Source organism: Chryseomicrobium excrementi (assembly GCF_002798305.1).
GTDB lineage: Bacteria > Bacillota > Bacilli > Bacillales_A > Planococcaceae > Chryseomicrobium > Chryseomicrobium excrementi.
In genome coordinates this window covers 628,182-743,524 of the sequence record NZ_PCGR01000002.1, presented here as the reverse complement: position 1 = coordinate 743,524, position 115,343 = coordinate 628,182, and the positions used below count along the sequence as shown (strand labels likewise).

At 43.2% G+C, this 115,343-nt stretch carries 106 protein-coding genes and 1 pseudogene (2 of these 107 cut by a window edge); 25 read left to right on the top strand and 82 right to left on the bottom strand.

From position 1 onward, the window contains the following. Positions 1-731, top strand: partial view of a DUF2157 domain-containing protein gene (locus CQS04_RS08245; RefSeq protein ID WP_100353676.1) — the 3' portion only. The gene continues 442 nt to the left of window position 1, outside the view; 731 of the gene's 1,173 nt are visible here — the last part of the coding sequence; the start codon falls outside the window, past its left edge; it ends in the stop codon at positions 729-731. Further along, positions 728-1,186 (top strand): GDYXXLXY domain-containing protein, encoded by a 459-nt coding sequence (locus CQS04_RS08240; protein WP_100353675.1) that lies wholly within the window; start codon positions 728-730, stop codon positions 1,184-1,186. The genes CQS04_RS08245 and CQS04_RS08240 overlap by 4 nt, the downstream gene beginning before the upstream one ends. 39 nt (positions 1,187-1,225) lie before the next feature. Here CQS04_RS08240 and CQS04_RS08235 read toward each other — a convergent pair whose 3' ends face one another. After that, complete coding sequence (locus CQS04_RS08235) at positions 1,226-1,639, bottom strand: pyridoxamine 5'-phosphate oxidase family protein (RefSeq protein WP_100353674.1); 414 nt, start codon at positions 1,637-1,639, stop codon at positions 1,226-1,228. Between the two features lie 67 nt (positions 1,640-1,706). Beyond that, on the bottom strand, positions 1,707-2,174 hold the full coding sequence (locus CQS04_RS08230; RefSeq protein WP_165775500.1) for a CAP domain-containing protein: 468 nt from the start codon (positions 2,172-2,174) through the stop codon (positions 1,707-1,709). A gap of 182 nt (positions 2,175-2,356) precedes the next feature. Between CQS04_RS08230 and CQS04_RS08225 the strand changes: the two genes are divergently transcribed. Further along, positions 2,357-2,917: a biotin transporter BioY gene (locus CQS04_RS08225; RefSeq protein ID WP_100353672.1), complete on the top strand. Its 561-nt coding sequence runs from the start codon at positions 2,357-2,359 to the stop codon at positions 2,915-2,917. On the opposite strand, the gene CQS04_RS08220 is transcribed toward CQS04_RS08225, so the two are convergent. Next, positions 2,914-3,369: a VanZ family protein gene (locus CQS04_RS08220; protein ID WP_100353671.1), complete on the bottom strand. Its 456-nt coding sequence runs from the start codon at positions 3,367-3,369 to the stop codon at positions 2,914-2,916. The genes CQS04_RS08225 and CQS04_RS08220 overlap by 4 nt on opposite strands. Next, on the bottom strand, positions 3,366-3,788 hold the full coding sequence (locus CQS04_RS08215; protein WP_133118816.1) for a hypothetical protein: 423 nt from the start codon (positions 3,786-3,788) through the stop codon (positions 3,366-3,368). Before CQS04_RS08215 ends, CQS04_RS08220 begins: the two co-directional genes overlap by 4 nt. Positions 3,789-3,903: 115 nt before the next feature. Here CQS04_RS08215 and CQS04_RS08210 point away from each other — a divergent pair, with 115 nt between their 5' ends. After that, a complete protein-coding gene (locus CQS04_RS08210; protein ID WP_100353669.1) occupies positions 3,904-5,223 on the top strand; it encodes a diguanylate cyclase domain-containing protein in 1,320 nt (439 codons plus the stop codon). A gap of 18 nt (positions 5,224-5,241) precedes the next feature. Here CQS04_RS08210 and CQS04_RS08205 read toward each other — a convergent pair whose 3' ends face one another. The 3 genes from CQS04_RS08205 to CQS04_RS08195 are packed head-to-tail and all read right to left on the bottom strand — an operon-like array spanning position 5,242 to position 6,763. Next, entirely contained in the window at positions 5,242-5,532 is a 291-nt protein-coding gene (locus tag CQS04_RS08205; protein WP_100353668.1) for a hypothetical protein, read from the bottom strand. Positions 5,533-5,589: 57 nt separating this feature from the next. Then, positions 5,590-6,225: an HAD family hydrolase gene (locus tag CQS04_RS08200; RefSeq protein WP_100353667.1), complete on the bottom strand. Its 636-nt coding sequence runs from the start codon at positions 6,223-6,225 to the stop codon at positions 5,590-5,592. Beyond that, entirely contained in the window at positions 6,218-6,763 is a 546-nt protein-coding gene (locus tag CQS04_RS08195; RefSeq protein WP_094942344.1) for a DUF2179 domain-containing protein, read from the bottom strand. Before CQS04_RS08195 ends, CQS04_RS08200 begins: the two co-directional genes overlap by 8 nt. Positions 6,764-6,953: 190 nt before the next feature. On the opposite strand from CQS04_RS08195, the gene CQS04_RS08190 reads away from it, so the two are divergent. Continuing rightward, entirely contained in the window at positions 6,954-7,289 is a 336-nt protein-coding gene (locus CQS04_RS08190; protein ID WP_094942345.1) for a YflT domain-containing protein, read from the top strand. A gap of 153 nt (positions 7,290-7,442) precedes the next feature. Here CQS04_RS08190 and CQS04_RS13905 read toward each other — a convergent pair whose 3' ends face one another. Continuing rightward, on the bottom strand, positions 7,443-11,225 hold the full coding sequence (locus CQS04_RS13905; RefSeq protein ID WP_245858779.1) for a chitobiase/beta-hexosaminidase C-terminal domain-containing protein: 3,783 nt from the start codon (positions 11,223-11,225) through the stop codon (positions 7,443-7,445). 214 nt (positions 11,226-11,439) lie between these two features. Between CQS04_RS13905 and CQS04_RS08180 the strand changes: the two genes are divergently transcribed. After that, complete coding sequence (locus CQS04_RS08180; protein ID WP_100353830.1) at positions 11,440-12,606, top strand: dicarboxylate/amino acid:cation symporter; 1,167 nt, start codon at positions 11,440-11,442, stop codon at positions 12,604-12,606. A gap of 179 nt (positions 12,607-12,785) precedes the next feature. On the opposite strand, the gene CQS04_RS08175 is transcribed toward CQS04_RS08180, so the two are convergent. Both CQS04_RS08175 and CQS04_RS08170 read right to left on the bottom strand, forming a co-directional pair. Beyond that, positions 12,786-13,412 carry a vWA domain-containing protein gene (locus CQS04_RS08175; protein ID WP_100353665.1) on the bottom strand — a complete coding sequence of 209 codons (627 nt, stop codon included), beginning with the start codon at positions 13,410-13,412 and terminating at the stop codon, positions 12,786-12,788. A gap of 75 nt (positions 13,413-13,487) precedes the next feature. Continuing rightward, positions 13,488-14,486, bottom strand: a complete 999-nt coding sequence (locus tag CQS04_RS08170) for a macro domain-containing protein (RefSeq protein ID WP_100353664.1) — start codon at positions 14,484-14,486, stop codon at positions 13,488-13,490. A 139-nt stretch (positions 14,487-14,625) separates the two neighbouring features. Between CQS04_RS08170 and CQS04_RS08165 the strand changes: the two genes are divergently transcribed. Continuing rightward, positions 14,626-16,185 (top strand): malate:quinone oxidoreductase, encoded by a 1,560-nt coding sequence (locus CQS04_RS08165; protein WP_425430236.1) that lies wholly within the window; start codon positions 14,626-14,628, stop codon positions 16,183-16,185. Between the two features lie 44 nt (positions 16,186-16,229). Here CQS04_RS08165 and CQS04_RS08160 read toward each other — a convergent pair whose 3' ends face one another. Further along, on the bottom strand, positions 16,230-17,522 hold the full coding sequence (locus tag CQS04_RS08160; RefSeq protein WP_100353663.1) for a hypothetical protein: 1,293 nt from the start codon (positions 17,520-17,522) through the stop codon (positions 16,230-16,232). A 235-nt stretch (positions 17,523-17,757) separates the two neighbouring features. Here CQS04_RS08160 and CQS04_RS08155 point away from each other — a divergent pair, with 235 nt between their 5' ends. Next, the gene (locus CQS04_RS08155) at positions 17,758-18,189 is read left to right on the top strand and encodes a contact-dependent growth inhibition system immunity protein (RefSeq protein WP_100353662.1); all 432 of its coding nucleotides are present in this window, start codon (positions 17,758-17,760) and stop codon (positions 18,187-18,189) included. 27 nt (positions 18,190-18,216) lie between these two features. Here CQS04_RS08155 and CQS04_RS08150 read toward each other — a convergent pair whose 3' ends face one another. Continuing rightward, entirely contained in the window at positions 18,217-19,332 is a 1,116-nt protein-coding gene (locus CQS04_RS08150) for an IscS subfamily cysteine desulfurase (protein WP_245858778.1), read from the bottom strand. 79 nt (positions 19,333-19,411) lie between these two features. Here CQS04_RS08150 and CQS04_RS08145 point away from each other — a divergent pair, with 79 nt between their 5' ends. The 3 genes from CQS04_RS08145 to nadA are packed head-to-tail and all read left to right on the top strand — an operon-like array spanning position 19,412 to position 22,883. Further along, entirely contained in the window at positions 19,412-20,935 is a 1,524-nt protein-coding gene (locus CQS04_RS08145) for an FAD-dependent oxidoreductase (RefSeq protein WP_100353661.1), read from the top strand. Then, a complete protein-coding gene (gene nadC / locus CQS04_RS08140) occupies positions 20,932-21,783 on the top strand; it encodes a carboxylating nicotinate-nucleotide diphosphorylase (protein ID WP_100353660.1) in 852 nt (283 codons plus the stop codon). The genes CQS04_RS08145 and nadC overlap by 4 nt, the downstream gene beginning before the upstream one ends. After that, the gene (gene nadA, locus CQS04_RS08135; protein ID WP_100353659.1) at positions 21,780-22,883 is read left to right on the top strand and encodes a quinolinate synthase NadA; all 1,104 of its coding nucleotides are present in this window, start codon (positions 21,780-21,782) and stop codon (positions 22,881-22,883) included. Before nadC ends, nadA begins: the two co-directional genes overlap by 4 nt. 146 nt (positions 22,884-23,029) lie before the next feature. On the opposite strand, the gene CQS04_RS08130 is transcribed toward nadA, so the two are convergent. Further along, positions 23,030-23,890: a DegV family protein gene (locus CQS04_RS08130; protein WP_100353658.1), complete on the bottom strand. Its 861-nt coding sequence runs from the start codon at positions 23,888-23,890 to the stop codon at positions 23,030-23,032. 103 nt (positions 23,891-23,993) lie between these two features. Here CQS04_RS08130 and CQS04_RS08125 point away from each other — a divergent pair, with 103 nt between their 5' ends. The 6 genes from CQS04_RS08125 (at position 23,994) to CQS04_RS08100 (ending at position 31,704) form a co-directional block, all read left to right on the top strand. Beyond that, positions 23,994-25,598, top strand: a complete 1,605-nt coding sequence (locus CQS04_RS08125; RefSeq protein WP_100353657.1) for an ATP-binding protein — start codon at positions 23,994-23,996, stop codon at positions 25,596-25,598. Beyond that, the gene (locus tag CQS04_RS08120) at positions 25,582-26,259 is read left to right on the top strand and encodes a response regulator (protein ID WP_100353656.1); all 678 of its coding nucleotides are present in this window, start codon (positions 25,582-25,584) and stop codon (positions 26,257-26,259) included. Before CQS04_RS08125 ends, CQS04_RS08120 begins: the two co-directional genes overlap by 17 nt. Positions 26,260-26,435: 176 nt before the next feature. Next, positions 26,436-27,461: a tripartite tricarboxylate transporter substrate binding protein gene (locus CQS04_RS08115; protein ID WP_100353827.1), complete on the top strand. Its 1,026-nt coding sequence runs from the start codon at positions 26,436-26,438 to the stop codon at positions 27,459-27,461. 54 nt (positions 27,462-27,515) lie between these two features. Further along, a complete protein-coding gene (locus CQS04_RS08110) occupies positions 27,516-27,971 on the top strand; it encodes a tripartite tricarboxylate transporter TctB family protein (RefSeq protein WP_100353655.1) in 456 nt (151 codons plus the stop codon). Positions 27,972-27,985: 14 nt separating this feature from the next. After that, on the top strand, positions 27,986-29,512 hold the full coding sequence (locus CQS04_RS08105; protein WP_100353654.1) for a tripartite tricarboxylate transporter permease: 1,527 nt from the start codon (positions 27,986-27,988) through the stop codon (positions 29,510-29,512). Between the two features lie 119 nt (positions 29,513-29,631). Beyond that, positions 29,632-31,704: a putative bifunctional diguanylate cyclase/phosphodiesterase gene (locus CQS04_RS08100; protein ID WP_165775498.1), complete on the top strand. Its 2,073-nt coding sequence runs from the start codon at positions 29,632-29,634 to the stop codon at positions 31,702-31,704. 221 nt (positions 31,705-31,925) lie between these two features. Here the strand turns inward: CQS04_RS08100 and CQS04_RS08095 are convergent, their stop codons facing one another. After that, the gene (locus CQS04_RS08095) at positions 31,926-33,776 is read right to left on the bottom strand and encodes an NlpC/P60 family protein (protein ID WP_100353652.1); all 1,851 of its coding nucleotides are present in this window, start codon (positions 33,774-33,776) and stop codon (positions 31,926-31,928) included. A gap of 185 nt (positions 33,777-33,961) precedes the next feature. On the opposite strand from CQS04_RS08095, the gene CQS04_RS08090 reads away from it, so the two are divergent. After that, positions 33,962-35,023 carry an LCP family protein gene (locus CQS04_RS08090; protein WP_100353651.1) on the top strand — a complete coding sequence of 354 codons (1,062 nt, stop codon included), beginning with the start codon at positions 33,962-33,964 and terminating at the stop codon, positions 35,021-35,023. A 55-nt stretch (positions 35,024-35,078) separates the two neighbouring features. On the opposite strand, the gene CQS04_RS08085 is transcribed toward CQS04_RS08090, so the two are convergent. The 7 genes from CQS04_RS08085 to CQS04_RS08055 form a co-directional block, all read right to left on the bottom strand. Continuing rightward, positions 35,079-36,083, bottom strand: a complete 1,005-nt coding sequence (locus CQS04_RS08085; protein ID WP_100353650.1) for a hypothetical protein — start codon at positions 36,081-36,083, stop codon at positions 35,079-35,081. A gap of 15 nt (positions 36,084-36,098) precedes the next feature. Then, entirely contained in the window at positions 36,099-37,487 is a 1,389-nt protein-coding gene (locus CQS04_RS08080; protein ID WP_100353649.1) for an MBOAT family O-acyltransferase, read from the bottom strand. Between the two features lie 64 nt (positions 37,488-37,551). Continuing rightward, positions 37,552-38,790, bottom strand: a complete 1,239-nt coding sequence (locus tag CQS04_RS08075) for an MFS transporter (protein ID WP_100353648.1) — start codon at positions 38,788-38,790, stop codon at positions 37,552-37,554. Between the two features lie 15 nt (positions 38,791-38,805). Beyond that, positions 38,806-39,174 (bottom strand): GtrA family protein, encoded by a 369-nt coding sequence (locus CQS04_RS08070; protein ID WP_100353647.1) that lies wholly within the window; start codon positions 39,172-39,174, stop codon positions 38,806-38,808. After that, positions 39,171-40,052: a UTP--glucose-1-phosphate uridylyltransferase GalU gene (galU, locus tag CQS04_RS08065; RefSeq protein ID WP_100353646.1), complete on the bottom strand. Its 882-nt coding sequence runs from the start codon at positions 40,050-40,052 to the stop codon at positions 39,171-39,173. Before galU ends, CQS04_RS08070 begins: the two co-directional genes overlap by 4 nt. A 10-nt stretch (positions 40,053-40,062) precedes the next feature. Continuing rightward, a complete protein-coding gene (locus CQS04_RS08060; protein WP_165775497.1) occupies positions 40,063-42,159 on the bottom strand; it encodes an LTA synthase family protein in 2,097 nt (698 codons plus the stop codon). A gap of 17 nt (positions 42,160-42,176) precedes the next feature. Next, positions 42,177-43,688, bottom strand: coding sequence for a glucosyltransferase domain-containing protein (locus tag CQS04_RS08055; protein ID WP_100353644.1), 1,512 nt, complete (start codon positions 43,686-43,688; stop codon positions 42,177-42,179). Positions 43,689-43,874: 186 nt separating this feature from the next. Between CQS04_RS08055 and CQS04_RS08050 the strand changes: the two genes are divergently transcribed. Both CQS04_RS08050 and CQS04_RS08045 read left to right on the top strand, forming a co-directional pair. Continuing rightward, positions 43,875-44,888 (top strand): glycosyltransferase family 2 protein, encoded by a 1,014-nt coding sequence (locus tag CQS04_RS08050; protein WP_100353643.1) that lies wholly within the window; start codon positions 43,875-43,877, stop codon positions 44,886-44,888. Continuing rightward, positions 44,830-45,969, top strand: coding sequence for a D-alanyl-D-alanine carboxypeptidase family protein (locus tag CQS04_RS08045; protein ID WP_100353642.1), 1,140 nt, complete (start codon positions 44,830-44,832; stop codon positions 45,967-45,969). Before CQS04_RS08050 ends, CQS04_RS08045 begins: the two co-directional genes overlap by 59 nt. A 79-nt stretch (positions 45,970-46,048) precedes the next feature. Here the strand turns inward: CQS04_RS08045 and CQS04_RS08040 are convergent, their stop codons facing one another. The 16 genes from CQS04_RS08040 to CQS04_RS07965 all read right to left on the bottom strand — a co-directional run bounded on the left by CQS04_RS08040 (position 46,049) and on the right by CQS04_RS07965 (position 62,266). Then, positions 46,049-46,987 carry a bile acid:sodium symporter family protein gene (locus CQS04_RS08040; protein WP_100353641.1) on the bottom strand — a complete coding sequence of 313 codons (939 nt, stop codon included), beginning with the start codon at positions 46,985-46,987 and terminating at the stop codon, positions 46,049-46,051. A gap of 51 nt (positions 46,988-47,038) precedes the next feature. Continuing rightward, positions 47,039-47,335: a Zn-ribbon domain-containing OB-fold protein gene (locus CQS04_RS08035; protein WP_100353640.1), complete on the bottom strand. Its 297-nt coding sequence runs from the start codon at positions 47,333-47,335 to the stop codon at positions 47,039-47,041. Positions 47,336-47,338: 3 nt separating this feature from the next. After that, positions 47,339-48,472: a thiolase C-terminal domain-containing protein gene (locus tag CQS04_RS08030; RefSeq protein WP_100353639.1), complete on the bottom strand. Its 1,134-nt coding sequence runs from the start codon at positions 48,470-48,472 to the stop codon at positions 47,339-47,341. A 3-nt stretch (positions 48,473-48,475) separates the two neighbouring features. Continuing rightward, positions 48,476-49,951, bottom strand: coding sequence for a class I adenylate-forming enzyme family protein (locus tag CQS04_RS08025; protein ID WP_100353638.1), 1,476 nt, complete (start codon positions 49,949-49,951; stop codon positions 48,476-48,478). Further along, on the bottom strand, positions 49,938-50,435 hold the full coding sequence (locus tag CQS04_RS08020) for a PPC domain-containing DNA-binding protein (RefSeq protein ID WP_245858777.1): 498 nt from the start codon (positions 50,433-50,435) through the stop codon (positions 49,938-49,940). Before CQS04_RS08020 ends, CQS04_RS08025 begins: the two co-directional genes overlap by 14 nt. Continuing rightward, the gene (locus CQS04_RS08015; RefSeq protein WP_100353636.1) at positions 50,428-51,174 is read right to left on the bottom strand and encodes an SDR family NAD(P)-dependent oxidoreductase; all 747 of its coding nucleotides are present in this window, start codon (positions 51,172-51,174) and stop codon (positions 50,428-50,430) included. The genes CQS04_RS08020 and CQS04_RS08015 overlap by 8 nt, the downstream gene beginning before the upstream one ends. Positions 51,175-51,186: 12 nt before the next feature. Continuing rightward, positions 51,187-52,509, bottom strand: coding sequence for a TRAP transporter large permease (locus tag CQS04_RS08010; RefSeq protein ID WP_100353635.1), 1,323 nt, complete (start codon positions 52,507-52,509; stop codon positions 51,187-51,189). After that, on the bottom strand, positions 52,506-52,985 hold the full coding sequence (locus CQS04_RS08005; protein ID WP_100353634.1) for a TRAP transporter small permease: 480 nt from the start codon (positions 52,983-52,985) through the stop codon (positions 52,506-52,508). Before CQS04_RS08005 ends, CQS04_RS08010 begins: the two co-directional genes overlap by 4 nt. Positions 52,986-53,001: 16 nt before the next feature. After that, positions 53,002-54,024, bottom strand: coding sequence for a DctP family TRAP transporter solute-binding subunit (locus CQS04_RS08000; protein ID WP_100353633.1), 1,023 nt, complete (start codon positions 54,022-54,024; stop codon positions 53,002-53,004). A 4-nt stretch (positions 54,025-54,028) separates the two neighbouring features. Beyond that, positions 54,029-55,336, bottom strand: a complete 1,308-nt coding sequence (locus tag CQS04_RS07995; RefSeq protein WP_100353632.1) for a (Fe-S)-binding protein — start codon at positions 55,334-55,336, stop codon at positions 54,029-54,031. Then, the gene (locus tag CQS04_RS07990) at positions 55,329-56,735 is read right to left on the bottom strand and encodes an FAD-binding oxidoreductase (RefSeq protein ID WP_100353631.1); all 1,407 of its coding nucleotides are present in this window, start codon (positions 56,733-56,735) and stop codon (positions 55,329-55,331) included. The genes CQS04_RS07995 and CQS04_RS07990 overlap by 8 nt, the downstream gene beginning before the upstream one ends. 163 nt (positions 56,736-56,898) lie before the next feature. Then, positions 56,899-57,981: a CdaR family transcriptional regulator gene (locus CQS04_RS07985; RefSeq protein ID WP_100353630.1), complete on the bottom strand. Its 1,083-nt coding sequence runs from the start codon at positions 57,979-57,981 to the stop codon at positions 56,899-56,901. Positions 57,982-58,089: 108 nt separating this feature from the next. Then, positions 58,090-60,240 carry a S8 family peptidase gene (locus CQS04_RS07980; protein ID WP_100353629.1) on the bottom strand — a complete coding sequence of 717 codons (2,151 nt, stop codon included), beginning with the start codon at positions 60,238-60,240 and terminating at the stop codon, positions 58,090-58,092. Positions 60,241-60,324: 84 nt separating this feature from the next. Next, positions 60,325-60,954, bottom strand: coding sequence for a queuosine precursor transporter (locus tag CQS04_RS07975; protein ID WP_100353628.1), 630 nt, complete (start codon positions 60,952-60,954; stop codon positions 60,325-60,327). 11 nt (positions 60,955-60,965) lie between these two features. Beyond that, a complete protein-coding gene (gene queF, locus CQS04_RS07970; protein WP_100353627.1) occupies positions 60,966-61,466 on the bottom strand; it encodes a preQ(1) synthase in 501 nt (166 codons plus the stop codon). A gap of 185 nt (positions 61,467-61,651) precedes the next feature. Further along, entirely contained in the window at positions 61,652-62,266 is a 615-nt protein-coding gene (locus CQS04_RS07965; protein WP_100353626.1) for a PH domain-containing protein, read from the bottom strand. A 189-nt stretch (positions 62,267-62,455) separates the two neighbouring features. Here CQS04_RS07965 and CQS04_RS07960 point away from each other — a divergent pair, with 189 nt between their 5' ends. Continuing rightward, positions 62,456-63,544 carry a CapA family protein gene (locus tag CQS04_RS07960; protein ID WP_100353625.1) on the top strand — a complete coding sequence of 363 codons (1,089 nt, stop codon included), beginning with the start codon at positions 62,456-62,458 and terminating at the stop codon, positions 63,542-63,544. Between the two features lie 41 nt (positions 63,545-63,585). Here CQS04_RS07960 and CQS04_RS07955 read toward each other — a convergent pair whose 3' ends face one another. From CQS04_RS07955 to CQS04_RS07915, 9 genes are all read right to left on the bottom strand, one after another. Then, the gene (locus tag CQS04_RS07955) at positions 63,586-64,638 is read right to left on the bottom strand and encodes a YkvI family membrane protein (protein WP_100353624.1); all 1,053 of its coding nucleotides are present in this window, start codon (positions 64,636-64,638) and stop codon (positions 63,586-63,588) included. 24 nt (positions 64,639-64,662) lie between these two features. Continuing rightward, positions 64,663-65,769 carry an o-succinylbenzoate synthase gene (gene menC / locus CQS04_RS07950; RefSeq protein ID WP_100353623.1) on the bottom strand — a complete coding sequence of 369 codons (1,107 nt, stop codon included), beginning with the start codon at positions 65,767-65,769 and terminating at the stop codon, positions 64,663-64,665. Beyond that, a complete protein-coding gene (locus tag CQS04_RS07945; protein ID WP_100353622.1) occupies positions 65,766-66,575 on the bottom strand; it encodes a GNAT family N-acetyltransferase in 810 nt (269 codons plus the stop codon). The genes menC and CQS04_RS07945 overlap by 4 nt, the downstream gene beginning before the upstream one ends. Next, positions 66,572-67,666 carry an amidohydrolase gene (locus CQS04_RS07940; protein WP_245858776.1) on the bottom strand — a complete coding sequence of 365 codons (1,095 nt, stop codon included), beginning with the start codon at positions 67,664-67,666 and terminating at the stop codon, positions 66,572-66,574. Before CQS04_RS07940 ends, CQS04_RS07945 begins: the two co-directional genes overlap by 4 nt. A 29-nt stretch (positions 67,667-67,695) precedes the next feature. Then, positions 67,696-68,562, bottom strand: coding sequence for a MurR/RpiR family transcriptional regulator (locus tag CQS04_RS07935; protein ID WP_100353620.1), 867 nt, complete (start codon positions 68,560-68,562; stop codon positions 67,696-67,698). Between the two features lie 373 nt (positions 68,563-68,935). Beyond that, on the bottom strand, positions 68,936-74,446 hold the full coding sequence (locus CQS04_RS07930; protein ID WP_100353826.1) for a pullulanase: 5,511 nt from the start codon (positions 74,444-74,446) through the stop codon (positions 68,936-68,938). 213 nt (positions 74,447-74,659) lie between these two features. After that, the gene (locus tag CQS04_RS07925; protein WP_100353619.1) at positions 74,660-75,163 is read right to left on the bottom strand and encodes a DUF2179 domain-containing protein; all 504 of its coding nucleotides are present in this window, start codon (positions 75,161-75,163) and stop codon (positions 74,660-74,662) included. A 1-nt stretch (position 75,164) separates the two neighbouring features. Next, positions 75,165-77,210 (bottom strand): CocE/NonD family hydrolase, encoded by a 2,046-nt coding sequence (locus CQS04_RS07920; protein ID WP_100353618.1) that lies wholly within the window; start codon positions 77,208-77,210, stop codon positions 75,165-75,167. After that, positions 77,200-78,762 (bottom strand): BCCT family transporter, encoded by a 1,563-nt coding sequence (locus CQS04_RS07915; protein WP_100353617.1) that lies wholly within the window; start codon positions 78,760-78,762, stop codon positions 77,200-77,202. Before CQS04_RS07915 ends, CQS04_RS07920 begins: the two co-directional genes overlap by 11 nt. A gap of 159 nt (positions 78,763-78,921) precedes the next feature. Here CQS04_RS07915 and CQS04_RS07910 point away from each other — a divergent pair, with 159 nt between their 5' ends. Continuing rightward, positions 78,922-79,581, top strand: coding sequence for a TetR family transcriptional regulator (locus CQS04_RS07910; RefSeq protein ID WP_245858775.1), 660 nt, complete (start codon positions 78,922-78,924; stop codon positions 79,579-79,581). An 84-nt stretch (positions 79,582-79,665) separates the two neighbouring features. Here CQS04_RS07910 and CQS04_RS07905 read toward each other — a convergent pair whose 3' ends face one another. Both CQS04_RS07905 and CQS04_RS07900 read right to left on the bottom strand, forming a co-directional pair. Then, on the bottom strand, positions 79,666-80,949 hold the full coding sequence (locus CQS04_RS07905) for a putative sodium/potassium/calcium exchanger (RefSeq protein WP_100353616.1): 1,284 nt from the start codon (positions 80,947-80,949) through the stop codon (positions 79,666-79,668). Positions 80,950-80,976: 27 nt separating this feature from the next. Beyond that, positions 80,977-81,990 (bottom strand): hypothetical protein, encoded by a 1,014-nt coding sequence (locus CQS04_RS07900; protein WP_100353615.1) that lies wholly within the window; start codon positions 81,988-81,990, stop codon positions 80,977-80,979. 158 nt (positions 81,991-82,148) lie between these two features. Here CQS04_RS07900 and CQS04_RS07895 point away from each other — a divergent pair, with 158 nt between their 5' ends. Beyond that, complete coding sequence (locus CQS04_RS07895; protein ID WP_100353614.1) at positions 82,149-82,952, top strand: alpha/beta fold hydrolase; 804 nt, start codon at positions 82,149-82,151, stop codon at positions 82,950-82,952. Positions 82,953-82,978: 26 nt separating this feature from the next. Here the strand turns inward: CQS04_RS07895 and CQS04_RS07890 are convergent, their stop codons facing one another. The 5 genes from CQS04_RS07890 to CQS04_RS07870 all read right to left on the bottom strand — a co-directional run bounded on the left by CQS04_RS07890 (position 82,979) and on the right by CQS04_RS07870 (position 89,142). Then, positions 82,979-83,383: a VOC family protein gene (locus tag CQS04_RS07890; RefSeq protein ID WP_165775496.1), complete on the bottom strand. Its 405-nt coding sequence runs from the start codon at positions 83,381-83,383 to the stop codon at positions 82,979-82,981. Between the two features lie 60 nt (positions 83,384-83,443). Then, the gene (locus CQS04_RS07885) at positions 83,444-85,069 is read right to left on the bottom strand and encodes a M20/M25/M40 family metallo-hydrolase (RefSeq protein WP_100353613.1); all 1,626 of its coding nucleotides are present in this window, start codon (positions 85,067-85,069) and stop codon (positions 83,444-83,446) included. 112 nt (positions 85,070-85,181) lie between these two features. Further along, positions 85,182-86,528 carry an endonuclease gene (locus CQS04_RS07880; RefSeq protein WP_245858774.1) on the bottom strand — a complete coding sequence of 449 codons (1,347 nt, stop codon included), beginning with the start codon at positions 86,526-86,528 and terminating at the stop codon, positions 85,182-85,184. Between the two features lie 346 nt (positions 86,529-86,874). After that, on the bottom strand, positions 86,875-87,849 hold the full coding sequence (locus CQS04_RS07875) for an ornithine cyclodeaminase family protein (RefSeq protein WP_100353612.1): 975 nt from the start codon (positions 87,847-87,849) through the stop codon (positions 86,875-86,877). A 15-nt stretch (positions 87,850-87,864) separates the two neighbouring features. After that, complete coding sequence (locus tag CQS04_RS07870; RefSeq protein WP_100353611.1) at positions 87,865-89,142, bottom strand: MFS transporter; 1,278 nt, start codon at positions 89,140-89,142, stop codon at positions 87,865-87,867. A gap of 136 nt (positions 89,143-89,278) precedes the next feature. On the opposite strand from CQS04_RS07870, the gene CQS04_RS07865 reads away from it, so the two are divergent. Continuing rightward, on the top strand, positions 89,279-89,770 hold the full coding sequence (locus CQS04_RS07865) for a helix-turn-helix domain-containing protein (RefSeq protein WP_100353822.1): 492 nt from the start codon (positions 89,279-89,281) through the stop codon (positions 89,768-89,770). Between the two features lie 34 nt (positions 89,771-89,804). Here the strand turns inward: CQS04_RS07865 and CQS04_RS07860 are convergent, their stop codons facing one another. The 3 genes from CQS04_RS07860 to CQS04_RS07850 form a co-directional block, all read right to left on the bottom strand. Further along, positions 89,805-90,752 (bottom strand): hypothetical protein, encoded by a 948-nt coding sequence (locus tag CQS04_RS07860; RefSeq protein WP_100353610.1) that lies wholly within the window; start codon positions 90,750-90,752, stop codon positions 89,805-89,807. 63 nt (positions 90,753-90,815) lie between these two features. Further along, positions 90,816-92,870: a D-alanyl-D-alanine carboxypeptidase/D-alanyl-D-alanine endopeptidase gene (dacB, locus tag CQS04_RS07855; protein WP_100353609.1), complete on the bottom strand. Its 2,055-nt coding sequence runs from the start codon at positions 92,868-92,870 to the stop codon at positions 90,816-90,818. A 117-nt stretch (positions 92,871-92,987) separates the two neighbouring features. Further along, positions 92,988-94,067, bottom strand: a complete 1,080-nt coding sequence (locus CQS04_RS07850) for a YecA family protein (RefSeq protein WP_165775495.1) — start codon at positions 94,065-94,067, stop codon at positions 92,988-92,990. A gap of 252 nt (positions 94,068-94,319) precedes the next feature. Here CQS04_RS07850 and CQS04_RS07845 point away from each other — a divergent pair, with 252 nt between their 5' ends. Next, entirely contained in the window at positions 94,320-94,661 is a 342-nt protein-coding gene (locus CQS04_RS07845; protein ID WP_100353607.1) for a hypothetical protein, read from the top strand. Positions 94,662-94,685: 24 nt separating this feature from the next. Here CQS04_RS07845 and CQS04_RS07840 read toward each other — a convergent pair whose 3' ends face one another. From CQS04_RS07840 to flgC, 26 genes and pseudogenes are all read right to left on the bottom strand, one after another. Next, a complete protein-coding gene (locus CQS04_RS07840; protein ID WP_100353606.1) occupies positions 94,686-95,438 on the bottom strand; it encodes a MerR family transcriptional regulator in 753 nt (250 codons plus the stop codon). A 151-nt stretch (positions 95,439-95,589) separates the two neighbouring features. Beyond that, a complete protein-coding gene (locus CQS04_RS07835) occupies positions 95,590-95,949 on the bottom strand; it encodes a PilZ domain-containing protein (RefSeq protein WP_100353605.1) in 360 nt (119 codons plus the stop codon). Positions 95,950-95,951: 2 nt separating this feature from the next. Further along, complete coding sequence (locus tag CQS04_RS07830) at positions 95,952-96,380, bottom strand: YaaR family protein (protein WP_100353604.1); 429 nt, start codon at positions 96,378-96,380, stop codon at positions 95,952-95,954. Then, the gene (locus CQS04_RS07825) at positions 96,377-96,814 is read right to left on the bottom strand and encodes a hypothetical protein (protein ID WP_100353603.1); all 438 of its coding nucleotides are present in this window, start codon (positions 96,812-96,814) and stop codon (positions 96,377-96,379) included. The genes CQS04_RS07830 and CQS04_RS07825 overlap by 4 nt, the downstream gene beginning before the upstream one ends. 12 nt (positions 96,815-96,826) lie before the next feature. Further along, entirely contained in the window at positions 96,827-97,579 is a 753-nt protein-coding gene (locus tag CQS04_RS07820) for a FliA/WhiG family RNA polymerase sigma factor (RefSeq protein WP_100353602.1), read from the bottom strand. A 13-nt stretch (positions 97,580-97,592) separates the two neighbouring features. Continuing rightward, on the bottom strand, positions 97,593-98,447 hold the full coding sequence (locus CQS04_RS07815; RefSeq protein WP_100353601.1) for a MinD/ParA family protein: 855 nt from the start codon (positions 98,445-98,447) through the stop codon (positions 97,593-97,595). A gap of 1 nt (position 98,448) precedes the next feature. Beyond that, positions 98,449-99,534 (bottom strand): flagellar biosynthesis GTPase FlhF, encoded by a 1,086-nt coding sequence (gene flhF, locus CQS04_RS07810; protein ID WP_100353600.1) that lies wholly within the window; start codon positions 99,532-99,534, stop codon positions 98,449-98,451. Continuing rightward, complete coding sequence (flhA, locus tag CQS04_RS07805) at positions 99,527-101,575, bottom strand: flagellar biosynthesis protein FlhA (protein WP_100353599.1); 2,049 nt, start codon at positions 101,573-101,575, stop codon at positions 99,527-99,529. The genes flhF and flhA overlap by 8 nt, the downstream gene beginning before the upstream one ends. Then, positions 101,572-102,675 carry a flagellar biosynthesis protein FlhB gene (gene flhB, locus CQS04_RS07800; RefSeq protein WP_100353598.1) on the bottom strand — a complete coding sequence of 368 codons (1,104 nt, stop codon included), beginning with the start codon at positions 102,673-102,675 and terminating at the stop codon, positions 101,572-101,574. The genes flhA and flhB overlap by 4 nt, the downstream gene beginning before the upstream one ends. A gap of 4 nt (positions 102,676-102,679) precedes the next feature. Further along, the gene (fliR, locus tag CQS04_RS07795) at positions 102,680-103,462 is read right to left on the bottom strand and encodes a flagellar biosynthetic protein FliR (protein WP_100353597.1); all 783 of its coding nucleotides are present in this window, start codon (positions 103,460-103,462) and stop codon (positions 102,680-102,682) included. After that, positions 103,459-103,728 carry a flagellar biosynthesis protein FliQ gene (fliQ, locus tag CQS04_RS07790; protein WP_100353596.1) on the bottom strand — a complete coding sequence of 90 codons (270 nt, stop codon included), beginning with the start codon at positions 103,726-103,728 and terminating at the stop codon, positions 103,459-103,461. The genes fliR and fliQ overlap by 4 nt, the downstream gene beginning before the upstream one ends. 15 nt (positions 103,729-103,743) lie before the next feature. Continuing rightward, positions 103,744-104,424: a flagellar type III secretion system pore protein FliP gene (fliP, locus tag CQS04_RS07785; RefSeq protein ID WP_425430239.1), complete on the bottom strand. Its 681-nt coding sequence runs from the start codon at positions 104,422-104,424 to the stop codon at positions 103,744-103,746. Next, entirely contained in the window at positions 104,424-104,960 is a 537-nt protein-coding gene (locus CQS04_RS07780) for a flagellar biosynthetic protein FliO (protein WP_100353594.1), read from the bottom strand. The genes fliP and CQS04_RS07780 overlap by 1 nt, the downstream gene beginning before the upstream one ends. A gap of 16 nt (positions 104,961-104,976) precedes the next feature. Beyond that, positions 104,977-105,231: pseudogene (gene fliN / locus CQS04_RS07775) on the bottom strand (flagellar motor switch protein FliN); the annotation flags it as partial. Between the two features lie 602 nt (positions 105,232-105,833). After that, positions 105,834-106,718, bottom strand: coding sequence for a flagellar motor switch protein FliM (locus tag CQS04_RS07770; protein ID WP_165775494.1), 885 nt, complete (start codon positions 106,716-106,718; stop codon positions 105,834-105,836). A 2-nt stretch (positions 106,719-106,720) separates the two neighbouring features. Further along, positions 106,721-106,930 carry a flagellar FlbD family protein gene (locus CQS04_RS07765; RefSeq protein ID WP_100353592.1) on the bottom strand — a complete coding sequence of 70 codons (210 nt, stop codon included), beginning with the start codon at positions 106,928-106,930 and terminating at the stop codon, positions 106,721-106,723. A gap of 17 nt (positions 106,931-106,947) precedes the next feature. Continuing rightward, entirely contained in the window at positions 106,948-107,769 is an 822-nt protein-coding gene (locus CQS04_RS07760) for a flagellar hook-basal body complex protein (RefSeq protein ID WP_100353591.1), read from the bottom strand. Between the two features lie 14 nt (positions 107,770-107,783). Next, entirely contained in the window at positions 107,784-108,233 is a 450-nt protein-coding gene (locus CQS04_RS07755; RefSeq protein ID WP_100353590.1) for a flagellar hook capping FlgD N-terminal domain-containing protein, read from the bottom strand. An 11-nt stretch (positions 108,234-108,244) separates the two neighbouring features. Then, a complete protein-coding gene (locus CQS04_RS07750) occupies positions 108,245-109,435 on the bottom strand; it encodes a flagellar hook-length control protein FliK (RefSeq protein WP_100353589.1) in 1,191 nt (396 codons plus the stop codon). Beyond that, positions 109,432-109,872, bottom strand: a complete 441-nt coding sequence (locus CQS04_RS07745) for a flagellar export protein FliJ (RefSeq protein ID WP_100353588.1) — start codon at positions 109,870-109,872, stop codon at positions 109,432-109,434. The genes CQS04_RS07750 and CQS04_RS07745 overlap by 4 nt, the downstream gene beginning before the upstream one ends. Continuing rightward, on the bottom strand, positions 109,869-111,194 hold the full coding sequence (locus CQS04_RS07740) for a FliI/YscN family ATPase (RefSeq protein ID WP_100353587.1): 1,326 nt from the start codon (positions 111,192-111,194) through the stop codon (positions 109,869-109,871). The genes CQS04_RS07745 and CQS04_RS07740 overlap by 4 nt, the downstream gene beginning before the upstream one ends. Continuing rightward, a complete protein-coding gene (locus tag CQS04_RS07735; RefSeq protein ID WP_165775493.1) occupies positions 111,163-111,936 on the bottom strand; it encodes a FliH/SctL family protein in 774 nt (257 codons plus the stop codon). The genes CQS04_RS07740 and CQS04_RS07735 overlap by 32 nt, the downstream gene beginning before the upstream one ends. Next, positions 111,929-112,957: a flagellar motor switch protein FliG gene (gene fliG / locus CQS04_RS07730; RefSeq protein WP_100353585.1), complete on the bottom strand. Its 1,029-nt coding sequence runs from the start codon at positions 112,955-112,957 to the stop codon at positions 111,929-111,931. Before fliG ends, CQS04_RS07735 begins: the two co-directional genes overlap by 8 nt. 13 nt (positions 112,958-112,970) lie before the next feature. After that, a complete protein-coding gene (gene fliF, locus CQS04_RS07725) occupies positions 112,971-114,611 on the bottom strand; it encodes a flagellar basal-body MS-ring/collar protein FliF (RefSeq protein ID WP_245858773.1) in 1,641 nt (546 codons plus the stop codon). Then, complete coding sequence (gene fliE / locus CQS04_RS07720; RefSeq protein ID WP_100353584.1) at positions 114,612-114,908, bottom strand: flagellar hook-basal body complex protein FliE; 297 nt, start codon at positions 114,906-114,908, stop codon at positions 114,612-114,614. A gap of 12 nt (positions 114,909-114,920) precedes the next feature. Continuing rightward, a protein-coding gene (gene flgC, locus CQS04_RS07715; protein ID WP_100353583.1) for a flagellar basal body rod protein FlgC crosses the window boundary here: on the bottom strand, positions 114,921-115,343 show its 3' portion. Its footprint extends 15 nt past the window's final position; 423 of the gene's 438 nt are visible here — the last part of the coding sequence; its start codon lies off the right edge, out of view — the gene reads right to left on this strand; it ends in the stop codon at positions 114,921-114,923.

Below are 115,343 nucleotides of genomic sequence, written 5' to 3'. Positions count from 1 at the left end.
TCGCAAGTTTTATCGCAGGTGTATTGCTGCTGTTTTCTTTCTTACCTGATGTCGGTTGGATCGAGTGGGGAGCATTTGTTTTGATCACTCTTGCTCACTTCTACTATTCACAAAGACCAGAAGCAAATGCCTTTAGCTTCATTCATTTATTTGGAGCAGGATTGCTCCTCTGGATACTCGTAGAGTACGAAAGTGCTCTGTGGCCCATCTGGACATTATTCACATTAAGCGGCTTATTGTTCTTAGGAGCACAAAAGAAAGTGGTGGTTCAACCCTTACTCCAAATCTTGGCGGGAATCACTGGTATTGGCTACTTAATTGCTAGAGGAGAAACCAACTTAGATTTGGTGAATTTGACTTATTTTGAGTCTGGACTTTTACTAGTAGTCAGCAGTGTCCTAGCAGTGGTTCTTTGGAAATGGCACCGTCCTGTTGCCTGGATCAGCGTTATAGGACTCGTCGGTTTCTTACTTTACGATGACACAGCCATAGGGCTAGCCGTCTTGGCAGAAATCGTTGCATTTGGGTACTTGATTCTTGCCCAAAGGGAAGGACGCTCACTCCGTGGTGGATTCCTGTTCTTCATTCTCATTCAGTTTGTCATCTACTTTATTTACGCATGGCAACGCCTCGATATGGCATTGTTCTTCTTACTTGGTGCTATCTTGTTGTTTGTCTTAGCGGGAATCGGTTGGTGGCTGAATCGTAAGAAAGAAGGTGCTGCAACATGAAGAAGTGGCTTCTCCCTATTCTTCAAACGGTAGCTGTCATCGGAATTTTGTTAAGCTACTTCGCAACGAGCTGGTTTGGTGATGAATTTGTATTGCGGGCGGAACCGTTCGATCCATTTGATCCTTTTTACGGAGAGTATGTATTACTTCAATATCCAGATATCAATCAAGCAGCAAAAGACAACAAGATTCAAGACGGTGAGACCGTCTACTTTTCCCTTGTAGAAGGTGTCGATGGTTATGCAGCTGTTGACAGAATGGAGACATCCGACTTTTTAGGCGCTTTACATGGTCAGTACTGGGGAGGTCAAGTAAGTGTCGACAACCTGGAACAATTCTACGTGGAGCAAGGGCAGGGTTTAGCCCTTGAAGAAGCGGTGGATTTGAAAGCTACAATCTATGTAAGCCCTTGGGGAACAATCCGTCCTATGAATCTTGAAAAACGTGATGAATGAAAAAAGACCGGTCCACATTTTGTGGACCGGTCTTTCTGATTAAAACTGAATGTCTTGAGGCGGCTCTCCACTTTTATTCATCAAACGAGCCGATTCAGGCGATACTTTTAAAATAACTAGCTTTGGATCATGAGGCCCTTCAAACCAATTTTTCATGCGGTCATTCCAAATCTTTTCCTTCAGACCTTCATCTTCAGAAATCGAGACACGACCCAAAATTTCTAGATAAGCATCCCCAAAACCGTCCCCTTCATATCCAATCAAAATATGTGTGTATGGGTTGGATTCCAATTCATCTACCTTTTCAGAACCTTTACTAGTTGGAGTAAACAAGGTGAACCCGTCATTTAAAAATGTCATATAGCGACTATGAGGTTTCCCTCCACTTACAGTAGCCATCGTTCCTAAACGACTTTCATCTAAAATATGCAATGCAGTTTCTTTTGCCTCCATCAATGTCACGCTCCTTCAGTCTGAGTTACAGCTAGTATTCCCTTACTCAAGAGCTTTAAACGCGAGGTTAGTAGGCTGTGAACATTTGAACCCAATAGGTTCCGTAGTCCCCTCCACCCTCTGAAAACCCGAAACCGATATGGGTGAACATCGGGTTCAGGATATTCTCTCGGTGCCCTGGACTATCCATCCATCCTTGATGAACTTCTTCAACAGACAATTGCCCTGCAGCTATGTTTTCACCGGAAGCAATCCACTCAACCCCGAACTGAGTGAGCATCTCACTAGGCGCCCCATAAGTTGGGGATTCGTGTTCGAAATAATTATTCGTTAGTAAATCCTGTGCTTTGAGTTGGGCCACTTTTGCGACATGAGGATCATATGTGAGAGGCTCGACACCTTCTTCAGCTCGGGCTTCATTTACTTTGGTAAGAAGTTCTTCTTCATATGAGGAAAGGTCGACAGGCTCTACTGAATTTGGTAGCACGATGCGTACTTTCTCTTGTGGTGATAATTCGACTTCTAGTGGAGCCATTACACATCCTGTTAAAAGTACTAGGAATATCACCAGATAACCCAACTTATTAAATGAGCTCCACATAAGTATCACCCCTACTAAAAATTCCTTGACGCTTCGATAAATTATCAGTATTCTAAATATGTGTTAACCCATATATTTTTAAGGTTAACTCATTTTACATAAAGGTGGATGACCAGATGAGAAATGAACGTTTAAAAATGATGATTGTCAGCGCACTGTTTGCAGCTATTATTGCAGTCTTTGCCCAAATCACGATTCCTCTGCCTTTCACTGCTGTACCTATCACAGGTCAGACATTGGCAATTGGACTCGCAGCCACAATTTTAGGAAGCCGCTATGGAACATTATCGGTAGCCATTTACTTACTACTTGGCGCTGTCGGTGCTCCTGTATTTGCAGGTATGAGCGGTGGACTTGGTGCACTTGTCGGTCCAACAGGGGGCTATTTAGTTGGATTCTTACCAACCGCATTTCTAATTGGATACTATCTTGAAAAAACAAGCTTCACTGTAAAACAAGCTATTGTTGCCAATGTTATTGGAATGATTGTCACTTTGGCATTCGGTACTGCTTGGCTGAAGTTTGCAGCTGAGTTGGCTTGGACTGCAGCAATTACCGGAGGAGCTACGCCATTCATTCCAGTTGGAATCTTGAAGGCTGTGCTAGCTGCTGCTGGAGGAATTGCAGTTCGCAATCGATTGAAAGCAGCACGTTTATTAACTGTACAAACACATTAAGAAGATTTTGGGCCCGGAGACAGCAGTCTTCGGGTCATTTGTATAGCTAAGATTACGAGCATGGCTAAAGCTGCTCCCGAGCTATCAATTCCGACATCTCGCAATTGGCCCCCTCTTCCTTCTACAAATATTTGATGAAACTCATCCGTACAGGCATAAAGTGTAGCAAGTCCCCATGCTGTTACATATCTTGTAAATCCTCTCTTCTCTAAGGCCATCCAGAAGACGAGTGCAAGTCCAAAATAAGCAATAAAATGAGTGGACTTTCTTAATAGATAATTCAATTGATCAAGCGTTAAAGGGGGTCGGAACGTCTCTTCTCCTACTAGTTCAATAACGACTTCTGTGAAACTTGTGCTCAGTTCATTTGAATGCACTGCCGGTTGATGAGATAAGTAAAAAATCACAGCCATATAAATCACTGCAACTCCCCACCAAAAACTAAATTTCACGATAACGTTTTCTCCTTCTTTTTCACTTCACGGCGTCGATCTAAAAATGCAATAAAGTTCAGGTAACTTAATAAAAATGCTAGAAAAACGGTAACATTTTGAGCGGTTCTTGCAGCTGATTCCAATACATAAAAGCGATCCAGTTCCGCATTACTCTTTCCATTGTATCCCATTTCAACAAGAGTATACAGCACGATAGCCGATAAAAAGACCGCCACACCTCCTGCAATTACAGATAACAATAGAGAAAGCCACCCAGGAGGCACCTTCGCCTGTACTTTTCGGGCAACTATATATCCAATAGTAATCAGCACTAGTGGAAGAGTGATAAACAAAAATAAAAAAGGTTGTGTTAGTGAGACAACAGCAACCAGTCCCCCAACTAGAGCTAAAGAAATTTTTGTTCTTTTTGAGATCATAGATAGGTTTCCTTCCGCAATAAATGACATATACATTTAGTATAAACCTCAAAAATCTACATTCAAGCACTAGAACTATGGCATAATAAGAAAAAAGGTGCAGGGGGACGGTCGCATGCGAATCAAGCAATTATTTGACGAGCTGGGAAGTGAGTTTTTATCACTGGTAACACAAACCTTTGATCAAATTGATGATTTAGTATTTGTAATGAGCTATAACGGGAACGATTACGAATACATCTATGCCAATCAAGCTGCCAAGCAAACCGTAAAACTCCCTGATCTTTCCCAGCGTGTGACGATGAAATCTATGGTATCTGACCAAGCATATATCTCATTAAGAGAACACTACGATGAAGCGCGACTTTCCATGAACAAGATCCGGTTTAAGATGCCTATTGAACACAAAGGTCAGCATTATATTGGAGAAAGTCTACTGACCCCCATCTACTTAGAGAAGCTGAACCTTCATTTTATTATGGCTATTGTCCGAGATATTACCGAACATGAACAAGCGTTACAGCATTTAAAAGAGGCACAACGTCAGGTAGATGAAGAACGGATGCGTTTAGAATCTTTGATTGAATTAAACAATGAAGCCATTTTTCAAGTAGACACACACGGGCGCATTGTGAAATGCAATCCTGAAGCTACAACTTTTCTTAAGGCCACTGCCCATGAACTAGAAGGCAGTTATTTAACAGACTGGTTTAAAGAATCATTTTTCGATGAATGGTTCACAACAGAACCTAAACCTAAAAAGACCTCTCGACATGAACTTTGGGTCACACGAATCAATCAAGAAGACACCAAGTATATCAAAGTAAAATTTATACCCATCACTATTGCTGAACGAGAGCAAGGCTGGTATTTATTACTTAGAGATGCTACCGCTGAGACAAACTTACAAGATGAACTTCAGCGGATGGCTTTTATTGATCATTTGTCAGGACTGCCGAATCGGAGAGCATTTGATGATAAAATGGATTATCTACTTCAGCAAACTACAGGCACAGGTGAGCTTTTAGCCCTGTTTCTGATAGACGGCTATCGCTTTAAAGATATTAATGATACCTATGGCCACGACGCTGGCGATGCGGTCATCAAAGAAACCGCACTTCGTCTTCAACGAGTTTTGCGTGATCATGACATTGTAGCGCGGTTCGGCGGAGATGAGTTTGCTATCATCATTCCACATATTAAAGATATAGACACAATCGGAGAGGTCGCCAAACGAATCCTTTACCAATTTGAAGAACCTTTCATTTATCAGGAGCATTCTATTTCCATTCAAATCGGCATGGGAGGCGCATACTATCCTGGTTCCGCTAAAAACAAAAACCAATTATTGAAAGAAGCTGACCATGCGTTATATGAAATCAAAGAAGCTACGGGTGTTGGGTTTCATTTGTACAAAAAAATGCCAATCGATTAAAATCGACTGGCATTTTCTTTATTCTTTGCGTGTTAACAGTTCAAGTCCATAGGCAACGGCCGTTACTAGATGCATAAACCAACCAAACAGCGGTATCCAAGCCAGTGCATTGGTCACCATACCGATTATAGACGCCACTTTCGCTCCATTTGATTTTAACGCGAGGATGAACACAATCGCATGAATGACAAAACCAAGTCCCAGCGCGCCCCATCCAGTGCTCAATACTATTGAGCCTCCTACAAATGGAATGGCCAATACTGCTTGATAAATCAACGCAACGACTTTTGCTACTTTAAGTGTACTCATGAAAAATAGCTCCTTTTAATTTGTATACTAGATATACGGACGCGTGCTCCAAAAGTTTCATTTCGCTTCAATTGTTTTCATTAATTCAGGAAGGTCTTGAATAGCGTTTAAAGTATAATCCACTTCACTAGGATGCCCAAATCCGTACGAGGCATAAATGAACGGGATCCCTGCAAAACGAGCTGCATCCAAATCCCCTTGCGTGTCACCGACATAGACCGAGTTATTAAGGTGATTTCTCTGTTGTACCAAGACAATGTTCTCGCCTTTTGAAAGTCCAGTGCGTCCTGGATTTTCAAAGTCTTCAAAGTAACGTTCCAATCCATGTGCTTCATAAAAAGATTCTATATAACCATCTTCACAATTAGAGACAATAAACAGCCGATACGTCTTTTTTAGCTCTTCAAGTGTTTTTTCTAGCCCCTCAAATAAGATCCCGCCCTGCTTGCGAATAAATTTTTGATCAACTAAAGCGCATGCGTCCATATAAGCTTGTCTTTGTTCGAGGGAAGCATTCGGGAACAATTTTTCTGCAATTTGAGGAATCTGAAGCCCCATCAAGCCACCAATGTCATCTTTCGTGTAACCTGGATGGCCATCAATCTCTTGTTGAATCGCTTGAGTCCAAGCATCGGCAATCGTTTGTCTGGAATCCCATAAAGTGCCGTCTAAGTCGAAAATGATACTATCCATTTGGTACCCCCTGTTTTTTCCGATTTCGCTTCATAGATTTGGTAATATAGCCACCTTTAAAATTTCGAGGTTCATAAGAAACGATAAAGGCATTCGGTTCATAGTGGCTTACTATCCTGATGAACTCCTGCTCCCTATCGCGTCGAGCCGTGCAATCAAGTCGGTACCTGCGCGCCTCATTCATACCTTCTACTTCCGAAGTCGAGACACTGAATCCTTCATTTCGTAAACGATCAATCATTTCTTCATTCTTATTCATAACATTGACTTCAAGTGATACATAACCGATAGCTAATCGCTGCTCTAGTATTTGGCCTAAGTAAAGTCCAATCCCGAATCCTAGTGCGTACGAAATCATATTCATGTAATTTGAAAGATCACTAAACACAATCCCCAGTGCTACCACATAAATGATACCTTCTAATATTCCAAAGCCTGCCGCCTTCGCTTTCATGCCTTTTACCATCATAATCGTCCGAAGTGTCAAAATCGGCACATAGATGAGTTGAGCAATGAAAATGATGAGTGCGTCTAGCATAGTCTCACGTCCTTTTCTATCAAGATGCTCCGTCTAGTCTATCAGTAGAGAAAGTCAAGTTGCAAGGAGAGAGACTAGTAAAAAACTACCTATTTTAGACAAAGACGTTTTACAAAGCTCTAATTGTGGAAATGTAGAAGTGGCAGCACAGTATTTCGCATTTCAAACCATTTAAGGAGGCAATTCATTTATGGAAAATCGTTATTACAGAACGTTTGACAATGAGCAAGACCTTCAGACTGAAATGGACCGACTACGTGCAGAAGGATATACAGATGAAGATATGTACCTGATGTCAAAACGGGATGACCGGATGAGCATTTATAGAGGTCATAACGAACATGAAGGACATGAAAAAGAAGGACTTTGGGAAAAATTCAAAGAGTTTGTAACCGGTGATGATACAGATGAACATTTCAACCGGATGAGTTTCGAGGAAAGTGAACGCAAACAGTATTATGATGATGTCAACAATGGAAAACATTTATTATATGCAGATCGGGAATTCGGAAGAAGACCCTACTAGAGAAAACTAAATTAGGCTAAAGGAATGCTGCCATTCCTCTACCAAACAAAAAAAGAGCGCTGGTTGGACAGCGCTCTTTTTCATGCCAGACAATGGTTGGCACTAAGTAGTACGTTTCATGTCTGGATAAGTTTCATCGATTTCAAACTATTTTTACTTTGTAGAGATTATTGTAACTTTATGTTCTGAAGCACCTTTTTGATAAGAAATCTTCTGTACATTTTCGATGTTACGTAATTCCATCTTGTAAGAACCTGTGATAACAATTTCTTTTACAAAAGATCCTTCAAAATCAAAAATAGCATTTTGTTTATTAGGGTTCAAGACCACTGCTCGATCAACGAGACCAGAACCTGTGATTCCAGCAATCTGAGATTTAATCTCAATGCCATTGTTGATTCTCACATTCTCATCTACGGTTATATGTGTTTTTGGAGTAGCGATGACTAATTTACCAATCTTAGTATTTTCATACTTCAAGAATCGTTCGTACTCCATGGGAGGTACTGGTGGAGTTACTTCTTTTGTAAAGTCAACCTGAATTAATACCGCATCGTGGTCAGATGCCCGCCCATGCGCTTCCATTTTGTTAGCATTTACATGAAGGATATCTACCACTGTCTTAGCTAGTAAGTTTTTTGTGACTAAAATATGATCTAATACTTGGTTATTGCCTTGGTAGTAGTAAGTAAAACGATCTTCTACTGGCACTTGTTCAATCATGTTCACTAAACTATCGCCTTTTAATGCTGTCAATGCTGGAGTGAACTCGAAGTCATTCATATCTCCTGCCACCACGACATTTAAGTTTGGATCCTTTGCAAGGCCTCGCTCGATGAAATCGTTGATCATAGTCGCAAGTTCAATTCGCTCTGGTTCTGAACCAAGTACAGGTGGTTGGTTTTTACCGAACAGTCCCTGGTCTCCACCTTTGGAGTTCAAGTGTGCTCCGATAACTACTACTTTTTCACCGTTAAATATAAATTCAGCAGCAATTGGTTTTCGTGTGTTTTCCTGCGGTAAATCTAAGATACGTCCAGGATTTAATGTAAGAGAACCACTATCTGTCCACTGTGCGCCCTCTGTTGCAGTACCTTTCGTACCTTCAGCTAGTTGGACACGAGATGGATTGTATAGGTAGCCGACACGAATGTTTCCACCCGGTTGCCCTCCATCTTTATTATACTCAGGTGCAATATCTGTATAAGAGTACGTCGGCCCTCCGGCAGCCTGAATCGCTGCAATCAAGCGTTCGTAAGATTGAGACGCATCCGTTGTACCCGATGCGGTAGCACCATCATTATCTTGTACCTCTACTAAAGTAATGATGTCTGGTGATTTCATTTTAGTCACAAACGAATCCGCAATCTTTGCTACTTTCTCGTCAGGTGTTTGTTCACTGTTAGCCGAGAAATTTTCAACATTATAAGATGCTACAGTCAATTTCTCTTCTGCTGCTTCAATTTTAGTAGTTTCATCTGGATGTTCTGATTCAATCAACTCTGGAAGTTGATCGACCGATGTAAATACTTTGTAGTTTCCGAATCCATAACCAACAACACCTACAGGCGCAGTAGCAAAACGATCTCCTGATTTTGTAACAAAGTTTTCATCGTCGATATCTAAGATGACGCGCTCTGGATTGTAATCATCAGAAGAGATGTTGATTCCGCCCAGTAAGTTTAACGTGTTGTTAGTAGCTTCTGTGTTCACTACAATCACTTCACCGTATTTTTGAGGTCCTAAAATTTGAGCATTCGGAACTGAAATGCGCATTCCTTCTAAAGACTCCCAGAAATCGATTCCGTCTTCATTAACATCAAAAGAAGTCAATTGGTCATTATCAATAATTTTCGTAGGAGCAACTCTATCTACGCCCATTTGAACTGGAGCCGGAAGCTCTGCAGTACCAGTTTTCACTAAAGATGTGTTGGCAATGCGCGTAATAGGAAGATCTGTCTGACGGCTATCTGAATACCCTTCATAGTAATGCTCTTGAACAAGACCATTCACTGTTACCACATCACCGATTGAATAAGTTGATTTCGCATTTGCGAAGTTCACCATAATGCCTTCAGCTGTAGCCGGGTTGTTATCAGGTGTTGTTGTTTGAATGAAGAAGTTCGCTGTGTTGTAGAAATGAGTTATCACTCCTGTAACACCAGCAACTGAAGCTCCTGTATAAGGTGAATAATGGTCTTCACCTTGAATCTCTTCGATCGTTACGTTCTCTGTCTTTAATACTGTGTACTTGAAGCTAAACACCTCAGAAGTTGTTGTGTCTGTCACAGCAATCGCTTTAATAGTAGAAGTTTCCGTTAAGACGATTGGTGTTGTGTATAGTGTGCTCGTAGTAGATGGTGTCGAACCATCTGTCGTGTAATAAATCGTTGCATTTTCAAGTTCAGTTAATAATTCGATCGCTTGACCTTCTTTAACTGAACCTGGGAACACATTCGTAAATACATCTGGTTTCACGGACAATTCAAAGCTCTTAGATCCAATAGTTTTAAATTGGAAAGTGCCATTAAATGTACCAGCAAAACCATAGATGTCTAAAACATCCCCATTTTTATATTGACGAATGAAATCATCATACGTAAATCCATTACGGTTATCATTTCGAACTAAAACGGATGATCCGTCTTCTGTAGTTGCAGTTAACTCGATTGTTCCAAATCCTGCATCTCGGATAGCTGAAATAGTCGCCTTTTCCATTACGAGTCTCTCACCTTGCGTATCCGCATTGACGCCTGAAGCTGGAACCACTTGCACAGCTGGCAGTTCATTGTTTGCAGTAAGCTTAGTTACAACTGGATTGGTGATTTGAAGATCGCCTTGGTAGATACCTAGAGTTCCTTGAATTTGAACCCGGTCCCCTTCAGTTACTCCCAAATCATAGCTTGTAAATACATAGATTCCAGCAGTGTCATCTTGAATATAAAAACCGTTATTCCCAAACTTTTGTTTATCTGTTGTAACGATTGCTTCTGTAATGATTTTTGACCCTTGAGTTGCAGCGCGTACCTCAGCCACAGTAGTTGGAACAAGAATTGTGTATTCATAAGTTTGAATTTCACTTGTCTCTAATCCCTCTTTTACCCCTACAGCTTTGATGACCGTATCCGCATTGATTTCGATTGGAGTGCTATATAGAGTACTTTCTGTCGAAGGAGTTGAACCGTCCGTTGTGTAATAGATTGTAGCATCTTTGGTCGTCGTAGATAATGTCACTTGCGTTCCACTTAAAACAGAACCTGCAGCAGGTGAAACTGAAACGTCTGCTACTTTTGTCTCTTCAACAGGTGGTGCTCCATTCATAGTATGTGATCCTAAATAAGTTGCTGTATTTTGTGGATAGGCAATCCACTCAACTGAAGGATCAAATACATCTGATGGATTCGTATCTCCTTGAACAATAGTCTCTTTTCTGACTAAGGTCATTTCTGAAGTTGCGACTCCATTTGCAGACCAATTTGTTCCTGGATCATTCCCGAACTGTCCAAATGAATCTACTAATGTATCTCCTTTTTTTAATAGGACCGTATCGTCACCATTAAAGTTTGCCACGCCACTTGACTTCCCATTTACTGGCTTGAAATCAGCTGTAGCAGATGAGTTGTATAAAATATATGTAGCTCCATGAGCTAAAGTTCCTGTTAAGTTCTCTGTATTCCCTACAGTTGTTAGACCATTGTTATAAAGCTCTAATTTGTAATTTGAGAGATCAATGTCTGCTCCCGTGCCGTTATAAATTTCAAGTGCTTTATTATTTGAAGACCCTTCAATATACTCTGAGATAATCAAATCCGTGGCTACACTTACCGGAGCTGCTGAAGCGGTTTGTGGTAAGTAAGGTACAACCAACGAAACTACTAGCACGAAAGCTAACAAACTCTTAGTCCATGCCGTTTTGAACAAATTTACTGTGTTCAAATTTTTCATCCTTCCCTAATTTAGTGTCATGCTTTTCTATTATATCTGAAAATTGTAAAGAAAGCGTCATTATTTTGAAATCGGTTACATTTTGTGATATGGTAGAGAATTTAATTATTCTTTCTATTCAAAAAATAAGTATTCTTACTATTTCGTGATATGATACGTTCATGAAAAAACAAATGTATTTTTAGGGAGGACGATTTTGGTGAAAATCAAGTTTGGTTTATTACCTCGTATCATTGTTGCGATAGTACTCGGTGTAGCACTCGGTTCATTTGTTCCTGTTGAAGTAGTGAGAGCATTTGCCACTTTCAATGGTATCTTCGGCGCCTTTTTAAGCTTTGCTATTCCATTGATTATTATAGGGTTCATTACTCCAGGAATTGCACACATGGGAAAAGGTGCTGGAAAGCTCTTAGGATTAACAGCATCTACTGCCTATATTTCAACCATCATTGCAGGCCTTTTAGCGTTTGTAGTTGGCAGTTTTCTATTACCAGGATTCGTTGAAAACAATACCGTGATTGACCTTGAGAATCCGGAAGAATTTTTACAATCTGGTTTCTTCACTATTGAGATGGCTCCAATCATGGGAGTGATGAGCGCATTGATCCTATCGTTTGTTTTAGGAATTGGCGTCTCTGCTACTGACAGCATCAACTTACGTAACATTTTGGACGAGTTCCAAAAAATTATTGAAAAAGTAATTACAGTCATCATCATTCCTTTACTTCCTATTCATATTCTAGGAATCTTTATGAATATGACATACGGTGGTCAAGTGCAATCCATTTTAGTAGTATTCTCTAAAGTATTTATTGTCATCATCGCGCTTCATATTGTGATGTTACTCATTCAGTACACAGTGGCAGGTACTGCAGCTGGAGTGAACCCATTGCGTTTGCTCCGCTCTATGCTACCCGCTTACTTTACAGCTCTAGGAACACAATCATCTGCTGCAACCATTCCAGTAACCATGCAATCTGCTAAAAAAACTGGAGTGAATGAAAAAATTGCAGAGTTTTCGATTCCTTTGTTTGCAACGATTCACTTATCAGGAAGTACGATCACATTAGTAAGCTGTGCAATGGGAGTCTTATTCTTAACTGGCCAAACACCGGATTTCTCAAGCATGTTCCCATTCATTTTGATGCTTGGTGTGATGATGATTGCAGCACCTGGAGTTCCTGGTGGGGCTGTTATGGCAGCCTTGGGATTACTAGAGACAATGCTTGGTTTTGACCAAACGATGCTATCTTTAATGATTGCTCTGTACTTGGCGCAAGACAGCTTCGGAACAGCAACGAATGTTACAGGTGACGGGGCTTTGACGGTTCTTGTCAATCGCTTAACTGGGAAGAAGATTGTTCAGGCATAAGCTTAAACCTATCACTGATAGTTTTAGATGAGAGTACTTTTATAAGAGTGCAGGGGTGACTCCAGCGGGATTAAAGCGGAAGCTGAGACCAAGGCTCAGCCCGCGGAACGCTTCCCCTGCACGCGGTACAACATATAAAAATGAACCGGACGAAGCCACTGAGCTTCGTCCGGTTCTTATTACTGTCTTGATTGATAATCTTGTTCTACAGCTTCTTTCCAATCACGTGATACTTTTTTGCCGTTTCTCACTGAAGAGACGGCTTCATTGATAGAAGCAAAATTGAGTTCAGTCCCTTGCTTATCGGCATGATAATTCACTGCATAGTCTCGGTGAATTCCAAATTGTTCTGCAGTTGCGATCGCATCGATATTGGCACCTAAAAAGATAAATTCCCACCCTAGAGATTTTTGTTCTTCTATTAAAGAACGAATTTGATGACGCTTAAATTCTTTGCTTGCATTTTCCATTCCATCTGTAGTAATTACAACAAGCACTTTTGTTTCTACATACATCTTGTTCTGTTTCCTATTACGGATCCTATGAATTCCGTACCCAATCGCATCTAAGAGAGCCGTCGTCCCTCGAACAAAATAGTCGTTTTCAGTAATAGGTGCCACTTCTTCTATAAACATACGGTCATGCAGTACTTCAACTTCATGATCAAAAAGCAACGTCGTGACGGTGGCTTCCCCTTTTAGCTTGCGCTGTTTTTCAAGCAAACTATTGAATCCACCAATCGTATCTGTTTCTAGTCCTCCCATTGAACCGCTTCGATCTAGAATAAACAAAAGTTCCGTTTTCATATAAACGCCTCCTTTAGAGTGGTATCTAAAGGATAACTCAGGTTGTATTTTTCTTGGTCGCTTTCAAAGCGACATTTATAAGTTGCCTAATAGTGGTTGGTGATAGGCAAATAACACTTCGTTTACCATATAAATATCGTACCGATTCTCACGGATGAAATATTCCACGATCAAGTCCATCTTCGTGCTCTTTGACAATGTAAAACCAGCCGCCGCTAAAAATTCTTGCGTTTCTTCTAAAGACAATTCAAGTGCAAATGCCAGGGCAAGCGCAGTTGATTTTTTAGGTTGATAATTTGAATTGGAACGAATTTTAGAAAACAACCGTCGATCTAAGTTCGCTCTCTTGTATACTTCAGGATCCGTAAGACCCCGTTCGTCAATCAAGCGAAATAACTTTGTCGCAAAAGGCTCGTCCACGTCACTTAAGAAATCATCAAGTGTCGAACGCCTAGCCGAATCTAAACTCGGAAAATCATTGAATGAAATTGTTGATTCCTCAAACGATTCTTGGTTTGACCGTTTAAATCGCTTTTCCATATGGTGCACGGCTTGCTCATCGATAAACCGTTCAATATCCAATTTTAACTCTTCGCTAATTTGCACAGCTTGGCGATCAAACAATACAAGATACACCGTCATCTCACTTATCTCTAGAAAAGCTTCTATCGTCTCACGGGCAATTTGAAAAGCAAGCTCTTTTGGAAATCCGTAAATCCCTGAAGAAATTAAAGGAAAGGCAATTTTGCTCAATTGATGTTCCTTAGCAAGCTCCAAGGAGTTTTTGTAACTCGCTTTTAACAGATCCACCTCTCCTTTTGAACCTCCTTGCCATCTTGGACCGGCGGTATGAATGATAAAAGCTGCTGGCAAATCAAACGCAGGTGTTAGGGCAGCCTGTCCTGTTTCGATAGGGCTTACTAACTCACAAGCTTTAGCCAGCTTTTCTCTTCCTGCACGCTCAAAAATAGCACCACATACTCCTCCACCTTCCCGGAGTTCCGTATTGGCAGCATTTACAATTGCATCTACTTTTAAATTGGTGACGTCGTCTCGAATAATGTAAAACGGCATTTAAAGTCCTCCACACAGTCTTTTCTCTATCATATCCTAATTTTTACATGCGTGCTATCTAGTAAATAATAGTAGAATTTTGTCAATGAAGAGGCGTATAATAGTCACTGTACGTATATAAATCAGGATAAACTCAAGGATGTGGAACGCAATCATGAACAGTCAGGATAAACAGATGGACGTCATTCTGATCGGTGCCGGCGTAATGAGCGCCACTTTAGGTGCCCTATTAAAAGAATTGGTCCCTCATTGGAATATTAAAGTATTTGAAAAATTAGATGCAGCAGGCATTGAAAGTTCAAACGAATGGAACAATGCCGGTACTGGACATGCTGCTTTATGTGAACTGAACTACACGCCACAGATGAAAGATGGTTCAATCGACATCACAAAAGCGATCAAGGTCAATGAGCAATTTCAGTTGTCCCGTCAATTTTGGTCGTTCCTCGTAGAAAAAGGACTTTTAAAAAATCCAGAAGATTTCATTATGCCGATCCCTCATATGAGTATGGTTCAAGGGGAGGCAGATGTGGACTTCTTACGTAAGCGCTTTGAGGCTCTATCTACAAACCCTCTATTTGAAGGAATGGAATTCTCAGAGGATCCAAAGAAGTTAGCTGAGTGGATTCCACTAATTATGAACAACCGCATGGACAACGAACCGATTGCAGCTACAAAGATTGATTCGGGAACAGACGTAAACTTCGGTGCACTAACTCGCATGCTTTTCGAATACTTAGAACAGCAAAATGTAGAAATCAACTATAAGCATAGCGTCGACAACCTGACTCGTTTAGAAGATCGCCGTTGGGAATTGAAAGTAACCAATCTAGAAACTAAAGCTTGGGAGCACCATCAGGCTGATTTCGTCTTTATCGGAGCAGGTGGAGGAAGCTTACACCTGTTGCAAAAATCAGGTATCCATGAATCTAGAAACATTGGGGGCTTCCCTGTTAGTGGTTTATTCTTGGTATGTAACAATCCAGAAGTGGTCGAGAAGCATCATGCAAAAGTATACGGGAAAGCGAAAGTTGGAGCGCCTCCGATGTCCGTTCCTCATTTAGATACTCGATATATTGATGGCAAGAAATGCTTGTTGTTCGGACCGTTTGCAGGGTTCTCTCCAAAATTCCTTAAAACAGGTTCTAACCTCGACTTGATCAAGTCCGTCACACCAAACAACGTATTTACGATGTTGGCTGCTGGGGCAAAAGAAATGTCACTAACAAAGTATTTGATTGAACAAGTCTTATTGTCTAATGAAAAACGTGTGGAAGAACTACGTGAATTCATTCCTGACGCTAAATTAGAAGATTGGGATACAGTTGTAGCCGGTCAACGCGTTCAAGTAATCAAAGACACAGAAGTTGGCGGAAAAGGAACACTGCAATTCGGTACAGAAGTTGTAAGTGCAACGGATGGATCGGTAGCTGCACTTCTTGGTGCATCACCAGGTGCATCAACGGCAGTCCACGTCATGCTTGAAGTATTAGAGCGTTGCTTCCCTGAATTCATTGAAGAATGGCAGCCTCGTGTTAAAGAAATGGTGCCGTCTTATGGCGTGTCACTCTCAAACAACCGCGAGATGTTCTTTGATCTGTTGAATTCAACGGCTCGTACGTTGAAATTGACAGAGATGGAAATCGCCAAAAAAGAACAAGAATCCGTAACGGTTCCTGCAACTCCTAAAACCACATAATGAAATGGCCAATTTCTTCATTCTCGAAGAAATTGGCCTTTTGTTTATTGATAGATGACGTCACTGATTCTCATATTATCCGGATCATAAGCTTCGTAAACTTTTAATGTTTCCGTTCCTTCTAACATAAAATTACAAGCGTCTAAAACTATCGCATTGGAATTTTGTGGTAAAGGAACTACTCGTTCTACTCCTAACTCATAGTAGTACCAGTAATTATCAGGTTTCTTGTAAATCAATTTTGAAGTGTCTTTAAACAGTAGGACTTTTTTTAGATTCTCAATGTTTAATGCATACGTTTCGGCTGTTGTAGTATCTGGGTTTCGGATTAAACAAATACTCGAGTTCCCTTGAAAATCAACTTTTTGTGCGTTATTTATATTTCCAGTAATCGGATCGACATCTTCCGAATCTGTAGATTTGGTGATGTTCAATCGATTGGCTATAATTCGTGAATTGGAGATCTCCGTCTGCGCTTTCGAAGAAAAATCTACATTAATGGTTTTACCAATAATTTTTGAATCTGCAATTTCTACATGCTTATTAAAAGTCAATGTACCCCCAGATAATACATTGATACCATCGAGACTCGCACCATCACCGAATTGTTGGTGATTAAATACAGCGCCTTGAGTAAAGTAATAAAACTCGTGTGACGTGAAATTATAGGAATTTCCACTAGGCATACTCACTGCATTCGATTCAACTTTGGTCCCCTCGAAGTTCTTAGTGGCGTATTCCTGGAAAGTAAATGTGGAAGTGAAATTCTCTGTTTTATCACCTTGCCACATCAATTGAGAAGGTACTTTTAAATCTACTTGAATCGGCTCACTTTCTTCATCTTCTGTAAAACCAACTACTTTTAGAGACAACGTCTCAGTTGCAGGATCAAAAGAGGAACGCTCAATTAAACGATAGCCTCGGCCAGGAGACTCGACTAGTGTGGTATAACCAGCTTTCATTTCAGCAGGTGTAGTTGTCTGCTCCACGTAATAATTAGATGCATAATAAAGAGACAAAGCATTGTTTTTTTCAGCTGCTAATTCCTGCATTTCAGCTGTAAGGGCAGTATATCCAAGATTTTGGTTTTTAATAGCTTGCATCTCTTGAGTAGTCGTTACAATCATAGAATTGATATCTGAAATAATCTGTTCTTTGTAATATTCAGCTCCCATTTCAGCAAGAGCCGTCGTAACAATAGACGTATCCGTTTTTTCAACTTGGGCTTTTTGAGAGACGGCAATGCGTGTGAAAGCAAACATAAAAAGCATCATCATCATGATCAGCCCTAGTGTAATTAACAACGTATAGCCGCTTTCCGATTTCACTCGCTCCACAAAGCCACCCCCTCGATATAGTTCTTATATCATTCATTAAACTATGATTTCAAAATAAAATATATAGGTCTAATTTATTACGAATTTAAATTTGCCCTTACTTTTTTATTTTACAATGAATCTGTTTTTTATCAAAAATATTTGATTTTTCGAGCTGTTTTGTTTTAAAGTAGATGGGTAAACAGACATCATGGAGCCAAATTTTAAATTGAATACTGCAAAGGAGGAATGTACGATGCATCGAACGCACACGTTGTATGATCTTCAGCAGCATTTTAGTATGGCCCCTTCTTCTCTATTTTCATTAAACACTGAGGTTTGGTACCGCACCATTGAACATGAGCCCTTTTACAAGTTATCCAATCAAGATGTACTGAAAGTGATTCGGCATCGTTTGTTTACAGATTCTTTAGTTTTTGAATGTATCCATCGACTTTATGAAAATCCTGTTGCTGGGCACTTGGTGGAAGGTGAAATTCTCCAAGCTATTGCCCAACATGTACCCAAGTCCTTTTACGATTCAAATGAGGCTACAAAACAAGCGTTGCAAGAGTTTTGTGTCATGATGGAAACGTTCGACGTGTTTTCTTTCTACAGTTGGGAAGATGCGTTAGCAAAACGAAATACTAGTTATGCTTTAGAAACCATTAAAACAAAATTAAAATAACAGCAAAAAACTCCGTAGAGACAAATCCTACGGAGTTATTTTATGTTGCAACCACTGAGTTAGCTGGTCGACCTGTTCTCGTGTCGTTTGACGTCCAAAAGAAAATCGAACGAACTGCTTCGCTTCGTCTTGTGAGTAACCAAGAGATGTCAAAGTAGACATAGCCTCCCCGTGCCCTACTTTACATGCACTGCCTGTAGAAAACGCAAATCCCCGTCGGTTCCCTTCCAACATCGTGTGTTGTCCGTCTACGCCAAAACCTAAAACACCTATAATAAACGGTGATTTTTCTGCACGACTTCCCACAACTTCCATCTCAGTAGGTAACGATTTTTGAACAAGGTCATGCATCTTTTTAACAGCTTGAAATAGCTGTTGTTGCTCCTGTAAAGCAAGTTCTGCTGCTCTTGTAGTCGCTGCGATCGCTGGTACATCTAGAGTCCCGGCTCGAAATCCTTGTTGGTGAGTGGTACCCGCGTATAGCGACTGCCAGTGAAGAGACGGATTCATCCAAATCACGCCACAACCTTTAGGTCCTCCAAACTTATGACCCGAGACTACAAAACTAGCGACTTTAGAAGTCCAGTTCTCTAATGCGCATTTTCCAAAGCCTTGGACAGCATCACAGTGAAGAGGGATGTTATGAGTAGCAGCCAACTTCAATAGCTGATTGATCGGCTGGATGATTCCCGTTTCTGAATTGACCCATTGGCAGATCATCAAGATGCATGCTGCATCTACCTGTTGCTCTACTGCTAATAAATCGACTTCCCCAGATGAAGTAAGAGGCATCCATTCAATAGCATACCCCTCTGTTTGAAGTTCACCTAAAACGGTCAAAACACTGGCATGTTCTAGAGGACACGCTAGAATTTTCCCCTTCTTTCCTTTCACGAAGCCACGAATGGCGAGTTGATTTGCTTCACTTGCATTTCCAGTGAAAAAAACACCTGACGGATCTCCACCAAGTTGGTGACCCCAAAACTGTCTGCACGCCTCTAGAACTTGAGCTGCTTGAGTGCCCACATCATGCAAACTTTGTGTATTTCCAAAATGTTTCTTGGCAAATTCCATATAGATTTCTAGCGCTTCGTCTCTCATGGGAGATGTTGCCGCATAATCAAAATAGTTCAACTTTTCCACAACCTTCGATTGTCACTTGTCTTTCATTTTCTCTCGGTTCATAATAGGTGTCAAGACACTTGTAAAGTTGGTGTAAAGAATGATTGATGTTTGTATTGTTGGGGGCGGCCTCGCTGGCTTAAGTGTTGCCTATCGCCTTCCTCCATCACTGACAACTGTGGTTGTTATGGAATCGGCTAATCAAGGAAATAGTTGGCTCGCGCAAGGTGGCATTGCAGCTGTTCTAGATCCGCAAGACACCGTAGCGTCTCACGTAGAAGATACTGTCGTTGCTGGTGCTCGTCATGTTGATTTAAATACAGCTAAAACTCTTGTATCTGAAGGATCCTCTCTTTTAAAAAATCTTCTCGAAGTAGGATTCCCTGTGGACCGGACGTCTTCTGGTATTCCTACTTATGGCAGAGAAGCTGCACATTCCCATCATCGAATTCTGCATGCAGGTGGTGACCAAACGGGGAGACTTTGGATGGAGCATATCACTAAAAAAACTGGCCACCTTACAAAGATCAGTAACAGTTCTCTACACTCTTTGATAGTAGAAAATGGTCGTTGCATTGGAATTCGAATTACAAATGTACATGGAAGCATACAAGACATTTACGCTAAACATATAGTTCTCGCAACAGGAGGCATCGGTGGTCTATTTGAAATTTCATCAAATTGTGAAGCCGCTATAGGAACAGGACTTTCTGCAGCGTTCCATGCAGGCGCTGCTCTTGTTGATTTGGAATTTATTCAGTTTCATCCGACAGTTGCGGTAGAAGGAGAACGCGTCCTTGGACTTATTACAGAAGCCGTTCGCGGAGCAGGAGCCTTCTTTACTACAGCGGATGGAACGCCGCTCCCAATCGATCCTTTAGCGCCTCGAGACCAAGTTGCTCGTCAAGTCGAAGGATACTGGCATCTAGGTGAGTCTGTATATTTGGACGTCTCCGGCATACAAGACTTACCTTTTTCCTATCCGACGGTCTTCAAAACTTTAAATACATTTGAGTCACAACAAGTTCAACGTACTAAAAGGATCCCGGTTCGTCCCGGCGCTCATTTTCATATGGGAGGGATCCAGACCGATCTTGAAGGAAGAACTTCAATCCCCGGCCTCTACGCTGTAGGTGAAGTCGCATGTACAGGTTTACACGGAGCAAACCGTCTTGCTAGTAATTCGTTGCTTGAATGTATCGTAATGGGAAAACGGGTCGCTGACTCAATTTCCTATGGAAGGGATTCTTTAAGCGGATATACAGAAGCTCCCTTGCCATGTCCTCCAAAACAAATTCAGGTTCCTACCAAACAACAAATGACCCGCTTTGTCGGTGTGGCTCGTACAACAGATGTTGAATCATTCTCTTTATCTCTCCCTCTTTCTAGATGGGATTTACAAACTGTTTCGGCATCTGAAATTTCGATCATTCACCGTTACACTACTTCTAGCCTTCTAGCAAGTTCTGCTGCTAAAAGAACCGAGAGTCGAGGAGCGCACTCGAGGTCAGACTATCCTAAACCGTCTGATGATTGGTTAGGAATAGTGCTTACTAGAAAAGGAAATGACCTATTTTATACGAAACGCCAGTTAGATATTCCGAAAGTGAGGATTTCTCAATGAACCCTATTTTATTAGAAGAAAAACTAAAATCGTTCTTTTTAGAGGATATTGGTGAAGATGACTTGTCGAGCCGCGTCTTTCCAAGTGATCATGAATCCACTGCCACGGTAAAAGCCAAAGAAAGTGGAATTGCAGCAGGTCTCTTTCTTTTTGAGGTAGGTTACCGTCTCCTTGACCCTCGTGTTCAAGTGACCGTTCTTTTGGCAGAAGGAGCTAGCTTTTCCTCGGGAGATACATTAGTTAAAATTACAGGTCCTACTCGGTCCGTATTGAGTGGTGAACGTGTGTTATTGAATCTAGTACAACGGATGTGCTCGATTTCTACATATACACAGGCTTGCGTAAAGCTTTTAACTGGTTCAAATGCACGACTGGTAGATACTCGAAAGACGACTGCTGGACTCTGCATGTTCGAAAAATATGCCGTCCGTATTGGAGGTGGGTTCAATCACCGAAACGGACTCTATGATGCTGTGATGTTGAAGGACAATCATATCGCTGCATGCGGCTCTATTACATCAGCAGTAGCAGAGGCTCGTCTAGCTGTTGGGCCTTTAGTGAAAATCGAAGTAGAGGTGGAAACGGAAGCACAATTACGAGAAGCTATTCGTTCAAATCCAGATGTCATCATGATCGACAATCAATCTCCCTCTACCATTCGTGCTTGGCGAGAGCTTGTACCGCCCACTATCTTACTTGAAGCATCTGGTGGAATCACAGTGGAGACCCTGGCTGCCTATGCATCGAGTGGAGTAGATTTCATCTCAATGGGAGCTCTTACACATAGCGTAAAACAAGTGGATTTGTCCTTAAATGTGACAACTTCCCGAAAGGAGAGTTTGGTATGAGTTTTTTAGATGTCCTGGAACAAACTTCAGCATTGCCAGAGATGTATTTGAATCTGTCCACTGAAGACTTGCATAAACGTGCCGAAATCGCACGTCGGAAGCTTGGAGACCGTGTGTACATACTTGGTCACCATTATCAAAAAGACGAGGTCATCCGCTACGCAGATGCTACGGGAGACTCTTTGCAATTATCTCAGATTGCTGCAGAGCAGACGGCAGATACGATCATCTTCTGTGGCGTCCACTTTATGGCGGAGACAGCAGACATTTTAACGACTCCAGAACAAAACGTCATTTTACCAGACATGCGAGCTGGATGTTCCATGGCGGACATGGCCACATTCGCCCAAACAGAACGCGCTTGGAAGGAATTGCAACAAGTGTTTGGCGATACGATTTTGCCTTTGACTTACGTCAATTCAACAGCGGCAATCAAATCGTTCGTTGGAAGTCATGGCGGCGCAACGGTCACTTCATCGAATGATCATCAGATGGTCGAATGGGCGTTCACTCAGAAACCACGCTTGCTGTTCTTGCCAGACCAACACTTGGGACGCAATACAGCTGCTGATTTAGGCATCCCACTGGAACAGATGGCTATTTGGGATCCGATTCGCAATCGATTGGAAATAGATTGTGCTACTGAGGATGTTCGCGTCATTTTATGGAAAGGACACTGCTCCGTCCATATGAACTTTTTACCGAAACATATCGAGAATTTACGTCAAAATGATCCGACGAGACGCATCTTAGTACACCCAGAGTGTACGCACGAAGTGGTGACGGCTTCAGATGACAATGGCTCGACAAGTTATATCATTCAGCAAATCCAAAAAGCGCCGGCCGGTTCTAAGTGGGCCATCGGTACAGAGATGAATCTCGTAAATCGCTTGATTGCGGACAATCCGCATCTCGACATTGTGTCACTGAATCCCTTTATGTGCCCCTGTCTGACGATGAACCGAATCGACTTGCCCCATCTAACGTGGGTCCTAGAAGAGCTGGTTGAAGGGCGTGTTGTGAATCCAATTAAAGTGGACCAGGATACGCAGTCTAATGCCAAGCTTGCTTTAGAGCGCATGTGGCAGCATCTTAGTTGACTGAAAAAACTCGCGCCCTAGTGGACGCGAGTTTTTAATGCAGAATAAATAATGTCTTATGCAGAAGAAAATCACTGCTATGCAGAAGAAAGCTCAAAACATGTCGAAGAACGACCGCTCAGCCCCACTCCCCCGCACTTCGCAACTCATTTCTCCATAAAGAATAGGGACAGTCCACCTGGTCCAACGTGCGTCGCCACAGCTACACCCATCTGCATGATATAACTATCTCCAGTAAACGTTGTTTCTGCTCGCAGTTTCTCTTGCAAATCCAGTGCTACTTGACGATCTGTAGTATACCCGATCAACACGAAATTCGTTTGCTCCGTATCATTTCGCTTAGAAAATTCTTCGATGTAGTGCTTGAACACACGATTGCGTCCTCGCTCTTTAGCAACCACCGCACCTTTTCCATCTTTCATAGACATGATTGGTTTGATGTTCAAGAGTTTCCCAATCACTGCGCTAGCTCCGGAAATACGCCCACTACGAATCAAATGACTAAGATCATCTACAGAAAGAAAATGTTTCACTTTTGTCTTATGGCTCTCCACATAGTGCACGATATCATCGAATGAATACCCATTGTCTCTCATCTGGGCACTTTTCATGAGCAACCAACCACTCCCGTGGCTCATTGATTTGGAATCTAAAACATGGATTTTCACATCAGAATCCGGATGCTCTTCAAAAAATTGTGCTTTTCCAAGTTCTCCTGATTGGTACGAAGCGCTCGTCCCGCTAGACATACAGATACATAGGATTTCCTTGTGTCCATCCTCTACTGCTTTTTGAAATACATCCGCATAAAGTCTCGGACTTGGGGCACCCGTAGACGCCTGTTCGCTTCCCGCTTGCAGTCTTTGAAAATAACTATCGGTCGTTATATCAATCCGGTCTTGATAATCTGTTCCTTCTATGGTTACTGTTAAAGGGATAAGATCTATAGAATAAGATGTCAACACATCTTGAGAAATGTCACATGTAGAGTCAGCTAGTAATTTCATAACAATTAGGTACCACCTTTTTTTGCAGTTCTAATCAGTGTAAGCGATTTCGAGTGCACTTGTTAGTGACATCTGTCATGAATAATGAAGGAGTTATATAAAAATGAAGAAAGATACCTTACAATTCCGAATCATGAAGTATATGCTTGCTCTCACCATCACCGTAGTCATCCTTGTCATCACAGCATCCTACTTTGTTATGGCCCATAGTGTGAAAAAAGAAATTGGAGAACGAGCGCTAAATATTGCAGAGACCACTGCGCAACACCCGGATGTGATCCGCGCTTTAAAATTAGCTGAATCCACTCCAGAAATCCAACAACTTGCACTCGACATCCAAAAGGAAGTTAAGGCACAATATGTTGTCATCGGAGATGAAAACGAGATCCGCTATGCGCACCCTATCACAGAACGCATAGGCCAAAAAATGGTTGGCGAAGACAACGACCGGGCCCTTGTAGATGGTCAATCATATATTTCTGAAGCAACCGGGACTCTAGGTAGAGCCATCCGTGGGAAAGCTCCAGTCATTGATGAAAACGGAACCATCATCGGAGTGGTTTCAGTAGGTTTCTTACAAGATACGGTCTTCCAGACGAACCTTCAATATGCCAAATACTTAGTTCTGATTTTTGCAATAGCAGCTCTTGTCGCAGTTGGGATCTCACAATTTTTGACTCGTCGCATCAAGCGACAGCTGCTCGATTACGAGCCAGAAGAGATCGTCTCCTTATTGACGCAACGAAATGCTCTCTTAGCATCTATTCGAGAAGCCATCATTGTGACTGACACTTCCGGACAGATCGTCTTGAGCAATCCAGCTGCCGATGCTTTCTTTCCTGGAAACACTTCAATCCAAGGCCTTGAAATCCAAGAAGTCATACCAAATACGAGACTTCTCGATATTATGAAATCTGGACAGACAGAGCTCGATAAAGTCATGTTAGTGGGTGGCAATGAGACATTGGTCAACCGGATTCCTATTGTACGAGACGGCGAAGTGACAGGAGCGATTGCAAGTTTTCGGAAGATAGAAGATATTGATACAATCGCAGAAGAACTCGCGCAGACCAAACAGTATTCTGAATCGTTGCGAGCACAAACCCACGAGCATCAAAACTTTCTGTATATGATTTCAGGACTCCTTCAACTTCAAGAATACGAAGAAGCTGTAGACCTCATCCACCAACAACAGACAGAGAATGCTTCCCTAATCACTTTTATCTCTCGTCATATTCAAGAACCCTTTATCAGTGCTATGTTGATCGGATTCTACAATCGTGCGAGAGAACTGAAAGTAGATTTAGAATTAGACCAAGACAGTTCTTGTGGAGTGCTTCCCTCGACTATTGAAAAGCACCTTCTCCTTCCGGTGATCAGCAACTTAGTCACCAATGCGTTTGAAGCAGTTGAAACACTTCCTCCCCAACAGCGGAACGTCCGTATTTATGTAAAAGACACCGAAAGAGAATTGATTGTGGAAATAGAAGATTCTGGTGAAGGCATTGATGCAACTAGACTACCTGAATTATTAAAAGGGAAACAATCGTCTAAAGATACGAAGACACGGGGCTATGGATTAGCCATTGCGCAAGAAAACGTAACCTTACTAAACGCCACTCTTTCATTAGATAAAGGAGATCTTGGCGGAGCCTTATTTGTACTTGCCATTCCAAAGGAGGAGTTGCCGAATGACACGTCCCATTGAAGTATTGATTGTTGAAGACGACCCTAGAATTGCACGGATCCATGAAAAATTTGTTGCTTCGGTTGAGGGCTTTCTGGTTGTAGGCATCGCTCATACAGTAGTAGAAGCGAAGATGTGGATGGATGAACTTCAACCACAGCTGGTTCTAGTAGACGTCTATTTACCGGATGACCTCGGAACACAATTTGTAGATTATGTGAAGCAGATGTATCCCTATACAGATGTGATTTTGATCACTGCTGCGACTGAAGTGGATGTGGTGCGCAAAGCGTATGCTTCTGGAATTGAGGACTATTTACTGAAACCCGTGACCATGCAGACATTCACAGAGAGTTTAACTGCTTATAAAGAAAAAAAGCAGTTACTTACCTCTTCCACGGAATTTACGGAATCCCAAATCAGGCAATTGTTTAAGAAGACTGCCCACCCTGAAATCGAAGCCGCACCCAAAGGCATTGACCGCTTGACTCGTGAAAAAGTGTCCGGTGTCCTTTCCAATTATCCTGACGGAATCACTGCAGAGCGATTAGGTACGGAACTTGGTATGAGCCGTTCAACGGCAAGACGGTACTTGGAACATCTCGTCACGGAAAATACGCTATTAGTTGAACAAGTATATGGATCTGTCGGCAGACCCGAACGTCGGTATTTCCTTAAATAACTAGTTCCCCTTTCCTTCACCATGTGAAGGAGAGGGGTTTTTTCGTGAACACAATTGAACAAAATGCACAAAACGAAAAAAATGGAGAGTATGTTCCGAATATATTCAATTTTCTAAAAATCATTTACTCTTACCTAAAGCAAATGAAAGCGCTTTACAAAAAGGGGGAAATGAAAATGAAACTTGCAAAAAAACTTGCAACACTAGCGGCAAGTGCCGCACTACTGGTCAGCTTAGCAGCCTGTTCAAATGGGGAGAACGCAGCATCTGGCAAAGAACCATCTGATTATCCTAAAAACAACTTAACAATCGTTGCGCCATCTGGTGCAGGTGGTGGATGGGATCTCACAGCCCGTGCTATTAGTAAAGTTATGAATGAAACGAAACTGATTGATAAAGCCATCACAGTTGAAAACCAACCTGGTGGCGGCGGTGCGGTCTTCATGGCTACGTATGCCACTAAAGAAGCTGAAAACGACCACATGTTGATGGTGAAGTCACCACCAATTTTAATCAACAATTTAAAAGCTGAAGGAAACAGCCCATATGGGTACAAAGATACAACACCACTTGCACAGCTAACAAAAGACTTCGGAGCTATCGTGGTCAAAGAAGACTCTCCTTACAAAACATTGACGGATTTACTAGATGCAATTAAAGAAGATCCTTCATCGATCACATTAGCAGGTGGATCGGCTCCAGGTTCTATGGACCACTTACTCACAATCTTACCTGCATACGAATACGGAATTGATCCAAAATCTGCAAAGTATGTTTCGTATGACGGCGGTGGCGAAGCGATGGCAGCTCTACTCGGATCAAACGCAGATGCTATTGGAACAGACGTATCGACAGTAACTTCTTATGTAAAGAGCGGCGATGTGCGCGTTTTAGCTGTCACGTCTCCTGAGAAACTCGAACTTGAAGGCCTTGAAGATGTACCGACACTTTACGACTTAGGTATTGATGCAGAGTTCACGATTTGGCGCGGACTTTTCGGTCCGAAGAACATGTCGGACACTGCTAAAGCCTACTGGGAAGAAAAACTGGATGAAATGGTGAAAAGCGAAGAATGGAAAGCCGAGCTTGAGCGCAACGGTTGGGCTGATGAATACCGTGCTGGTGAAGACTTCACTGCTTTCTTAGAAGAGCAAGAACAAGTCATCACGGAAATCTTAACAGCATTAGATATGCAGAAATAAGACATGGTGCGGGCATGCAAATGCTCGCACGCGTCATTTATGGAGGTATACGTTATGACACTACGTTTTGACCGAATCGCAAGCTTCGTATTTTTTATCATCGGTGTTCTGTTCTTTACAGAAGCTCTTAAAATCTCGGACAGTGCTTACGGGTCATCTGTCGGACCAAAGATCTTCCCTATGGGATTAGGTGCATCACTCATAGTTTTGAGTGCACTACTCATATTCCAAAGTTTTAAAGCCAAGTCCATTAAAACAGCTGAAGACGAATCAGACTCTCCACAGTACAAACGTTTTTTGATTATATTAGGTGCTGCTATTGGATACGTTTTGTTACTTGAACCGTTTGGATATGTGATTACAACTTTTGTCTTTTTAGTCATTGCATTTCAGACCTTGGAGCGCGGAAAATGGCTCCCTACAGTTGTCATTGCAGCGGCGTTTTCAGGAATCATTTATTACGGTTATGTAAATATTTTAGGCGGATCTTTACCAGGATTCCCAGTTTAGGATGGTGAAACAAGATGGGAACACTTGATTACTTACTCAATGGATTTTTAGTTGCCTTTCAGTGGCATAATATTCTTTTTGCACTTCTTGGTGTAGTCATTGGAACAGCTGTGGGCGTACTCCCTGGTATTGGACCGATGAGTGGGGTCGCTCTACTAATTCCGATTACAGCTACACTGACTTCTGGTTTACCTGTTGAAATGGCAGCGACTAGCTCCATTATATTATTGGCCGGAGTTTACTATGGTGCTATGTATGGAGGATCTACTACTTCCATCTTGTTAAACACTCCAGGTGAATCCTCTTCTGTTGTGACTACGTTAGATGGCTATCAGATGGCTCGCCAAGGACGTGCTGGAGCGGCCCTTGCTATTGCGGCAATCGGCTCATTTGTTGCAGGTATTGTCTCTTTGATCGGATTAGTGCTACTAGCACAACCACTTTCCAAAATCGCAATTGATTTCGGTCCAGCTGATTACTTTTCACTGATGCTTCTTGGGTTGGCTGCAGTTAGTGGTCTCGCTGGAAAATCAGTAACAAAAGCTTTGATCATGACGGTTGTCGGTCTGATGCTTGGAACTATCGGTATCGACGCAGTCTCTGGAATTGCTCGTTTCACATACGACTCCCCTATCTTATTTAGTGGAATCGAATTTTTAACTATTGCAGTTGGTCTCTTTGCACTCGGTGAAGTATTCAAGACTATCTTTGAAAAAGAAACGCACGATGAGCCTGTCGCGAAAATCACTCGAATACTTCCAACAAAATCGGATCTGAAACAAAGTGCCGGACCCATTGGTCGTTCTTCTATTTTAGGATTTTTCCTTGGTGTTCTACCAGGAGCAGGAGCAACGCTTGCTTCCTTCTTTTCTTATATTTCCGAGAAGAAACTAAGTAAAAACCCAGATTCATTTGGTAAAGGAAACATTGCCGGAGTGGCAGGTCCAGAATCAGCTAACAACGCAGCTTCTGGTGGCGCCATGATCCCACTTTTGACACTTGGAATTCCCGGGTCAGGTACAACGGCCATCTTGATGGGTGCCTTCATCATGTACAACATCCAGCCAGGCCCTTTGTTATTTGAAGAACACCCTCAAGTTGCTTGGGGCTTGATTGCAAGCATGTTCTTAGGAAACTTGATGCTGTTGATATTAAATATGCCGATGGTGCGAATTTTCGCGAAAATCATCGAAACACCGAAAAAATATTTATTGCCTTTAATCATTGCTATATCCGTATTCGGTGTATACGCCGTACAATACACGACGTTTGATTTACTGCTACTTATTGGCTGTGGTGTTTTTGGTTACTTACTTGCGAAACATGATTATCCTCTTGCTCCGCTGGTTCTAGCATTAGTATTAGGTCCTATGATTGAGAACAATATGCGTCGTGCTTTGACCATTTCAAATGGAGACTTTAGTATCTTCATTACGAACCCATTATCTTTAACTTTCTTGGTAATTACGTTACTCTGGCTAGTAATCCCACTTATCCTACGTATGAGAGGAAAAAACGTTATTATCAGTGAAGAAGCCTAACAGCTATCCAGTCACTTTTCGTGGCTGGATTTTTTACATTTGTTTGAAAAAACTCCATGCTAGTTTCCATTATATATGGTATGTTTATGATACAAATAGTAACGGAAGGAGGGGCAAAATTGGGACAAACCATTGCCGTACTTCATATTGACAGAACAAAAGAACAGCTCAGCCCCCTCCTAGATCGAACAGCTCTTTTTACCTACCTTACTACTAATGAGGAACAAATCATTTGGAAGAAATCCAACACGTCAGATTTTGCGCCGTTTCAGCTTGTCATCAATCAAGCACTCTATGAAGTGACTATGGGACATACACCAAGCGGCAATCATTTTGCTGTATTTACGGCCCATGAAGAAAAAGCACTTCGGTCTATAATTGAAATTGAAGCTAGCATGCGCAGTCAGCAGATGAAGTTATTTGAACTCGCTAAATCAAGAACTATCACCAAAGAATCTCTAAAGGAAACGATTGAGAGTGCTTGTGAGACAATCTCTCAATTGATTCAAGTAGAGCGCGTTGGTATTTGGTTATTTAACACCTCCCAATCTATTCTGGAAGCACAAAATATTTTCGATTCTCGCTATGCGGAACATCTAGTCGGTGATCAAGTAGATGATATTCATTACCCTACCTATTTTGAGGCCGTCCAGAGCGCTCGTGCGTTAGCCATCCATGATGTGGCTACCGACCCTAGAGTCGCTGAAATGTATCCTTCCTACTTTGAGGGAATGGGAGGCATCCGTTCAATGCTGGATGCACCAATCATGATGAGCTCAGGCATTGGCGGTGTTCTTTGCTGTGAATCTTTCACAAAACGCGTTTGGACCGAATTGGACCAAACCTTGGTAGGAACATTAGCGGATATGGTAGCATTTTTATATGAGCGCATATACCGGATTGAAGCCGAGGACCGCATTAAAGAACTAGCGTTTGTCGATCAGATCACTGGTCTCCCTAACCAAAATGCGTTTCTAGATACCGTCTCTAAACGACTGACTCAAACTCAACATGGGACATTTATCTATCTGATTATCGATCAATTTGCCACCATTCAAGAAGTTCTCGGATTTGATGGAGGTGAAGATGTTTTACGTGAGATTGCGAAACGGCTCGATGAACAGTTCACTAAACCAAATTGTGTAGCACGACTTGCGATTGATCATTTTATTCTCTATTTGGAATTACCGGAACGGGCCGTTTTTGAAGACAAGCTTAAGGAAATCAAAAAACCTCTCTTAATCAAAGGACAAGAAGTCTATGTCAGTTATAGCTTTGGAAGATCCGATTATCCTGTTCATGGGGAATCTGCACAGCATTGTTTGCAAAGTGCCCAAATAGCTTTGAGTCACGGCAAGAAGATGGGTTCTCAAAGTATCAGCTCGATTTTTAATCCTTTTATGAAAGAACAGACAAAAGATATCCTACACACGGAGTTCAACTTACGAAAGGGACTCGATATGAATGAGTTCAGTTTGTATTATCAGCCACAGGTCAACTGCGTATCTGGGGAGGTTGAAGGATTCGAGGCATTGATCAGGTGGCGACATCCGGAAAAAGGAATCATTCCCCCTATTGAGTTCATTCAACATGCAGAATCTACTGGTCTCATTCTCCCTATTGGAGAATGGGTAATCGAACAAGCTTTTCAACAGCTAGAAAGTTGGTCCATACAAGGTATCACCACCTGTACTCTCTCGATTAATATTTCACCTCGTCACTTCTTGCACGAAAAGCTGCTTCCTTTTTTAAAGAAATGTCTACGTACGTATCAAGTAGCACCGCAGCAATTTATTATCGAAATTACAGAAAATGTAGCTATGGGTGACTACTTAGCTGCTCAAAAACGCATTACAGACCTTCATGAACTGGGGTTTAAAGTCAGTATAGATGATTTTGGAACAGGATTCTCAGCGTTCATCTACTTACAGCATTTTGCCATTGATGAAGTAAAGATAGATCGACAGTTCATTTTAGATATAGAGTCCAACCGGAAAAGCCTAGGTATTGTAAAAACAATTGTGGATTTAGCGAGCCTTTTGAATATTAAAGTCGTGGTCGAAGGGGTTGAAACTGAAGCGCAGCTGCAGCTTCTCCAAGCAATCGGCTGCAAAACAATTCAAGGCTATTATTATGCGAGACCGCTACCTACGGGTGAAATTGAGCAATGGCTTCACGCAAGAAGTGTTTAGGACAAAACCAATATGTTTCATCAAAATTAGTATAGACAGTTACATTTAAAGAAGAGTTCAGGGGTGACTCCAGCGGGATTAAAAGCGGAAGCTGAGACCGTGGATCAGCCCGCGCCCGCGGAACGCTTCCCCTGAACTCAAAAGAATATACAGAAAAGGAGTTTCTCGAGACGACGAGAAACTCCTTTTTGCTAGGTTTTGTCCTAACCTCTTTTGCTAGTTTATTGGATATAACGTCGTGCTGAGTGATAGTTTCGTTTATAAGCTCCGTTATCATAGCGCTCAATTCTCACTGAACTACTTGCATTCGGTGCATGAAGCATCATGCCATCACCTAAGTAAAGTCCCACATGATATACCTTACCGGTACCTGAATTTCCTGCAAAGAATACAAAGTCTCCTGCTCGAAGACTGGATTTTGAAATCCAAGTTCCCTTAGTCGCTTGATAGAAGGAGTCACGGGGAATCAACACACCATGTGTTCGCATAATCGCATATAAAATACCAGAACAGTCAAATCCATAAGCAGACGTTCCAGACCAAATATAGCGAAGACCTAGGAATCGTTTGGCTTCATTAATGACAGTTGTAGCAGATGGTTTAGGAACCGCTGCATAGTTCTTGTGAACTTTCACATCCGTTTTTGCAACGCGCATCTTTTTGTCATTTGGAGCTGCTACAATCCAATTGTTCGTCTCTTCTCCAATTACAGGAAGAATCGTCGAATAACTGATTTCTACGGTATTTTTGTTTGTTCCAGCGTCTTTTAACCAAGTGGTCTTGGCGTGGACGATGGCAATGCGGCAGTCACTATAATCATAATACGATTTCACTATCTGTGAAGCAGGAACCCAACCAGGATAACCTGCGGCATTGTAAGGAACCCACTGATCTTTAGTGGCTACTTTATACCAATCGCCATTCACTGCAGAAACTGTAACTGTGTCTCCGTATAATGCCTGAGTGTCTGTGTAGTTGACCAGCCACCAGCTCTGGTTTTCAGTCAAAGATGCAGACCACCTGCGCAAATCTGTTGGATTAACAGAGGCTGGAGCATCTACGATACGCGTTTGATTTGGTTTCTTCCAAAAATTCGCTGCTTGAACCCCGATTTTCCGGTGAGGTATAGACATCTTCTTTTCACATACCACTGGTTTTGGTGCAGGAGGCGGTGGTGGTGGTGGCAATGGTTCTGCTTTCACTCGGAATAAAGGTTCCATTGTCCGTGCAATAAATAACAGAACATGTTCATGAGTCGTAGCAACTTTTGGCCGATATGTATGATCTGGATATCCGACCGTAATCTCATTGGCAACCATGCTTTGCACAGCATCATAGTAATACGCTTTAGTGGACACATCACTAAACACAGTGCCTGCTGTCCCAGTTAAATTAAATGTTAGTGTGATGACCCGTGCCATGTCCGCACGATTTAGTTCCTTTTTAGGACGGAATGTTCCATCTGGATACCCACTGATAATGCCACGTTTATGGAGTTCTACAATCATCCAGTAATTTTCGTCATCCATAGACACGTCCGAAAACAGAGAGCTTTCAGCTTGAAGAGCAGCAATCGTTTCTTGAGATACAGTTTGCTGGTCTTGTTGTTCTTCAGAGGTACCTTCTTCAGTTGGTTGTGTTACTTCACCAGTTGAAGTATCAATTGTTTGTTCGGATTCTTCCACATTTTGTTCCGTTTCGGATTCATCGGTTATGGTTTCGTCGCTTTCAGTAGCTTCTTCATTTGACGGCTCCTGACCTTCTTCCGTTGTTGTTTCGTCCACCACATCTTCTGAGACCACTTCACCGGCCGCCTCTTCAGATAAAGTTTCCTCTGCAGGAACTACAGGCTTCTCTAGTTTAAGCGCTCGTGCTAAATAGATCACCGCGTCCATCCGAGTAATGGCTTGCTTCCAATCACGATTCATCTCACTATCCAGTACAATTCTCTGTTCCCATAAGAACGACCATTCCTCAGTATGTGCGGTTGGTGCAGCGGCTTCAGCAGGTTTAAGAGGTCCTAGCAGAGATGCTAACAATACAAAAATGATGCTCAGCTTCATTCCTTTCATTCACGACGCCCCTTCATAAGTTCATTGCTTTCATTATACTTGGAAATTATACAAATGTTTCAATTTTTAAAAAATTAATAAAAAAACATAATAAAATGAGATTCTATTCTGTTCATCAGCACACCTGAGTAGTATAATTGATGACTGTATCCCATTAAATTTTTATACAAAAGAGGGAATGACCTATGCAACGTTCCGAAATTCGGAAGACGAAAAAATCCAAAAAACGCAAATTCTTATATAGTATCCTAATTATTATAGGGTCATTTCTTATCTTATCTGCTACGTACGCAGTGTACCTTGGTAAAAAAGCCGAAGTTGCTGCCAATAATAGTTTTGAGCAACTTGAGGACCGTGAGTCTGGATCAGATCTACGTGAAGAAGATGTAGAACCGCTTGAAGATAATGTTTCTATCTTATTAATAGGAATTGACGAAAGTGAGAAAAGGGAATTTGGGGATGGTAACAGCCGCTCCGACTCTTTGATGGTAGCCACCTTAAACAATGCAGATAAATCTGTAAAGCTGGTCAGTATTCCACGTGATACCTATACCTATATTCCTGAAGTAGGGTATAACGACAAAATCACACATGCCCATGCTTATGGAGGAACTATAGCGGCGATTGAATCAGTTGAAAATTTACTTGATATTCCTATCGATTATTATGTTCGAATGAATTTTGAAGCCTTCATCGACGTAGTGGATGCGTTAGATGGCGTAGTTGTAGATGTTCCCTATGATCATTTAGAGCTGGATGAAAATGATGAGTATACGATTCAACTAGAGAAAGGTCGACAGCTACTCGACGGTCGAGAAGCACTGGCTCTTGCCCGTACTCGTAAACTGGACAACGATATTGAGCGAGGCAAACGTCAACAGAAAATCCTTGAATCTTTAATCAGACGTGCTGCATCTGTTCAATCCTTTGGGAAATATGGAGATGTCATTGAAGCACTTGGAGATAACATACGAACAGATTTAACATTTGATGATATGATGTCTTTCTTAAAATACTTGAACAATGGTGTGCCCGATATTGAAACGATTTCAATTGCTGGCTATGATGATATGTCAACAGGTACGTACTATTGGCAATTAGATGAAGCCGAACTTGAGAACACAAAGGAAATGTTAAAGAGTCATTTAGAGCTCCCAGGTTACACGTACACACGACCTACCGCATCTGAAGATTTGGATGGTGATGGAGTGCCCGATTCGGAAGCTGAAACTGAAGAACAACCATAAAAAAATCGCTCCCTGCATATCTAGGGAGCGATTTTTTTATTTCGAACCGATACAGTTACTTAGACCCTTGTGACGTTTCCTTTTTTATTACTTCCCCAAAATCTCCTTCGACTTTTCCAGTACTAATCGTATGCGCGATTTTGGCACCGACCTTTGGATAGAAGTGATGTCCGTCGAAGTAATTGGACAGATCATTCGTCACTGCATTAGGGTACATGAAATGGTAGACAACATCCGATGCACTTTCGATATCTGCTAGCCAACGTTCGTAATCATCGAAGTTCCCTTCTTCAATCAAAGCTTCGTATAAGGGCGTCGATATTGGAGTTGTGAAGACAATCAGTTCCGCATCAGGATATGCCTGTTGAATAGCGAGAAGTTCCTCTTTCAAACGTGGATCATATTTATAATGCTCTCCGTAGAATTCCGTACGAAACTTCTGGATCTTTGCCTTAGTCTCTTTTTCAATAGTAGCTTGTTCAAATACTTTTGCCTCTGCAATATTATCGCGATTGTACTGCCGCAATGCTTTTCTAGCATCTTCCTTCGACCACTCATAATTGCGTTTTGAATAATCCAACACGTCAAGAGAAATCAAGTTTTTCCAGCGGTAAAAAGGCTCTTTTGCAGTCTCGATGTATGGAGCTAAGTCCACCGCATTCTCGCTTTGATAGATACTGCTTTTAAAGAAGTCAACACCTAGAATGATTCGCTCGAACGGCTTGTCATTTTGCTTTTGCGCAAATTCAATCATCGGGCGGTATTCTAGGAAGGACAAATCGCTAGCTGAGAAATTGTAGACATCCATTTCTTGAAACGCATCTGCAGGTACATAAGTCGTACGACTACTCCCAATCAACAGTGTGTCGTAATCTGGATTTCCAAAATACAACTCATTCACTTTTTGCTGACGCTCGTCTATGACGGCTTGCACGTCGTTATAGGCGTGTTTGTGAGAAAAGCTCCAAAGTGGATCAATCCAGTAAGAAAAGGAGCCAATGACGACTAGTGGCAGCAGTGCCATGATCATGAAGATGCCTATAAAAAAACGGTAATTCATGAAAACTCTCCTTTTCTAGAAATTGAAGTATAAGAACTCCGACACTTGCTGGAGCTTCAAAGCCACATACAAAAACATTCCACCCGCAACAATTGCATACGCCGGATTTGGCTTTAAATCTTGCATCCAAGCAAATGAGTTCTTCACAAAGAAGGCAACAAGTGCTGCTCCTAGTGTATAGATTGCTAGCTCAGATGGTTGAGATGAAAAGAGGGTGAGTGGTGCTGTAAGTGATGAAATGTCGGTCATCTTACTCAATACCACTAAAGCGTCTTCAACGGTCAACGCCCGGAAAAAGACCCAAGTCGCATTGACAAACTGGAACGTGACGAACCAAGCAACAAGTGTCGGAAGTCTGAATCCTCTTTGAGACCAGAACCTATGCACAATCATCGCTAGTCCGTGCAGAACTCCCCAAATCACAAATGTCCAGCCAGCTCCATGCCAAATTCCACTGACAAAAAAGATAATAAAAATGTTGACGTAGGTTCTTGGAATCGACTTCCGGCTTCCTCCTAGTGGAATATACAGGTAGGCCGTCAAGAAGCGCGACAGGGTAATATGCCAGCGTCTCCAAAAATCTTGAATTGATACAGCTTTATAGGGTGAGTTAAAGTTGATCGGCAATGCGATATTGAATAGTAACGCAAGTCCAATAGCCATATCGCTATAGCCACTAAAATCAAAATACAATTGGAATGTATAGGCCAAAGATGTCATCCAAGCTTCAGATCCTGTCAGTGCGTCCACATTTGAATAACCTTCATTTGCCCACACTGCAAACGTATCTGCGATTGCCACTTTCTTAAATAATCCTAAAGAGAAAATGAACAATCCTTTTGCGATATTTTCTGCATGTATGCGTTTTTTACTAGAGTCTGAAAATTGTCCCATCACTTCACTGTGGTGGACGATCGGTCCCGCAATCAACTGAGGAAAGAAAGAAACGAACACCGCATAGTTGATAAACCGGTTGTCTTCAACCTTTCCTTTATAGATATCGACGAGATAGGCGATTTGTTGGAATGTATAAAAGCTTATAGCTAGCGGCAGTAAGAGGTGCAACAGTTGAAAGTTTGTTCCTACAAGAGCATTCACATTTTCTATAAAGAAATCCGTGTATTTGAAATAGCCTAGTAGGCCTACATTAAAGAAGATCCCTACGGTTAACAACCGTTTCCGATGACGCGTCTTCTTCATCATTGCTGTGCCTACGGAATAATTGACGAGAACAGAAGCGACTAAAAGACTTAAATAAGCCGGATTCCACCATGCATAGAAAAACAAAGATGCTGCTAAAAGCAGCAGCATCCCACCAGTTGGATGAATTTTATTTAGTGCAAAATAAAGTACAAAGACAATTGGTAAAAAAACAAATATAAATTCAAACGAATTGAATAACATGGACGTGCCTCCGAGCAGTTAAATTCACTTTCTCCATCATACACCATCTCCTGGTATTCGGGAATCACCGTCTCTGTTTATACACCCAGATGCCTGGCACAAGGAGCAAGGCTAAGCACATCCCAACAATCCCAAGATCTCCATAGCTAAATAACCCCACCACGATGCCTGAAGTCAAACTTCCTAAAGTACCTGAGATTGCCACCAACACATCCAGTGTTCCTTGATAGCGAGCTCTTACAGCTAAGCTTGTCGAATCGATCAGTAAAGATGTTCCTGCAATCAGTCCAAAATTCCACCCAACACCTAAAAGTACAAGAGGAATAATCATCTCTATTAGATTGTCTCCTGAAGCTTGGAGTGTCAACAAGCCTGCAGCCCCTAAAGTGACACTTGAGGCAAGCACCATAGGAATTCGTCCTACGCGGTCAACGATGACACCTGTTACTAGAGAAGGCAGATACATGGCAGCTACATGTAGGCTTATCACTACCCCGACTGCCTTTAATGCTGCTCCGTGTCCTTCCATATGAATAGGCGTCATGGTCATGATGGCAACCATCACGAATTGTGTAATGACTAGCACTGCTCCTGCTAAATAGACACCAATCATGGAAGTCCGTTCTTCAATTGCATCCTTTGCAATAGGAGTCGCTGCAGAAAGCTCTTGAGCAACTAAAAATGGATCTGGTCGCAATCCTACAAATAAGACGACTCCCGCAAGTATGTAGGCAACAGCAGCAAGTATAAATGGACCTGTTAGTGCTGGGAGCCCAATAGCTAACGCCACTTGTCCCATCGGTTCAACTAGATTTGGGCCTGCTACGGCTCCAACAGTTGTAGCCACTAGCGCCGTACTCACTGCTTTTCCTCGTTGATTTGGTTTCGCAAGATCTGTTCCCGCATAACGCGCTTGTAAGTTGGTTGCAGTACCTGCTCCATATACAAAGAGTGCTGTAAAAAATACAGGTACCCACTCCATAGCAGTTCCTACGATGACACCAATAGCCCCGATTCCACCTAGTAAAAAGCCACTTCCAAGTCCAATTCGTCTACCTATTTTCTGTGTTAGACGGCCAATAGTGAATGCCGTTGCCGCTGAACCTAAAGTGAACAAAGCCGCTGGCAGACCAGTAAGTGTAGTCAAGCCGAATACATCACGTGCAATTAAAGCACCGACTGTAATTCCTGCTGCGAGACCTGCCCCACCAAAGAATTGAGAAAACACCACAATCCATAGTGTTCGCTTATAGAGTGATTGACGTTTTTCTTCGTTGAGCTGTTGATTGTCACTAAAGTGCATAAAGTTCCCCTCGATCTAATTGCTTTTTAGAATTTTACGAGACAGTACAAATGTAAATGGAATTGTTCCAACGGAAGCTAGTAACGAACTAATTTTCTCATTGACGCCTAACCAGTCGGTAAAGACGATGATGAGTCCTGTTGAGATGATGATTTGTACCACATAAACAAGTGGAAACTGAAAGAAAGAGCGCCACGAAACGCGGGCTCTATAAGTGAATAATGTATTTAAAAAGTACGAGCCAACCATGCTGATGATAAAAGCAATCCAGTGTGAAGGAACATAGTGAAGCCCTACCAATTCCGTAAATAGCACAAACCATCCAAAATAGTGCAGTGTATTAAAAATTCCTACAGCTATAAATCGCAGTAATTCTTTGTTCATGTGCGAGCCTTCTTGTCTTGTAAAACTTCTTGAAGATAAGCAAGAACATCGTCTTTCAAATCGGGACGTTTCAATGCTAAATCAATCGTCGTTTTTACAAATCCTAGTTTCTCCCCTACATCATAGCGTTTTCCTTCGAACGCATAGCCATAGACATCTTGGGAGTAGAGGAGCTGCTCGATAGCGTCAGTCAATTGGACTTCGCCACCAGCCCCCACTTTTTGTTGGTCTAATATCCCAAAGATTTCAGAAGTTAAAATATAGCGTCCCATGATGGCCATACGCGAATCCGTAGTGCCAGGTTGTGGTTTTTCAATCATTCCATCTACCTTATACACCTTGCCTTGCTGTTCTTTGTATTCAATGATTCCATACCGGTTTGTTTCGTTCGCTGGAACTTCTTGAATTGCTACAACAGACGCTCCTGTTTGATCGTAGTGATTGATCAACTGTTTCAAGCCAGGTATCTCTGCATCGATAATGTCATCACCTAGCAGTACTGCGAATGGTTCGTCTCCGATAAATTTACGGGCACACCATACTGCATGACCAAGGCCCTTCGGCTCTTTTTGACGAATGTAATGAATTTCTACATTTCCTGATTGACGCACGTCAAATAACTCTTGAAGCTTTTGTTTTTCTTCTAAATGACTTTCGAGTTCAAATGAATGATCGAAGTGGTCTTCAATGGCACGTTTGTTTTTGCCGGTTACGATTAGAATATCTTCAATTCCAGAAGCAATAGCTTCTTCGACGATATATTGAATCATCGGTTTATCTATGATAGGCAGCATTTCCTTTGGCGTAGCTTTTGTAGCTGGTAAAAAACGAGTGCCCAGCCCTGCTGCCGGAATAATTGCTTTTTTGATTGGTTTCATGTGACCTCTCCTATTTCTCTAGTTCTACTGTTTTCGATTTCATCAATTCGCCACCACGAGAATTGTATACGATAAATTGTATTTGATCCCCTTTTGACAATTGATCAAGTGGTACCGTGAATTTGGAAAGTCCGGGTTCAAGTCGCTGCCATCCAAAAGATTCTGTAGGCTCACCATTTACAACAACTTTTGTATACTTAGGCGCCCCCTGAAGTACCCATTCATAATTTGTTTCAGTTACAGTTGATTCGATAATTTCTAAAGAATCATAGAGACCCAAATGAAAGTCTTCTTGAATCGCTACTTCACCTACTAGCTCCTCCATATAACGTTCTCCGTGTAACCAATCATGTTGAATGAGCTGTAAATCTTCCATTGCTAATGTTTGAGGTTGCTCTTGGTCTGGCCACTGTGCAAACGGGATACGTTCGTTTCCTTCTTCCATCACAGTTTGACCGATTGCTGTGATGGCATTGCCTTCGATTCCTGTAAGTTCAGTAATTATAGCTGGCAAAAAGTTTGGTGAAATGTTTTGCTGTTTTGGCTCGCTACCTTTTGAACTCCAAACGAAATATGGAACACTATGCATCGTCAAGAAATCTTGATAGTCTCCGTTCCAGTCTTCTGCAAGATCTGTTCCTAATGGTCCATATAATTCATTGCCATTTGGGAAACTTGGGAGATGATCTCCCCAGAACACCACAATTGTTTCTTCTTCTTGAGATTCCAACGCCTCCAGTAAACGACCAAGTTCTCTATCAGCCTCATGAACTTTATCCACATAATCATTTAAATAAGGTCGCACTTCATCTGTTAATGCGTCAGATTTTACGAATTCGGATTCTTGTTGCCGTCCATACGGCATGTGAGCTTCTGTTGACACGGCATGAATAAAGTCAGGAGAACTTGTATACTTCAGTGTTTCCAAAATGGCATCCGTCATATGCTTGTCTGTAGGAAAGGCTCCGCCTGGCGTATTAGGCTTTTCAAGATCCATAAATTCACCGGAGATGTACTGGTGAAATCCTAAGTTTTTATACACTGCATTCCGTTGATAAAACCAAGCGAAGTATCCGTGTATAGCTGTCGCTTCATACCCTTCTTGTGTAAACAAAGAAGGTAAGGCTGGAATCGGCTGATGAAGAAAGAGTTGATAGGGCACATAATCTGGACGCATGAACTGCATACTAAAACCAGTCAGCGCCTCAAATTCTACATTGGCCGTGCCCCCGCCGAACTCAGAACTATACATAGTACCATGAATGGATTCGTCTGAGTACTTTCTAAAATTGGGAACAGGATCTTTTTGAAAATGCTGATCTCCAAATGTATACGGATCGATGAATGATTCACTCATGATATAGATCACGTTTGGTTTGTTGTTGCTCGTTGAATCAGCTACTGGATAGCGCTTCACTACTTGCTCGATTGCTTGCTCCGAGTATCCTTTAGGTGGCTTCACTTCAGATTCTTTGGCGAGCACTACAAAGTTTGCCAGCATCCCGTTATTCTTCATTCCTACTTCAAGCTTCCAAAGCGTTTTTTGTAAGCCTGCATACTGTGCTGGTGAAAAAGGACGGTCCGTCCAGAGAACGAAAAAGAAAAGTACAGATGCTACACATACAATGAATTTAACTCCCCACCACTCTCGTTTCTTAGGAAGCATATACAAAAGGAGCGCAAACACTATGACGCTAAAGATTACTCCAGCTGTTAGTACTCCTAGATTGATTTCTACAGGAAACTCAAACCCTGTCACTTCACGAAACAATCTAAAGTCATCCAATGTGACCGGAGCGCTTCGAAGTTCCAGTTTAAAGCGGTTGGCTATTCCAAAGACTAGAAGCACGAGAGTCATTAAGAAACTCATCGTGTAGTAGAGCTTTCTTGGTAAAATATAGAGTACTCCAAATAAAGCAAGGTAGATGACATAGTTCAATAAAAATCGTTTATCAAAAGATGCGATCCACTCCGTTACAGGCATGTTCAACATATCTCGAACCAACCACTCGTTCACCAACAGGATGGCGAGGGGAATAAGAAAGACCGTGGCCACAGTGATTACTGATAAAAACCACTTTGGCAATATTCCATTAAGTCTGTTCATAAAAACTCCCCCCTTCCTCATTTCTCTTGGAACTTTACAACTACAATTCCATTGACAGTGTCTACAGCACCTTCTCGTGGCCAAGTCGGCATCTGTTTAAACTCCTCGGTTTCTTTTAGAGCCTCTATTTCATCTGACTTGGCATACTTTACCGGTGTACCAAGAACGGTATCGAAGAAATAGTTGAACTGATACGGCACAATCAAGATGCGCTCGCCTACAATCCCCGTCAAGGCAGGAAGTTGCTCTTTCACAGGTCCTGCCCCTACACTACTTCTCACAGCGTACCGTCCAACAATAGCTACTTTTGTATCTCGTGTATACTCCGGTTGACTCTCGATTCGAGCAATCACACGATTTGCAAATTGTGTGGTCTTCTCAAAACGCAGTTGCAGATGCAAATAGGAGATATTCGCAATAATTGCTGAGTTAAAAATAGTTAGTGACAAGGCTAACACAGAAAACCATGCCAATACTCTTTGAGTTGTTGCATATTCGTAAAAAACAATCAATGTCATATAAAGTGTAACGAGTCCCATGATCATTAACACATGGTAGACAACACCTGGTGACACAAAGTATAAGCTATAAGTGAAAAATGGAATGATAACAATTCCACCTGCTACTAGTAGCATTCTATATACTGGACGCTTCAATGCGAATGCGACGACAAATGCAACAAGTAACAATAAAACGACGGCATTTGCACTATGGAACATGGTAATGGTTCCGTCTGACACGATTCCACCTACAAAAAAATCTAGAAAATCATCTTTACTCTCTGTGAGCAAATGGCGAATACTGTCTGAGCGTTCTCCGATTTCATTTAAACCTTGGTAATTTCGGATAGACGTTGAGAGGCGTTGATACAAGAAAAACGTAACAGCATAGAGCCCCATCCCACCAACAACGGTTGCAATCATTCGACCCAAATCGACGAGAATCTCTTTGAGTAATCTTTCAGGATCGAGCAATCGATGGATGGTGACCACTGTTGCAAGAGCCATTGCAAACGGTAAGTTGGCTTGATAAATACCCACTGCCACATAAAAAAAGACCGAGCCTAGTAGAAATCCAAAACGCCACTTCAGTGTGACAAGCAAGGCAAGTGCCACCATGAAGTAACCGAAAATATAGGCATCTGCTGTGAACATATAGGCAAATGTGGATGTGATGACGGGGAACGTAACGAGGATTCCCGCAAGTAAATAGATAGAAACTGTTTTTTTCAAGGTAAGTAACTCTATTAAAACGATGACTAAGAGACTCATATAAAAAATCGACAGTAAACCATTGATCATAGATAAGTCGAAGTAGGACCCAATCCAACTGACAGGTCCTAAAAAGAACCGACCGAGTCCGAAGTTTAATTGATCGGCATACGTATTCACGAGTCCATCATGATTGGGAATGTACTGCGTGAAAATGATCAGATGCGTAAGAATCCCAATGATCCATGTCGCGATAAATCCTTTTTTCCACTCTGGTGTTATTTTTTGCTTCAAGTTTCCAAACAATTCTTCTGGCATTCTATATGACCCACCTATTCCGTACTTTTTTCTCTGACTTCATCACACAAGTATATCACGAACTTTGTAGTGTTCAGGCAATAAATTGGAAATTCTCTATACTTTTTCCCCTTCATCGGTAATTTGACGTATACTTAGAGAGAAAGATACAAATTAGCCCGGAATAGCTTTAAAGGAGTCAGTTGAATGAAACGAATTACACTGTTAATCCCCGCATACAATGAAGAAGAAGTTCTCCCCCTCTTAATCCGAAGATTAGATGAAGTGACTTCTAAGTTACCCAACTATGCATTTGAATATTTGTTTGTGAATGACGGAAGCACAGATCGTACGTATCAACTGCTGTGTGAATTCCATGCAGCTCACCCTCTCGTTTCTGTAGTGAACCTATCACGTAATTTCGGTAAAGAGTCTGCTATGCTTGCAGGATTTGATTACATAAAGGGGGATGCGGTAGTCATCTTAGATGCTGATTTACAGGACCCACCGGAATTGATTCCTGAAATGATTGAGTACTGGGAACAAGGGTACGAAGATGTCTATGCAAAACGAAAGAGTCGTGAAGGCGAATCTTTCTTCAAGAAATGGTCTTCTGAGCGCTATTATCGCATTTTAGAGAAACTTTCAGATGTTCCCGTGCAAAAAGATACGGGCGATTTTCGTTTATTAGATAGAAAATGTATTACTGCCCTTCAGTCTATCCGTGAATCGAAGCGGTATACAAAAGGCATGTTCAGCTGGATCGGCTTTCGGAAGAAAGAAATTTTGTTTGACCGAGATGCACGAGCCGCTGGAGACACGAAATGGAATTATTTGAAGTTAGTCAATTTAGCATTAGATGGAATCACATCAGCCACCATTGCTCCACTACGATTTGCATCTTGGAGTGGTATTGCGATTTCATTCTTAGCCTTTCTCTATATCATTTTCATCATTGTCCGTACTCTAATGTACGGAGACCCTGTGGCAGGGTACCCTTCTATGATGGCCGTCATCCTGTTTCTAGGTGGCGTTCAACTATTATCTCTCGGTATTATCGGCGAATACTTAGGAAAAATCTTTTTTGAGACGAAGAAGCGACCTGTCTATTTTCTCGATGTTTATTTACCTGCTTCTGCTCTTGAAGCAAAGGAGAAATCATATGAAGAAGTGGTTACTACTACTAGCATTCAGTTTGCTAACAGCAACAGCGAATCCTGAAGTATCTAATGCAGCCTCTTCAGGATTGACTTATATTGATGGAATTCTAATAGTTAATAAGACATATAGCGTCCCCTCCTCTTACGCGCCTGGCGAGAATAAGACGGCTCGTTCCGCATTTAATCAAATGGCCGCAGCAGCTAAAAACGATGGAATCGGAATGTACGCTTTTAGCACATACCGGTCCTATAGTCGACAAAAGGAACTGTACGACAATTATGTGAAAAAATATGGTCAAAAAGAAGCGGATCGTTTCAGTGCAAAGCCAGGTCATTCTGAACATCAGACAGGATTAGCATTTGATATTTCACAAAGTGGCGCATCCGATGTCTACGCAGAATCCGCTGCGACTCGCTGGCTTGCAAAGAATGCTTATAAATACGGGTTTATCTTGCGCTACCCACAAAATAAAGAACACATTACAGGGTACATGTATGAACCATGGCACTACCGCTATCTTGGTGTTACTACAGCCACTGCTGTCTACAATAGCGGCAAGACCTTAGAAGAATATCTAGGTCTCTATCCTGTGAAGCCCCCAGTGCCACCTGGTATCTATACCGATACGCCACAGACGCACTGGGCTTACAAAGATATCGTTTATCTGTCTGACCAAAATATTATTACCGGTTTTAAAGATGGCAGCTTCCAACCAAATAAGAAAACGACACGAACAGAGGCAGCTATCATGTTAGTAAAAGCTTTGAAGCTACCTCTTGAAACAGGTTCTCTTTCCTATCCAGATGTCTCCGATGATCATTGGGCAAAGCCTTATATCTATACAGCCACTAAAGCGGGTTTATTTGTTGGTAATGCAAATGGCAACTTTAGACCGGCAGCGGGAATCACTCGTGCGGAAGTTGCGGCAGTACTAAGTCGCGCGTATGGGTTACAACATACGAATCAAGCACTCCCATTCGAAGATGTAAGCGAGAACTACTGGGCATACGAAGACATCCAGAAAATTTACGAAAACAAGCTAGCTTCTGGTTATGAAGATGGTACATTCCAGCCAACAACTCTCGCTACTCGTGCTCACTTCGCAGCGTTTTTAGCTAGAACGATGCAACAAGCAAATTAACTATGACAGTGATAGACTCCATATACAAAACCTAAAACAAACATCCGCACTAGCTCAGCAGCTGGTGCGGATGTTTCCGTTAATTGGGATGGCTAGGTCTCGATGAAAAATAATTGGATACAAAAGCACCGAGGGACAGATTGATGATCATATTCATCACTGCCGGAATCGCTGCAAGTGCCCCGATATGTGCCATTGCCAAAGTGGCTGCTAAGGCTGTGTTGCAAATACCTACTTGAAACAAGATGGAGCGTGCCCCCGCTTCACCCACACCTAAGACTTTTGCTAATCCGTAACCTAAAAGCATCGGTATACTGACTTGCAAAAACACAACTCCTGCAATTTTAGGGAGTAATGCTACATGTTCGACGAGTGATGGCTGGGCACTCGATACAACGGAAGCCACAATCAACAGCAGAGTCACTTGAGAAATAACCGGTGTATAAGGTTTGACTCGGTCGACTTGGGAAGACCATTTCCATTGCAGGAAGATTCCACTGAAGAGAGGTATGAATACAATAAGAAGTATAGATTGAAATAATGCTACAAGATCAAGTGGAATCAATTTCCCGGCAAACCAATCCGTTAATAACGGAGTCAGGACCGGTGAAATCACAGTATCCAGAGTTGCCATTGTGATACTGAGTGCTACGTCACCACCTGCTATGAAGGCATATAGATTGGCTGATGTTCCACTCGGAACCGTTCCTGAGACAATGATCCCCATGGCAAGTTCCGGCTGGTTTCGAAAAAAGAGAGTAGCTAGCCCCACCGAAACGCTCACCATAATCACCCATTTTAATGCCACTCCAATGAAAACGGCCCTTGGTCTCTTAATAGTTTTTCTTAATTCTGTGACCGCAAGCTGCATTCCCATCAATAGAAAAATCAACCCAAGTCCAACCCCAGCAAATCCTTGAATCAGTCCATATACATTAGGAAATTGAAAGGCACTCCAAGCTATCAAAACAATCCAAAATGGTAAATAGCTAGCTAGTAGTCTTTTCACTTGGTGCATGCCGTGCCTCCATCTCTAAAAGACCTGTGCAATCTCGGCACAGGTCTTCTTTTATTTCTTATAAAGATATGCCCCATTATCGATTCCAGCGAATTGGACTCGATCTCCGATAGTAACTTCCTCTGTCATACGACCAGTGACCTTAGCTTTAGTGCCCTCTAGTTGTACAAGCACGACTGAGTAAGGAGCTATATGTTCAAACTCAACAGGTGGGACATGGATTCGCGTATAGCTATAAATCGTTCCGTCATTAGGTACTTCCCGCTCTTCGATTTCAGAGCTTCCGCAACTTGGGCAATAATGTCTTTTAACTACAGTCTCATGACCGCAACAAGAATAGACTTTCATCGCTTACACCCTCTCTAATATGTGGACTGCGGAATAAGAACCGGTTCCACCTAGATTTTGAGCAAGCGCCATACGCGCTCCATTCACTTGGTTAGCAGCAGTACCTTTCAACTGGTGCACTAACTGATAGATTTGAGACAGTCCTGTCGCTCCGATAGGATGCCCCCTTGAGAGTAAACCACCACTAGTATTTACTGGCTTTTTACCCGAAGCCTTTGTATGGCCTTCTTCGATTGCTTTAAAGCCTTCTCCCTTGGGGAAGAATCCGAGCTCTTCTATAGCGATGATTTCTGTCATAGAGAAACAATCGTGAATTTCAATGACATCAATGTCTTCTGGTCCTACCCCAGCTTTTTCATATGCTTTTCTTCCGGATTCCCCAATTGCAGGAATCGAGAGTAAGTCCAAAGCATCTTGCATTTGTGTCGGACCTGATACAAGAGCTGAAGATCGAACATGAATCGGCGAAGGCTTTCGAGACAACACGATTGCCGCTGCCCCATCCGTCATAGGAGAACAGTCGAAAAGACCAAGTGGTTCTGTAATCAATCGTGCTCCAATAATCTCCTCTAGAGTTGTTGGTTTTTGGAACTGCGCAAGTGGATTCTGAAGTGCATTCTCTCTGTTTTTCAGAGCGACCATGGCCAAATGTTCTTTTGTGGCGCCTGTCTCGTGAAAATAGCGGTGAGCCAATACTCCAAAAAATCCAGGGAACGTCAGACCTGCATGTTTTTCATTTGAATCTGTATCCATTGCAGCATTGATGGCTTGTGTCACATCTGGTGTACGGGCATGCTTCATTTTTTCCACGCCTGCAACCAACACCGTATCGTATTCCCCACTCATAATTCCTAAAATTCCTTGTCTCAAGGCAATCCCACCCGAAGCACATGCTCCTTCTACTTTAGCGGTTGGGATGTAACCTAACCCTAAATCATTGGCAACGATAGCTCCTAAAATCTCTTGATTGCTCATGCTCCCTGCCAAGAAATTCCCTACGAATACTGCGTCGACTTTGGGTCTACCAGCGTCTTCTAACGCTTGTCGAGATGCATCTAATAGAAGATTTTTTAAAGTACGGTCGGCATGAGTACCAAATTTGGTCATTCCTACGCCATGTACATAGGTTTTTGTCATTCTTTACACTCCCACGTGTTGTGTCTTCAATTCACGTTTCAAAATCTTCCCGTAAGAACTCTTAGGTAATTCCGTCACAATGTAGACTTCTTTAGGTTTTTTGAAACTTGCTAGATGTTCTTTACATAGAGAAAGGAGATGCTCTTCTGTCACTTCTTGCATACCATTAGGTACAACATAGGCTATGACATTCTCTCCCCATTTCTCATCTTCGACCCCAATAACACACGTCTCCTTAACACCCGGATGGAGATTCAAGACCTCTTCGACTTCACGAGGATAAATATTGACTCCTCCTGAGATGATGACATCTTTTTTACGATCTACGATATGGACATACCCTTGCCCATCACGCCATGCAAGATCACCCGTATGTAACCATCCATCTTTAAGAGTGTCTTGAGTGGCTTTCTCATTATTCCAGTAGCCTTTCATTACGAGAGAACCTTTGCATACAATTTCACCGACTTCTCCGTGAGGAACTTCTTCCCCAGCGTCATCTATAATTTTCACGTCTACAAACGGTCCAATTCGTCCACAGGATTCCAAACGATTCGGAAGCTCGTGACGTGGCATCATGGTGATACACATAGGTGCTTCAACTTGCCCGTATGTCTCAACAAAAATGGTACCTGCCTTTTCAAGTGCGAATTGCAGTTTAGCAGCTGCGATTGGAGAACCCGCCATATTGATAGATTTTAATGTAGAGAGTTTTGTAGCATCAAATGCTGCATCTTGAATCATCAGGTTGACCATCGTCGGCACCATGAAAATGATGCTTACTTGATCTTCTTGTAGCTTGTCTAAAAAGTGAGCTGCTTCAAATTTGTCGTACACTACTTGAGTCAATCCGTATAACCAGGATACATGGCTTAAAAAGTTACTACCATGTGTAAGTGGCGCTACATGCCCAACAATATCGTCGTAATCTACGTTACAAACTTGAGCTAATGATAGTGCTCCAGCAATCATGTTGCGGTGGCTCAGCATAACTCCTTTTGGATTGCCTGTTGTCCCAGACGTATACATGATTGCAAATAGATCATCTTCTTCTACCTTCTCTAGATGTTTTTGTCCTTGATGGTGCTCTAAAATAGCCTCATAAGAAGCCCCCACTGCAAGTTTTGGTACTTGGACTTCTACGCTATCTAAGAGATCTTGGTCTCCTATTACTAAAGATACGGATGCATCGTCAATCATATACAGGAGTTCTTTAGGATGGAGTCTATAGTTGAGTGGTACTTTGATGATTCCGGAATGAGCAAGTGCAATATCCAATTCAATATGCTCTGCTCGATTCTTCATCAGAACTGCTACTCGATCACCTTTTTGGATTCCTTGTGAATGGAAATACGAAGATAAGGCAAGAGTGCGGTCCGCAAATTGCTGATACGTAAAGTGACGGTCTTGATCTTTTACAGCAATTTTCTCCGGACAGGCTTGCGCCGCTTTTAATGCGAGTTGACTAAGCGTTTCCAATTGACTCGCCTCCTTGTGAAAAATGGAATACTGGCATGCCCCAAATGGCATCTCGTTTTCGTTCCATTTGAACATTGCTTAAAGGATATAAGATGTACTCAATGGTAACAGCCACCGGATTTTCATTCGCTAAAAAATGCCCTCCACTGATGACTCCATCACAGTCGACAAACACTCCATGCATGTGAACGTCTAGAGAACCCTCCTCATCTTTTCCGATGAACCCTGTTGCGGATAGTAATTCCACTGGTGAGGCGGTCTGCTTCTTATTTGAATAGCGGATTCGCCCCTCCGTCCCATCACGTTCCACTTGAACATACGTTGCATGTTGCAAAGATCCTATACATTGAAACTGGGCAGATTCAATACCATGTTCTTTGCACACTTCACGCATTCCCTCAAACAAATCCCACTCATTTGTCAGTCTACCAACAATTCGAATGGCACTTTCAGCAGCAACGGCTTCTACTTTTTTGTTAGCCAATGCTATACCCTCCATCTACTTTGAGAACTTGTGAGGTAGCGTACCCTGCTTTACGATTTGCAAAGTAAAGAACAGCTTCTGCAATATCGTTTGGTTCTCCCATTCGATCAATGACTTGAGCGGATGTATCGTAAGCAACTCCTGCTGTAATTCCTGTCAATACAGCTCCCGGTGCAACCGAATTGCACGTAATCCCGTACTTCCCGACCTCTTTAGCAACCCAGCGAGTCAATGCAATGACTCCACCTTTTGAGGCAGAATAAGCTGGACCAGACCGCCCATTCTTTTCTCCTCCAGAAACAACGCCACCATTGATTCCAGAGATGGAACTAATATTTACTATGCGTCCATACCCTGCGTCTTTCATATGTGGATACACACAGGCTTGTGAGAATAAGAATGTCGCTTTTAGATTGGTATCCATATCTCGGTCCCATTGATCTAATGTCATGTCTTCCAAATCTAAACGACTGCATGTTCCTGCATTATTCACTAGAATATGGACTTCACCGAATTTTTCAATTGTACGAGCTACTGTGGCTTGAACAAATTCCTTGTCTCGAATATCGCCAAGACATTCTAGATAGTCTGCGCCGTTCAGTTGTTGAATTGTTTTCTCACAGGAGTTCAAATCCACAAGTACGACGTACGCTCCTTCACTTGCGAGTTGGATTGCCACTGCTTGACCTATCCCACTTGCTGCACCTGTTATAATGGCTACTTCTTTAGAAAATCGCATCCGAATTCCTCCTTATTTAACGTTCAATAGATCGGGTAAAAATGTTGAAATTACAGGAATATACGTAATCAGTAGTAAAACGATAATGGAGGCGACCACAAATGGTACAACGCCTTTTGAGATTTGAATAATATTTGTTCCAGAAATTCCTGCGGCTACATATAGATTGAGCCCTACTGGTGGGGTAAACAATCCTATAGCCAAATTCACTGTCATAAAGACTCCAAATACCGTTGGATCCACTTCCAAAAACAACATAATAGGAAGCAAGATCGGAACAAATATGTAGTATGCGGAAATTGCATCAATGAAGGCACCAGCAATCAGTAGTAAAACATTGATTAGCAATAAAATCACAATTGGATTAGTAGATAAGCCTAAAATCACTTCGCTCAAATCACGAGCGATTTGTTCGGTTGTAATGATGTAAGCAAACACCGATGCCGCACTCACGATGATCATAACTACAGCGGTCTGCAAAGATGCGTCAACAAAAATTCGATACATGCTTTTAAATAGATTCCCTCGCAGGACAAACACTCCTACGAGCAGCCCATAAACAACTGCAACAACAGCAGCTTCCGTAGGTGTGAAGAAGCCCCCGTAAATTCCACCTAAAATGATAATCGGAATAAATAAACCAGGTAGTGCCTTTAAAAAAGCATCCATTCTTTCTTTACCAGAAGCTTTAGCAGTTGTATGTTCATCTGCATGAAAAATCCCTTTCTTCTCTTCACGATACCTAACATAAAAAGCTGCAATGATGAAAGCGGCTCCCATGAGAAGTCCTGGGATGACTCCTGCTAAAAACAGACGATTAATCGTTATAGGGATTTGATCTCCTGCTACCACTGCAAATACGATAAAGGCAATACTTGGAGGAATGATAATCCCAATTGCACCAGAGCTTGCTACTAACGCTCCAGCAGTCTCTTTCTTATAACCACTTTTCATCATGGCGGGAATTAAAATGCCTCCAATGGCTGCGACGGTTGCGGGTCCTGAGCCTGAAATAGCTGCAAAAAATACAGCCACTAGAACGGTTACTAGAACAATGCCACCTTTTAAATGCCCGACCATTGCTTGAGCAAAATCAATCAACCGCTTAGAAATTCCAACATGATCCATGATGACCCCTGCCAAAATAAAGAATGGGATAGCTAGAAGAGTGAACTTGGCCACACTGGTGTACATGATATCGGTAACAGCTTCTAAACCGTATAGACCGCTAGATGACACAAGCACAAGTAACGAAGAAATTCCTAATGCAAGTGCAATTGGGACCCGTAAAAATATCAGTACAAAAAATGCGCCGAATAAGAATAATGCAATCATAGTTCACCCTCCTCACTTGGTTTGAGTTGCCATTCTTGCCATCCCACTTGAATCGTACGGATGATACAGAGTGCAGCCCCAATTGGCAGAGACATCGTCATGACCCAGGTTGGCCATCCAAGAGCTGGTGTTTTTTGACCAATATCCATTTGAAACAGAATGGTTTGAATTCCATACCAAAACAACACCCCAAAAAGGACAAGGCCAGCTAAAGTTGAAATAGCGATCATCGAGCGTTTGACCCACTTTCCGCCCAAATCATAAAATAAGGTAAAGCCGAGATGTGCATAGTTACGCACACCTACGGCTGTTCCTACAAATGTTAACAATACGAACAAGTTAATCGTCAGCTCTTCCGTGAAAGACAGTGAGATTTCTGCAAAGTTTCGCGAAATGATGTTCGCAAAAGCGATGACGGTCATCGTCAGCAGCGCAATCACTAAAATTATTTCTTCTAATTTATCTAACACTTTCATCGGAAACCCCTCCTGATCACGGTTGGAAAGCTTCTAAAAGATCCGCTCCCCAGATATCTGTGTACTTGTCATACAGCGGCTGCACTTGTTCTTTAAATGCTGCTAATTCTTCTTCAGTTGGCTCATAGAACTGCATACCTGCGGCTTTTAGTTCCTCAATTTGGCCTGCTTCTTTTTCACGAGCTAGCTCTACTTGGTACTCCGCTGCTTCTTTTCCTAAACGGTCAAACAACTCTTTGTCCTCGTCACTCATGGATTCATAAAGCTCTTTGTTCATCCCTAAAACTAATGGATCGTAAGAGTAGTTCCACATTGTAATGTAATCCTGCACTTCATTTAATTTAGAAGAGTAGATGACGTCGATTGGGTTTTCTTGTCCATCGATTGTGCCTTGTTGAAGTGCTGTAAATACTTCTGAGAAGGTCATTGTGACAGGATCTGTGCCAAGTTCTCTGTAAAGGTCTGTATACATCTGAATTCCAGGAATGCGAAGTTTTAGACCTTCGATATCATCAGGAGACTTCACTTCTCGCACGCTGTTTGTCAATTGACGGAATCCATTCTGACCATATCCAAGTGCATGGACTCCTTTTTCAGCCAATACTTCTTTCAGCTTTTCTCCACCTTCGCCGTTAAACACACCATCCACTTCTTCTAAGTTAGAAAATAAGAAAGGTGCTGAAGCGACACCAAAGCGCTCATCTAAAATGGAGTAAATGATAGTTGAGTTAAAAGTAAGATCAATAGTTCCTTTTGATAGGCCCTCAACAGCCTTTCCTGAATCGCCACCTGAGAGCTGCTCATTTGCGAAGATTTCTAGGTTGATTCGACCATCAGACTCTTCAGCTAGATCTTCTTTTAGTTTCTGAGCAGCTTCATACCAAGTAGAAGAATCCGATACGGTTACAGACATTTTCAAATCGTATTCTTTGCCATCAGCATTTGCTTCATTAGAAGCTCCTTCAGAGCCACATGCTCCTAACAACAACACAGCGGATAACCCCATTACAGTAAATAGTGAACGTTTTGATTTTTTCATTTTCTTACACCCCTTTTGTAGTTTGAAAAATCGATTCATACACAAAGTCAACAATATGCACCGCTTCCATCTCATCAGTTAGCCCTTCCCGTTCAATCCCTACCTTCATTTGAAGAAGACATCCGGGATTTGTTGTAACAATCCGGGCCGGTCTGACAGTCCTCACTCCCTTCATTTTCTGTTCAAGTAGTTGGCTGGCGATCTCTGGTTGCAAGATGTTATAAATTCCTGCAGAGCCACAACAACCAGAAGCATTTGGCATCTCTTTAAACTCCCACCCAGGAGATGCTTGAAGTAAGGCGCGTGGTTCAAGCCACACTTTGTTTACATTGCGCAAATGGCAAGAGTCTTGATACGTAACAATTCCTTCAACTGGCACTTGGTGTCTAGCCATCTTGTCGGTTAAACCTAATTGGACAAGTAGACTTGATATATCGATTAGTTTTTCACTAAATCGCTTGGCTTCATCTGTAGCTAGAAGCTTCCCGTATTCACTCAAGAAAGCACCACATCCACCAGCGTTTTGAACGATATAGCTATAGTCTGTATGCTGAAAAGCTTCTATGTTTTGAAGAGCATTTCGCTTTGCTTTAGGGATTTCTCCACTATGGCCGTGCAACGCCCCACAACACGCTTGACCTTTTGGAACGACGACTTCTGCTCCCAACGATTCAAGGAGTTCGATTGTCCGCTGGTTCGTCTGTTGAAACATGGTATCCATCAAACAGCCGGTAAAGAAAGCGACTTTGATTTTTGGATTTGAAGGACTTGATGACTGTTTTTTAGAAGTGATCTTCGGCAACACTTTCTCCATATCTCGTAAAGTTTTTGGAAACAGTTCCATAAACCCTATTTTTCTAGCGACTTTTTGGATGCCTGTTGTTTGGTAAAACTGAATCAATTTCACTGTACCTTGCATGATTTGTTGATTCGCAAACAGTCCATCAAACGCTACTTTTCTCGTCAATTTCTCTGATAATCCAATGGGCTTTGCTTGTTGAACTGCGTAGCGTGTCTCCTCTAATAAAGTGCCGTACTGAACACCAGCAGGACAGGCCGGTTCACATGCTCTACAACCTAGACACACGTCAAAGGCTTCCTCGACAGAGCCATCCCATTTAACCTCCCCATCCCTCACTGCTTTCATAAGTGCAATGCGACCTCGAGGAGAATGAACTTCATCTTGGTCCGTGATGAGGTATGTAGGACAAGCAGGTAAACAAAATCCACAGCGCATACAATCCATTAACAAGTTCTCATCTACATGATTGATAAAGCTTTGCTGCATTCTTTCTTCAAGAAGGTTAGCCATAATGCAACACCACTCTCGGTTTTGTAGACTTAGCAAAGAGTTTTCCCGGATTGCATATGTTGTCAGGGTCAATTGCCTGTTTCAAAACTTTCATTAATTCGATACCTTGAGGGCCAATCTTCCATTCCAAGTAAGGTGATTTCATTTCTCCTACCCCGTGCTCTCCTGTGATGGTCCCCCCTAAATCGATTGCTGCTTCAAAAATCTCAGCAAAGGCTTGCTCCACTCGTGCCATTTCTTCTAAGTCTCGGCTATCCGTGAGACAGGTAGGATGTAAGTTTCCATCACCAGCGTGTCCAAATGTATGAATCTCAACTTGATTGCGTTTTGCAATTTGTTCAATGGCCCGCACCATTTTGGCAAGCTCTGAACGAGGCACCGTAGCATCTTCAAGAATGGTTGTAGGTCTCTTTCTAGAGAGAGCCGATAATGCCGCTCGTCTACCTGCTTTTAAACGCTGTGCTTCTTCAGTAGATCTAGCCACTGCAGTTAGCGTTGCACCATTCGCTCTAGCCAGTGCAATCATTTGATTCACATCTCGCTCGACAGCATCTTCGTCTCCATCTTGTTCCATCAACAACATGGCCTCCGCATCTTCCGGTAATCCCAAATTCATAAATTGCTCGACAGCATCCATAGTTCCTCTGTCCATGAACTCCAAAGTTGCAGGAATGATTTTAGCTGCTATGATTTCTGACACGGTTGCACCTGCAGCTTCCAGTGAAGTAAAGTAGGCTATACCTGTTTTTTGTGTTCTAGGTAAAGGAATCAATTTCAAAGTGATCTCTGTAACAACGCCCAGAGTTCCCTCAGCTCCAACAAGTAGCGATTTCAAATCATATCCTGCTACGTCTTTTGCAAGCTTCCCTCCCGTTTGAATCGTCTGACCGTTTGGGAGCACTGCCGTTAACGCCATCACGTAATCTTTAGTCACACCATACTTTAATCCACGTAAACCACCAGAGTTCTCACTTACATTTCCACCGATTGTAGAAATCTTCATGCTGCTTGGGTCAGGAGGATAGAAAAGTCCATTACTTTCTACGAATGTGGCGAGATCTGCAGTGATGACACCAGGTTGCACAGTCACACATAAGTTGGCCATATCCAGCTCTAGAATTTTATTCATTCTATTGAACAGTAAAACGATTCCTCCCTGCGTAGGGACAGTACCCGCAGCCAAATTTGTACCTGAGCCCCTTGGAACTAATGGCTTTTTAAAACGTCCACAGAGCTTCATAATTTCTGCAATTTCTTCAGTGGAAGCCGGTGACACCACTGCGTCCGGTGCAGATTGGAAACCTGCAGTTGCATCGTAGCTGTAGGCAGCTAGCTGCGCTCTGGACGTCTTTACATTGGGTTCACCAACAATACCTTGTAATTCCTGTAACCATTCCACCGGCTTTTCACCTCTTTCTGGTAGCGCTTACAAATGAGTTTACAGAAAGAATTTTCTGAATACTATGTCTCTTCTACCAACATAAAGAGTTCATTTGTGTCGATTTTTTGTCTTTTTGGACAAAGAAAAAACTGATTCTCCTAGTATCTAGGGAATCAGTTACCTATTTTCTTACATATAAGCGATAGGCTGTAAAGACTTCAGCCGCATGGGTTCGATTTGATAGTTGCACGCCAAGGAGGTTCTCAATTTTACTTAGTCTATATTTCAATGTGTTTTTATGAATAAACAGTCGATCTGCTATGTCTTGCAAGCTGCCAACTGTTTCAAAGTAGGCTTGTAATGTATCCATCAGTTCTCGATCTTCAGCAATAGGGGCAATTGTACGATCTAAAAAGGTCTGAATCCCTTCTTCAGGGAGTTGATAGTACAACAACTCCAACTTCAAATCTTCTTCAAACACTAGCCTCTCTTGACGGTCTGCAATTTTCACAGCTGTTTTAGCCTGCTGGTACGACTGTTGTAACATGTCCATTCGTCCAACTCCGATAGGTTGAAATTCCCCTAACTGTTTGGACAATTTTTGCTGCAGCTGAAGCAGTCCCTCTTCTAAAATACCACGGTCCACCTTAGGTAAAAACAGCAACAGCTGCCCCATTCCGCTCCGGACTAAATGTAAATCTGGATGAATGGTCTGCATACTAAGTATTCGGTCCATCATTTCTTGGCCAAAGAACTTTGTTGATTGTACAATAGCTACTTGCCGGAATATTTCTAAAGGAAACCCAAGCACTCTTGCTCGTTGGAAGGCTTGGTCATGTTTAACAGAGCCGGATAAGTAATCCGCAACAAAATATTCTATTTCTCTTGTTGTTCGCTCTTTCTCTTGCCTGGACAAGAAGTCGGTAACGAATAATTCAACGACTTTGCGTACAAGCTTTGCATACCGCTCAACAGTTTCAGGTAACCCTGTAATACCAATGACACCAATAGCTTGATTCATAATTAAAATTGGCATCACGATTCCTGGTCGGACACCTTTCAACTTTTCGCTCAGTTGCTCCGTAATATGTAATTGTTCTTTCTGTTTCATGGCGATGGAAGCACCTTCATGAAACGTATTTATACGTGAAGGATTGGTGCTTGCTATAACAAATCCAGAACGATCGGTTACAACGACATGTTGCTCCATCAGATCAGATAATTCATGTACAATGTCCTGGCCAACTAAAGACAAGTCGAACATGTTTCCCACCACCTTTCAGTCAATAATAGAAGAATACTATTTTTCAAACTATTTTGGCAATATTATATTAAAAAAATCCAGCCAAATTTGGCTGGATTAAAAGTATTGTTATTTCTTCGCTTTCATCAAGAACTGAGAGAACTCGGAACGTTTTGTTGGATTAGAAGGCTTAAATGTGCCATCTGGGTACCCCGCTGTAATTCCAGACTCATAAAGAGAACCAATGGCTGCAAATGCCCAGTGCGTATCTCGAACATCTGAAAAAGGAACAGAACCATTAGACTTCAATTCATAAGATTTTTCCAAAACAACCGCCATCTGAGCTCGAGTCAATTGACCGTTCGGATCAAATGTGCCGTCCGGATTTCCACTAAAGATTCCAGCAGCTGTGGCAGCTGCAATATAGTCGGAAGCCCAGTGAGAGCTTGGTACATCTTTAAATGTTGGCATCTCCTTTTGATACGGAAGCTCCAAAGCTTGAGCAATCATGCGAGCAGCTTCCGCACGCGTCGTTAAGCGATCAGGTTTGAATGTGCCGTCCGGGTAGCCTCCAATAATGGAATAGTCTCGTAAATACGCAACGGCTTCATGTGCCCAGTGCGATGCACTCAGGTCTGGATATGCGCCATTTTGCACAGTGACTGACTTTTCAGCAGTCAGAAGTGTTTCTTTGTTGTCGGCTACGATTCGCAGGGTAGTTCCAATGGGTTGTGGAACTAGTGCTAAGTCAAATTTTCCTGTCTCATCCGCTACCCCGCTAGCTAGTTGAGTAGCTCCTTTGTAAATCGCAATCTGGCTCCCAGGCGTTGAAAACCCGATAAGACGAGTTGAATAATTTGTTATATATTGTCCTACCCAGACTTCCATCTGTGCTGAAGCCGTTACAGTGATAGTCGATACCGGACTATGATTGCCATAACTATCAACCAGTTGAACTGTTAACACAGTCCCAGCAGGCTGTTTTGGTATTTCTAAAGTGAACGACCCATTACCCGTGAAGCCTGATTTTTTAGCGATTTGCCCAAAGCCATTGCGAACCACAACCGTGGACTTCGGAAGCGTTGTTGCTACAGTTCCTGTCAGTTGTCCTTGTGTAGAAGAAACAGACGAAAGTGTAGGTGCCTCCAAGTCAAATTTCGTAAGTGCTGCGTAAGCATCTACTCGACCATGTCCTGATTTAGAATCCCAACCAATTGGACCTAAATCTTTAGTAGTTGAAAGTAATTGAGCTTCTATATCCGTATTCGTAAAATGCGGATTTTGCGCTTTGATGAGAGCTGCGACTCCTGCTACAACAGGTGTGGCCATTGACGTACCTGACATCCGAAGGAATCCATTATTCGGTGTTGTTGAATAAACACTTTCTCCTGGAGCCACAAGATCAAGCGTTTCGCCCCAGTTAGAATATGTAGAGACAGCATCAGAACGGTTGGTCGACCCTACAGAAAGTACGTTATCAAAACCAGCTGGATAGCTGGTAAGCGAGGTTGATTCATTCCCAGATGCTGCAACAATTACTAGTCCTTTGTCGTGCGCATCTTGTATAGCGTCATCTAGGATTTCACTGTAAAAAGGACCACCTAGACTCATCGAAATAATATCCGCGTCGTTAGCAACTGCATAGTCAACTCCCGCAACGATATCGCTAAGATACGCATCATCTCCATTAAACACGTCCACCAAATACATGCCGGTTTTAGGTGCTACACCTGCACCCATCAATCCATTGTTTGCAGTTGCACCAACAATTCCAGCAACATGAGTTCCATGTTCTTCGATAGTGAAATGGGGTGCGGTATTCGTTGCTAGTTTGAAACGGCCCACTAATTCAGGATGTTTTGTGTCAAATCCATCATCTAATATGGCGACATGCACATCTGGTGATCCCATTGTGATATCCCAGGCCTGTGCCGTCCCAATCAACGCATGATGGTATTGTGTCGAGAAATACTGATCCGTTGGTGTGACCAATCTTTTGTAGCGATAATTTGGTTCTGCTAGCTCTACGTCACTTCGTTTTTCGAGCTCTTGAACCACTTCTTTTGCAGACTTTCCTGCAGGAACTTTTACAGTGACAACCGATTGATTCTGCTGAACAGTTGCTGATTGTACGGTAAAGCTCTGTTCCAACCGCTCTGTATTTTGTTGCTTCATCTTCACTACGACGGTATCCGGCTGCTGTGCTGCTTCAGCTTGAAGAGGAACTCCACCTGCTAAAAGCAATCCTGCAACGGCAGCTGCAACTGTTGTCTTTTTCATTATCCGCACTCCTTTTCACTCACTACTCACAGTATATAAAGGACACGTGTAAAATACTAGGGCAAATTGTCATACCTTACCAAATCATGCCGTTTGAGCAACAAGCTCTTTTTGCTGTTTGCGAATTCCATACACCGCTCCGTAAACAAATGGAGTTGTAGCGATGGTCGCAAAGAATTTCACGACATATTGTGTCGCAATCATGCCTAGGAGTACTGCAGTTGGAACCGTTCCAGCAAACGCAATGGTGATGAAAATAGATGTATCTACTAACTGACTCGCCATAGTAGAGACATTGTTACGAAGCCATAATTTTTTTGTACCGTGTTTTTTCTTTAGACGATCAAATACAAAGACATCAAGGTTTTGACTGATGAAATACGAAATCAAGCTAGCTGCGATGACCCGGAGGCTTCCATTAAGAATCGTTTCAAAAGATGCCTGCCCTTGCCAAAACGAGGCTGACGGCAGTGCGACAGTGATACTAATAAAGATCAATGCAATGACCTGTGTTATGAGACCTGCTCGAACTGTTTGTTTGGCTTGTTCTTTCCCATAGACTTCAACGATGACATCGATAATCGGATACGTGAAAATATAAATCACCACAGCCGCAGGCAAGATGGCAAATTCGCCGATTGAAACAAGTTTTACCGCTACAATGTTTGCAAGTATAAGAAGACCGACAAATAGACCATTTAAATAAAGTAACATGTGGCTTCCTCCTAGCGGTTATCTACTTTTTCAGGATATAAATCGTGGTTCATCAAACGGTGGAACGCCATCTCTTCATATTTCGTGCCAGGCTTCCCGTAGTTACACCATGGATCAATGGAGATACCACCACGCGGTGTGAACTTGCCCCATACTTCGATGTAACGAGGATTCAATAGGTTGATCAAATCATTCATGATAATGTTGACGCAGTCCTCATGGAAATCTCCGTGGTTACGAAAGCTGAACAGATAGAGTTTAAGAGATTTACTCTCTACAATTTTTTGATCCGGTATGTACGAGATATACATAGTCGCAAAGTCGGGCTGACCTGTGATCGGGCACAGACTTGTAAATTCCGGTGCATTAAATTTCACAAAATAATCGCGGTTCGAGTGCAAGCTATCGACAGCTTCCAATACTTCCGGTGCGTAGTCCTGTGGGTATTTCGTGCCTTGATTCCCTAGTAACGTCAGTTCATCAAGTCCTTGTTCGTATGTTCTTCCTGACATAAAAAAATCCTCCTTGAATGTCTGCTGTTCAAGAGAGGAAAACATACGAATGCATACAAAAAGCCATGTCCGGCAATGGACATGGCATAATGACATGAATCCATAGTTTTTTATAGAGGGTGTCCGCTATGAACCTCTCCTGCCTCAGCAGATTTATTTGCTTACTCACTATATCAAATTCGTGCTTAGTTTAAAATGTATTTTTTGAAGACGTCTCCAAAATCTTTTCTCACATACGTCTCTTGATTCTTTTTCATCCACTCGAATGCGTATTCGTTGATACGAGAAAAGTCTTCTGCCATTCGACTTTCAGAGGGACGAGAGTTGTTCATCACACTAGCTGCAACATCTATGCTCTTTGCAGACATGTTCAGGTATTTTTCATTTTCGTGCACTTCTTCAGAAATATGGAGCAGTGATTTGTAAAGATCTTTCAAGCGTTCGAGCTGCTTTTTATCCACATCGATATCAAATGGAACATTGCCCATCTGGAACTTAATCTCCACATCCAAGTCTACGGTTCCAGCAGTTTCTAACATGACATGTGAAATCGGGTGACGGTGGTAGCTGTAGCGCTTCAACGTCCGTTTCGATGAAACCGCGCTATCTCCATCTACATGAATCAATGCTAGATTTGTAAAGCAGTATTCGTCCATTTTCGTCTTGATCAAGAAATAAATTTCTTCTTGGTCTTCATGACGCACATAATCATCCGATTGCGTTTTGTCGTAATCCTGTGGGTCAATGATTTTTCCGATGTCTGAAATTCCTAATGCGTCTGATGCAAACTTTTTTAACATGGCCATCTCTCCCTTTTTTGGTCTTCTTTTAGAATACGCGATGGATTGGAGTTGCTCAAGTGGAATTCTCGTCAAGGTTTGGGCGATTCGCGTCAACTACCTGATAGGAGATGCTAGTTGTAGCTATACAACCTTCATCCAACCGTCTATGATAAAAGTAACAGAGAACAAGAAAAAGGGGCGGGTTGCATGAAATGGGTTACGTGGCTGTCGTGGGCAGTTTTAATTCTCGTTGTTACTGTCGTGGGCTATACGCAGCTTTATGGTGTGATACAAACTCTTCTAAAACCGCCGCCACCTTCCATTACCAATTTTGACGGCGTTTCTCGCACGGCTCAGAAGTTTGAATTACCTGTTGAGACGATTACCATTGGCATGGCTGGCGATGTCCTTTTACACGATACGCTGAACAATTATACAGATTACCGCCCCTCCTTCGAAGGCGTTCGTGAGATGACAAACGAACTCGACTTTCTTATCGTGAACTTGGAGTCTTTAGCTGCAGGTGAAGAATTTGGTTTGTCAGGATACCCGAATTTCAACAGTACGGAAACCATCATCGATGGAATCAAGGATTTAGGTAGCGACCTCGTCATGGTATCGAACAATCATACTTTAGACAAACGGCCTGCTGGCCTCCAGGCTTCACTGGCCAATCTAAAAGAGCGAAATCTTCCCTATGTCGGTGCCTACACCTCTCAGCAAGACGCGGATCAACCACGAATCTTTTCTTTAGGCTCTGTGACAATAGGTGTCGTCTCCTACACATATGGACTGAATGGCCATCGTGTTCCAAACGATCAACCGTATTTAGTGAATTTGATTGATGTGACAAAGATTCAAAAAGACATTCGTGACTTAGAAGAACAAGTCGATATCACCATCGCTTTGATGCACTGGGGAACCGAGTACGAACTCGATGCAAATGAAGAACAGCGTTATGTTGCTAGAATTGCACATCAAGCAGGCGCAGATATTTTGTTTGGCGGTCACCCTCATGTGCTACAACCATACGAACTCCTTGAAACAGGAGAGCAGCAAACACATGTTTTTTATTCGCTCGGAAATTTCTTTAGCGGGCAAACCATTGAGAACACAAACTACGGTGGCATCGCAGTGATGACGCTGACTTCTGATGGGAAGCAAGTGTTGTCAGCTACTCCTTCTTTTTATCCGACCGAAGTGACGTTTACACCTGGTCGAGTTGTCGTCAATCCAATGACAGAAACAGATGCCAGTCGGTGGACAAGTCATGTAGGCGTTCCAAAATACGAGTAATTCCTCAATTAAAAAGCCCAGGGCAAGTGCCCTGGACTTTTTTAATGAACCGTTTTTCTTCCTTTAAACCAAGCCACAATAATCGTTGCCATCAAAGCAAATCCTAAATAGCCGACTGTAGAATAGACCTTTCCAACAAGTGTCGTGAATCCAACTAGGCTCGCGATATACCCAGCAATTCCAACACATACAATTACGATTTTGAATGATTTGTGGTCAGGTGCCACGAAACGAACTGTAAACGAATAAAACATTCCAACTGCCGTGTTGTAAATCATCCCTAGAAGTGCGATGGCCATTAACACTCCTATAATTGGGTGGATTTGAGTTGCCAGTTCAAGTGTTGGAAGATCAACGCCTGCAATCGTATCCACCTTCACGAACAGAGTGACATTTACTAAAATAATCATCAATCCGAGTAACAAACCACCCAGGGCCCCACCAATACCAGCAATGCGACGGTCTTTTTCAGCTCCGCCCATGACAATCAACAAGGCAGCTCCGCACGCAATGTTATACGATACATAAAGTAGTGCTCCTAAGAACCAATTGCCTGCTGCTGCAGGCTGCTGAGTCGCAATCTCATGCGCTTGTACAAAAGATAAATCCATTGTTGCGAGTGAGTACCCAAGAATAATCAAAATGACCAACAACAAATAAGGTGTTATTGAAGCAATCAAATTTAAAATGCTCTGTAAATTCAACAGCAATGTCAAAATCGTCAAGACGACCATGAGAATACTACCGATTCGAGCATCCAGACCAAACATCTGCTCGAATGTAGAGCCTGCTCCCGCAAACATGACAACTGCAACTCCGAATAAGAAGAACGTAATCAAAACGTCTAGAATGGCACCGATGTAACGTCCCCCAATATGATAGATGACCCCTTTATGTGAGGTCGTCTTCAGCTGAGAACCAAGTTGTGCCAACGTCATTCCTAAAAATGCAAAAAGTGCTGTCGCTACGACGCCTCCAGCAATTCCCCAATAACCGAAGCTTGTAAAATACTGCAAAATCTCTTGTCCGGAGGCAAACCCTGCTCCAACAATCAGCCCGACGAATGCGCCGGCCATCTGAATACTTCGTTTCATCCAATCACCCTCTCGCTGTGTCTCTTAGTTGTAAGTTTTTTTCATCACGGTATAGCGCTCTACTGCCTCTTGATCAATGGCATACCCAATACCTGCTTGTTGCGGCACATGGATCACACCGTGATTGACCGTCACTTCAGGCGTGATGATGTCTTTTTCCCAGTAGCGAGAAGAACCGGCTGTGTCCCCAGGTAATATGAAGTTAGGAAGCGTTGTAAGTGCTACGTTATGCGCACGTCCAATCCCTGCCTCTAACATCCCACCGCACCACACAGGAATGCCTTTCTCCATGCAGTAGTCATGAATTTTCTTTGCTTCTGTAAGTCCGCCTACACGTCCAATTTTGATGTTGATGACCTTCGTCGAACCTAGCTCAACTGCTTTACGAGCATCTTCTAATGAATGGATACTTTCATCCAGACAAATCGGTGTCGATAGCTGTTTTTGAAGCGTTGCGTGGTCGATGATATCGTCAGAAGCAAGAGGTTGTTCTATCATCGTTAAATCAAATGCATCGAGTTGCTTTAAAAGCTCTACATCTTCTAGACGGTATGCCGAGTTCGCATCTGCCATGATAGCAACGTTAGGAAATGCTTCTCGCAACCGGCGCATCACATCCACGTCCCACCCTGGCTTGATTTTCACTTTGATGCGCTTGTAGCCTTCTTCTACATAGCCACGCACAACTTCAATCAGTTCTTCAACAGAGTTTTGAATCCCGATACTGATTCCTACGTCGATTTGATCTTTGGTACCGCCAAGCGCATGCGCGAGCGACTGGTTGGTCTGCTGCGCATAAATGTCCCAGACAGCCCCTTCAATAGTCGACTTAGCCATATTGTTTTTTCGAATAGCAGAAAACAAATCGCTTACTTCATCGGGATGCTGCAATTCCTTTCCTAATAACATTGGAATCAAGAAATCTTCAAGCATATGCCAGTTCGTTTTAAACGTCTCTTCGTTGTACCAAGGAGAAGAAAACGCAACGGATTCTCCGTAGCCTACTGTCCCTTGTTCGTCTCTAGCTTCAAGAAGAATAAAATCTTTCATTTGAAACGTTCCGAAGCTTGTCGAGAACGGGCTCTTCATTTCCATCTGTAGATGACGCAATGTAACTTCAACTAATTTCATAGTGGGGTTCCTCCTAAAGACAGCATGGATTGTTTTACAAATAAATATCGATTTTCATCTTGCCCTTGAACCAGTTCCGTTGCACAGTACCCTTTCGCAAACAGCTCTTGAAACACAGCTCTTGTCTGAATGCGCCAAGCATAGGCAAGTTCCGGGTTCTGTTGTTTGAGAGATTGAAAATCTTTGGGAATCGGCAAGGTATAGACCGGTGCGTCCATCACTTCACCTGTTGGATAAAACATCGGATGGTCCTCTTCCCAAGAAATCGAGCCTAAGGAAACAGCGTCCCTTTCATTTCGTGTAGGTTCTGTTGATATGTGTGGTGTATCAATATACCAGTGAATTTCAAAGCGATCGGAAGGAAGGCCTTTATTGAGACCGTCCTCCATCTCGCCGTAACAGTTCTCAATATAAGTAGAGCAGATGCCTCGAAGCTTCGTGAGATTCAGGTAAGCATTGCGAGATTCCAGAGGATCATAGGTCCAAATGATTCGGTGGTACCCTTTTTCGAGTGCTACCTTGCGTTGGTATTCTTTCAAACGCTCGCCTATCTTTTGAGAACGAAACTCTGGATGTATGCCGAGCATATGAGAGCATAGATACGCTTCGCCTTCTGTGTAACCGGCAAATCCGTAACTAAATCCGACCAATTGCTGCTGAGAATACGCTCCGATAATTAAGCCACCATGCTTCACAGCTGTCATGGTCTGGTGGAGAGGAATCGGTGCCATATCCCATACAAGCTGTTCCAATTGTTGAACTTCGAGTAGTTCATCTCGTTGTTTTAGTTCTCTTAGTTCAATCATTGAGTCGCCTCCACTTCCTGCACTGCAAGTTCTGCAGCTCGTGCAAGGATTTGAGCTCCTTCTACTAAATACGAGCTATTGAATGTCATCTGTGGATGATGCAGTCCAGGAGTGACACCGCATCCTAATCCGAGCATCGTCGTTTTGAGGCTCGGCTTATGAAAGCTATAGTAATGAAAATCCTCTCCGCCTGGAGAGACGATTTCATCGCCAAAGTGCTCTTCTCCCACTATCTCTGTGATGGCTTGTTTTAGTAAACTTGCGGCATCTTGATCCACTTGAGCTGCGACAATGGCTGCCCCGACATGCGTGTCGATTTTGACAGTGTATAATTCCTCAACGGATTTAATGGCACGGTCTAAGCCTTCCATCAGTTTGTCCATCGTATCGTTTTGCTGCGCTCGGCAATCCAGTGAAAACGTGGCAGTTCCCGGAATAATATTCACGGCTGTCCCACCTGCTTGAATCTGCGTCATTTTGATGGATCCCGATTTCCCAGGTTGAATCCAGATGCGTTTGAGTGCATCGACTAGAGCCGTCGCCGCTTCTATAGCATTGATGCCTTCTTCTGGACGAGCCCCGTGTGCTTCCACTCCAGTAATCGTTCCTCGAATCATGCGGGCAGCCCCGTGATGAAGGGCAGGACTGTGTGTACCCTCTGGCAGTTCGACTAAGGAACGAACATGAACTCCAAACAAATAATCAAGCGAATCAATCACGCCTGCATCAAGAAGAGCAAGGGCTCCGTTGCCTTTTTCTTCAGCCGGCTGGAATAAAATTCGGACAGCTCCTGATTGACGTTCTGCTAAAATTTTTGCCGCTCCAAGTGCCATCGTCATATGGCCATCGTGGCCACAAGAATGGTTCGCCTGGAACTCTCCGTCTACTTCTTGCCACAGGGCATCGATATCGGTTCGAAGGCCAACTCGAGGCGTTCCTTTACCTATATCTACGTAAAGACCTGTCATATTCAGAAAACGTTTTGGTTGGAGGCCCATCGCTTCTAATTGTTGTACCAGATAGTTTGTCGTTTCGACTTCCGACCAACTGACCTCTGGTGTCGCATGCAAATGATCAAATTGACGTTTCATTGCGGTTGATAGGGATTCCTTCATGGCATTCAACTCCATCTTTTTTGTAAGTACTGCAGGTGCATCTGCTCATACTGTTCTCTCTGTTGTTTATAATACGGCATGTCTTGCTTCATCATGCCTGCTGCTAGTGTGTTCAAGAAAGCGAGTATTCCTGGAATTAAGTCGATGGTCGACTGTTGTTGTCCGGTCAAAGTAAAACAATAATCAGCAAATCTAGTGGCAGGGGCAACTTTGGAATCAGTAATTGCCAGCACTTGAGCTCCTAGAGACTTCAGATGTTGTGTGACTTCTAACGACTCTTGGTAATAGCGGTGTAAAGAAATCAACACGACTACCATTCCAGGTTCGACCTGTTGGTAGAGTTGGATTAAGGTAGTGGTGTCTTTGGTTGCCACACGAACTTGCGGACGTAACATCGACAAAGTAAACCCGAACCACTGCGCGGCAATGTAAGATGCTCCTTCACCAACCAAAATGATTTGTTTGGCGTTGTGAAGTGCTTGTGAAGCTTGTGCAAAGAGTTCTTTATCTACGGATTGGCCAAGCTCAGAAATTTGTTGACCGAACTCCCACATCATCTCTGCAGCCACGTGATCTTTTTCGATGTATGGCTCTTTAGATGCCATATAAGCCCCGAGCGAGCTGAGTGGGCGACTTGCAACTAAGGAAGACATGATGGCATTTTGAAGCTCCGTGTAGCCTGACATTCCTATGGCATAACAAAATCGAATGACCGTCGTCTCACTCGTCTCAGCACGCTTCCCCACTTCCGTTGCGGAGTGGAGTGAGATGTACTGAGGATCGTCTAGCACGATTTTGGCAACGCGTTGTTGTGACTTTGAGAGACTCGCGAACTGTTCTTCGATTTTGCTAACCCATTCATTCTTTATCAACCGAAGTCCACCCTTCTTTATTATCCGATATGAAGTTTATGCTTCATTTTGTTGTTAGTACTGTAGCACACTCATGTTCCATCTGGCAAGATAGTTTTCTGAATATTGAGTGGATATATCTAGAAACACGAACAATAGACCTAGTTCATTGTTGCTCTATTCTTGCTCCCAGGGAAGATTTCAAAAAGCTAGCAAACTTGATTAATGAGATGTTCCCTGGGAGCCGAAAAATCTATCCGCTATAGAAGCTTGAAGGTTTATATAAATGTATATTCTTGCTCCCAGGGAAGATTTCAATGAACAAGTTATCTTAAATATGAAATCTTCCCTGGGAAACAAAAAACAGGGCCAGCGGATGCTGGCCCTGCATGAATCAATTTTTCCCTTTTGCTTTCCCTTTGCCTTTCTTGTCTTCCACTTTTATTACAACTGACGTGAGTGGATCTAGTGTCAATGAAGATTTTCCTAAAGTGAACCCAGACGCTTTCTTGACCTTTTTCACTCCAGCTTCATCACTATCAACTAATACGTCGCCCTTCGTTAAATCCAAGTCACCGAGTGACAACGTACGTGCTTTTGAATCCGCATTGACGAATACATAATACGTTCCAGTGCCGTCTGTCGACTTGCTTTCGTAAGCGAGAACTAAATCCGTATCTTGCACTTCAGGAATCTGAAGTAGCTGCACATTTTCGTTCACAATTGCCTGCTCTCCTAGTCGGAATGCATCCGTAGAACGGCGTAGTTTGATCAACCCTTCAGTAAACTCACGAGTTGTCGTGTTGATGTCGTATTTCTTTTTGTTCGTAGCTTTTTCCCAATCGAACATATTGATAGCATCCGAGGAATCGTACGAATCATGAATGAAGTAGCCGAACGGCTTGCCATTTGCATCTTCGAGTTCATGATATTTCTGTTCCGGAACTCCTTCTCCGAACCATTGTTTCGTACGACCATATTCTTGACCGGCATGTAAGAACGCTGTTCCCTGGGAAGTCAAAATCATCGTATTTCCTAGTCGAATCCGTTTGTGGATTTCCAAATTGTTTTCAGGAATCGCCGGGTCTTTCTTGATTGACTGGGCAATGACATCATAGAGCGTCATGTTGTCATGCGCTTCGATGTACTGCACCATGTCACCTGGATCGTCTTCTGACGTGTTGGATGGTTGCCCCTTAATATTATTGAAGATCGTATCAATCGAACGAGCACCACCTGTCAAGAAGCGTGGTTCGCCTTCTGAGCCAAATCCAGATTTCAATTCGTTGCGAATCTCATCAGAGAACACTCCGACGTCATCCGTCTTATCCATCCAGTCTTGGTCTGCTCCCATACCCGCAAGTGATGGATCTGCCACATGTCCTGCAAATGTCCGCCAGCCTTCTCCAATGAACAGAGCATTCGGATTGATTTCTGCTGCTGCGTCGTACGCATTTTGAATAGATGAATACGTCGCATCTCCCATCATATCGAAACGCATGCCATCAATCTTGTACTCGTCGAACCAGTACTTCACCGAGTCGACCATCAGCTTTTCAGCCATCGCATGGTTTGTCGCCAAGTTGTTACCAAACCCACCTAAGAAATTGCCGTTTGCATCTTGGTAGAAATAATAATCCGGCTGCGCGTCATTGAGCTGTGAGGTTTTCGCCATGTGCGTGTAGACGACATCTAACACGACACCCATCTCACGATCATGGATGGCATCAATTAATTGCTTCAATTCTTTTACGCGGAGTTCTGGGTCCATTGGATCCTCAGAATACGCTCCGTCTGGCGAGAAGTAGCCATGTGGGTCGTAGCCCCAGTTGTATTCGTTGCCGCCAGCTGAATACTCAAGCTCGCGCTCAGCCATCTGCGTCTCATCTCCGTAATACCAAGCCATGACTGGTAGCAACTGCACATGAGTCACTCCAAGGGATTTGATGTAATCTAGCTTATCGATGAAAGCTGTATAAGAGCCCCAGCGAGACTTTAAGTCCTTAGAAATCGAAGGGTCTGAAGTGAAATCTCGAACATGTGCCTCGTAAATGATGGCATCTTCGCGTTTTTCGTACCCTTCAATATCCGCATGGTCAAATCCTTTTGGATCGGTTCCAGACAAGTCGACGATTGCTGCTTTTCCGACTGTGTCACCATCTGCTCCAGGCTGGCCCTCCGTGTTGACTGTAAAGGCTGCTAAAGACTTCGCGTACGGGTCTAATACTTGTTTTGTGACACCGTCATGCGTCACGTCGTACTGATAGTAGTAGCCACGTAAATCTTTTACACCTATGTCTTTCGCTGCGACTTGTACAGACCACACTCCGTCATCACCAAGTGTGAGAGGCACAGAGCCAATCTGTTTCGCTGCATCGTTTTTGTCGTAGAAGTTTGCTACGACTTCTGTTGCTGTTGGCGCCCAGAACTTTAATGTCACACCTTTGTTTTTATACGTCGCTCCTAAATCGTCACCTTCGTAAGCATAAAGCGCATCTAGTAAACGCCATCCTGCTTTTGCTGAGACGGTTCTTCCCGCATAGGTAATAAACAATGGAAGTTTCTCTAAGTCGAAATCTGCTGTAGCTTCCACCGTTTTTGAATCCACAATCGTGACCGTTTCAACCGGAACAGATTCACCTGCAGCATCGACGATTGCAAGTTCTGATTTGAGTTTCTCTGCTTCAAGCCCGTCCGTCATCGTGAATCCGAGGCGAATCTTCGTTTCCGAAACGACTTCTCCAGTGACAAGCCCTGTTGCCACATCTCCATAAGGACTGATGTACACTGTGTCATCGCCTTGTTTGATCCACAGACGGTTGTATTTATCGAGTAAATTGAAGGATTTATCTCCTCCGTCTTTCTCTTGCGTTGTTTCATTGACAATCAAGAAACCGAGCTGTTTCGCTCCTTCTTTTAAAGGAATATCCACGTAAGCTCCGTATTGATCGGTTCCAGAGAAATTCGCTGCATCCGTTGGCCAATTCGCTGACGGATTTGCACTGTCTCCCCAGTTCCACACACCAAAGTTGTCGTAATCACCTTGATCACGAGTGTAGTGGATTCGAACAGTATTTTCTGGTAGCTCTACAGGTTCATACGTGTAGACCGTGTTGTCGCCTTGTTTGATCCAAATTTCATTTTGTTCAGAAGACGTGATGGTGAAACCTTTGTCACCACCGTCTTTTCCTGCATCGCCTTTTGTGACATCCATCACAAGGAACCCAATATTTTTAGCTCCTTCTTTTAGTTCCACATCGATATAAGCACCGTATGCATCTTGATTCGTGAACATCGTAGCACCGACCGGCCAATTAGCAGACGGATTTTTCACATCGTTCCATAACCAAGCACCGAAGTTGTCGTACGTATCATCTGTGCGATTGTAATGGATCCGAATGTGATTGTCCGGTACTGGCTGGACTTCAGTCATACTGCCTTTTGTGACCGCAGTGATAGCTCCAGAATCTAGTGTTAGCAGTATTGTACCGCCGTCTTTCATAGCTGGAAGTGCTATTGTTGCCTTCCCATTCGCGTCCGTTGTGTAACTCTCACCCGAATAGTGATCTGTCAGTGTAGCGCTTGGAGTGTCTGTAGTTACAGTAACTTCTGCCTCTTCTGTTGCAACGTTCAGGCCGACATAAACCGAATCGTCTTTTGTGCTATGTCCGTACACAAGGAATTTGTCAGCATCGCGGCCACCGATTGTTTTCCGCTCGCCTTTTGCAAATGCCTTGGAGTGGTTTTGACGGAAATTCAGGACCTTTTGATAATGACTCAATACGTCGTTCCCTTCGACTTGATCCCAAGCGAAATCATAGCGGTTGTCATAGTATGGGTAATTGTTCGCACCAGTCTGACCTAATTCTTCCCCGTAATAGATGACCGGTTGCCCTTTGACTGTTGCTTGCAGGGAGGCTGCGACTTTCAATTTACCTTTGTCGCCACCAAGCGTGTGCAAGAAGCCGTCCTCGTCATGGCTACCAAGAAACTGGCCAAGCGTTGCCGTATTCGAAAGCTTGTCATGACGCGCTTGAATCGCATCATTTGCTGCCTTGATGTTGCCATCAACTAGACTGCGAGCTGTCGATTTGAATTCAAAGTCGAGTAGGGAATCCATCATCCCTGTATCTAAATAACCTAGAGTGTTGGTACTGCTTGCACCCCAAGCCTCTCCAATCAATTTGAAGTCTGCTTTCTTTTCAGCAAGTGCTGCTTTGAAAGCTGTCCATGTAGCATCTTCTACATGCTTGACCGTGTCGACTCGGAAATAGTCGATTGTATTGCCATTTGGTGTTGTCGCAAGGTCGATCCACTGGGTCTGCCAGTCAATGATTTGCTGACGCACTTTAGGGTCTTCCGTCTTAAAGTCAGGAAGTCCTGCTAGTTCACCTACTACTTCGTCCGTTCCGACATTCGTTCCTTGACGCAGCAAGTCGCTGAATGGAGCTCGGTCTGAATCAGTTGGATACCCTGCAGGAGGATTTAGACGTTCTCCGTCAACTTCTTTCAATCCATATCCAGCATGGTTCACTACTACATCTACCATTAGTTTCATATCACGTGCATGAAGCTCATCAATCAGTTCATGCAGTTCTTTTAACGTGCCGAAATGTGGATTGAGCTTTGAGAAATCATTCGCCCAGTAGCCGTGATAGCCAAAGTAGGGTTGTCCTTCTTCACCAAATCGCACGTCGTATTTCACGTTATCTACGATTGGACTGATCCAAACCGTGTTCACGCCGAGGTTTTCCAAGTAATCCAGTTTTTCTGTGATTCCTTTTAAATCTCCCCCTTGGTACGTTCCACGTTTCGTTGTATCGTAGTTCAGTCCGTAAGGGTCGTTGTTTGAAGAATCGCCATCGAAGAAGCGGTCCGTCAACATAAAGTAAATCACCGATTCATCCCAATCGAAGTCACCAGAGCCTGTTGAAATGCGCTCCGTCACTTCTACTTGTGCCGTTCCTTTATAGCTATTTCCATAAGAATCTTTCACAGTGATTGGAAGATCTTTCATACCTGATGAAACGTCATCTTTCACTGCAAGCGCAATTTTTGAAACGCCTGGGTCAACTTGCAGTGTTCCAGTTCCCCCAAGTTCCGAATCGTCTACAACAATAGAAGAAACGGTTACGCCTTCTGTCAGCCCCTCTACAGAAACCGTCAGAACTGCATTTTCGTTGGAATCCATCACTGCTGGCATTACAGCCCCTGAAACTTGCAGGTCTGCCTGTCTGAAATCGATAGCAGAGACTCCGTTTACTGTGTTATAAGGATCTGTCACTTCTGTAGTGACACCATCTTTCGTCACTAAATAGGTATACGCTGTCACTCCATTTGGAATCGACGGTAAGTTTGTTACGAAGCGTTCATTATCTGCCTCGTAAGTCATATCGTACGTCTCCTCTGCAAACTTTAGTTGCACACGTTCAATGGAATCCATAGCGTCTTGCTCGAACAATGCCTTGTCGCGGTAATAGAAAGTCGCTTCTCCTTGATTGATCACAGGAGCAGAACCATCTGGCACAATCCGAATCTGTTCCACACCACTTGTAACAAATGCTTTTGTGATTCGGTCATTTTTGTTTACAGGAATGAACCGGTCACCAAATTCCTTTTGTGCTGTATTCCAGTCATACGTGCTCCGGAGTACAAACCCGAACTGAGTCGTTGCCTCACTTACCGCGATATCTACGACTGCATGGGTACCTTCTTTCATTGTGAAATCAATTTGATCGTCTTTCACACCGGTATTCCATGCCCAAATGTTCCAGTCTCCGAACTGACCGTCCTCACGAACATAAGTGAAGCGCACCTCCCGATCGGTTTGTTGTGTAGTTGTGACTTCCGGCTGTGTTTCTGCGCTGACAGGTTGCACAAACGGTACCCAAATGCTTAGAAACATTATGAAGACCGAAAGCCACGAAAGCTGTTTAAATCCTTTCAATATCATCCATCCCCTCTTATTGTAATCGCTTTCAATATCGATTTGCGCAAACGCTTGCACAAACCTCTACATAAAATGATACCGAATTATCAAGGTTCCCACAATTGTTTTTAGAAAATTCCGACGTAAGAACTAAGTAATTTAAAAAGGCCGCGCGCAAGCGCAGCCTTTTTATCGTTTCAAGAAAAAACCGCCATTAAAATGAGTGGGTTCATACGAGATCAAAAATGCCTTAGGAACCTTCTCTAAAATAATGTGACGCAATTTATTCTCTTTATTTCGTTTGGCCAACACCTTCATCACCAAGCGTGGCCCTTGCTGCCCATCCGCATACCAGGATGTCACGCCGTAACCTAGTTGGCGCAGATCATTAGGAAGTGTCGTTTGAATCGAATCTACTACTACTTCCATCACTACATAGCCAAGAGCAAGCATTTTCTCAATTTTCGCCCCAGTAAATACTCCGAGTCCCCACCCAAGACAATAAGCTGCAATGTTCCATGGATTATCTAGATTGTCTAGAACCATGGTCAGACCCATTAAGTAGACGAAGACTTCAGCAGTAGAGATGATAGATGCCACCGCCGCGTGCCCTTTAATGACAATCATCACTCGAAGTGTGGCAAGTGAGACGTACGCTATGTTGATGACAACAATCAGTAATAAGAGGTCCATATCACGTATGATCTCGTTTTATTTCTTTTTTCCATTCTCGTGAAAACACTTGTGTGTCTCCCTCGAATGCGGAAAGCTGATTATAAACGAAATAATGCTCTTCATCACATGTCATCTTACTGCACGATTCTACTCGAGTCTGCCAGTCCCCTCTGCCGATGTGCAAGGACCATGTGCTGGTCGTCTGCGCCGAAAGAGGGTCTCCTTTTTTAATGGAAAAGACATTCGTATTTTCACTACCATACTCGAGCCCCGAATCGGGAAGCAAACGAGCTCCTTCATCCGAATAATCGCGAAGTATCCAAGTATCTGTGACCGGGTCAAACGAAATCATGCGCTTTCGTTTTTCAGGGCGAACTATTTCTCGATCAAGTACTGCTGCGGTTTCAGGAGCTTCGAATGAGATGGCGTCGTCTTCAGCTAATCGTGCTGTCCGAAGAGGCAGCTCAATACGACAAGCAGCTTCATCAAGAGTCAATGTCACTTCTTCTGGACTTGGCCAAGCATGGGGCCAGTAGTTTGGAGAAACTGCCACTTCTATCTGATGACCAGCGGGCAAACGGTATCCGATTGCATTCAGCTGGACATCCACGTCATAGAAGTGACCAGGCACGAGTGTTTCTGGGAACTCATGGCTCGCATGATGGGTCAGATTGAGCATTCCCCAAGAGATCAGTGTCGTCTCGCCTGATGGTGCGCGATCACTCAAACGAACCGCTACCATGGCAAGTGGTTGATCAGAAGCTACTCGAAGTTTCGCAATTGGGAAGCCTAGTATTTCTAGTGGTTCTTGTAATTCTTCACCTACGTAAGCGTGGCTGAATGGCAGCTCTAAGCGCTGATCACTCGGCAAATCACCGGCTTGCCCAAATGGGCACCAGACACCGGAATGTAACCCGTGCACCTGCTCACTTTCAACTCTCTGCAACTTAGAAGATGTAACATGTTTGTTTAAAGTGCCTTGTTGCAAGTACAAGGACTCCGTTATCGTCTGCTCAGAAGGCCAACTCTCCAGTGCTGCAAAATACCCTTCTCTTGATTGGTAGTTGACGCTCGGTGGCAACGCATCTTGAACCCACACTCGGAGCTGTGCTTCCTCCATAATATCTGTCTCAATACCTTTTAACCATTTATCCCACCAGCGGAGCGCCTCTTGTAAAAATCCAATGTTCGGTCCGGGTGTCGCCACTTCAGGGTATTCGTGAGACCAAGGACCAACGAGGCCAAGTTTTGGTCCTTTTAAGTTTTCTAAAAGACGGAAGATGGCATTCGTGTATCCATCTGCCCAACCACCCACTGCGAATACGGGAATCTTAATGGAGTCATAATCTTCACAAACGGATCCTTGTTTCCAGTAATCATCTCGGCGCTGATGACTCAACCACTCTTCAATAAACGGTGGTGTCTTGTCTAAACGATCCAGCCACATCTCTCTCCACTTATCTCCTACCACCTCAGGATCTGCAGGTCGCGCGTTGTAGACGAGCATTGTAGAGGCCCACCACTGCATATCCGATGCAAGAACGTTGCCGCCCATATAATGCACATCATCTGCGTAGCGATCGTCTGTTGAACAAAGTGTGATAATCGCTTTTAAATTCGGATGTTGTCTAGCTGCTACTTGCAGGCTATTAAACCCGCCCCATGACTTACCAAACATCCCAATAGAGCCTGTACACCACGGCTGAGCAGCCATCCACGTCAAAACGTCTTCCGCATCTTCTTGTTCTTGAGGGAGATACTCATCGTATAAAATCCCTTCTGAGTCACCAGATCCGCGCATATCGACTCGCACAGAAGCATAGCCATGCCCTGCAAAATAGCGATGACGGATCGAATCGCGCAGTGCAGTAAAATCATTTTTACGATAAGGGATATATTCTAGCAGTCCTGGAACTGGTTGACTCTCGGCATCTTCTGGTAACCAGATACGAGCGGCTAACTTACAGCCGTCTCGCATCGGAATCCAAACGTGACGAATTTCCCTGACTTTTCTAGGAAACTCTTTTTTTATTTTTAAGTGTTGATCATTTACATTAAAGACCATGCTCATTCTCCTTCAAAATCGGGTCTAATACAACTGCTTCGCGAACTCGTGGGTTGTCTTTCTTCAACCAACGTAGTAAGGAAATTGTCAATAACACATAGATGATGACAACTGGTACTGAGACGACAACCGATGACGTCTGTACGACATTCAAGCCACCGATAAGTAATAAAGCAATTGCCATGACAGCTAAAATCGTCCCCCACAGAAGACGGTGCCAACGAGCTGGCTCTTGTGTGCCTACTAATGATTTCGTTGCAATCGCTGACAAGATATACGTAGCAGAATCTAAAGAAGTCGATAAGAAAATAAAACCTAAGATGACAAAGAACGTCATTACAACCGTACTAATCGGTAGTGTTCGTAACACTTCTACAATCGTACCCGGTCCTCCATTTTGCTCAAGTGAGTCCGTAACAGAAAGGATCCCGCTCAATTCTAAATTCATCGCGTATCCTCCGAAGATAGCGAAGTACATCCAGCTCCCCACACTTCCCCATAGCAAGACGTGCGTGATCAGTTCTCGAATCGTGCGTCCTTTTGAGATGCGCGCTACGAAAAGTCCCATAAATGGAGCTGTTGCAGCGAACCATGCCCAGTAGAATACAGTCCACGCTTGAGGGAAGCCGCTTTTTTGGATCGGATCTGTGTAAAAACTCATCATCGCAAAGTTTTGAACCATAACACCAAAACTGTTTGTGAAATAAGACAGGATGAACAAAGTTGGTCCTGCAAACAACACAAAAATAGCAAGCGCTAAAGCCATATACACATTAATATCACTTAAGCGACGAATTCCTTTATAAAGTCCGAAATAAGCACTCGTTGTATAGATGAGTACCCAAATCGCGATAATGATTAAGCTTAGACCCAATGATTGTTGTATACCTAGTAAGTCACCAATAACAGCTGAAATCATTGGAACTCCCAGTCCAAGTGATGTTCCTAGCCCACCCACAAGACTCCAGATGACTAAAATATCTAATACCTTTCCTAACCAACCGTCTGCATATTTTCCTAAAGCTCCACGGCAAGCCACGCTAATTTTTAGAGAAGATTGCTTTCTCACAAAAAATGAATACGCAATAACTACCGTTGGTAACGCATAGAGAGCCCATGCCGAGATTCCCCAGTGGAACATGCCATAAGCTACTGCCCACTCTGCAGCTTTCTCCGAAGCCGCTTCAATTTGGAAAGGGGGTCCCGTATAATAATAGATTGGCTCCATGATCGACCAAAACATGATACTTGTTCCCATGCCCGCACAGAACAACATGGCTCCCCAGCTAAACGTTGAAAATTCTGGTTTGCCTTCGCCTAACTGAATTTTTCCATGTCGACTAAAAATTAACCAAAGTAAAATAGCGAAAAGACCAATGGTCAACCACTGGAACGTCCAGTCCATCGAATGTGTGATAGAGGTTAAAATAGTGTTCAATACAGGTTCAATCGATGATTGAAACACTACTAGTAGCGTTGTAATAATCGCGATGAAGCCAATTGAAATGAAAAATACCCCTTTGTCAATTTGAACTTTTGATTCTGATTGCATATGTACACCCCTTTAAAAGTTGCTTAAAATAGAATCGTGATATATTGGTAATCATGATTATATTTTAATTACGATTATGTTATCAAACAATTCCAACATCGACAATCTTTTTTTTCACTGTATACTAAAAGAACAGTAAGTGAAGGAGCGACATGTAAAATGACCAGTCATAAAGAACTAAAAAAAGCACGTATGTGGAAGTACTTCGTCAATGCAGCAACAGAGCTGATTGAAAAAGAGGGGATCCAACAAGTGACCATCCGAAAAGTAGCAGATAAGGCAGGATTCAATAGTGCCACTCTATACAATTATTTCTCTGAGTTTTCCCACCTTCTGTTTTTTGCTTCAATGCGCTTCATGAAGCCTTATACTAAAGAAATATCGATAGTATTGTCTCAAAAAAGTGAATCTCACCTTCGTCATTATGTGAAAGCATGGGAATGTTTTACACGACATTCGTTTCAAACTCCAGATATCTTTCACGCTATTTTCATGATGGATCTTGGAGAGGAGCCAGATACGTTGATAGCCAAGTATTACGAATTCTTTCCAACAGAAATCGTAGATGTTCCAGAGGAGTTAAAGCCTATTTTACTGGAGAGAAGTATGCACAAGCGCGGTCGTTCTTTCTTAGAGGCCGCTGTTCAATCCGGGGAAATCAGTTCAGAGGATGCAGACTTTTTGAATGATGCTACAACATTAATATGGCAAGGGATGTTTAGTGATGTAATGAACAGACGTCGGTTATATACTGCCGAAGAGGCTACTAAAGTTACGTTAGCTTTGATAGAAAAATTGATTATGAAGTTTGAGAGTTAAAAAACCCCCTCACCTGGTGATCAGCCAAGTGAGGGGGTCACTTTGTTCAAGCTCTCTGATCAGGAGAACAGAAACAGGGTGAACTTATCGCAGTGACAAGAAGCCACCATCATGTGAATTGTCTTCATCAACAACCATTAGGTTTAAACCAAGATCTAAGTTTACTGCAGATAAGAATGAATTTTCTTCATCAGAAGCATTTGCTCCTCCTGCAATACCTAAATCTGTAGCCACACCAAACTCATCTTCTGATAGACCTACATCAAGCGTGTTCGTAATGTCAGTGAATAAAGAGGAAGAAGAGTCTTCATCTTCGTTAGCAAAATTGAATCCAAGGTTTGTTGCGTTTGACAGTTGACCTGCCGCTTCGTCTTCATTTCCAAAGAAAGAGCCAGATAGGTCGTTCATCAAAACACCATCAACTAGTGTTGAAGAGTCTTCATCTTCAAAACCAAATCCAAAGTTACCACCAGTCACTGCATCAAATGAACCTGCTACTTCGTCTTCGTTAGCTGTGAATGAACCCATGATGTCATTCATTACGTTTCCGTCTGCGAATGCACGATTGTCATCTTCTTCAGCTACTAAAGCGAATCCAGCGTCTGTTTCGTTCGAAACGTCTGCATTTACTTCATCTTCATTGATTGCAACGTCTGCGTCCGCATCATTTGATACTGCTCCGCCGACTGCTGCTGATCCGTCTTCGCCTTCAACTGCAGCTCCGACTTCTGCATCTGTTTCGTTCGAAACGTCTGAACTTACTTCGTCTCCAGTGATGGCAACGTCTGCGTTTGCATCATTTGATGCTGCTCCGCCGACTGCTGCTGATCCGTCTTCGCCTTCAACTGCAGCTCCAACTTCTGCGTCTGTTTCGTTCGAAACGTCTGCATTCACTTCATCTTCATTGATTGCAACGTCTGCGTCCGCATCATTTGATGCTGCCCCGCCGACTGCTGCTGATCCGTCTTCACCTTCAACTGCAGCTCCGACTTCTGCGTCTGTTTCGTTCGAAACGTCTGCATTCACTTCGTCTTCATTTGTAGAAACAGTAGCCTCTGCATTGTTCACAGCTCCTACGCCTGCTTCGGCACTTCCTTCTTCACTTTCAGTTGCCACTTCACCTACAACACCAGTTTCTGCTTCCGCATCTACTGTAGATTCTTCATCTGAAGAACTAGTGCTGATGTCTAGTGAGTTTAAGATATCAAGCGCTTTTGATCCTTCGTTGTCCTCAAACACGGAGACGTCATCTAGTAAAGAGCCTCCAAGTAAAGAATCGTTTTCAGCCGCTGAAGCGGTAGTTCCTGCAAGTAAAGTTCCTAAGGCAATAGTTCCTGCTAATGTTAGTGTGCGTACTGTATGTTTCATAATCAATTCTCTCCTTCTTTTTTCGTTTTAAATGAGTGTGTTAGTCATTTCGAAAAAAGAAGAAACTTGCGGTGGTGGGGACGGCGGCGCATGGCTCCATTGATCTGATAGTGCATATACATGTCTGATAAAAGATACTTTTGCAAAGTAGTTGTAGACCTCTTCATCCGATACCGTAGCTATATAACTACCGCCACTAGATGCTAGAGGCGTAGATAGTCCGGTAAGGCTTGAAGATGAAGAAATACCTGTTGTGAAATCTTGAGATTTCGCTTGTTGAAGCTTTTCTAAAGCGACATCTACTCCACCTGAGTTTTGATTTGTAGAACTATTAGGTAGCTCGTTCAATTCGTTAGAAATGAAAGGTTCAAGTTCAACCTTCACTGGCTCCTCAGGTAAAGAGATAGCTTGCGAAGATAGTGAAACCTCTTCTATCGAAATTGCCGGAGTAGAAGTGACAGGTTGTTGTTGATCTGTCTGATTTCCTTGCTCAGTTACAGGGTTTGTCTGAGCCACTTCTTCTTCCGTCTGATCGGGCGATGGTGTTTGAACTACTGGAGTTTCAATCTCTAGTTCTGTCTCAACTGGATCGATATCTGTTGAGATGATTGGAGTTGAAACGTTCACTTCAGGGTCTTTGACATCAATTTCTGTAGAGACAATCGGAGTAGAAATTTCCACCTTTGTCTCTTCAGTCACCTTTACTTTTGCCACTGGAGTTTTCGCTTCGATTCCTTCCTTCGAAGAAACTGTTGCTTCAACTACCTCTTTTGTAGCTTTAATTTCAAGACCTTGCTCTTCTGTAGCGGAAACTTCTGCCACAGGAGTTGAAACTTCAATACCTTCTGAAGTATCCACTTCACTATCTGCTACTTCAACTTTTACATCAGGTGTCACTTTTTCTACTGTGCTAGTCGTATCTTCCACGACTTCTCCAACAGTCTTTCCAACAGAAGATAATAGTCCTTCTGCTGAAGCGGCCTGTGGAATAAACCCAACAGCTGATGCTGCTAGTAATGTTGTCAGTATGAATTTCCGCACGCTGTCGTTCACCTCCCTTCACGAGAGTTTTTTTACATGACAGAGAGCTAACGAAGAAACGTGGGAGATGGATCACTAAATATCAAAATTTTATTAGGTTTACTATCTCGAAACTGAGGGAATCCATGAAGCTAACACCAATTTTAGGAGGCGTTTGGATGGGAAAATGGATCGAAGTCGAACAAGATGTACAGGTTTATGTAGAGGATATTGGCCAAGGTGAACCTGTCGTATTTATTCATGGATGGCCACTTAGCAACAAATCTTTTGAAGGACAAATTAGTGCGCTAGCAGAAAACGGCTACCGCTATATCGGGATTGATTTGAGAGGATTAGGGAAATCAGATCGACCATGGAGCGAGTACAACTACGACATGGCTGCTTCGGATGTAGACAAAGTAGTCACCGAACTTGAATTAACAAACTTTGTGCTTGGTGGATTTTCAATGGGAGGTCCCATCTCCATTCGCTATATCACAAATTATGGAGCAGACAAAGTGAAACATTTGTTATTGATGGGTGCTGCTGCTCCACGATTTACACAAGCAGAAGGTTTCGAATTTGGAATGAAACCAGAAGAAGTGGACGACATCATTGCCAACATTGAAAAAGATCGACCTGGTTTTATAGAAGAATTTTCAGGGATGTTTTTTGCAAAAGACCATTCAGAACCATTCATGAAGTGGTTCCAATCGCTAGCGTTAGAAAGCTCTGCACACGGAACTATAGGGTATGCGAAGGCGCTCCGTGATGAAGAACTGCGCAAAGAAACAAAAGCCCTATCACTCCCTGTCACTCTATTCCACGGAGCAAAAGATGAAATTTGCCCAGTCGAACTTTCGCATTGGATGAATGACACTATTGCCAACTCGACTTTAGTGACATTCGAAGAAAGCGGTCACGGAATGAATGTCGATGAGAAAGATAAGTTTAACGAAGAGCTTTTAAAATTATTGAAGTAACAAAAAGGATCCCTTGGGATCCTTTTTTAAATGCCATTTGTATTCATCAGGACGATTCGCCAACCGTCAGGATCTTCAATCGTCTTACCTCGTTCAGCCCAGTAAGGGTTCTCAGGCTCCACTACTGGATACCCCATCTCTTCGAGGCGATTTACAATAAGTTCTATTTGTTTCTCGTCAGGCATATAGAACACCAAAAGATTGTCATGAGTCGGTGCAGGACATGGACTTCCATCAACATGCTGGGTGAACTCTAAGTGATAGCCTTTACCAGGCAATCCAATCATCAGCCCATCGTACCCCTGATGATTTTCAAAATGTTCTACCACTTCTAGTCCAAACCCATCCACGTAAAACTCCTTTACTTTATCCAGTTGATCCGTCGGTCGTGCCATGCGGACCTGGACTACTTGCATTCCACTATTCCACATTCAAATCTCCACCTTGCTTTTCCTATCAAGTATAGGGAAAACAGTAAGAATTGAACTCGGTCAATGGGAGGAATGTGAGGCGAACTCTGACTCCATCACCGTACGAATCACTTGCTCAACAAGTCGAGGCGTCTCAACAAATGCACTACGTATGTGGAGGCGTTCCGTTCGTTTATGCGCATCTTTACCAAATGGGCCGACGTTCAATACGGGTGCTTGGAGACGTTCCATATCTTTGAAAGGGATCGAGTAGGTGTCGTTCCACACGGGAGTATTTGCTTCATAAGCCCCCCATCCAGTTGCGTCCCCCGTGTAATTCACATAACTAAGATCCGAAATCCCGTTGAAATAATGGACTTGATCCACCTTCAAATCAAACTCCTCTTTAGCCACTTTTTGCACACTCGCGATACAAACTTTTACTAGCTCTTCCTCTGTCGAATTCACCGCTGGATAATAAGGTGGCGTGAACATCAGAACGATTGCAGGAGCAAGCTCTGGACAGCGCGTCAATAAGGCTTTTGCAATCTGTATAGACATTTCACGATCGTCGTGTTCTTTCACAGAAATGCATTGATTTTTGATTTCTTGAACAACCTCTCCACCAAGCTTTTCAATAGCATAGCTTAAAAGCGCCTCATACCGTATGACTCGGACGTTCCCTATTGGAGTGACCGCTTCTCTCTCGCTGACCATAGCAATCCATTCATTGATCTCATCTGCCGCTGTTAGTGCGACCTTTTCGAACTGGTCCATCACATCCGCTGCACTTTGATTCATGGTGAATACGTTGTAGAGCGCAGAAGTTAAAAATGGTGTCTGTGTCGAGTACGCTTCTCGTAAATCTTTTAAATGCAACGTGACCGGAAGCGGTGTTGTCTCGCCGTAAACGGTCTCTTTAAACATCGGGTTCATTTCCATACGACGGGTCATCATCGCTGCGAGAAGACTCGATGTCATCCCACTCATTGGCTCTCCGACATGTGTCTCTTTCCCGAAGAACAATGCGGACGGCATGATTTTGCCGATAGATCCGGAATACACTTTATATGCTGTGTCGGTCGGATTCAGTGAAAAGACCGGCTCGCCGTTTAAAAATAGACCATAATGAAGGTCCTTCTCTTGTTGCCATTTTGCAAGATGCGTCACTGCAGCGCGCATACCAGCAGAGTTCACTTCTTCATCAGGTACAGTTAGCAGTACCAAGTTGATCGGCCACTCTTCTAGAAGTGCTTTTTCGACCATTGCCATATGGATAGCAAGACCTGCTTTCATATCCATCGTGCCACGGCCCCACAAATAGTCACCTGACTGAAGATCTTTCTTTGCATCTTCTGATAACGATTCTAGATGATGATGAAACGTTTCTCCTAGTTGCGAAGGTTGATAAGCAAATGGAGCAAGTTCTCCGTATTCTTCAATTCCTACCGTATCAAAATGGCTAATGAGTACGATGGTCTTTGTCGCTTTTGGATGAACAGTGAGAGCTGCGACAAAGTGTCGACCTTCTCCTGCCTCTCCTAAGACTAGTTGCTCCGGATGTTTTTGAAAGTAGTCCAGTTTCGTTAGTTTTTCTGAAACTTGATGGGCAAATTCGATTTCTCCGGCAGTCGTGCTGCGGCTGTCCCAGCTGACGAGCTCTTCAAGCAGAGCCTGCAAGCTTTCTGGTGTCTGCCATTGTTGCATATAGCTATCTTCCTTTCGGCTTTGAGTTCTATAGCAAGCATAATGAAGAAACCCTATTTTGTATAGTCAAGCAACAGAAAAGGAGCCTATCGACGGATAGACTCCATAACGTTTAGTTCCCGAAAATCATAGTTGCCCACTGCGGGTTATCGATAAATGGATTGCGGTTCCCTTGTTTTTCAAAGATGCGCTGGTTGCGGCGTTCTTCTGCTGCATCCACCGGATCCATTGCGTGCCACTCCAGTAACACAGAACGTTTCCCGTGGTAAGGAGCTGTCCCGTTGTTCACGAGCTCATTCAATTCCAAGTCGAGTTGATCCCCAGTCTCGTAACGTGTCGCCATATAGAACAGAATACGTGCAACGTCCCCTTTTACACGGTCAGACGGTTCAAACGAATCGCCATCTTTTTGACAATCTGAACAGTTGATGACGCTTGTCCCGCCCCAGTCGAAGTCAAGACTACCGCGTGCACCGTTCACTTGAACGTCTGTAGCACGAAGGTGATGAAGATCTGTTCCTGCCCCAGTCGTCGTACCAAAATTCCCGTGAGACTTCGCCCAGACGTGTTCACGGTTCCAGTCTCCCAGGTTACCCCCATTCAATGATTTCGAACGAGAAACACCACTATAGAACAATAAGACATTCGACGTGTTATTTGGGTCTTCATCTGTATACTTGAGTGCATCCCAAACCGCATCGTACGAAAGCTTTGTATGGTTGTCGATAATATCGTTCAAGCGTGTTTTCAAAGCGTTACCCGTCAATCCTGAAACACCTGTATAGTAGCCATTTGCATCATCAATCGTACCTGGGTCACCCGTTGGAGGTGGTGTCACAGTCCCCCCGTCTTGTTGGTGAGCACCTAGGTATGTAAACGTGTCGATCGAGTAAGCAACCCACTGAGCAGATGGATCGAATGTATTGGTGGTCGTTGTATCTCCCGATGTAACAGTAGATTTACGCACTAATGTTTTGTCAGCCGTAGATACTCCATTCACTGTCCATGCAGTCCCTGGGTCCACTCCGACCTGACCGAATGAATCGATGACTGTGCCATTCTTTTTTAAGACAATCGTGTCGTCCCCGTTATGTTGAATCGTTGTAGAAGCAAGATCTCCTTTAGAGGAGATTCCTGTTACTGATGAAGGATTGTAGACAACAAAGACGTCCCCTGCTGCTACTGTTCCTGATAAATTGAGTGTTGCAGAAACTGCTGTCGAGCCGTTTTGGTGATAGGCAAGTTGATACCCTGATAAATTGATCGATTGGCTTGTTCCGTTATAGAGCTCAAGAGCCTTATTGTTCCCCGAGCCTTCGATGTATTCCGAGATTAACAAATCTGTTGTTTGAGCAGAAACTGGCTCTCCTGATTGAACTCCTGGAAATACGAGTGCTGCTGCCGCTAGTGTCAAAACACTGCGTTTCATCCATTTTTTTATCCATGTACTACGTTTCATTCTCCCGCTGCCTCCCCTGGCAAACTGTAATGGTCTTGCAAGTAAAATCGCGATTTGACTTCAGTATACCGAGGAATTGTAAAGAAGAAATGAAGGAGGGCAAAAATGCGGAAGAAGTCAGGGGAAAGTGAAATCGGAGTGGTTTTCTTGGTCTAGGTTGTGTGAAACATAGTATGGAATTGGTGGGCTAGTTCCCGAGGTTTTGGAAGTTTGATGGATGGTTCGGAGAGAGTGGTGTTGTCCTCGTAAGTGACTTTGTTGTCCAAGTAAGTCCCGTTGAAGTCCGAGGAACCTCCCCTCTTGTCCTGAAATAACAAAAAGAGGAAGCCGAGGCTTCCTCTCCTAACTAAAACGCAACTTCTTCCCCTATGTCTTCCACAACCGCTTTGTCGTAAACACCTTTGGCCACCGCCAAATCAAAATGAGCAGCACCCACACATTTAAAGAAGGTGATGGAGTCAGGATCTCTGCTAAATCCTTCAACTACCAATTGATCTAATGTCCCAGTGATTTTGTCAAAAGACCAAATGCCTGCTTCCTCTGCAGCAATCAATTCTCCCGCTTCGGCTTGGACACCTTCTAAATCATCAACGAAAAGTGCATCCACTTTAGGGATCAAGTCTACAGGAATTTCTCGCATCTCAGGCAAGTAACTGCCGACACCTATGATATGCGTCCCCGGCATTACCATGTCAGCCTCAAAGACATCTTCTGTAGAACGTGTGGCACAACAAACGACGTCAGCTTGTTCTACTGCTCTACGAACGTCCGATTCCACGACAACTTTCGCTCGAATTCCAAATTGCATCAGACGCTCGGCAAATGCTACAGCTTTTTCTGGAGTTCGATTGACTAAAAGAATATCTTCTAAAGGCAACACTTCAACAAGGCCCACAACCTGCTCGAACGCCATAGCTCCCGTCCCAATAACCGTCAACACGCGGCTATCTGGTCGAGCTAAATGTTTTGCTGAGAGCGCGCTAAGTGCACCCGTTCGAAGTCTTGTCAGATAAGAGCCTGCTACCAAGCCCACATGGCGACCGGAGCGAATCTCAGTAAGTAAGATGGCCCCTTGCGTAGTAGGCAATCCACTTCCCGGGTTGTCTGGAAAGATGGAGACGATTTTCACTGCCGCCATCTCGTCTCCATTTGAACTCGGCATATACAGCACAGACCCGCTCTTTTTCTTCACATCGATCGCCGTTCGATGCGGATTCACCGATTGGCCTTTGTTGATGCGAAGTAGCATCTGCTCAACGTCACGCAAGGCATCTTTCATGGTGTAAACTTTCTGAATGGTACGATCTTGAATGATACGCATACGTCACTTCCTTTATTAGTTTACAGCCGGTTGTTGAATACGACCCTTCACAGCCCAGATGGCGAGTAACGAAACAGCTGCCGTGAACATGATGTAAAGTGCCACTGGTACATACGAATTTTCAAAAGCAGAGAGTAGAGCCGTAGCTACTAGTGGGGCTGTACCACCAGCTACTGCTGCCCCTACCTGATAGCCAAGAGTAACGCCTGTGTAGCGAACTTTCGCATCAAAAATCTCTGAGAACATCGTCCCGAGAACCGCAGTAATAGGAGACCAGATGATCCCTAATCCAATTACTGTTGCAACAACTAGTAGTAAGACACTGCCTTGGTGGATCAACCAGAAGTACGGGAATGCGAAAGCCATCATCGCGACGGTTCCAGCAATGTACATCTTTTTACGGCCAATACGGTCAGATAGACTTCCCATGATCGGAATCAAAATCGTTGTTACGATGGTTGCAATCATGACTGCACCAAGTGTCGCAGAACGCGAGAAACCAAGATTCGTCGTTGCATACGATACGATAAACGTACTGAAGATGTAGAATGGTGCTGTCTCAACGACTTTGGCACCAATCGTGATCAAGACTTCTCGCCAGTAGTAACGAAGCGTATCTACAATCGGAAGCTTTGGCATGTCGCCACTTTCTTGAACAGCTTTGAACTCAGGTGTTTCATCAATGCCTTTACGAATCCAAAGACCGAAAATAACTAATAGAGCACTAAAGATGAACGGTACGCGCCAGCCCCATGACATGAATGCCGCTTCTGGCAACAAGTTCATGATCCAAAGCGCTAGTGTCCCCATCACCATACCGATAGTGACACCCATCTGAGGGATAGAACCGAACAATCCTCGGTGTTCAACAGGAGCATATTCCGTTGCTAATAGAAGAGCTCCCCCCCATTCTCCACCAATTCCGAGACCTTGAATCAAGCGTAATGTGATTAATAGGATAGGTGCAGCTACTCCAATCGCTTGGTATGTAGGTAAAATCCCCATTGCAAAAGTGGCAGCTCCCATTAAACTGAGCGTCAGTACTAATGTCTTTTTACGTCCAATGCGGTCTCCGATGTGACTGAAAATGACGCCACCAAATGGGCGAATAAAGAACGACAATGCAAATGATGCATACGCTAGAATGAGTCCGACTGTCGGATCTCCACTTACAAAGAATAATTGATTAAAGACAAGTGCAGCCATCGTTCCATAAAGAAAGTAATCGAACCATTCGATAGAACTTCCTACTAAACTGGCGATGAGTACTCGTCGGTTTGTTTTATTGATCATACAGGTTCCCCTTCCATCCCCTAAAATTGAAGTATTACTTCAATTTAAAGTTTAGACAAGAGATAATATTCTGTCAATACAGTTTTTGTTGACAACATTTGGAGGGGCAACTCACAATGGATGGAAAGGGGGATTTATTTTGATTGGATCTCGTTTAAAAGAATTACGCAAACAACAAAAAATGACGTTAAAAGAATTAGCCGAAGGTGCGGGAGTCTCTATCAGCTTTCTCTCTCAAGTGGAGCGAGGAAAGTCGAGCGTAACACTCGAATCCCTGCGTAAAATATCGGAAGTGCTTGGGGTGAATCCAAGTGTCTTCTTCGCTGGAACAGAAAAACGCACGGATGATGTGGCATTTTTCTATGAAGATTTAGCGACTTCTGTCAAGAATCCAGAGTTTCACCCAATTTTAGTAACACTTCAACCTGCGCAAAGTGACGGCCAACCATTTCGTCACACCGGTCATGAATTTGTTTTTGTTTTAGAGGGCAGCTTGACCCTCAAGCTTGGAGCTGAGGAACTTACTTTAACAGAGCAGCAGTCTCATTTCTATTCAGCAGATCAAGAGCACTATTGGTACAATTATACAGATAAGCCGATTCGGTTCCTCGCGGTCTCATCTAGATAAAGCAAAAAGGCAGCCCACTTGTGGCTGCCCTTTTTTAACAAGCTTCAACAGCCTGTTCATAATCTACTTTTGCTTTTTCAAGCCCTTGCTCTACTTGTCCCCGTTGCATCTGCAGATTGCCAATAACTCGAGCTAGTTTGCTTTGAGTTTCCTCGACCTTTGTGATGGAATCATTGATTCGATTGTGAATCGACCACTCCGAAAAAATATCATCGAAGAAATAGTCGGCAAATGTTACAAAGGACCCGCGTTCCACAAAAAGTCCTTCTGTGACTCCTTGCTGCACATCTGTCAGCTCAGCTTCAAAGCGTTGCAGATTTAATTGTGCTTCGTGAAGCGCACTTTCCGACTTATCTAAGTCGTCATGCTTCATCATCGTAACAATCATGCCACCACCTAAGAACGTATCCCAAGTGGACATTCCATGTGCATCGTTCAGTTTCTTCAAAGCTTGACCTAGTGAACGTTCCGCAGCTCGACCAGCAAAAATTGCCTCATCAAGCTCGGTGAGCAATGACTGGTATTCTGAAATATGCTCAAGTCGACTTTCGATTTCTCCATATAAAGCACCATCTTGTGCTTTGACCCACTGTTCTTTTTCCTTCAAAAACGTTTTCCACTCTGTTTCAGCATGCTGAACTGTCTGTAACTTCAGTTCGAGTACTGCTGCATCTTCTCGTAAATCGCGAAGCATGGAATCATGTTCATTCAGCTTCAGTTCCGCTTTAGCAGCATCCTCAAATTCTTTTTCTCGAAGCTCGTCATGCGTTCCTCGCCATTTCCGAATCACATTGATGAAAGAGAACCGGTCCATCTGATGAAGCTCAAATTGCTCTTTAGAAAATTCTTTTTCTAGTTCTTGTTTTCTCTTCTCGTGTTGTGAGATCTGTTGCAGAACCGTATATAACGTTCTTTCTAACCGTGCCTTTTCATCGTAATTCGCACGTAACTGCAGTTGTTTTTCTACTAAACTTGATTCCATAATCCCATCTCCTTGAACGTGTCTAGCTCTTTTACGAACAAGAAGACAAAAAGTTTCCAGTTGTTATCGTTTCGCAGCAGAAATAGCCGTGACCAATCTGTCGATATGCGGAATCATTCCAGTAGGGTTTTGATCTGTTAAAATCGAGAAGATCAGCTCTTCATCTTCTCCAGTAAGAGTGTATCCAGACAACGATTTTACGTTATCCAGACTCCCCGTCTTCGCAAGCACTCGACCCTTAGTTGCGGAGCCCGTCAATCGGTAGCGCAGCGTTCCGCCTATCAGACGATCGGAATTTCCTGCAACCGGTAACGAATATTCAAAACCAGGATACCAAGGCTCGTTGCGTACTTTAAAGAGCAGGAGACTGACTTGATCGGAAGTCAGACGGTTGCGGTAAGACATGCCTGAGCCGTCAATTAGTGTCCAATTGTCCATCGACAGGCCGATGCTCTTCCCATAGTCTTTCACTGCTTGAATTCCTGCCGGCCAGCTTCCCGTACCTTTTTTCACAGCGCCGATTTGTTTTGTAAAGTGCTCCGCCATGGAGTTATTGCTGAGCTTCATATAGATAGGCATGAGAGATTTCAATGTATCTGATTTTGTCTCAGCCACTTTAATAGCAGATGAAGGAACCGTTGAACTAATCAGCTGACCGTAGCCTGAGCCAAATGAAATCCCTTCTGCTTGAAGAGCTTTCTTGAAGACATCTAGAGCATATCCTGCTGGATTCACCACAGAGATCCATTCCTTTTTGGTCGATGCCCCTACTGGAATATTTCCAGTAATCACAATGGTATTTGCCCCCAAATTCCTAGTGATTTTTAAAGTGTTTGCTGAACCGCTGGATACTGTCTTCGCCGAATTCGAAACGGTCATGACAGATGTGTATGGTTCAAGTGACACTTTTGGTTTAGAACCCGATGACGTAGGACTTGCGGATACAATGACCGAACCGGCATCAAAATCTTTATTTGGAGCGAGCGTAAGTGCCATCGTCTGTGCGGAATAATAGTAAGGTTCGTCTTCAGGCTGCATCTTGTCTGCATAACGGACACTGTCATACCAAGAACTGTCTCCAACTACATTCCCATTAATCTTCGTGACACCCTTAGCTTTTAATTGACGGGCCAAGTATTCCAGGTCACTCTTCAATAATGTAGGATCCCCTTCACCCTTCAAGTAAATATGTCCTCCAAGTGTCCCACTTTTAATCGAGCTGTTTGTCCAAAGAGATGTCGTAAAACGGTAGTTTTCGCCAAGTAGTTCTAGCGCCGCCGCGCCAGTCATCAATTTTTGATTGGAAGCTGGAGTCACTGGATTGTACCGTCCATACGAATAAACGACTTGGCCAGTTGCAGCTTCTCGAATGGTGATGGATGTATTTGACGATTCAAATGCCCATGTTCCTACTTCTTTACTTGCCGCGCTCTTGACGTAGCTGTAATCTACTGGATCTGGTTTTGGTTCTGGTTTAGGTTCAGGAGGCAATACATCTATACCTTCAGCAGGTCGAAACGTCTCATCTAAAACACGTGCCAAAAAGGCTGCAAAATGTTCTCGCGATACAGGATCGAGTAGACCAAAGTTTCCGTCCCCATAACCCAGTGTGATACGTTCATTAACGAGTATCGATACATATGAATAGAACACGCTAGTTGATTTGACATCCCGGAAGTAACTCGCTTCTTTGCCCGAGCTTGTTAAGTCATATGTTTCCGTGAGAATGACCGCTAGTTCACCACGAGTCAATTTGCCATTCGGATCGAAATAGCGAGAACCGTCTTTTGTTACTTTTCCGCTAATGATACCCAGTTCCACTGCACGAGCTATTTCGTAGTATCCTTTTGACGCTGGTGTAACATCTGTAAATCCTGGATCTTTAACTGTACTAGTAAAATCATCGATATCTCGGATGAGCATTTGTACAGCATGTAACCGACTAACGGATTGTTTCGGCTTATATGTACTATCTGGATAACCGGCAATGATCTGTCGATCGGTCAAAAAGTGAATCTCATCTGAGAACCCACTTACATCTTTAAAATGATCCGCCGAGGCAACTGGAGCTACTACGAAAAACATCGCTATAAGAATTACCACTAAACGCTTGTACATGAAGACCTCCCAAAATTTAGTATTACTCAAATCATACTAAATATACCTTTTTAAAACACCGCTACAATAGACCCAAAAAAATCCAGCCAAAATTGGCTGGATTTCGAATTGGCAAGATTACTTACCACAACATTTTTTGTATTTTTTCCCGCTACCACATGGGCAGGGCTCGTTTCGTCCTACAGCTTTTGTTACAGGTGTCGCAGCTGCAACAGGTTCGTTTCGAGAGATATCATTAGGTGCATGACCTTTCAAGAGCCAACGAGGAGTTGAATTCGCAAGTTTTGTGACGTAGCTAGTAAACTCTGCCGCCTCCGCCTTCGAAGAAAACTCAAAAGACTCCACAAGGTTCTGAATCACTTCATGGAAAGTTAATTCGTTCCGAATATCGATGACTGTTAGCCCTAACAGATCTTGTACGTCCTCTTTAGCAACTCGGAATGTTTTCACTAAGTACTTTTCAAATCGTTCATATTCTTTCGTCTTTGCAAGTTCTCCTCGTTTTCCAAGTTCCAGTAACTGTTCTTTCGTAACTGGTACCGGTTTGATAGACGGCCGTGCATCTATTCCTGCAAGCATCTCTTCAGGCTCATCTACCATCAAGTCAGAAATCCAGTTGTCCGTGACTTCAAAGTAATCTTCAAACTCATTAAACTCCATTATCAGTCTCGTCACGGTAGAGCCTTGAAGGCGTTGATTGACCATTCCTAATGTCTCAAGCTTTTCATAGAGCTCTGTCCATCTTAGTACACCAAAGGTTTCAAGAAGTCCTTTTGTAACGAAGATCAGTTCGTCATTCTCTTTGATGATTCGCTGAGCGTCCAAATCTTGCGCTGCTTCAAGAATCCGTGAGCGATACTCATCCGGCATCACCACTACTTGTTTGCCTTCAAAATTTGTAGGAAAGGCAAGGGAAGTTTTCATATACCAGCCGATTCGCAGTCTATTGGCATGCGCATACTCCATATATCCTGACTTTGCCATACGTTTAAGCTCGTCGAAGCGGACACGGTCCATCATCTGCATCGCTCCGTCAAAAAGCAGTTGTTGTTCCTCCACTAAAACTTCAATCAGTTTCGGCTTGTTCAGCTTGCTGACCCCTTTAATATCAGCAAATTTTCGAATCTTATCTAACTCATATTTCGTTACGGTCGGTAAGATTTCGTTTAAAGTATAATCCATTTCATGTGCAGTCATCATTCTCATCCTTTTATCGAATTCATACGTTCATGTCTTGCTCCACTCTCTAGTATACTCGATTTTCAAGAGGTCTGACATGTTAGTTTCATTTCGATTTGATGACGAAAGACTTTCTTGTACTAGAGTGACAAAGTTAGACAAAAGCATTATACTGAAATCACATGTAAAGACAGTTTCTCAGCCTCGGTGATTGACCACGTTGCCTGTGTCACGGAAATCTATCATTTCCACATGAGGAAGGAGCGGCTTATGAATTCACATGAGTTGAGAGAATGGATGGACACACACGGTATTATCAATAGGACAATTTCTGGTTTTTGGAATTACTTATACTCGTTTAAAAACGAAGAGCCTCTTCAATTTGAGATTAATTATCCTTCGATGGAGATGGATCAACTTGAACCACAATTGAGTTCTGTCTCTTTTACGATGAATTACCAATACGAAGAACGCATTGAGCTAGTGACATGCGCTTTGCTCATTAAATACAAAGACAAAAAAGTAGGCATGTATGAGTCGCTGTATTCTCTTGCAGGTGACGATTTAGACGATTTCTTAAAAATCACGTACCCGAGCAGTTTGCCTGCATAATAAAAAGGCCCATGAGGCCTTTTTTTATTTTGTATGAAAATGAATGGCATCGCGTAGAAACTGGGTTGCTCCGTCACGGTGTTTATCATAATAGGCTGTAAACCGTGGATCTGCTACATACATTTCAGCAAGCCCTAGATGTGCTTCTTTTGAGTACGATGGCCAACTATAGCACAACCACTTCTTATGCAATTCGACCGCTTGTTTTGCATGCTCTCCCTCACTATCGTTTTCATCCATAGCTTGCATTAACTCTTGAATGAATGTAGCTTCGGTTTCCTGCATTTGTTGAAATTGCGATTCTGTAAGACCCATCATTTTGTCAGTACTAGAATCAACTACTTCATCCCCGTACTTCTCACGCACTTCTTTTCCATACTTTTGTTCGTTTTCTTCAATCCATGTCTTCTTCAATCCTTCAAATTTTTCTGAGTGACTCATTTTTCTTCCACCTTTCTTTTCTTCTATGGTTTTGGTCAGCGTTTCTATTACTACTTGTAACCGAGACTGCTTTTCTTGCAAAGCGAGTAAGTGTGTTTCAAGTCGATTCACATCTTGTTGTGACTCCTCTAGCAATTTCTCAATTTCTTGAAGAGGGACATCTAGTTCTTTATAAAAAAGAATTTGTTGCAGGCGATCCACTTCAGCCTCACCATACAGACGATATCCCGCTACTGTAAAATCGCTTGGCTTAAGCAACCCCAATGCATCATAATGCCGTAGGGTCCTTGTGCTGACACCGGATAGATCAGCTAATTGCTTGATAGTGTAGTGCATCTTTCACCACCTCCTTAAACAGAGTTTAAACGTTGACGTAACGTTAAGGTCAAGTGATTTATAGAAGATTTTTAGGTTGGCACGATTCATCCCATCCATACCGAAAATCTCCATAAAAAACAGCCCTTGCATCCGCAAGGGCCCTAAGTCATCATTCCATCTCTAAATGTGGCTTGGCTTTTCGAATCGCATAGCGATTCAGCTCTCGAAACAGCTGATTGAACTGCTCTCGGTTTTCTGAGAATTGAATTCCATAATGCGTAAACTCGGGATGAACCACTTTTCGAATCACAGTACCTGGCACGGAAAATGGTACAGAGTTTAATTTAAAATCCAAAAAAAGTCTCGACTTTGTCGAGAAATCTAAGTCACTCTCTACTAGAGCTCCTTGTGAACTTACGTCAACTAGGCGTACAGTGACTCCACCCTGTCCTAACAAAGTCATTTTCCCCCAAACGGTTTCGCTAAATGAAACCCGAAACAGTTCTCGGCGATTCTCTCTAGATTGCACGCCTACCCTCTCCTATCTACTAATATCCCTTTTAATTCGCCTATTAAAGCCAGCATCTCTAGATGCGTTGCCTCATTTGTTAAAACCTTTTGATACATCTCCACAAGCTTGGCATCTACGATCCGCACAATCTGCTGCTGATTTCCGTTGCGCAGACTGCTTTGCTCTACTACCGAATAGGCCTGATGTGAAAGTTCTTCTACCACTTGTTTCACAGCTTGTTTGTACCGATAGAAAGCCTCCATCGTCTTGGATTCCGCAAATTGACTACCACAATTATCCAACTCTTCAAACAACCTGTCAAGAAGGTTTTCAGATTGTTTCGTCTGTTTGACAGCTAAAAGAGTACCAAATTTTGTACTAGCTAGTTGCGAGGTTCGGGAAGGGTCAGGAGCTACTAGACGAGATGTTTGAAATGGTTGTACTTTCATGAGCGTCTTTCCTTTCGAGCCATGTAGATCAATAAGTTGATTTCGCTCTGTGGGCGTCCTAGCTGTTCGGCTATTACTGCTGCTGATTGACCTTGCTGATCCATAGTAAAAATCTGGTCGATGACCTCATTAGTGGGCTCAGAAATTGAAACAACTTGAGAATCAGCTTGTTCAGTTTTTGTAACATGCTCTAAAGGACGCGACTTTTCCTGAACTTCAAACTTTTGGAGACTGGTCAGTGACTCACTACGAGGAGCAACCAAGGCTTCCACAGTTGCCAACAAGTCTGCATTTTTTTCATCCATTGCTTCTATATATAGGGCTAGTTGCTGTTCTAGCTCGATTTGATAGCGCTGCATTTTCTTCACCTGCACAACTAAATAAGCAGTAGTAGCGGAAAGAGCGATGATGGCAAGCATCCAGATAGGTTCCATAACTAGTCTCTCCTAATATTCGAGTACGTCGTAAACTGATTGTCGGAGTCGTGCCATCGCTTTCGAATGTAACTGGGAAACTCGTGACACACTGACTCCTAAAATTTCAGCGATTTCTGTAAAGCGCATCTCTTCTTGATAGGCCAGAGCTACGACAAGTTTTTCTTTTTCGGGCAAGCGATGAATGGATTCCTCTATTTGAGAAAACAAGGCACTACGCACCAAGGTCTTCTCGGGATTAACAGGCTGATTGATGGCAACCTCAATATCTATCTCTGCTTCCTGAAAGGTTTCTTGATGAATACTACTTACTACGGCGAGAGAAGAATGCCGAACGACTCGTTTCACTTCAGCAACATGCATCTCTAAATAGTCGGCCACCTCTTCATCCGTCACTTCTCTTTGATGAATTTGTTGAAGCTTGATAGTGGCTCGGTCAATTTTTTTCACTTGATCTCGAAGACCCCGAGGCAACCAATCCAGTTTTCGAAGACCATCTAAGACGGCACCTTTGATACGCCAAGTGGCATACGTCTCAAACTTTGTGGAAAACGAAGTCTCATACTTCGTCAAAGCATCCAATAGTCCGTGTAGTGCCAAACTTCGAATCTCATCTCGTTCTACTGTCGGGGGCACCTGAAGACTGATTCGGTGCGTGACATAGTCTACAAGAGGCATGTACCGTTCTACGAGCACGTTGCCAAGTTCCGGGTCTTGAGATGCTTGCCATTCGATCAATTGCAAAGTTTCCTCTTGTACCGCCATGTCCTGCACCTCCTTAGTTCATTGTCATCCATTTTTTAAAGAAACCTGAGATTCCTGTAGTTTGGTGGACTGGTTCCCCAAGCAGTTGATGAGCAAGCCGTTCTATCGAGCGAGAGGTTTGGCTCCTCGGAGCATACATCAAATAGGGCGTTTGTAATTTAATCGCTTGGGAGATGTCATTGTCTTTATAGACAAATCCTAGAACCGGTAAGTCCCTTTGTAAAAACTCTTTACACACTTTTTGAAACTGATGCGCCGTCTGTTTCCCTTCGGTCAACGAAGTAATCTGATTGATTACCACCCTACAAGAAAATTGCGGTTCATGGTGATGCAACAGTTTAATGATTGAGTATGCGTCAGTGAGTGCTGTCGGTTCCGGGGTTGTCACAATAAGTGTATCTTTAGCGGCTTTCAAAAAGGCCAGTTGAACTTGTGTCAGACCAGCTCCCGTATCAAGAAAGATCCAGTCAAAGCTAGCTTCAAGTTCGTCCATAGCATCGAAGAAGTGGCTTAACTCTTGCGGTCCCCACTGCAGCATCTCCGTAAAGCCACTACCTCCTGCCAACACTCGTAGACCATGTGGCCCCTGAATCATCGCTTGTTCGATGGACACGGTCCCCGCTTTGACATCCGCTATGGAATATGTGGCATTTGCACCAAGCAGCGTCTCTAAATTACCGAACCCAAAATCAAGATCTAAAATCGCAACTCGCTTCCCAAGTTTAGCTAGCGCAATGCCAAGGTTTAACGTCAAGGTAGATTTTCCGACTCCACCTTTTCCACTTGCCACTGCAACCATTCGTGAATAACGGGCTGCAGAGATTTTTGGTTCTTGCATTAAGGCTCGAAGTTGATGGGCTTGATCCACTCTAGTTGGCCTCCCCTAAAAACACTTGGCGCAATAGAGAGGAATCGAATCGCTTGATGTCTTGTGGAACATGCTGTCCAGTTGTCACATAGGCAATAGGATACGGATAGTCATGCAGCAAATTCAATAAGGTTCCTGCTTGTGACGTCTCGTCTAGCTTTGTCACTACCAAATTTGCAATCCCTACCTGTTCAAAAGCTTCAAGAAGTCTCTCGCTGTCGGCATAATTTGTCGACAACGACAGGACCAATTGCACTGTGCACTCCTCATGGCCACTGATGCGAGTCACTTCCTCAACAAATTGTTGTTGCTGGTAATTGCGCCCTGCTGTGTCAATGTAGATACGATCACAATCTTTTAACTTTTCAAGTGCCACTTCGATTTCATCTAGCTGCGTGACCACCTCAAAAGGCGCTTTTAAAATCGAAGCATAGGTCCGCAACTGTTCAACAGCTCCGATACGAAACGTATCCGTTGTAATAAACCCTACTTTTTTAGCGTTGTTGATCATCTCATCAGTTGCCCATTTGGCAAGTGTCGTCGTTTTCCCAACGCCAGTAGGTCCCGCAAAACATAGGATGCGACTCAACTTCGGCTCGGGAATGGCAAGTTGATCAAATGCAAGAGCTGCGCTAGTCATTAAAGCACTCGCTGTCACTCGCTTGTTTCCTTGTATCTTTTGGATAGCAGATGTCAAACTGTGTCTGGCTTCCGCGTGGACACCTTGCTGCTTTAAGTCCGCATCAAATTCCCCAAGCAGTTTTGGCAGTTTCGGGGCTTTCGTTTCTTCATAAATGAGCTGCTTCAATTCCCGCATTTCAACGAGCACTTTGTCGTAGCGCAAATCGCGAGCAGGCACAAGCTCTTCATTCCTCTGCTGCTCAGAAACGAGTGGATTCTCTTCTTGCTTTGGAGACAACGCGGCAACCACTTCAAGTTGTGGTTTTTTGAAGAGACGCAAAATGGCAGGCACAGGCAGTTGCTTGGTATGCAGGATGACGGCATCGGACCCTAACTCTGTACGCACTTGGTTTAATGCATCGTCGAGTGTCGCTGCACGATAGGTTTTCATTTTCATGTTAGACATTCACTCCACTCCACTGAATCACACCAATACTCTGCACCTCGAGTTGGGGTTCTAATTCGTTATAGGATAATACGGCGATATCCGCAGAAAAGCGCTCTAAGAACTGGCGCATGTAAACTCGGATACCTGGTGTTGTCAGCAGGACTGGTTGGATCCCTTGTTGCTGCACTCGCTGCACTTGTTCAACTAATGCTTCATAGATCTGTTGTGTAGATTCCGGATCGAGAGACAAGAAACTGCCTTGTTCGGTCCGTTGAATGGCATTGGCAAATCTCTTTTCTATAGATGCTCCAACAGTTATCACTTTCAGTGCTTCTCCTGCTGGAGAGAATTGTTGTGTAATTTGACGAGACAAAGCTTGACGCACATACTCTGTCAGCACATCGGTATCTTTTGTAGCGACTGCGTAGTCAGCAAGTGTTTCTAAGATAGTCGTTAAATTACGAATAGACACTTTCTCTTTCAACAGCTTGGCAAGCACTTTTTGCACCTCACCTAGAGTCAATTGCTGCGGAATCAATTCTTCCACGACTGCTGGAGAGGTCTCGCGCAAGTGATCAATCAGCCCTTTGACCTCTTCTCGTCCTATTAACTCATGAGCGTGACGCTTGATGACTTCTGTCAGATGCGTCGATACGACAGAAGGCGGATCAATAATGACATAGCCGTAGAGCTCCGCTTCTTCTTTCGTCAGCTCATCAATCCACAATGCTGGCATCCCGAACGCAGGTTCAATGGTCTCGATTCCCGTAATAAAGTCGTCTTCTTCTGACTTCAAAGCCAGATAATGGTCAATCATCAACTGACCACGAGCTACTTCGTTCCCTTTGATCTTGATACAGTACTCTTGCGGTCCAAGCTGGACGTTGTCTCGAATGCGGATGACCGGTACCACAAGACCAAGTTCTAGGGCACATTGGCGACGAATCATAATGACGCGATCCAGCAGATCGCCCCCTTGCTTTTTATCAGCTAGAGGGATGAGAGCGTAACCGAACTCAAATTCAATAGCATCCACATGTAGAAGATCAAGTACACTTTCAGGGCTCTTCATCGCATCGATATCCTGTTGTTCTGGTGTCTCGATAACCTCTGCTTGTTCTTGACGTGTTAGGTTTCGCTGTAAGAGATACCCAAGAGCGGCCATTCCAAATGCAACGGGCAGAATGAGCCATTTACTGATCGGTGTGAACACCCCGATCATAAAGAGGGTTCCAGCTACAACATAAAGCATTTTCGGGTAAGCAAATAATTGCTTTGTAATGTCGGAGCCTAAGTTGCCATCTGAAGCAGCCCGAGTCACGATGATCCCCATCGCCGTTGAAATTAAGAGCGCTGGAATTTGACTGACGAGTCCGTCTCCAATTGACAAGATGGTATATGTATTTGCTGCATCGGCTACGCCCATTCCATGGACGAGCATTCCGATAATAAAGCCCCCGATGATGTTAATGAGGGTGATGACGATTCCGGCAATAGCATCTCCTTTGACGAATTTACTCGCCCCGTCCATTGCACCGTAAAAGTCCGCTTCTTGACTAATTTTTTCACGGCGGCTCCGGGCTTCTTGGTCACTGATCATGCCTGCACCAAGGTCTGCATCGATACTCATCTGTTTTCCTGGCATCGAGTCCAAAGTGAAACGGGCTGCCACTTCAGCTACACGCTCCGAACCTTTTGTAATGACGAGGAATTGGATGATAACCAAGATGAGGAACACCAAGATCCCGATGACCGCACTGCCTCCGACTACGAAGTTTCCGAAAGTCTCAATGACTTGACCACCTGTTCGCTCGGCTAATATGGAACGTGTCGTCGAGACATTGAGTGCAAGACGGAAAAGAGTGGTTAGTAATAAAAGTGTCGGGAAAATTGAGAACTGTAGAGGTTCTTTTGTGTTCATAGCTACTAATAAAATCGTGATAGACAAGCTCAAGTTAATCATGATTAAAAAGTCTAGTAATAGTGGTGGGAGCGGGATGACCATCATGACCACAATCATGATGACAGAAACTAAGATAGCAAAATCGCGGATTTTCATGATGTGGATCTTCCTCCCTTCAGTTTCCCATTAATTCGGTACACATACGCCAAAATTTCAGCGACTGCACCGAACAATTCTTCCGGCACTGGGTCACCAATCTCTGTTTGTGCATATAATGCCCGAGCAAGTGGCTTGTTTTCGACAATCGTAATCCGGAACTCTTTTGCTTTTTCACGAAGCTTCAGTGCCTGAAAATCTTGACCGAGAGCGATGACCGTCGGAGCATCCATGGTCTCACTGTCGTATGCAAGTGCCACAGCAAAATGCGTCGGATTCGTAATCAACACATCTGCTCGAGGCAAATCTTGAATCATCCGGTTCAAGCTCATCTGTCTTTGCTTCTCTTTAATTTTAGATTTAATCAGAGGATCTCCCTCTGTTTTTTTGTATTCGTCTTTCAAATCTTGTTTGGACATGCGGATTTGCTTTTCAAACTCGTATTTCTGATACATATAATCCGCAATGGCTAACACGACTAGAATGATGGAGACCGTCACAATCAACTGAAACGTCAATTGACCTATTACAGCTGTAGCTTGTCGAATAGGCAAATGAGACAAGCCCATGAGTGCGTCTCGATTGGACCATAGAATGAGACCCGCCGCACTTCCAATAACAGCTACCTTTAAAATCGACTTCACCAGTTCGACAAGTGCTCGTAAGGAAAAGATTTTCTTTGCCCCACTTAAAGGGTTGATCCGGCTAAGCTTTGCCATCACAGCTTCTGGAGCAAATAAAAAACCGATTTGAACGAATGTGCCTCCAATTCCAAAAACAACCGCGATGACAAAAATAGGTGCTGCCAACAGGACTACTTCTAGAATCAGTTCGTTCACGAGTTCCGGAACATTCTGCACAGTCAATGTGGAGGAGAACAATTCTTGAAAAGCAAACTGAAACAAGTTCAACAGCCGTTCTAAGTACCACTCCCCTAAGAAATAGAGAGCCAAAACGGCTCCAAATAAAATAAAGGCGGAAGGAACTTCTTGGGATTTCGCTACTTCTCCTTTTTTACGTGACTCCTGACGTTTTTGAGGGGTTGCTTTCTCGGTCTTTTCGCCGGAGAAAAATTGAAGATCCAGTTGAAGACGCGTCATCCCTTTAACCTCCCAAAATTCGCATCAAGTCGTTCATCAGTACACCAATCCGTTCCACTATCCCTTGCAGTAAAAAGAAGAACGACGGCATAAGAATGAGTAATAAGAGAAATCCTGTTCCGATTTTCAAAGGAAATCCGACAGCAAAGATATTCATCTGCGGGACCGTTTTTGCAAGCAGACCGAGTGCTACATCTACTAAGAAAAGAGATCCTACGATGGGTAGAGCGAGCTGAAATGCCACTACAAACATTGCTGCAAACACAGTTACGAAGAACTGCGATACTTCACCCGCTGTGAACCCCCATTCCGCAACACCTACTGGAACTAGAGATACACTATGAAGCATTCCAGAAATCAAAAGATGATGCCCGTTGATTGCCAGTAAAAATAAAATAGCCAGTATGTATTTGAATTGACCGATAATCGGTACTTGTGAACCTGTCTGAGGGTCTACAACACTTGCTAACGCAAAACCCATTTGAAAATCAATAAAAGCTCCTGCAACTTGTACCATATAAAGAATCATCGCAGCCAGAAACCCAAGGCTCAGTCCAATCAGTAATTCTTTAAAAATCAGGACACTGTAATAGACATCGAGTTCAATTGTCGTATTCGTACCCACCACACTGGCGGTCAGTAGAGATAACAAAGCAGCCAGTCCTATTTTGAACTGATTGGGGACACTTCGCTGCGAAAAGATGGGAGCAATTAAAAAGAACGCCGTCATCCGTGTAAGAGTCAAAAGAAAGTAAGGCAGCCCGGCAAGCGCTTCATCCCACGTCATCCGATCAACGTCGGCAACTCTCGGAACAGGTTGCGGGTAAAGTCTACGATGGTCGTCAACATCCAAGGTCCAAACAGGACAAGTGATAAGAAGACAGCTAAGATCTTCGGAATGAACGATAACGTCTGTTCTTGGATCTGCGTCATCGCTTGAAAAATACTGACTAACAGTCCAACGCCAAGTGCAACGAGAAGAAGAGGGGCTGCCAGCATGATGACGGTGTATACGGATTGTTCGGCTAACTTGATGACTGCATCAGGCGTCATAATCTTCTCTCCTCGCTAAAAGCTCATCAGCAGCGACTCGACTATCAAGTTCCAGCCGTCTACTAATATGAATAATAGGATTTTAAATGGCAATGAAATCATTACCGGCGGTAACATCATCATCCCCATTGCCATCAATGTACTGGCAACGACCATGTCGATGATCAAGAAAGGAATGAAGATAATAAAACCGATTTGAAAGGCCGTTTTGAGTTCACTGATGGCGAAAGCCGGGATCAGCGAGGTCAATGGGATCTCATCGACAGAGCTCGGTTTGTCTAAGCCTTGATAGCTGTAAAACAGGGCTAAGTCCTTTTCTCGTGTATGCTCCGCCATGAACGCTTTGATAGGACTTGCGGCCGTTTCTAAAGCTTCTTGTTGTGTGATCTCTTCAGCAAGATAGGGCTGAAGCGCTTCTTCATTGATTTCTGTGAGTACAGGACTCATAACGAAAAAGGTCAAGAACAAGGCTAGTCCAATCAGTACTTGGTTAGGTGGCATGCTCTGTGTTCCTAGGCCGGTTCGGACGAAAGACAACACGATGATGATCCGAGTAAAACTCGTTAACATGATGAGAATCGCTGGTGCCAAGGACAGGATGGTTAACAAGACTAAAAGCTGCAATGTCGTCGAAACATCACCCGTTGCCTCAGAGCCGACTGAGATACCAGGGATGGTGATAGCAAGTAGTGTCATCATCGCTGAGACCACCGCTCTTTCGCCTGATAGAGCTTGTCTTTTTGTTCTTTCATACTCTTTTGCAGCATCTCTTGAAAGGGTGCCAGTTGTTTTTCAGGGACTTCTGTTGCAAGTAACAGCTGCTTCTGCTGTTCATCTGTAATTTCGGTCAGTAGCGAGACGTCTTCTCCCACACCAACAACCAAAAGTTGTTCCCCTACTTGGATAACTTGAACTGATTTCTGAGCACCTAAGGAGCTGGCTCCTAGGACTTTCACGACACCCGAGTTCGAAAGAGAACGCTGACGTGAAGCTAGGAATTTTATCAAGCCGTAAATCAATCCTATAATCAGTAGTGTGTAGAGTAGTAACGACCCAATGACTGAAACTAGACTCCGTTCTGTCGTTTCAGGTGCAGCCACTGGTTGTTCTTCAGATTTTTTGTCATCTTTCACCCACTCTGCGACACTTGGATTTTTTGCCGCTTCAACTGAAGGCATGGTTAGCCAAGACAGCGCAATACTGATAACTAGGATCCATCTTAGTAATTTCACAAACCTATCCTCATTTCTACCGCAATTTCGCTAAACGATCCGCTTGACTGCTGATGTCTGTGACTCGGATCCCGAACTGCTCGTCAATGACGACCACTTCTCCTACTGCAATCAATTTTTGATTCACTAAAATATCTACAGGCTCACCAGCAAGCTTATCAAGTTCGATGATAGATCCTTGTGCGATTTCTAAAACCTCTTTCACTGTCTTTCGAGTCCGTCCAAGCTCTACAGTAACTTGCAGAGGTATATCTAGCAGCATATCCAAGTTTGTCGTTTGTTCGTTTTCTTTAGGTGCTGCGGTTAAGTTCGTAAATTGGGCCCGTTCTATAGTCGGTTGGTGTTCATTTTGATCCGTCATAACTGGCTGTTCTCCTCTCTGGTGCTCTCCACTTGGTAGGAAGAGACGAAGTGTTGAATAGGTTGTATTGTGAACGAACTCTATATGCGCTTCAATCCACTTTCGAGTTGCGCTAAGTAACTTCCAGTTCAATGATTCCTGTGCTACGGTGTCGCTACTGACTACGGCAAAGTCGGAAAATGAGTGCATCTGTCTGAGCAGCATTTCTGCCAAGCTTTCTGATGAAATCCCACTATCGAGTGCCACTGGCACCATCACTAGTGCATCGCTATCACCTGCTGCCGACTGCAGTCGAATCAAGTGGCTTGGTTCAGTTACTACTAGTTGTTCTTCACTCGTGGCTTTTAAATCCACCAGTTGCAGAGAAGCTTCGATCCCTTGTTCAAGCAGTTGTACTTCCAACTGCGATAGTCCACTGACAAGTTGTTGTTCGCAAATTTCTAACTCAGGCTCTTTCGGAATGAGTTCTAATAACTTTGTAAGTTCTGCTTCCGTCAATCCCTGAAATTCATTCATCGATGGTCCTCCTGTGCGACGATTTGTACGGCACGTTTTCCCCGGTGTAACCCGACTTGCCCTTTGTACAATAGCTTCTGGTCCACATAAACAGGGATCAGTTCGTCAATTGATGTAGAAAGACGTAGAACATCTCCCTGCTGAAGCGCAAGTAAATCTCGCACATCCAATTCACATCGACCAAGAACAGCTTGCACAGTCAGATCCGTTTCATAGATACCACTTTCGATTAATTGTCTTGCTCGCATATCCGCTTCTGTTTGAGGACGCTGTTGCTCTGGTGTCGTAAGGAATGGCAATAACTCTTCTAGGGCATTGGAAGGCAAGATGAGTTCCATAGAGCCATCAAGTTGTCCCAATTGAATCTTTGTCTCTAGTACCATCACCCGTTCACGCTGATGGACTGGAAAGTTATAGTCATGTGCTAAATTGATTTCTTGGAACTGGGCTTTAAGCGGTGCGATCAAAGAGATGGCATCAGCATATAAATCAAGCCATTCTTCAGCTAATTGACGAATTAAAACTTTGTCAATGTCCGTCAGCTCTTTTTCTTCATGGGGAATATCGTCTCCTCCAAGAAGACGCTCTGTGCAACCTTGAACAAGAAGATTTGAAACAATTAGTTGAAATTCTCCTTTGAGAGGCGGGAAACTACAGACAATCACTACAGCTAACGGACACAGTTGCTGACTAAGCTCTTCATATGTCTTAAGTTGAACGGTACCTGGCGAGCCACTCGTATATGTATCAAGTTTCTGTGTTAGTTGGTTTCCTAGCTGCCGTGACACTTTTTCACTGATACGCAATAACGACCGCATATGAAGGTGCGACAGCTTATTGGCACGTTTAAAATCATAGCTGACAGGTTGCTGTCGCTGCATGGTCATGCCCTCCCTTTATGATGGGCCGCGAAAAGGCCGATTTGTTGGTAATAGGTTGTAATTTTCTCCACCAGATTGTCTCTCGATTCAAGCACATGTAGTGTTTTACCAGTTGTAAGTGTTATGTACGTATCCGGCGTTTCTTCAATTCTCTCAATGAGAAGTGCATTGATTGTAAGTGGTGTGCGATTTAATTTGGTAACTTCAATCATCGATTTCCCATCCTATTTTATCGTTTTAAATTAACCAATTCTTGTAAGATTTCATCAGAAGTGGTGATCATTTTCGAATTCGCTTGGAATCCACGTTGTGCAATAATCATCTCCGTAAATTCTTCTGTAAGTTCTACATTGGACATTTCAAGCATTCCTGACTGGATTTTCGAAATATTTTCCTCCTGAGGTTGGCCAAAATCAATAATTCCTCCAGGACCAGCAGCAGTTGTCATCTCGTAGAGAGAACCCCCGACTTTACGAAGACCTGCTGGGTTTGGAGGAGCAAATAGAGCAATCACTTGCCCAGGAATCGCTTCTTCATTTCCATCAGAAATACGCATAGCATAAACTTGTCCGTCATCTTTGATTGCAAACGAGCTATAAGTGTCCGGATCGATTGTAATTCTTTCTTGGCTCTTATTAAGCAGGTAGTGACCTTGTGAAGTACGGAGATTTCCGCCTTCATCCACTACAAAGTTCCCCGTACGCGTCAAATATCTTTGTGGGTTTGCTGTTGGCAATCCATTCTCATCTGTAGCGGGATCTCCAACGATAAAGAATCCTTCCCCCATAATAGCTAAGTCTGTTCCGACTCCTGTCATCATTCCAGAACCTGGATTGTGGTTTTGTTGGATACTCGCTGCTGAAGATCCGAGACCAACCTGGGCTGGGTTCACTCCTACACTGGATACAGTTTGGCTCAACATATCTTGGAAAACTACCGAACTCTTTTTGAAACCGACCGTGTTAACGTTGGCAATATTGTTACCGATAACATCTAATTTTGTTTGGAAGCCTTTCATACCTGAAACTCCTGAATACATAGAACGAATCATGATTCATTTCCCCTTTATTTTGTAGTGTCCGTGACAGGCGCTGCTTGTAATAAAGTAATGGTGGCTAAGTCAATTCGCTGCTCACTGCCAGCAAGTTGGGCATAAAACTTTCCATCTTCATGAATAATGGACTGGACGATACCGCTCTCTATAGCATCCGTATCTTCATTTTTCCATGAAATCTCTTTTCCGATCATCTCAGCAAAATCTGCCATCGACTGACCACCCATTTTTTCTGTGTACGCAGTCATCGTTCGGTTCAAAGATGTAAGCTGCTCAAGACTCGTAAACTGAGCCATCTGCGCAATGAACTCCGCGTCTTTCATGGGCTCTAATGGATTTTGATTCCGAAGCTGAGCAATTAAAATTTTCATAAATGCGTCTTGGCCAAGTCCCTGTGCACCTGCTGACTTGGTATCACCTGTCTGATAGGTAGTCACGCCATTGACAGTTGTAATGTTCATACGTCTCCCCCTTACACGCTAAAATCGAAGCTATCGTCTTGTGGTAGTTCTGACTCGTTAGGCTCTTGTTGATTCGACTCCATAAACGAACGCTGCTTTCGTGATTCAGGTTGTTGTTGCTGCGCTTGTCGTTCAGGTGACTCTCTAGCATCACGCCATTCTATTTCTAGTGACTCAATTGAAATCCCTTGATCCGTCAGTTGCTGACGAAGTTGGGGTAACTGTGTTTCTAAGACGTCTTTCGTTAAGTGAGAGGATGTGGTCATCTTTGCAGTTAACTGGCCTTCTTCAACAGTAACAATTAAATCAATGTGCCCCAGATGTTCTGGGAAAATTTGAATTCGGAAAGTGCCCCCTTTTGTGTCTGCTGACCCTTTTATAGGATTAAGTAGTACTCTTGGCAATTCGTGACGAAGAAATTCTAGTTCTGGAACGTCTTCAGGTATATTTAATGGAATCTCACTAGTTTTTGAGAATGATACCAGTTCATTTTCCAGAACTACTTCTGATGTATATTTTGTAGGTTCAAGTTGAACTGAAACTTCCTCTGAAATTGGTTGAACCGGTGCACCAACTAGTTTTCTTTTCAAACCTTCATCGACTAACTTTAGAGTAGGTTTTGCTGATCTTAAAGTTGTGTTTTCAATGGGATTCATTTCAATTTTTTCACCCTGCGTGAAATCAGAAAAAATTAAATCGTTTTTTCTGTTTCCTTCCCCCTCAAACACTTTGTTTCGTTCGAATAAAGAAACAGAAATCGGATGTGGAACAGGGGATTTCGGTAGGTCAACGACTGTTATCGGCCGCCTAGGTAATTCTACAAAGAACTTCGGAATTTCTATAGTTTTTTCTAATTGCTCTATATTTCTTGAACCTAGCACGGAAAAATCCAACTCTGACTGTTGTAACTCCATTTCATCTTGCTCACTGGACACTAGTGGAGCTTCATAGGCATTTGTAATGGGTTGCCCATCTGCTAGATTAGATAGTTCAGTTTGAATCGGACTTTCTTCTTCTAAATCCTGAAAATCAGACGAAAGCTCGCCTTCCATACGGATAGGATTTTTCAAACTTTGTTGTTCCAATTGAAATTCGGAGAAGAGTGTCTGAAAAGGAGAAGCCTCTTCTGAAACAGAGCTGTTCATTACGCCACTTTGTTTTACAGGAACACTACATAACAAATCTAAATTTGATAGTTTCATCGTTCAGCTCCTAACCGAAGAAGAGTCATCTCATCCGCAAATTTTTGTTCAGCTTGAGTTCTTTCGGAATGAAAGAGCTGCTGTGCTTTTTCTTTCAACCGGTCCCACTTCTTCGTCTCGCTGGACGCTTGTACGACTTTCTCTTCCGCAGCAGTAACTTGCTGAGTCAACTGATTCTGGTGGAATTTTGATAGTTGCAGCTGTTGATTCATATAAAGCTCATGGTGATGATACTGTTGCAACTGATGAATCCGGATGCCCTGCTGAACTTGTTGCTGTTTTTCTAGTTCGAGCTGTTGGATCGTAAAGTCTAATTGGAGAGTTTGTTCTTCTACTTCTTCTGCTCGTTTTCGAACAGTAGATAATTCACCTTCAACTGCTTTCTTTTGTACTTCCCGGACATCTAAGATGCGTTGGTATTTGTAGTGAAAACTCAAGAAGCATTCCCTCCAAACTCTTGAACTAACGTTTCTCTTGTTTCTTCAAATCGAGCAGGAGCATTCCGTTCTTGGAGTAGGAACTGCCTGATGGCCGGATACAGTTGGACAGCTTCATCAAGTTCTGGTTGCCCTCCAGGTTTATAGGCTCCAATGGCTAGAAGATCCTCTGCTTGTTGGTACGTCGCAAGTAGCCGTTTCAATCGACGCGCACTGTTACGGTGCTCAGGTGTCACTAGTTCGTCCATCAAACGACTGACACTCGCACTGACGTCGATTGCAGGAAACAATCCCTTTTGAGCAATCTGACGGCTTAACACGATATGGCCATCTAGGATGCCTCGGACTGCATCTGCAATTGGTTCGTTAAAGTCATCTCCGTCTACAAGTACTGTGTAGATAGCGGTAATCGTCCCTTTATTAGCAGTACCTGAGCGTTCTAATAACTGTGGCAATTTGGTAAAAACACTCGGTGTATAGCCTTTAGTTGTAGGGGGCTCTCCAATAGCTAACCCTAACTCTCGTTGCGCCATGGCAAAACGCGTCACACTGTCCATGAGTAGCAGGACTTGATTTCCTTGATCCCTGAAATATTCAGCAATCGTTGTAGCCGTCAAAGCTCCTTTAATTCGCTGTAAAGGCGACTGATCAGAAGTGACTGCCACAACAACAGATTTCTGACGCATCTCTGGGCTTAAGTCTCTTTCGATAAATTCTCGGACTTCACGCCCGCGTTCACCTATTAATGCAATCACTATAATGTCTGCTTCGGTTTGTCTCGCAATCATGCCTAGCAACGTGCTCTTTCCAACACCACTTCCTGCAAAGAGACCGATTCGTTGGCCTTTGCCGACTGTCAATAAGCCGTCAATTGCTTTTACACCGAGTTCAAGTGGTTCATCGATTCTTGGTCGAGATAAAGGAGCAGGAGGTGGCCGGTCCGTTTTTACAGCGACTAATCCTGTTGGAAGCTTCGCGGCATCAATCGGGCGTCCAAAACCATCTACGACACTACCAAGTAATCCTAAACCTACTGGAACTTCTAATGAACGATGTGTCGCGACTACAAGCGAACCAGGCCCAATCTGAGACAAATCACCAAATGGCATCAGCATAAGGCGATTCTCGCGAAAGCCTACAACCTCTGCTTCAACAGGTGTCGAGAAATCATTTGGATAAATCAAGCAGATTTCTCCTATCGTTGCATGAGGACCTAATGATTCAACAGTCAGACCAATAACCTGCATTACTTTCCCTTGTTTGGCTACTGATTGAACAGTTGGCAAGGTATCAAGATACGGTGTTGGATTCCAAATAGGCATCAACATTCTCCTCGGCGAGTGTCATGAAATGAGATTTAATTTCACTCAGCTGACTATCGATTCGGGCGTCATAACGGCTTGCTTGCGTATGAATCATGAGGTCCCCTCGTTTCAGCTCTTTCACGGGTAGGATGACAAACGGTGTAAATGCAGGAAGGAGACTTTCAAGCTCTTCCCTTTGTTCTTTGATCCAGTCAAAATCTTCAAGAGACACATGTAACGTAATCTCTTGCGCGTCTTCCACTTGTTTTAAGTGTTTTTTTACTAGCCTTGCCACTTCACCTGGCTGACTTTGTAAAGCTTGTCCGATTAATTTTCGAGCGAGTTGCATCGAAATCTCAATCAACTGTTCTTCCGATTGCAAAACGTAGCGTTTGCGTTCCTCTGTGAATTGTTTCTGTATCTGTTCAATTCGCTCAAGCTGTGCCGTTAGGATAGCATCTACCTCTTGTTCCGCTTGTTGCTTTCCATTCGTGTAGCCTGCTTCCCAAGCGTCACGCTTTAGTTGTTCTGCACGCTCTTTTGTTTCTCTTTCAACCTCTTGCATAGCTAGCTCCCGTTCTTTTGCTAGCTGGTTACGAAGCTCATGAATTTCAGTTAGCAGCTCATCCCGCACTTTCTCTGGCGATGGGAAATCACTTTCCTCAACAGATTCATTTGGGCTGAGGGTTAAACCGGACCACATGACTGGAATTTCTTTCACGTTTACAGGTGCACTTTGAATCCGGACGACATTACGCAATGACATCATCCCCTTCAGCATCTGGACGTGAAATTACGATATCCCCTTGTTGCTCTAGCTGTCGTACAATCGAAACGATAGATGCTTGAGCATCTTCTACTTCTTTCAGTTTGAGTGGCCCTGTCATTTCTAGTTCTTCAAGCACCGTTTCTGCACGGCGAGTTGAAATTGATTTAAGTAATAGAGTACGCAGTTCTTCGTCCGTCACTTTAAGCGCTTTTACTAAGTCCTCATCTTCTACTTCCTGCATTACGCGTTGTAACGATCGGGCATCAAGTAGAGGCAAGTTTTCAAATACAAACATCTTCTGACGAATTTTTGTAACAAGTAATGGATCTTGATGCTCTAAGCTTTCCAGAATTGATTTCTCGGTTGAACGATCTACTTGGTTCAGTAAACTCACTATGGAATCCAATCCATCATAATCATTCATCTTGCCAGAACTCGAAGTAGATAGCTTCGCTTCAATCACCCGCTCGATTTCTCCCATGATTTCGTAAGATGGTGGGGTTAATTTTGCTATTCGCTTCGCCACGTCTACACGCTTAACAGGCTCAAGAAGTGATAGAATGGCAGACGCCTTCAAGCTTTCTAATTGTGATAGGACAACAGCAATCGTTTGGGGATGCTCATCTCGCAAGGAGAGATACAAACTATGTGTATCCACAGAACGCGCAAACTGAAATGGCTTTGGTTTCGCTTTTGTAGTGATTCGTGTAATGACTTCTTTTGCCTTATCAGTACCTAAAGCTTTTTCAAGAACTTCATGGGCGTAATCTATTCCGCCTTCATCGATGTACTCTTCAGCGACCATTATGTCGTAAAATTCATCGATGACGTGGCGTGTCTGACTACTCTTTAAATGCCGCACTTTCGCGATCTCCATAGACAACAAATCAATTTCTGATTCACTCAAATGCTTAAAGATTTCAGCGGATGAATCAGGACCAAGGCCGACCATCAAGATAGCGGCTTTCTGTATCCCCTTTAGTTGCTGTGTTCCAGTGGTTGCTACTCCCATCATGTCACTCCTTTTACTTGTCCGTCATCCAAGCACGCAATAATTTCGCAAAGTCATCGGGTTGATTTTTAGCCAAACGCTCGATTGTGTCTCGCTTAGGATTTGCACGTGCTTCAATTGCTAGTTCTTCTGCCACTTTGGTCTCAAGCTGTTGTATGGCCTCTTGTTCCATTTCTTCAAAGAATTCATCTTCTTTTCTTTTTCGTATGCGACCAATCACGATAAAGGCCACAATCACAAGAAGTAGTAATAGCACTCCTCCGACGATGAAGACGTACGGATTTTGCAATAGTTTAGCTGCCGTAAATGGATTCTCATCTGTCACTGTTTCTTGTTTTCCTAAGAATTCAGTAGCAAATACTGTGACGCGATCATCTACATTGAGTTCTTCTTGTGGAATGTCATTTAAGCTTAGAGAAGCCGCTACGATATTAGATACCAGTGTTCGTACTTCACCAACCAGCTCAGGAGATAGGCTAGCCGGATCTGTAGCAACAGGTGGTTCAATTCCGATATTGATTGTCAAATCATCAATGATGTACGGATTCTTTTCAATTTGACGTTGGATTCGGTTGATTTCTCGATTGATTCGTTCTTCCGTTCGTTCCGAATCACTCGTTTCCGCTCCATCTACACCCGGGAAGTTTGGAATTTCGCCTTCCCCCGTACCTGTCGCATCCTCTGCAGCTGCACTTTCACCGCTATACGACTCCACGATTCTCTCCACGCTGATATCAAGACCTTCGTTCGTCTCTTCAATCGGTGCTTCCACCAAATTTTCTTCTCTTTTTTCTTTTGTAAAATCTACACTAGCAGTCACGGATACAATGACTTTGTCTTGTCCCAATAGCATGCCCAGCATTTGTTGAATTTCTCGCTGGATATCCGTTTCAATCCCTTGTCGAACTTCTCGTTGCTGTTGGTAAATCGATAAAGTCGTATTGGCTTCGCCTTCATTTTGCACTTCGTACACTTGTCCGTTCTGATCCATAATCACAATTTCTTCAGGAGGCAGGTTTGGTACACTTTTGCTAATCAAATGATATAAGCCGTTGACTTGTCCCTGTTCAAGGTAAAAGCCAGGGTCACTACGAAGGACGATAGAGGCACTTGCCGTCTTCGTTTCTTCACTGATCCAAATGGACTCTTTAGGAAGTGTGATCATGACATTGGCATCTTGGACTCCTTCGATTTGACGAATCAAATTCGAAATTTCTGTCTGCATCGCGTCTCGTTCCACGACATCAAAATGACGATCGGTCATCCCCATCCCCATGTTTTCACTGAAGATGCTATAGCTCACACTTCCGTTTCTAGGAATCCCTTCTGCTGCTAACGCCAGCTTTAGTTCATTCACTTGTTCTCTAGGAACACTAAGCGATGTTCCGTCAGCTGCCACTTCGACCGGAATACCACGCTCTTCAATAGCCGCTTTCACTTCTCCCGCCTCTGCCGGCGTCAAATTGTTGTACAAAACAGTCATCGGAGTACGAGTCATGAAAAATAAAAGAATCGACAAGATGAGTAACGATCCAAAGAAAGCAATCAAGCCGATGTTTCGAGTTTTAGGTGGAATGCCACTCCAGGCATTTTTAAATTTTGTTAGAAATTGTTGCATCTGCTCTTTCATATGGCTGTCACGACCTACCTTCACCTAGACTTGCATTCTCATTACTTCTTGGTAGGCTTCTACCATCTTGTTTCGTACTTGCATGGTCAGTTCAAGAGACAGACTCGCTTTTTGAGCAGCGATCATGACATCATGAACATTCTCTACATTGCCATTAACCAATCCAGCTGTCAGTTGATCGGAGACTTTTTGAGCCTGGTCTACTTGTTGGATAGATTGAGACAATAAATTCTGGAATCCTGTACCTGCTACCTTTACTTCGTTCGGTTTTATAAAATTTGGTTGTAAAAATGTTGCGTCCAATCCCTGAATCGGATTCATAGTCTAGGCTCCTTACTTTCCAATTTCTAAAGCTTTCATAAACATGCCTTTAGATGCGTTAAAAGCAGTTACATTGGCTTCATATGAGCGAGTTGCTGACATCAAATCCACCATTTCTTTTAAAGGATCTACGTTTGGCATCAATACGTAACCTGCCTCATTTGCATCTGGATGTTCTGGGTCAAAGACTTGCTGAAATGGAGTCTTGTCTCCTTTAATTCGATCAACAGTAACACCAGTAGTTACACTCCGAGTGCCCATTGCTGTATGTAAACGTTGCTCAAAACTCTCAAGTTCGACAACTTTTCTGCGGTAGGGAACCCATTCTCCATCTACAAGACTTCCTCTAGTTGTCTCCGCGTTCGCGATGTTGGCGGATACGACGTCCATGCGTAACCGGTTAACTGTAAGTCCTGAAGCACTAGCATTCATTCC

Bases quoted from the DNA above. Each gene is read 5' to 3' on its own strand.
- CQS04_RS07740 (WP_100353587.1), bottom strand. From the start codon at position 111,194: ATGCCTATTTGGAATCCAACACCGTATCTTGATACCTTGCCAACTGTT.
- CQS04_RS07760 (WP_100353591.1), bottom strand. From the start codon at position 107,769: ATGATTCGTTCTATGTATTCAGGAGTTTCAGGTATGAAAGGCTTCCAA.
- CQS04_RS08045 (WP_100353642.1), top strand. From the start codon at position 44,830: ATGAAGAAGTGGTTACTACTACTAGCATTCAGTTTGCTAACAGCAACA.
- CQS04_RS07995 (WP_100353632.1), bottom strand. From the start codon at position 55,336: ATGGCTAACCTTCTTGAAGAAAGAATGCAGCAAAGCTTTATCAATCAT.
- CQS04_RS07755 (WP_100353590.1), bottom strand. From the start codon at position 108,233: ATGAACATTACAACTGTCAATGGCGTGACTACCTATCAGACAGGTGAT.
- flhF (WP_100353600.1), bottom strand. From the start codon at position 99,534: ATGTCTAACATGAAAATGAAAACCTATCGTGCAGCGACACTCGACGAT.
- CQS04_RS07885 (WP_100353613.1), bottom strand. From the start codon at position 85,069: ATGCAACAATGGCAGACACCAGAAAGCTTGCAGGCTCTGCTTGAAGAG.
- CQS04_RS08005 (WP_100353634.1), bottom strand. From the start codon at position 52,985: ATGAAAGTGTTAGATAAATTAGAAGAAATAATTTTAGTGATTGCGCTG.
- CQS04_RS07920 (WP_100353618.1), bottom strand. From the start codon at position 77,210: ATGGTCTTTAATGTAAATGATCAACACTTAAAAATAAAAAAAGAGTTT.
- CQS04_RS08175 (WP_100353665.1), bottom strand. From the start codon at position 13,412: ATGAAAACGGAACTTTTGTTTATTCTAGATCGAAGCGGTTCAATGGGA.
- CQS04_RS07825 (WP_100353603.1), bottom strand. From the start codon at position 96,814: ATGGAACCTATCTGGATGCTTGCCATCATCGCTCTTTCCGCTACTACT.
- CQS04_RS07845 (WP_100353607.1), top strand. From the start codon at position 94,320: ATGAATTCACATGAGTTGAGAGAATGGATGGACACACACGGTATTATC.
- CQS04_RS08095 (WP_100353652.1), bottom strand. From the start codon at position 33,776: ATGAAAGGAATGAAGCTGAGCATCATTTTTGTATTGTTAGCATCTCTG.
- CQS04_RS07850 (WP_165775495.1), bottom strand. From the start codon at position 94,067: ATGACTGCACATGAAATGGATTATACTTTAAACGAAATCTTACCGACC.
- CQS04_RS07905 (WP_100353616.1), bottom strand. From the start codon at position 80,949: ATGAAACATACAGTACGCACACTAACATTAGCAGGAACTATTGCCTTA.
- CQS04_RS08170 (WP_100353664.1), bottom strand. From the start codon at position 14,486: ATGCCGTTTTACATTATTCGAGACGACGTCACCAATTTAAAAGTAGAT.
- CQS04_RS07975 (WP_100353628.1), bottom strand. From the start codon at position 60,954: ATGTTACTTTATTTAAATGGTCTATTTGTCGGTCTTCTTATACTTGCA.
- CQS04_RS08055 (WP_100353644.1), bottom strand. From the start codon at position 43,688: ATGCCAGAAGAATTGTTTGGAAACTTGAAGCAAAAAATAACACCAGAG.
- CQS04_RS07980 (WP_100353629.1), bottom strand. From the start codon at position 60,240: ATGAAAAAGACAACAGTTGCAGCTGCCGTTGCAGGATTGCTTTTAGCA.
- CQS04_RS07895 (WP_100353614.1), top strand. From the start codon at position 82,149: ATGGGAAAATGGATCGAAGTCGAACAAGATGTACAGGTTTATGTAGAG.
- fliE (WP_100353584.1), bottom strand. From the start codon at position 114,908: ATGAATCCGATTCAGGGATTGGACGCAACATTTTTACAACCAAATTTT.
- CQS04_RS08080 (WP_100353649.1), bottom strand. From the start codon at position 37,487: ATGTTATTCAATTCGTTTGAATTTATATTTGTTTTTTTACCAATTGTC.
- CQS04_RS07890 (WP_165775496.1), bottom strand. From the start codon at position 83,383: ATGTGGAATAGTGGAATGCAAGTAGTCCAGGTCCGCATGGCACGACCG.
- CQS04_RS08105 (WP_100353654.1), top strand. From the start codon at position 27,986: ATGGGAACACTTGATTACTTACTCAATGGATTTTTAGTTGCCTTTCAG.
- CQS04_RS07875 (WP_100353612.1), bottom strand. From the start codon at position 87,849: ATGCGTATCATTCAAGATCGTACCATTCAGAAAGTTTACACCATGAAA.
- CQS04_RS07820 (WP_100353602.1), bottom strand. From the start codon at position 97,579: ATGGCGGTACAAGAGGAAACTTTGCAATTGATCGAATGGCAAGCATCT.
- queF (WP_100353627.1), bottom strand. From the start codon at position 61,466: ATGTCAGGAAGAACATACGAACAAGGACTTGATGAACTGACGTTACTA.
- CQS04_RS08210 (WP_100353669.1), top strand. From the start codon at position 3,904: ATGCGAATCAAGCAATTATTTGACGAGCTGGGAAGTGAGTTTTTATCA.
- CQS04_RS08215 (WP_133118816.1), bottom strand. From the start codon at position 3,788: ATGATCTCAAAAAGAACAAAAATTTCTTTAGCTCTAGTTGGGGGACTG.
- CQS04_RS08155 (WP_100353662.1), top strand. From the start codon at position 17,758: ATGCATCGAACGCACACGTTGTATGATCTTCAGCAGCATTTTAGTATG.
- fliP (WP_425430239.1), bottom strand. From the start codon at position 104,424: ATGACACTACTTGCTATCACCATCCCTGGTATCTCAGTCGGCTCTGAG.
- CQS04_RS08205 (WP_100353668.1), bottom strand. From the start codon at position 5,532: ATGAGTACACTTAAAGTAGCAAAAGTCGTTGCGTTGATTTATCAAGCA.
- CQS04_RS07770 (WP_165775494.1), bottom strand. From the start codon at position 106,718: ATGCAGCGACAGCAACCTGTCAGCTATGATTTTAAACGTGCCAATAAG.
- menC (WP_100353623.1), bottom strand. From the start codon at position 65,769: ATGAAATTAGTTGAAGTTACATTGCGTCATCTACAGATGGAAATGAAG.
- CQS04_RS08110 (WP_100353655.1), top strand. From the start codon at position 27,516: ATGACACTACGTTTTGACCGAATCGCAAGCTTCGTATTTTTTATCATC.
- CQS04_RS08130 (WP_100353658.1), bottom strand. From the start codon at position 23,890: ATGAAATTACTAGCTGACTCTACATGTGACATTTCTCAAGATGTGTTG.
- CQS04_RS08070 (WP_100353647.1), bottom strand. From the start codon at position 39,174: ATGAACAAAGAATTACTGCGATTTATAGCTGTAGGAATTTTTAATACA.
- galU (WP_100353646.1), bottom strand. From the start codon at position 40,052: ATGAAACCAATCAAAAAAGCAATTATTCCGGCAGCAGGGCTGGGCACT.
- CQS04_RS08085 (WP_100353650.1), bottom strand. From the start codon at position 36,083: ATGAATTACCGTTTTTTTATAGGCATCTTCATGATCATGGCACTGCTG.
- fliQ (WP_100353596.1), bottom strand. From the start codon at position 103,728: ATGACGCCTGATGCAGTCATCAAGTTAGCCGAACAATCCGTATACACC.
- nadC (WP_100353660.1), top strand. From the start codon at position 20,932: ATGAACCCTATTTTATTAGAAGAAAAACTAAAATCGTTCTTTTTAGAG.
- flhB (WP_100353598.1), bottom strand. From the start codon at position 102,675: ATGACGCGTCTTCAACTGGATCTTCAATTTTTCTCCGGCGAAAAGACC.
- CQS04_RS08145 (WP_100353661.1), top strand. From the start codon at position 19,412: ATGATTGATGTTTGTATTGTTGGGGGCGGCCTCGCTGGCTTAAGTGTT.
- CQS04_RS08165 (WP_425430236.1), top strand. From the start codon at position 14,626: ATGTGGAACGCAATCATGAACAGTCAGGATAAACAGATGGACGTCATT.
- CQS04_RS08200 (WP_100353667.1), bottom strand. From the start codon at position 6,225: ATGGATAGTATCATTTTCGACTTAGACGGCACTTTATGGGATTCCAGA.
- CQS04_RS08235 (WP_100353674.1), bottom strand. From the start codon at position 1,639: ATGGAGGCAAAAGAAACTGCATTGCATATTTTAGATGAAAGTCGTTTA.
- CQS04_RS07880 (WP_245858774.1), bottom strand. From the start codon at position 86,528: ATGAAACGTAGTACATGGATAAAAAAATGGATGAAACGCAGTGTTTTG.
- CQS04_RS08115 (WP_100353827.1), top strand. From the start codon at position 26,436: ATGAAACTTGCAAAAAAACTTGCAACACTAGCGGCAAGTGCCGCACTA.
- flhA (WP_100353599.1), bottom strand. From the start codon at position 101,575: ATGAAAATCCGCGATTTTGCTATCTTAGTTTCTGTCATCATGATTGTG.
- fliG (WP_100353585.1), bottom strand. From the start codon at position 112,957: ATGGGAGTAGCAACCACTGGAACACAGCAACTAAAGGGGATACAGAAA.
- CQS04_RS08075 (WP_100353648.1), bottom strand. From the start codon at position 38,790: ATGCACTTTAGTGACAATCAACAGCTCAACGAAGAAAAACGTCAATCA.
- CQS04_RS08035 (WP_100353640.1), bottom strand. From the start codon at position 47,335: ATGAAAGTCTATTCTTGTTGCGGTCATGAGACTGTAGTTAAAAGACAT.
- CQS04_RS08230 (WP_165775500.1), bottom strand. From the start codon at position 2,174: ATGGCTCCACTAGAAGTCGAATTATCACCACAAGAGAAAGTACGCATC.
- CQS04_RS08015 (WP_100353636.1), bottom strand. From the start codon at position 51,174: ATGCGATTTTCTAAAGAAGTAGCCATTATAACAGGTGCAGCAAGTGGG.
- CQS04_RS07840 (WP_100353606.1), bottom strand. From the start codon at position 95,438: ATGCACTACACTATCAAGCAATTAGCTGATCTATCCGGTGTCAGCACA.
- CQS04_RS07940 (WP_245858776.1), bottom strand. From the start codon at position 67,666: ATGAAACGTCAATTTGATCATTTGCATGCGACACCAGAGGTCAGTTGG.
- CQS04_RS08190 (WP_094942345.1), top strand. From the start codon at position 6,954: ATGGAAAATCGTTATTACAGAACGTTTGACAATGAGCAAGACCTTCAG.
- CQS04_RS08125 (WP_100353657.1), top strand. From the start codon at position 23,994: ATGAAGAAAGATACCTTACAATTCCGAATCATGAAGTATATGCTTGCT.
- CQS04_RS07915 (WP_100353617.1), bottom strand. From the start codon at position 78,762: ATGCAATCAGAATCAAAAGTTCAAATTGACAAAGGGGTATTTTTCATT.
- CQS04_RS07750 (WP_100353589.1), bottom strand. From the start codon at position 109,435: ATGAAACTATCAAATTTAGATTTGTTATGTAGTGTTCCTGTAAAACAA.
- CQS04_RS07930 (WP_100353826.1), bottom strand. From the start codon at position 74,446: ATGTTTCTAAGCATTTGGGTACCGTTTGTGCAACCTGTCAGCGCAGAA.
- CQS04_RS08195 (WP_094942344.1), bottom strand. From the start codon at position 6,763: ATGCTAGACGCACTCATCATTTTCATTGCTCAACTCATCTATGTGCCG.
- CQS04_RS07910 (WP_245858775.1), top strand. From the start codon at position 78,922: ATGACCAGTCATAAAGAACTAAAAAAAGCACGTATGTGGAAGTACTTC.
- CQS04_RS07960 (WP_100353625.1), top strand. From the start codon at position 62,456: ATGAAATGGGTTACGTGGCTGTCGTGGGCAGTTTTAATTCTCGTTGTT.
- fliR (WP_100353597.1), bottom strand. From the start codon at position 103,462: ATGACGTGGGATGAAGCGCTTGCCGGGCTGCCTTACTTTCTTTTGACT.
- CQS04_RS07870 (WP_100353611.1), bottom strand. From the start codon at position 89,142: ATGATCAATAAAACAAACCGACGAGTACTCATCGCCAGTTTAGTAGGA.
- CQS04_RS08240 (WP_100353675.1), top strand. From the start codon at position 728: ATGAAGAAGTGGCTTCTCCCTATTCTTCAAACGGTAGCTGTCATCGGA.
- CQS04_RS08090 (WP_100353651.1), top strand. From the start codon at position 33,962: ATGCAACGTTCCGAAATTCGGAAGACGAAAAAATCCAAAAAACGCAAA.
- CQS04_RS07955 (WP_100353624.1), bottom strand. From the start codon at position 64,638: ATGAAACGAAGTATTCAGATGGCCGGCGCATTCGTCGGGCTGATTGTT.
- CQS04_RS08030 (WP_100353639.1), bottom strand. From the start codon at position 48,472: ATGACAAAAACCTATGTACATGGCGTAGGAATGACCAAATTTGGTACT.
- CQS04_RS07925 (WP_100353619.1), bottom strand. From the start codon at position 75,163: ATGGACCTCTTATTACTGATTGTTGTCATCAACATAGCGTACGTCTCA.
- CQS04_RS07830 (WP_100353604.1), bottom strand. From the start codon at position 96,380: ATGAAAGTACAACCATTTCAAACATCTCGTCTAGTAGCTCCTGACCCT.
- CQS04_RS08120 (WP_100353656.1), top strand. From the start codon at position 25,582: ATGACACGTCCCATTGAAGTATTGATTGTTGAAGACGACCCTAGAATT.
- CQS04_RS07985 (WP_100353630.1), bottom strand. From the start codon at position 57,981: ATGTTCGACTTGTCTTTAGTTGGCCAGGACATTGTACATGAATTATCT.
- CQS04_RS08040 (WP_100353641.1), bottom strand. From the start codon at position 46,987: ATGCACCAAGTGAAAAGACTACTAGCTAGCTATTTACCATTTTGGATT.
- nadA (WP_100353659.1), top strand. From the start codon at position 21,780: ATGAGTTTTTTAGATGTCCTGGAACAAACTTCAGCATTGCCAGAGATG.
- CQS04_RS08050 (WP_100353643.1), top strand. From the start codon at position 43,875: ATGAAACGAATTACACTGTTAATCCCCGCATACAATGAAGAAGAAGTT.
- CQS04_RS07860 (WP_100353610.1), bottom strand. From the start codon at position 90,752: ATGGAATCAAGTTTAGTAGAAAAACAACTGCAGTTACGTGCGAATTAC.
- CQS04_RS08000 (WP_100353633.1), bottom strand. From the start codon at position 54,024: ATGAAAAAATCAAAACGTTCACTATTTACTGTAATGGGGTTATCCGCT.
- CQS04_RS08060 (WP_165775497.1), bottom strand. From the start codon at position 42,159: ATGAACAGACTTAATGGAATATTGCCAAAGTGGTTTTTATCAGTAATC.
- CQS04_RS08010 (WP_100353635.1), bottom strand. From the start codon at position 52,509: ATGATTGCATTATTCTTATTCGGCGCATTTTTTGTACTGATATTTTTA.
- dacB (WP_100353609.1), bottom strand. From the start codon at position 92,870: ATGTACAAGCGTTTAGTGGTAATTCTTATAGCGATGTTTTTCGTAGTA.
- CQS04_RS07945 (WP_100353622.1), bottom strand. From the start codon at position 66,575: ATGATTGAACTAAGAGAACTAAAACAACGAGATGAACTACTCGAAGTT.
- CQS04_RS07965 (WP_100353626.1), bottom strand. From the start codon at position 62,266: ATGTTAAAAAAGTTTGCATCAGACGCATTAGGAATTTCAGACATCGGA.
- CQS04_RS08225 (WP_100353672.1), top strand. From the start codon at position 2,357: ATGAGAAATGAACGTTTAAAAATGATGATTGTCAGCGCACTGTTTGCA.
- CQS04_RS07765 (WP_100353592.1), bottom strand. From the start codon at position 106,930: ATGATTGAAGTTACCAAATTAAATCGCACACCACTTACAATCAATGCA.